The sequence below is a fragment of the Mesorhizobium sp. WSM4814 genome, from assembly GCF_055811595.1.
Map to the genome: position 1 here is coordinate 1 of NZ_JBVVQT010000024.1, position 87,536 is coordinate 87,536.

Consider the following 87,536-nt stretch of genomic DNA (forward strand, 5'->3'; position numbering starts at 1 on the left):
GATCTCTTCCTTCAGCCCGTCATAAAGGTCATCGTGCATCTGCTGCACGAGTTCGTCGTCGGAAAGCTCGGAAAGGACGATCTCGTCGTCGGCCATGTTTGACGCACTCACTGATTTCAATGGTTGCGGTCCGCAGGCACCTGTTTTCTGCAACGGGTGCCGGCGGGTCATTGCCAGCCTTGGGAGCTTACTCAGGCGTCCAGCCAGACGTTCTGAAGATCCATCTCGAAAGTCTGGTGGACCGCGTAGTTCTTCACCTTCTTGTTCATGTGGCTGTACAGCTTCTGCCAGAACGGCTGAATGATGACGCCCGAATCCTGCAGGATCTGCTCGACGTCCTTCATGACCTCGCGGCGCTTCTCCACGTCGATGAGTGAGAGGGCCTGCTTGAGCTTGGCGTCGAAATCAGGATTCGAATACGCCGTTTCATTCCAGGCCTCGCCGGTGCGATAGCCGAGCGCCAACACCTGAACGCCGAGTGGGCGCATATACCAGATGGTCATGGAATAGGGGTATTTCGTCCAGTCGTTCCAGAAGGTCGAACCCGGCAGCACCGTGCGCTTCACCTTGATCCCGGCATCACGCAGCTGGCCGGCAATCGCGTCGCCGGTGTTCTTTTGCCAATCGTCCTCGACGGTGATCAGTTCATGCTCGAAATCGGCCTGTCCGGCCTCGGCCATCAGCTTCTTGGCGCCGGCCGCATCGCGTGTCTTCTTGGGCAGCGGAAAATATTCCGGATGAATCGGGCTGACATGGTGGTTTTCACCTGGGGTGCCGCGCCCGGCGTAGCCAAGTTCGAGCACCGCATTGTTGTCGACGGCCATCTGCAGGGCGTTGCGTACCCGCTGGTCATCATAAGGCTTGTGCGTGATGTTGGTGCGGGCAACGAGCGTGGTTGCCGTCGCGACCTCCGATTTCACCAGATCCATCTGGTCGAGGATGTCGATGAAGTCGGCGGGCGTCTCGAAATTGACATCGATTTCCTCGGATTCGAATGCATTCACCGAGGCGTTGAAGTCGGTGCCGTAGTCGATGAATTCGACGCTGTCGAGCGGCGCTTCACCGCCCCACCATTTGCCATTCTCGCGACGCTTGACGACCGCGTTCTGGCCGACCGAATAAGACACAAGCTCGAAAGGCCCGGTGCCGATCGGCTTGGCGAGCGGATCGGCGCCATCGGCATCGAATTTGCGGTGGACGACGAGCGCTGGATAGTCGGTGAAGTTCGGGATCAGCGAGATATCAGGTTCGTTCAGCGTCAGCTTGACCGTGTTGTCGTCGACCTTGGTGATCGCCCCGTCCCTGGCCTTGCCGGTTTTGACGTCGATCAGCGCACCGACGCGGGCGGCCATCGAATTGCCAGCGGCATCCTTCTCGCACCAGCGCGTCAGATTGTAGACCACGTCGTCGGCGTTGAAGGCGTCGCCATTGTTCCAGGTGACGCCCTTGCGCAGATGCAGCACGTATTCGGTGGCGTCGTCGTTGACGTCCCAGCTCTCGAGCAGGACCGGCTCGAAAGTGAATTCGCGGGTGTAGCGGACAAGCGGCTCGAGCCAGCAGCGCGAAATGTTTGCAAGTTCGACCCAGTCGTAAGTACGCGGATCCTTCTGCGCCTTTACCGACATCGATACGCGCAGCGTTCCGCCTTTCTTGGGCTCTTCGGCCAAAGCCCGTCCCGGCACCGCAAGACCGATCATGGCGTAGGCAAGGGCAGTCGATGCCCCGAACGCGCTTGCCAGCGCCAGAAACTCGCGCCGGTCCATCCGGCCTGAGCGGGCTTCTTCAGCCATCGCCTCGATAACGCTGGGGACACGATCACCGTTGTTTCTGAAGAGTGCCATTATTTCCTCCCTTATGGTTGCCTTTGGGTCTTTCGCCCGTGGATTAACTAACGCTGTCCGGCAGCTTCTCCTCGCGCAGCGCGATCAAATCTTTGAGACCATCGGCGATGCCGTCATCGAGCGTCGGCTCCTCATAATCGGCGAGCATGTTGCGCGCTTTCTCGCGGCCGCGCGTGTCGTGGTCCTTTGCCCCTTCAGCCTTCCACTGTTCGTAGGAATTGAAGTCCATGATGCTGGGCATGAAGAAGGCGGACTGGAAATGCTCGAGCGTGTGCTGGGTGCCGAGAAAATGGCCCTGCGGCCCGACCTCGCGGATCGCCGCCATCGCTTCCTTGAAATCGTCGAACGGCAGGCCGCCGGCATATTTGTACCAGCCGACAAGCTGTTCGCAGTCCGTCGCGAATTTTGAATAGCCGCAGGTCAGGCCGGCCTCGAGCCATCCGGCGGCGTGCCAGATGTAGTTGGCGCCGGCAAGGATGGCGGCATGCATCAGCATGTTCGCCTCGTAGCCAGCCTGGGCGTCGTTGAGTTTCGACCCGACATGGAAGCCCGACGTGCGCCATGGCAGCCGGTATTTCCGCGCCAGTGCTCCCATCAAATACATCATCTGGGCGGCCTCGGGCGTGCCACCCATCGGCGCGCCGGTCTTCATGTCGACCGTGACCATGAATTGTCCGTAGATCTGCGGTGAACCCGGACGCAGCAGCTGCGTGAAGGCGACGCCCGCCAGCGCTTCGGCATTGACCTGCGCGACCGCTCCCACCGCCGAGGCCGAAGTCGAGGCGCCGCACAGCGCGAACGGCGCCAGGATCAACGGCTGGTTGTGACGTGCATAGACCTTCATCGCGTCCAGCATGGTGGCGTCCCATACCAGTGGCGAGTTGCAATTGGTGATCGCGACCAACACCGGGTTGTCGCGGACAAAATCCTCGCCGAACACGATGCCCGCCATCGCCATCGTGTCTTCGGCGCGTTCCCTGGATGTCACGATGCCCATGAACGGCTTGTCGGAATGCTTCAGCGCCGAATGGATGATGTGGAGGTGACGCTTCGGCACCGCAATTTCCATCGGCTCGCAGATGATCGAGCTCGACGAATGCAGCGCCGGCGCCATGTAAGCGAGCTTATGAAAATTCTGAAGGTCGGCGAGCGTGCCATAGCGCCTGACGTTGTCGAGGTCGCGTACGTAAGGCGCGCCATACATCGGCACGAAGATGGAATTCTTGCCGCCGACGCGGACCGAGCGCTCGGGGTTGCGCGCATTGAGCGTGAACTCCGGCGGGACTTTCGAGACCAGCTCCATCAAGAGCGCGCGGTCAATGCGGACGCGCGTCTCAGAGACATCGGCTCCGGCGGCCTGCCACAGGGCTATGGCCTCGTCGTCGCGGAACTCGCAGCCAACCTCTTCGAGGATCGACAGCGACTCCTGGTGGATCAGCTCGACAGCCTCGTCCGGGACCATTTGGTATGCGGGTATGTTGCGAACCAGCGTCGGAAACGACGCCATCGGAGTTCCCCGCAGCGCCTTGCGGCCCAGGCGGCCGCCCCCTCGGCGGTTGGCGTGTTCGGTGACTTCGGCGGCCGGTGCGTTCATGGCAACTCTATCCTCCCAATGACGACCAGCCTAGCGAGAGGAAATATGGCTGTGACGCTGGAAAATCCTGATCACTTGTATAAGCTCAGCTTATGCGAAGCTTGCGCCATCTGCTGCCCTCGGCCGGCAGCCTGATCGTTTTCGAGGCCGCCGGCCGGCTGTCGAGCTTTACCGCCGCCGGGCGGGAGCTCGGCATGACGCAGGCTGCCGTGTCCTATGCTATCCGCGGGCTTGAAGAGCGGCTCGGCGCGAAACTCTTCCAGCGCCGCCATCGTCAGGTCAGCCTTACCGAAGCCGGCGAGCGTTTCCACGCCGACGTCTCGCTCGGCCTGTCGCACATCCGCAAGTCGGCGGAGGATCTGCGCCTACAGGCGACCGGCGGCCATGTGACGCTCGCTGCCTCGACCGCTTTCGCCTCGTTCTGGATGATGCCACGCCTGCAGCAGTTCCGCGACGAACTGCCGGGTATCGACCTGCGCATCCAGACCGCCGACCGCGATCTCGACATCATCGCCGAAGACATCCCGCTCGGCGTTCGCGGCGGCGAACCCCGGGAATGGCCGGACTATCATTCGCTGCCGCTCGCCGATGAGGAAATATTCCCGGTTGCCGGCGCGAGCTATGTGGCGCGGTTCGGACTGCCAGAGAGCGTCGAGGATCTGCCATCGCACCGGCTCATCCATCTCGAAGAGCCGTTTCGCGAAGCCGCGAGCTGGGACGAGTGGTTCGCCTCGGCCGGGGTCACCATCACCGATGCCGGGCGCGGCTTGCGCATCAACGATTATGCGCTGGTGATCCAGGCGGTCATGGAAGGCCAAGGCATCGCACTCGGCTGGGGCCACCTCGCCGAGCGCCTGCTGGCGTCGGGACTGCTGGTGCGTGCGACCGGCCACACGATGACGACCGGCAAGGGCTTTCATGTCATCTGGTCGAGAACCCGCGAGCTCAGCGACAATGCCCGCAAGGTGCGGGACTGGCTGGCGGCGCAGGCGTGAGGCTCCCATTAATGCTCAATCAACCGTCACGACGATCTTGCCGAATTGCTCGTTCGACTCGAGAAAGCGATGCGCTTCGACGATCTGCTCGAAAGGAAAGGTTTTGGCGATTGCCGGCTTTAGCGAACCTGATATCAATCCGTCGAGGATGAACGCCTTGGCAGCTTCCAACTTCACCGGATCGCCAGTGATCTCGTGGACGAGATAGCCGCGCAGCGTCAGCGTCTTGGCCAGCACAGCGAACAGCGGGAACGGCGTCGGCTCGGGGCTCAAGCCGCCATATTCGATGAGAATGCCACCCCGTGCCATCGCCGCCGTCAGAGGTTCGAAAATCGGGCCACCGACTGCGTCGAAAACCACTCGGATGTTGTCCGGACTGGCGATTTCCTTCAGCCGGGCTTCCAGATCTTCGTCCGCTGAAGCGACGACATGGGCCGCCCCGAACTTGAGCAGGGCCTCGCGCTTGGCAGATGTCCGCGTCACCGCGATCGCGGTCGCACCAACGATGTTGGCAATCTGTATCGCGGCAAGTCCGACACTGCTCGATGCCGCGGTAATGACGACGAAGTCGTCTCTGCTGAGCTTGGCAATGTCGATCAGTGCGCCATAGGCGGTGAGATATTGCATCCAGACGGCTGCCGCCTCTTCCCAGGTAAGCGATGGCGGGTGCTTGGCCACGAGATGGGCGGGATATATAGCAATCTCACCATAGGCGGGCCAGCGGGCCATCGATAATGGCGGCACGACGCTGACGGCGTCACCTGGCGCAAAACCGTGCACGGCTTCGCCGACCGCTTCGACGACACCCGCTGCCTCAAGGCCAAGACCGGAAGGCAACGGCGGCGTCTGGATATAAGTGCCCGAACGCAGCAGCGCCTCGGCCCGGTTGAGACCCAATGCCTTGACCCGGATCTGAATCTCGCCCCGACCGAGCGCGGGAATATCGAGATTCTCGATGCGCAGAACCTCGGGACCACCATGCTCATGAAATGCGGCCATAACTCCAAAATATTTGAACCGAATACGCTATGCCATCGGCCATCCGGCAGATAAATGCTTGCTTGGGCAAGACAGTAGAAACTGGAAGTTTTGAATATGGATCGCCTTACGAGCATGGCCGTGTTCGTCAAAACCGTCGATCTTGGCTCGTTCGCGGCGACTGCTGCCGCTCTCGATCTGTCCGGACCGATGGTCGGCAAGCATGTCCGGTTTCTCGAGGAGCGTCTGGGCGTGCGCCTCATCAACCGGACCACACGCCGCCAGAGCCTGACCGACTTCGGGCGCGCCTACTATGAGCGCTGCCGGATGGTACTCGCTGAAGCCGAAGCTGCGGATGCACTGGCGGCCGATCAACTTTCCGAACCACGCGGAAAGCTGCGCGTCATCATGCCCGTACACTTCGGCCGGCGCTGCGTTGCCCCGATCCTGCTGGAGCTTGCGCAGCGATATCCCGCTCTGGAACTCGACCTGTCTTTCAGCGATCCCATCGCCGATCTTGCAGAGGATGGCTGCGATCTTGCCATCCGGACCGGCAATCTGGAGGATCAGGCCGGCGTGATGGCGCGTCGCGTCGCGCGCCAGCGCATGGTCGTCTGCACGTCGCCATCCTATCTCGAGATGCACGGGCAGCCACGGCGGGTAGAGGATCTCGGCAGCCACCAGACCATCATCTACCGCCGTTCGGGCCGTGTCGTTCAACCGTGGCTGTTTCCGCGTGATGGCCAGCGTGCGCTGGAGGTCATGCCGGTCAGCCGGCTGCGGCTCGACGACCTCGCTGCGATCGCCGATGCTGCGGCAGCCGGCATGGGGCTCGCCTGGCTGCCATACTGGCTGGTGCGTGAGCGCATTCAGGCCGGCGCACTTGTCGTGCTGTTGCCGGAACAGCCGGGATTTCTTTACGACGCCTATGCGCTCTGGCTGCAGACGCCTCACTTGCCGCTGAAGGTCCGCCTTGCCGTCGACGCGCTGGCAGCGGCACTGCCCAGGCTGATGACGTGAAATGCACGAGCGGTCGGCTGCGTGGATTTCCTTGAGAACGGCCCGACGATAGAAAAGCTATATGGTCAGATTTCGTATATACAGGAGATAAATCATAAAAACCGTTAGCGATATCGAAATAACCGTCCAGATTGTGAACCACGCTATTTTGGCAATTCTACCCTTTCGACGCTGTATCCATCGACCGAATTTTGTCATTAAGTAATCCAGGATTTCGTCCAAATGTCTCCTCCAACGGCAATTTGATTTTGGCCTTCACCCGACCATTTCCATTAAGTCAATTGGGGAGCAAGCCCATTCACTTCAACAATACTCCTATCTCTACATCGTGGCAGGCCAGAGGGGGGTGGGACGGAGCGCAGCGGTTATAGTTGGCTGCCCTTGCTAGAGGTCAATACATTTCAGCCCTCCAACCGCCCTCGAATCCGCGTATAGTACCCCCATGCCCATTCGCCAGCTTTCCGAAACGATGATCAACCAGATCGCCGCCGGCGAAGTCATCGAGCGTCCGGCAAGCGTGGTCAAGGAACTGGTCGAGAACGCACTCGATGCCGGCGCTGGGAGAATAGAGATCGTCACCGCCGGCGGTGGGCTGAACCTGATCCGCGTCACCGACGACGGCTCGGGCATTCCTGAACAGGAACTGCCGCTGGCGATCGGACGCCATTGCACCTCGAAGCTCGCCGATGACATTCACGACATCCGCTCGCTCGGCTTTCGCGGCGAAGCGCTGCCGTCGATCGGCTCGGTGGCGCGGCTGTCGATCCGCTCGCGCACCGCCAACGGCGACAGCGCCGCCGAGATCGGCATCGAGGGCGGCCGCGTGTCCGCCGTCAAGCCGGCGGCCGCCAATCGCGGCACCACGGTCGAGGTGCGCGACCTGTTCTTCGCCACGCCGGCGCGGCTGAAATTCATGAAGGGCGAGCGCGCCGAAAGCTCGGCGACCAGCGACGTGATCAAGCGTATCGCGATCGCTTTCCCGGCCGTGCGCTTCACGCTGGCCGGCTCCGACCGCTCAACGCTGGAACTGCCGGCGACCGACGACAGCCCGGAAGGCCGGCTGCGCCGCGTCGCGCAAGTGATGGGCGCCGACTTTCCGGCCAACGCGATCGCCATCGACGCCATGCGCGACGGTGTGCATCTTGCCGGCCACGTGTCGATCCCGTCGTTCAGCCGCGCCAACGCGCTGCAGCAATATGCCTATGTCAACGGCCGGCCGGTGCGCGACAAGCTGATTGCCGGCGCCATCCGCGGCGCCTTCTCCGACGTGCTGCCGCGCGACCGCCATGCGGTGACGGTGCTGTTCCTGACGCTCGATCCGGCCATCGTCGACGTCAATGTCCACCCGGCCAAGGCCGACGTCCGCTTCCGCGATCCGGGGCTGGTGCGCGGGCTGATCGTCGGCGCCATTCGCGAGGCGCTGGCCACTGCCGGCATCCGTGCCGCCACATCAGGGGCGGCCGGCATGATGGCGGCATTCCGGCCAGGCGCAGCATCCTATGCGCATCCAGGACCGGCCAACGGCCATCGCAGCTACGAAGCGGCCTACCGGGCCTCCGGCTTCGCCGGTTTCGATCCGGCCCGCTCGCCGCAACGGCCGCTGGATGCAGGATCTGCAAATGGCGGCTTCGGCGAAAACGATCAGCCGGCGTTCGATGCCGGTTCGCTTCACAGCGCCGACGCGCGCGCCGGACAAGACGAAGCGGCGGAGACGCTGCTCGGCATGGCGCTGGGTGCCGCACGCGCGCAGGTGCACGAGAACTATATCGTCGCGCAGACCAGGGATTCGCTTGTTATTGTCGACCAGCATGCGGCGCATGAGCGGCTGGTCTACGAGGCACTGAAGAACGCATTGCATGCGCGCGCCGTGCCGTCGCAGATGCTGCTTTTGCCCGAGATCGTCGATCTGCCGGAAGAGGATGCAGAGCGGCTCGCCTTGCATTCCGAAACACTGGCCCGCTTCGGCCTCGCCGTCGAACGCTTCGGCCCGGGTGCGGTCGCGGTGCGCGAGACGCCGTCGATGCTCGGCGAGACCAATGTCCAGCAGCTGGTGCGCGACCTTGCCGACGAGATCGCCGACAACGACACCGTCGACACTCTGAAAGAGCGGCTGGACAGGATAGCCGCGACCATGGCCTGCCACGGCTCGGTGCGTTCCGGCCGCCTGCTCAAGCCGGAAGAGATGAACGCGCTGCTGCGCCAGATGGAGGCGACGCCCGGGTCCGGCACCTGCAACCACGGCCGCCCGACCTATATCGAGCTCAGGCTCGCCGACATTGAGAGACTGTTCGGGCGGCGGTGAAGGGCTCGGAGGGCGCAGCCCCCACCCGGACCTTTGGTCCGACCTCCCCACAAGGGGGAGGTAGGGAGCCCAGCCGTGGACGCCTCGCAAGGAACTTACCCTCCCACCTTGTGGGCAGGGTCGCTGCAAAGCAGCGGGGTGGGGGTCCGAAAAGAGCTGCTGCATAGCGGCTCTTTTCGAGTCAACAGACAGCCCCAACCCTCTGATTCACCGCTTCAAATTCACCACGATGACGCCGCCGAGCGCCAGCGCGCCACCGATGATGCCGAGCAGCGTCGGCACCTCGCCCAGCCAGAAGAAGCCGATCAGCGTCGCCACCGGCGAAACCAGATAAAGGAAGTTCGAGGCGCGCGCCGCCGGCAGCCGGGAAAGTGCTGTCGCCCAGGCGGCGTAGGCGATGAGGCTTGGCACGATGCCGAGAAAGACGACGGCGCCGAGACCGGCGGTATCGGCAACTGCCGCCTGCGCCAGGCCGTTCGGCAGGAAGGGCAGCAGGCAGAGCGCGCCGAGCAGCATGTTCGAGGCCGAAATGGTCAGCGGATGATGGCTGGCAAACAGCGGCTTTTGCACGATGGTGTTGACCGCCGAGCACAGTGCCGAGCCGAGGACCAGCAGCGCGCCATTGTTGAAATGCAACCCTTGCCCCTCGCCCAGGGCGATGATGCCGATGCCGGCGAAGGACAGCAATGTGCCGGCCCAGGCCAGGCCCGAGAAGCGTTCGCCAAGCAGCGCCATCGCCATGATCGCGGTGAAGATCGGGCTGACATTGATGATGAAGCCGGCGGCACCCGCCGAAACGGTCAGCTCGCCGAAATTGAGCATTACCGTGTACAGCGCAACGAAGACGGCGCCGCCGAAGGCAAAGCGCCATAATTCATCGAGCCGGGGCAGCGCCGGCCGCTTGACGGCGAGGAAGATCGCCGCCGGCACCGCCGCGATGGCGAAGCGCAGCGCGCCAAGTTCCAGCGGCCCGAAAGCGACGAGGCCGGCACGGATCGCCGGAAAGGCCGAGGCCCAGCCGACCACTGTCAACGCCACCGCAACGGCCGCCGTGGTGTCGATCCGCAGTGTCGTATTCAACGTGCCGGTACAAGCGTTCATTTCATTATTCCCGCGTTTCATGCTCTCAACATACAAAGCGCCTTTCCCGATCGGTTGACAAACGACCAAATCGAGGGTCAGCTGTGACTATGGATCACAGCTCAGACGCGATGCTGCCGCTCGAAACCCTGCGCGCCTTCGACGCCGCGGCACGGACGGGCAGCTTTTCGGCCGCTGCCGAAAAGCTCAATCTCACCCATGGCGCCGTCAGCCGGCAGATCGCCAAGCTGGAGGACTGGCTCGGGCTGAAAGTGTTCGATCGCGGCGCGCGAGGAGTCTCGCTGACGATCGAAGGCAACCGCCTGCATCTGCGCACCACTGAGGCCTTCGCGCTGATATCTAGCAATTCGGACCGCTGGATCGAGCCGCGCGGCACCGCCGTGGTGCGGCTGACCTCGATTCCCTCGGTCAGCGGGCTGTGGCTGATGCCGCGCATGGCGGCGCTGGAAAACAATCCATCCAGGCTGCGCATCGTGCTCGACGTCGATATCCGCCAGGCGGACCTTGCCGACGAGGGCATCGATCTGTCGATCCGCTGCGGCCGCGGCCGCATCCCCGGCCGCGTCTCGGTGCAGCTGTTCGAGGAACATGTGTTTCCGGTCGCCTCGCCGGACCTCGCCCGCGAGATCGGCCGAGGCGACCCTGCCCGGCTGCTCAAATTCCCGCTGATCAACGATTCCGACGCCTCGGCCTGGCGTGCCTGGTTTGCCGCACAGGACATCGATTACCGCCCGCGTCCGCAGGACCGCCGTTTCGAGGACTACAATCTGGTGCTCGGCGCCGCCGCCCATGGTCTCGGCATCGCGCTGGCGCGGCCGCCGATGACCGAGGATCAACTGAAGTCAGGCCGTATCATCGCCGCCGACGAGCGCGTCGTCCTCAGCCCGATATCCTACTGGCTCGACCGGCCAATCGGGCGCCCGCGCGCCGCCGCAGCCGAGCTTGCCCGGCGCATCGCGGCCCAAGCCGGACTGGCGGCGGAAAAGATCGAGGATTTCATCGCAGCCGAGCAGTAGGATGCGGGGCATCCACTTTGCCGGCCTGCTCGGCTGGTTGCCGTCCGAAACGAAGCCGACTGAAGCCAATCTTGCCTCGCTCGGAGCTTGACCTTGCCGGCATTTTGTGGCGATGACATCGTCATGAACCTTGGCTCCATGTCATGATGAATCGCTTTGAAGGCCCCGGCGGCAAGGAAGCCCGTATCCGCTACCTGGACGGCGACTTCCAGGTGACCAGCCCCGGCGCCTTCGTGCGCTGTGCGGTCACCGGCGAAAGCATCCCGCTCGATGAGCTCAAATACTGGAGCGTCGCCAGGCAGGAGCCCTATGTGAGTGCCGCGGCCTCGCTGCGCCGCGAGATCGAGGCACATCCCGAACTGCGCAGCCGACGTTAGGGCGGCGCCATCAAAGCCGTTCAGTAGCGATCCTTCGCGCCCCCCCTCTGCCCTGCCGGGCATCTCCCCCACTTGGGGGGAGATCGGCAGCTTTAGCGCCATGCTCATCCTGCGACGTTGGTGATTGGCGAAAGCCGGGGTGACGGCCGATCTCCCTCCTTGTGGGGGAGATGTCCGGCAGGACAGAGGGGGGCGCTGTCCCGCCAGCGTCAAACAGCTCTACCAACGACGCAATGCTCCAAGATCAGCCCTGCAGCTTGCGCTGCCGCCAGGCATCCAGCGTCTCGTCGATGATGCGTTCGGGCACGTGGTCGGGATCGAACACGGTGTCGATCTCCAGCACATCGAGCTGTCCGAGGAAATCGGCCGACGCGGCATCGTGGCGCAGCCGGGCGGCGTCCTTGGCGGTGGTGATGAGGCCAAGTCCGGCACCTCGCGCTGTCGTTGCCAGTTCGGCCAGTTCGTCCTTGCCATAGAAATGATGGTCAGGAAACGACCGGGCCAGCGCAACCTCGCCGCCGGCCTGACGGACCGTGTCGAAGAATTTGTCGGGATGGCCGATGCCGGCAAAGGCCAGATATCGCTTGCCGGCCAGCCCCGCCTTGCCGGTTGGCCGCGTATGCGCCTCGAAGATCGGCCGGCCTGCGCGCGCCGCCTGGCGAACGACGGCATCGGCAGCAAGGCCCTCGCCCATCTTCAGCAGCGCGCTGGTGAAAACCAGTTGGTCGACGATGCCAGCCCTGAGCGGACCGCCGGGAATGACGCGGCCGTTGCCGACGCCGTAGCGTGCGTCGACGACGACCAGCGCATAGTCGATGTGGATGCGCGCGCTCTGGAAACCGTCATCCATGATCAGGAAATCACAGCCATGCTTTTCCAGCAGGAGGCGTGCGCCGGCGGCACGGTTCGGCGTCACTGCGACCGGCGCGTGCTTAGCCAAAAGCAGCGGCTCATCGCCGACATGCTTGGCGGCGTCATGATGCGGATCGACGACATGCGGCCGCGCGAAGGAGCCGCCATGGCCGCGCGACAGGAAACCTGGATTGAGCTGCATGCGCCTGGCTTGCCGGGCCAGTGCGATCGCCACCGGCGTCTTGCCGGTGCCGCCGACGGTGAAGTTGCCGACGCAAAGCACCGGGGCCTCGATCTTCTCGCGCGCCGCTGAGCGCATGCGGCGGCCGGCAACCAGCGCATAGACAGCCGACAGCGGCGCCAGCGCCAGCGCCCGCCAGTCCGGTTCTTCCCACCAGAAGGGGGGCGCTTCGCTGGCCATCTTAACGGCCGTTGGCGCCCTTGAGGCGCGATTTGACGACCAAAGGCTGAATGTAGGGTTCGAGCGACTTCAAGGTGAGCGCCAGCGCGCCGCGCATCTCTTCGACAGTCGCCGCACCGGCGGCCATCATCTCGTGGCGAGCCACCTCGTTGGTCAACAGGAAATTGACGGCGCCGGCCAGCATGTCGCGGTCGCGCACCAGCTTGGCGCCGCCGCTGTCGAGCAGGCGCTGATAGGTCTCGCGAAAATTCTGGACGTTGCGGCCGGCCAGCACCGCCGTGTCGAGCATGGCCGGCTCCAGCGGGTTCTGGCCACCCTCCGAGGTGAGCGAACGGCCAACGAAGGCGATCTCTGTCAGCCGGAGATAAAGCCCCATCTCGCCCATCGTGTCGCCGAGCAGAATGTCCGTATCGGCGATGATCCGGTCGCCCTTGCTGCGCCGAGCGAGTTTCAGGCCCATGCCGGAAATCTGCGCGGCAAGCGCTTCGGCGCGATCGGGATGGCGCGGCACGATGATCGTCAAAAGACCGTGGTGCCGCTTGTGCAGCATCGCGTGAACCTCGGCGGCGACCACCTCCTCGCCGTCATGGGTCGAGATCGCCGCCCAGGTCGGGCGGGCGCCGATCTGGCGCTTCAACGTGTACAGCGCCCTTTCATCGGCCGGCGGCGGCGTGGTGTCGACCTTGAGATTGCCGGATACGGTGACCGGCCGGGCGCCGAGCGAGAGGAAGCGCTCGCCGTCGACATCCGACTGGGCGACAACATGGGCGAGATTCTCGAACAGCGCCTCGGCGATGTTGGCGCGCTTCTTCCAGGATTTGTACGAACGGTCCGACAGCCTGCCATTGACCAGCACCTGCGGCACGCGGCGTGCGCCGAGCTCGAGGATGGTCATCGGCCAGATCTCCGATTCGGCGATGATCGCCAGATCCGGCCGCCAATGGTCGAGGAAGCGGCTGACCGCCGGCTTGAGGTCGAGCGGCACGTATTGGTGGATGATGCGGTCGCCGAGCCGTTCCTCGGCAACCTGAGCGGAGGTGACGGTCCCCGTCGTCAGCACGATGTTGACGCCGTAGTCGAGGATGCTCTCAACCAGCGGCACGACGGCGATCGTCTCGCCGACGCTCGCCGCATGGATCCAGATCACCGGCCCCTCGGGGCGTTCGCGCCCGGCGATGCCATAGCGCTCGCGCCGGCGAATCCGGTCCTCCTTGCCCCTGGAGGTGCGCCAGGCGACATAGGGCCCGACCAGGGGATAGGCGGCAGCGCCTGCGAAACGATACGCCGTCAGGAAAGTGCGCGCCCAGCGCTCGCTCATTTCGAGCCATCCACGAGGCGGTAGGCCTCGGCGGTCGCGGCGTTAAGCGCGGCCGTGACCTCCTGGCGCTTGCGTTCCATTTCAGCCTCGTCCGCAGTGGCAGGAACGAACACCGGCGCTCCGAGCACGATCGAGTAGCGGCCGAACGGCAGATTGATCGTGGTCTTGTCCCAGCTGCGCTCCAGCACCTTGCGGCGGCTGGTGGCGATGGCGGCGGGCAGGATCGGCCGGCCCGAAAGCCGCGCCAGGAGAACGATGCCAAGCCCAGCGTCGCGCGGCGTGCCATGCGGAATGTCAGCGATCATGGCGACGTTCTTGCCGGCGGCGAGTGACTTTTTCAGGGCGATCAGCGCTTTGGCGCCGCCCTTGTCGCGACGCTTCGCGCCTTCGCGTCCGCCCGAGCCGCGCACCGCCTCGATCCCGAATTTCTCGATCATCAGAGCATTGAGCTCAGCGTCGGCGCTACGCGATACCATGGCGACTACTGGCCGTCCCTTGGGATAGTAGGCCGGAGTCAGAAGATGCTGGCCGTGCCACAACGCGACGATGGCGGGTTCGAACTGCGAGTAGGCGCCGCCCGACATCTGCGCCGATCCGTCGACAGCACGATTGGTCAGACGGACGAGGCGAACGAACTGCGCAAACAGGCTGGCGATGGCGTTCTTGACGAATCGCGATTGCGCCAGCGGTTCGCGTATCTTGCGCCAGAATGTCTTCGGGGTGCCACGGCGACGCCGCCTTGCCGCGGACCTCGTGGCCGGCCCTTTCACGCCTTCATGATCCATCCATGTCAACCGGCAGGCTTGTTTTCGGGGTCGAGCAACCGGTGCAGGTGAACGACGAAATAACGCATGTGGGCATTGTCCACGCTGGCTTGGGCCTTGGCTTTCCACGCCGTTTGCGCGGATTGATAATCCGGATAGATGCCGACGATATCGAGCGTCTCGAGATCACGGAATTCTGTTCCGCCAAGCGTCTTCAGTTCGCCGCCGAACACCAGGTGCAAAAGCTGCTTCTTTCCGTCTTCCGCGGTCATGTCGGTCCTTCACATATCGTGAGTTTGTGACAGGTCTAGACCAAAGCCGCCGACTTTGGAACCATTGATGATACGTTCAGCCGTCCAGCCCTGCGACGACGGCGGAGAGGACGGCGAGCAGTTCGCCGCTGCCGGCAACCAGCGCGCCGTGCTGGATGACTTCGCCGGCATAGCGCGGTGCGCGGCCCTTCTGGTCGAGCAATGCGCCGCCGGCCTCGCGCAGAATGAGATCCGCCGCGGCGATGTCCCAGTCATGTGCGCTGGGTTTGACGAAGGTCGCGTCGAGCCTGCCATTGGCGACCATCGCCAGCCGATAGGCGAGCGAGGGAATATAGGGCACGCGGCTCAGCCGCCCCTGCCATTGCGCCGGCATCAGGGCGATCAATGGCTTCGGCCCGCCAATTTCGACCATCGCTGCCGGGCGGCGCACCGCAATGCGACGGCCATTCAGGAACGCCCCCTCACCTGGCAGCGCCCAATAGGTCTCCTCGGTGGCAGGACATTCGAGCACGCCGGCAAGCGTGCGGCCGTCCTCGACCACCGCGACGCTGACGCACCAGGAGCGCAGGCCTTCGAGGAAGCCGCGCGTGCCGTCGATCGGATCGACGACGAAGGTGCGGCGGGCGGCAAGCCTTGCCGGATCGTCGGCCGTCTCCTCCGACAGCCAGCCATAGTCCGGCCGCGCTGCAAGCAAGGTTTGGCGCAGATAGGCGTCGGCGGCGTGATCGGCCTCGCTCACCGGTGAGGTGCCGCCCTTCATCCACACTTGCGGATTGTTGCCGAAATAGCGCATGGCGATGGCGCCCGCCTCGCGGGCAGCGTCGCGCAGCAGCGGCAGATCCTCACGAGCCCCGGCGGCGGAGGCGACCTGGTCAAGCTCCGGCAAGGGTCATGCCTTCGATCAGCAGCGTTGGTGCGGCGGTGCCGAAATTGCGATCGAGATCGCTCGCCGGAACCATGTTGAGGAACATCGTCTTCAGGTTCGAGGCAATGGTCACTTCCGCAACCGGATAGGCGAGCTCGCCATTCTCGATCCAGAAGCCGGAAGCGCCGCGGCTGTACTCGCCAGTCACCATGTCGACGCCCTGGCCGAACACCTCGGTGACGTAAAAACCTGATTTGAGCGACTTGATGAGGTCCTCGGGCGTCCGCTCGCCCGGCTCGATGGCAAGATTGGTCGATGACGGCGAGACCGAGGAGCCGTTGCGCGAGCCGCGCCCGTTGGTGGTCAGCCCCAATTCCCGCGCGACTGAGGTCGACAGGAACCAGTGGTTCAAAACGCCCTTCTCAACCATGCGCAGCTTTTCGCCCTCGATGCCTTCGCCGTCGAACGGACGCGACGCCTGGCCACGGAGCCGGAGCGGCTGGTCGGTGACGGTGATCGCGGCCGCCGCCACCTGCTTGCCCATCATGTCGCGCAGAAAGCTGGTCTTGCGCGCGACGGAGGCGCCATTGATGGCGCCGGCGAGATGGCCGGCGATGCCGCGGGCGACGCGCGGGTCGAACACCACATCGACCGGCCCGGTCGCCGCCTTGCGCGCGCCGATGCGCCGCGCCGCGCGTTCGCCGGCCTTGCGGCCGATGTCTTCGGGTGCGTCGAGATCGGAGAAATGCTGGCGCGAGGAGAATTCATAATCGCGCTCCATGCCGGTGCCCTCGCCGGCGATGACGCTGGTCGAGCGCGAAAAGCGCGAGGCGACATAGTGGCCGACAAAGCCGTGCGAGGTGGCGAGCACCAGCCCGCCAAGCCCGGCGCTGGCGCCGCTGCCGGCCGAATTGGTAACGTCCTTGACGGCAAGGGCCGCCGCTTCCGCGGCCAGCGCCGCTTCCTTCAACCGGTCGGCCGAGACTTCCGTCGGATCGAACAGATCGAGGTCGCGCGGCTTCTTGACCAGCAAGGCCGGATCGGCGAGGCCCTGATAGGGATCTTCCGGCGAGACTTTCGCCATCGCCACGGCGCGCTCGGCCAGCGATTTCGGGTCGGAGGCAGCGGTTGCCGAGACGCTCGCCACCCGCTTGCCGACGAAGACGCGCAGCGAGACATCCTCGCTCTCGGACGCCTCGGTGCCCTCGACCTTGCCAAGCCGCACCGACACGCCGGTCGAACGGCCGCGCACCGCAACCGCGTCGGCGGCGTCGGCGCCGGCCCGTTTGGCAGCCTCGACCAGGGCCGCCACCCGGTCGGTCAATTTCGCTGAGTCCAACGTATCGGTCATGCGCATAGTCCTGTTTTTCCGCCTGACATAAGGGGCGGCCGCTCCGCACCATCTATTGTTCTGATGTGGCTTGTGCAATGGCAGAAGTGGCAAGCGGGGCAGATCGGCCAGCAGACACCCGTTTTTGGCCGGCATGATCGAAGCGGGTCCTCAAAGGTTGCTTCGCGGCGGTTTGGGACGGGCGATAGCCCATTGACGCCGTGCTCCGACCACAAGTGGACGTTCGATTACGGTAACGCCTGTGTTCCTTTCCACGCATGATCAGCATCTGGCCGAAACCGCTAAATTTAGCGATTTCTTGTATGTCCTTGGAACTTTGTAGCTTGCGTTCCATTTTCAACGGCATGCGAGACCCTGTGATCCAAAGCATCAGGACTGCGGTGAACGTGTCGCCGCCGCGGTACTCGCTGGTCCTTCCCATATACAATGAAGAACAGGTGCTGCCGCGACTGATCGAGCGGATCAGTTCGCTGATCGGCCGGCTGGACGGCGAGACTGAGGCGATCTTCGTCGATGACGGAAGCCTCGATGGGAGCGTCGAATACCTTCGCAACGTCGTCGCCGTCGAGCCGCGCTTCCGGCTGATCGAGCTTTCCCGCAATTTCGGCCATCAGGTCGCGATCACGGCCGGCATGGATGCGGCTGCGGGTGATGCCGTCATCGTCATGGATGCCGACCTGCAAGACCCGCCGGAGGTGGTCCTCGATCTGGTGGCGAAGTGGAAGGAAGGCTTCGAGATCGTCTATGCCCGCCGTGTCAAGCGTGAGGGCGAATCCTGGTTCAAGCGCCTGACGGCGAGTCTCTTCTACCGCCTGCTGGAGAAGATGACGTCGGTCGACATCCCCCGCGACGTCGGCGATTTTCGCCTGGTCGGGCGCAAGGCTCTGGAAACCTTCAAGCAAATGCCCGAACACGACCGTTTCGTCAGGGGCATGTTCGCCTGGATGGGGTTCAAGCAGACAGCGGTGCCCTTCGAACGCCCGGCGCGGACCCTTGGCCAGACCAAATACCCATTCTGGAAGATGATGCACCTTGCCGTTCACGGCATCGTAAGCTTCTCCGAGAAGCCGCTGCGCATGGCGCTGTGGGGCGGATTGGCGATCTCCGCGCTTGCGGTGTTGTTCGGCATTTACGCCATCTTCGCCTGGATTTTTGAAACCGGCATCATTGCCGGCTGGACATCCACCGTGGTGATCGTTTCGCTGCTTTGCGGCATCAATCTTTTCATGACCGGCGTGGTCGGGCTCTATGTCGGCGGCATCCACGCCGAGGTGAAACGCCGTCCGCTTTACGTGATCGATCGGGTCGCCGGCTTCGACAAGGCGATGCGTGCCGCCAGTGAGAGCCGTCGACCGTTTCGAAAACCCAGGAACGGAGCCTCGGCTGATGGCCGAACTCTTCGACAGTTATAAATCGAACTATGGCGAGGCGGTCGCAGGATCCATCCGGTTTTCCGGACTCGGGCACGACTTTTTTCTGATCGCCAAGGCCGACCTGCTGCGGCGTCTCGCCGTCGAGCGTGGGCTTCGACAGGGCGGGGTGCGGGCGCTGGATATCGGCTGCGGCGTCGGGTCGCTCCACCCTTATCTCGAAGGCGCGTTCGAGAGCCTGGATGGATGCGACGTCTCGGAACAATCGATCCTGCGCGCCAGCCAGGACAATCCGTGTGTGAGCTACCGGGCCTGCACGACGCCGCGCCTGCCTTATGGCGACGGCGCGTTCGATCTGGCTTTCGCCAGTTGCGTCGTCCATCATGTTCTGCCCGCCTCCTGGCTCGATTTCTTCCGGGAAATGCGGCGCGTCGTGCGGCCGGGCGGCGTCGCCTGCATCATCGAGCACAACCCTTATAATCCGCTGACGCGTCTCGCGGTGTTGCGGTGTCCGTTCGACCAGGACGCGGTCCTGCTCAACGCCGCCAAAGCAAGGTCGCTTTTTCAGGAGACGGGTTTTCAGGATATCCGATCCGAGCACTTCCTGCTGCTGCCGTCGGCCACGTCCTTCGCCAGACGACTCGAGCGCCTGCTCGCGCCTCTGCCGCTCGGGGCCCAGTATGCGTGCAGCGCGCATGTCTGAGGACCGTTCGACTGCCGGCGCCGGGCTGAAGCTGCTGGCGCGCTTCGGGTTGGTCGGCATCGCTGCGACAATCCTGTATGCTGCCCTGGCTATCGGTTTGGTCGAATCGAAATGGATCGGCCTTTCGCCGATCCAGGCGTCGCTCGCGGCCTACGCCGCGGCTGCCGTGTTTTCATATTTCGCCCATAAATCGGTAACCTTCATGTCGAATGGATCGCATCGATCGGAAGCTGGGCGTTTTCTCCTGCTGACGGCGACAGGCTTTGCCGTGGCTTACGCAGCGCCGGCGCTCTTGACGGCGAAACTCGGCCTGCCGCCGATCATTGCCATTGTGGTTACATGCCTGCTTGTTCCGGCGGTCAATCTTCTCATGCTCGACCGATGGGTTTTTGCGCAGCGAGGACCCGGCGAGCACAGCGACCGCTCCACCTGATCCATGGTCTTCTGAGTTGGCCTCAGCCGAGGGCCTGGCTGGCCAGGGCAAAGATGCGTGGGTTCGTGGAACCGGGGATATTGCTTGCGCCCCGAAGCATGGCAACCGGCCCGCCCACATGGGCAAGCCCCAGTCCTTCGAGCCAGGGTGAAAGGCCGGCGTCTTCAGGGATGTCGATGCGCACGAAGCGGCCCTGCATTCCGGAGAGAATGAAGGCGATCAGGGCTCTCGCCTGATCGCGATCCTGCGCCACGACCGGTCCGACGACCTCTCCCCTGCCAAATGCCCTCACGGCCGCGAAGGCCGCGATGCCGTCCTCGTTGGTGATGGCCGCAAACCGTCCCTCGCCCGCCAAGGCGTTCATGAGCGCGGCACGATCCGCACCGAAGGCGGCGCGATCGAGCACGGTGAGTGTCGGAAGGTGCTCGGACCCGATCCATTCCACGGCCGGAGGCGCACTGACCTGCCCGACGGTACCCTGGTGCTGCCGAACATCGTGCGTCGCGACAAAACCCAGCTTTTCATAAAGAGGCAGTCCGTCGGCCGTGGCGGTAAGGCGGCACTCGCGGTCACCGGCCTGCTCGAGCGCGGTGGTGGTCAGCCGCCGTCCCAGCCCGCGACCACGCATTGCCTCATCGACGATGATGGTGTTGAGAGTTGCGCAGGTTCTTCCGAAAGGGGTCATGAAGGCGGTTCCCACCACCCTGCCAGCTTCCAACGCGACCTGACCTTCGCTCAGGGACCAGATCATGGCCCAGTCTTCCCTCCGGTGCGGCCAGCCGGCCGCTCGCGACAGGGCCGTCGCTTCCTCAAGATGGTGCGCTTCAAAAGGTTCGAATGTGACGGACTGGGTGTTCATGAGCACCAGGACTGTTGGAGTGGGAAGACTGACAGGACGATAGAACCGCCTCTTTCGCGCCACTCGCCGAATGCCGGCGATATTCGGTGCAAAAATACCAAAATGCCGCTGTAGTCAGTGCATTCTGCGGCACCGGTCGCCGATACTGCGAGCTATCATTGATTGCCGAGGCCGCCATGTCCCCTTTAATCCACCACATCAGCAGCGATGAAACGCTGCCCAGGTCAGCGGACGTCGTGGTGATCGGCGGCGGGATTGTCGGCGCCAGCGCGGCCTATTCCCTGGCGCGGCGCGGCCTGTCGGTGGCGCTGATCGAAAAGGGCTATGTCGGCTGCGAACAGTCGAGCCGGAACTGGGGCTGGTGCCGCCGGCAGAACCGCGATGCACGTGAATTGCCGCTTGCCAATCTGGCGCTGCGGCTGTGGCAAGAGCTGACCGAAGAGATCGGGCACGACCTTGGCTTTCGCCGTTGCGGGCTCATCTATGCGACGGACGATCCAAAGCAGCTCGCCGAATGGGACAAGTGGCGCGCGGTTGCGCGGCGGTTCGACGTCAAGACGCGGATGCTTACGGCCGAGGAGGCCACTGCCGCCGTTCCCGCGGCTGGCGGCCGCAAATGGCTGGGCGGCGTCCACGCGGCAGACGATGGCAAGGCCGAGCCCTGGCTGGCCGCCCCGCGGATCGCCGAGGGCGCCCGCAAGCGTGGCGCGACCATTCATCAGAACTGCGCGGCACGCGGCCTGGATATCACCAATGGGCAAGTGAGCGGCGTCGTCACCGAGAAAGGCCTGATCCGCACCAGCGCGGTGCTGTGCGCCGCCGGCGCCTGGGCTTCTACTTTCCTGCGCATGCATGCGGTTTCGCTGCCGCAGGCCAGCGTCCGTCAGACCACCTTGCGGACCGGTCCGGCACCGGATCTTGGCGGGGCAATCTTTACCTCTGACGGTGCCCTGACGCGCCGGATCGACGGCAGCTACACGATAGCCGCCAGCGGCAGGGCGACGCTCGAGATCACGCCGCAGGGGATCCGCTATGCCCGCCCGTTTCTGCCGATGTTCATCAAACGGCTGAAGGCCGTCGAGATCGGCGTAAGTCGCTCGTTCTTCGCAGGCCCGGAAACACTCGGTCGCTGGCGTCTCGACAGGCCGACCCCCTTTGAGCGCATCCGCGTCCTCGATCCCGCTCCGGACAAGCGAATGGTGGCAAGCATCATGACGCAGATAAGGGCCCTGTTCCCCGCCATTGCCGATGCCGGCATCGTGTCCTCCTGGGGCGGGTATATCGACTTCACACCGGACGCAGTACCGGTGATTTCGGCGGTGGACAGCATCGGCGGAGCGTTCGTCGCCGCAGGCTGTTCCGGACACGGCTTCGGCGCCGGCCCCGGCATTGGCCATCTGGCGGCGGATCTGGTCGCCGGTGACGCGGCAAGCGTCGATCCGACGCCATTCCGCCTGTCACGCTTCACGGACAGATCCAAAATGGAAGTCGGCGCCTTCTGACGCGATTGACCGCAATGGCAACAGCAAAGGGCGCCGAGCGATCGTTACCTACGGGCTCAGGCGCAATCTGGACCGTTTGATGACCGCTCTCGCCGATGCGGTCGCCGCCGCCGCACCCTCTTCCGGCATCCAATACATACAGGCGCGCTTCAGGCACATAGCTTCACCGCGTCCACGACCGCCAGTTCGCGGCAAACGCCTTCAATCCGGGCCTCGGGCGTCGCAGCCGCTTCGCCCCGCTCGAGCTCGGAAAGATACCGACCCAGTATGCGGCTTGGCCAAGGCGCGGAATGCCGCGCTTTCCCTTCTCCCCTTCTGGGAGAAGGTGGCCGCGAAGCGGCCGGATGAGGGGTGCTCCATCTTGGCACGGACGGCGCTCCGTCCAACACCCCTCTTCCGTCTTGGCGCTGCGCGCCAATCCACCTTCTCCCACAGGGGGAGAAGGCAAGACCGCGCCATTACCGCCACGGCTGCAAACTCTCATCGCGGACATAAGCGATGATGGTGTCGCAGACGGCGTTCAAATCCCGCAGCACGTCGTCGTTCCAAAAGCGCAGCACACGAAAGCCCCTCGCCTTCAATTCGGCGTCTCGCTCCCGATCGTGGTTCGAATCGGCATGCTGGCTGCCGTCGATCTCGACGATCAGCCTGGCCTCGACGCAAACGAAATCGGCGATGAATTTGCCGATGGGAGCCTGACGCCGGAATTTGATGCGATCGAGCCTGCGTCCGCGCAGTTCGTGCCACAGGCGGTCCTCCGCCTCTGTTGTCTCGCGCCGCATCGAGCGGGCGAAACGACGTTTGGTCGGAGCGACAGGCTGATGCGGCATCGGGCGAGATTATTCCGGCCTTGGCGCTACGTCCAACATACCATCGTCATGCAAATCGCTGACTCCCATCACTGGTCAATGGGCCCTGGCCATCCACCAGAGTCGCCCCGACGCCGACGAGTTGGTCTGGACATCCAAACGGTGCGACCCCGACCTATCGTTCCTGTTTTTCGGCGACCGCGTCGCCGATGGCGATATCCAGATGATCGAGAGCAGGAGCATTTGGTCCGATGCGAACGAGATGGCCGATCTTCGGGGTTTCGCCGAAAGGAGTCACATCGACCTCGTCCTGTAGCAAAATGGCGGCGAATATGCCGCTCTGCGCGTTGAACAAATGGATGGTCTTGGTCGTCATTGCCTGTTTCTCCCGCGTTACCAGCGCCATGGCACACGCGTTCCCGTGCCCCGGCTCCTGGCCTGTCGCCAGAGCATATCCGCGACCGCCAGATCCTGCAGTGCGAGCCCGGTCATATCGAAGACCGTGATGTCGGCGGCATCGCGCCTGAACGGCATTTTTCCGGTCAGAAGATCGCCGATTTCGGTCGCCCGGCAGCCGGTGTCCCACTGGCCTTCGCCGACAGCGGCCGATTGTTCGCAGTCGTCGGCAAAGAGCCGTACCCGGCGAAGCAGGCCGTCGGGCAGTTCCCGCTTGCCTTGCGTATCGGCACCCACGGCGTTGATGTGCGTGCCGGGCCGCACCGCTTCTGCCGGAAACAGCGGCCCGCTGCCAGGGGTCGCGGTGATAATGATATCGCTCGAGCCGACAGCTTTGGCGGCTTGGTTCGAATGGGCCGGCGCGAAATCCTCGAATGCCGCCTCGAACGCCGCGTCGGGGCGGCCGTCCGCCGTCAGGTAATGGATGGTGTCCAGACCGGGCATGGCACGCAGGGCCAGGCGCAGTTGGATCCGGCCTTGGGTGCCGGTGCCGAAAATGCAGATCGACCGGCTTTCGGGGCGGGCCAGCAGGGTCAGGCCAATGGCGCCAGCCGCCCCTGTGCGCAAGGTGGTGATGGCGTTCCCGTCGATTATGCACAAGGGACGCCCGGTATGCGGGTCGAAAAGCACGATGGTCGCCTGATGCGGCTCCTTGCCGGCCTCGCGGTTGGCTGGCCAGAAGCCCGCTGCCTTGAAGCCCAGAAGATCGGCTTTCGGCACGTCGCCCGACTTGATACCGAAAATGCCGCCGGTATGCAGCTTCTCGCGCACAAGCGGAAAGACCCTGCCTTCGCGCGCACTGTGAAGCTCGAAGGACCGCCGCACGGCATCGAGGACGGCATCCGGCTCCAACAGCGGCGCGACCTGATCGCCCGCAAGCAGTACCAGCTGCGAATCGTCTGCGGTGACGGACATGACATCTCCCCGGCTTTCCCTCATTCTAGCCAGCGGTTCTCAGGGGAAGACAGCGGTGTTGGCTAACGAGCGGCATTTCCTACGGTTTGTCGCCCGCCATTCGGGCGAATGTTGCGCCAACCTTCCCATCGACTGCGATCGCCGGTTCGCGCAAACACGTATCCTCGCAGACAAGCCAGCCCATCGGCCGGCCCACCATCGGCAAAGTGAAGAAGGCGACCCGCAATGCCCCTCAATATCCCGACATTCGACGATGTTCTGACCGCCGCGGCGCGCCTCGCCGGATTGGCCCACCGGACGCCGGTGCTGACCTCGCGCACCTTCAACGAGCTGACCGGCGCCGAGGTGTTCTTCAAGTGCGAGAACTTCCAGTGTGGCGGCGCGTTCAAGTTCCGCGGCGCCATGAACGCGCTTCTGGCCTTGGAGATTTCGGTGCGGGCGCGCGGGGTGGTGGCCTATTCTTCGGGCAATCATGCGCAGGCGCTGGCCTATGCGGCCGCGATCAAGGGCGTCAAGGCAGTCATCATCATGCCCAGGGATGCGCCCGAGCTGAAGGTGCGTGCCACCCGCGGCTATGGCGCCGAAGTGATATTCTACGACCGCTACACGGAGAATCGCGAAGAGATTGGCGGCAGGATCGCCGCCGAGCGGGGAGCCGCCCTCATTCCACCCTATGACCACCCCGATGTGATTGCCGGGCAAGGCACGGCGACACTTGAACTTATCCAGGAGGCCGGCTCTCTCGATGCCCTTTATGTCTGCCTTGGTGGTGGCGGCCTGCTCGCCGGCGCCGCACTGGCGGCAGCGGAATGCGCGCCCGCCTGCCGGGTCGTCGGGGTTGAACCGGAGGCCGGCAATGATGGTCAGCAATCGCTCGCGCGGGGTGAGGTCGTCACCATCGAGGTGCCGAAATCCATCGCCGATGGCGCGGTCGTCACCCATCTGGGCGCGCATAATTTTCCTGTCATCCGCGACAAGGTTGCCGCTATCACCACGGTCAGCGACGACGAGCTCATCGAAATGATGCATTTTTTCGCCGAGCGCATGAAAATCGTGGTCGAACCCACCGGTTGCCTTGCAGCGGCGGCGGTTCGCAGTGAATCGCAAAGCCTGCGCGGCCAGCGCATCGGTGTCATCGTCAGTGGCGGCAATGTGGATCTCACGCGCTTCGCCAGCTTGATCATGGCGACCGCAGACAAAACACCTCGAGAGCAGGCCATGGCGCGCCCCGGGCCGGAGACCTTTCGCTAAGACACGCTCGGCACTGCTGGTACGCTGCGACCCCGTGCTGGTCGCCAGCGCACGGCAATGCTCTTCATTGGCTGTAATGCAGCGTTCTGTGAACACGCCTATTGCGCGCGTTCATGATACGCATGGACTGCAGATTTTGAGCGTGATCTCAAATCGCATCCAGCCGCAACGACACCAGCTTGATGGAGCGCTTGTAGATGTCGCTGGCGGCCGGAGTCGGCGGAATGCCGTCGAGATAGTCGAAGGCGATTTCGAGTGTATCGGCCTTGCCGAGAGCCGCCGGTGGAACGACGAACGAGACCGTTCGTGGTTCTTTGCCAGACAGCGTCTCCGCATGCACCCGAACACCGTTCACCGAGATCACCACCCTTTGCGTGATCTGCGGTGGACGAATGACGGCGGCCATTTCCAGCGTGGCCATCAGGCTGTCGCGGAGCGGCGGTATCTTCACGCGAAGCCGCGAGGTCTCGCCTAGCGAATGGGTGCCGTCGCCTGCCGACCCCGACCAGCCGCAGACCTTTATGCTGGCTGCCCGTTTGGCGCCGTCGCTCCGGAACGACACCGTCTGGCCAAGTGTGTAGCTGCCGGTCGCATCGCGATTGAGGCAGGTCGTCGTCCGATCGATGTAGTAGGCGCGATAGTCGGCGTTGACGTCCGGATTGAGAGCAAGCGCAAGGATGACGATCTCGGCCCCGGCCAGAACCGCCGCGAGCGCATAGCCGCCGAGCCAGGCGGCGCGCCGATACCGGGCCGGATCGTCAGACCAGGGCAAGGTAGCCTCCGATCCACGCCACAGTCGTGAAATAACAGGCGCCAAGGAAGAGAACCAAAGCCGCCAACCACATCAGCTTCGGCGCCGACAACAGGATGGCGAGCAGAATTGTCAGGGGCGCAAGCCCAATGACGTATCTGACCATCGAGGCCAGGTTGGTGATCAGCGGCAGGACGATGCAGAGCGCGCAGAACAGTGCCGCGCCATATTGCCTACGTACCGCCAGGACGGCCGACAGCGCCAGACCGGCGATCGCGGCGAGTGCACTCCATTGCGGCGACGTGGGCAGCCATCCGGTGGTCGGAACAGCTGAGAGCCCGTCCCATAGAAAGACCAGCGGATTGCCCGCCACCCGTCCGAACGCGCGCTGGATGTGCAGGAATGCAAAGCCGTCTCCGACGGTGAGGTACAGGAACAGGATGTAAGCGAACAAACCGGCCGGCGAGATGAGGACAGCGACCAGCAGATCCGGTCGGCCAAGCAGCCAACGCGGGAAAGACAGCGCCGATCCGCCCTGCCGGCGGTGCTCGCTGAACATTTGAATGACGGTCGCAAAGACGACGAAAACTCCGACCAGCCTGGTCGCCGACAGCAGTGCGGATGAAACGCCCGCGGCGAGATAGCTGGAGCGCTTGAGCGCCAGAAAGACGCAGGAGGTCAGCAGCACGAAAAGCGGTTCGCTCAGGAAGGTCGTGAAGTGAAACGAGAACGGCCCGCTGAGCAAAAACGCGCAATACAGTATATAGGCACGCATGTTCTTCTCGAGCAGCGGCCACGCCACCAGACAGGCGGCGTAGCTGCACGCAATCGAGGTGATCGTCGCGATCAGTATCGTAGGGAAAGGGAAAACTGACCGGATCGCCGCCACCAGCACCGGATAGAGCGGGAAGAAGCTCCAGCGACCGACATTGCTGTGGTTTGGAATGGGAAAACGCTCATAGCCCTGTTCGCTGATGCCAATGTACCAGGCGCAATCCCACCGGCACAGCGCACGGGCATAAGCCGCGAAACCTGTCTCCTCCGACACCGAAGCAAAAGCCGCATAGCGGATGGCCAGTCCGCTGATCACGAACAGCAACGGCACCGCCGCAATGGTCACGACCGTAAGCCGACCGCCGGCGTTCGCACGCACAACAGCTTCGAGCGCCACAATCTGCCTCCGCCCGTTGAAGTGGCTGACGCCACTCAAAACTAGATGACGCGCGCCATGGTGAATTCAAGGTATGCTGAAGCTGCGGTACCGCCTATCCGGCGCTTCTGATCCAGACCAGCATCTCGCCGGGATCGCGGTTGTCCCAGGCAAAATACGGCACGGCGGTGATTTTTGCTTCTTCAACCGCCGGCGGTTCGGTGCGATAGAGGCCGTTGTCCCAGTCTTCAAACGCCTCTTTCCTGGCAACAGCCGAAAGCGTCACGACGCCGCCCAAAAGGTTCGGCTGCTGATGCGCCTCGATCTCGGCTGTCGGCGGCAAGGCGATGCGGTGCAGCTGGCCGGCATTGTCGGTCTCCTCGACGCAATAGATCAGCGGACCGCGGGCAAGCGCGACGCGGCCGATATCCTGCCGCACCTGCGGGTTGGCATAGAGCCGGTCGATGGCCATTTCGAGGTCGAGCTCGACCTGGTCGCCCTTGCGCCATTCGCGCCGGATCGCGGCATAGCCGTCGCTGGTGACCGCCGGCAGATCGACCGCCTCCCCGTTCACCTTGAGCGCCGCCTTGCGGCACCAGGCCGGCAGGCGCAGGTGCAAGGTAAATGTCGTCGGCGCCTCGGGCTCGATCGTGATCGAGACCGCGCCGTCCCATGGATAGTTGCTGGTCTGGCGCAGCTCCGTTTGCGTTCCTGCGATATCGAAACGAGCCGTACTGTTTCCATAGAGATGGACGGCAAGGGCATCGCCGGACAGGCCGTAGAAATAACTGCCGATCGAGGCGACCATGCGGCCGATATTGGGTGGGCAGCACGGGCAGCGGTGCCATTTCCAGCGGTTGTGCTTGCCCCGGCTTTCCAGCGGATTTTCATAGAAGAACAGCGAGCCGTCGAGCGACAGGCCCGAAATCGAGCCGTTGTAGAGAGCCCGCTCCATCATGTCGGCGTAACGCGCATTGGGGCCCATGCCGAGCATGCGGCTCGCCCAGAACACCAGTCCGACCGAAGCGCAGGTCTCGGCATAGGCGGTTTCGTTGGGCAGGTCGTAGTCTGATGTAAAGCCCTCATTGTGCGACGACGGCCCGAGGCCGCCGGTGATGTAGAGGTTCTTGGTGGTGAGGTCGTCCCACAGCCGGTCGAGCGCCGCCCGCAGCGTGTCGTCGCCATATTCGGTCGCGATATCGGCCATCCCGGAATAGAGATACATCGCCCTCACCGCATGGCCGACGACCTTGTCCTGCTCGCGCACCGGCTTGTGCGACTGGCTGTATTCGTAGGTCTTGAAATGATAGGCTTTTGGGTCGGCGCCGCGGGCACGCGCCTCCTCGTCGAAATAATGCGGCTCAAGGCCGCGCTGGTCGATGAAGTATTTTGCCAGGTCCATGTACTTCTGCTCGCCGGTGACCCGCGCGAGCTTGACCAGCGCCAGTTCGATCTCCTCATGGCCGCAATAGCCTTTCCTCTTGCCGGGCTCGGCGCCGAAGGTCTCGGCGATATGGTCGGCATAGCGGCACATGATGTCGAGCAGCTTGCGTTTTCCCGTCGCCTGGTAGTAGGCGACCGCGCCCTCGATCAGATGGCCGGCGCAATAGAGCTCGTGGCAATCGCGCAGATTGGTCCAGCGCAGGCCGGGCTGGATGCGCTGGTACCAGCTCGACAGATAACCGTCGGGTTGCTGCAGCTTGGCGTACATGTCGATGACGGCGTCGATCTTCTTCTCCAGCGCGTCGTTGCGGCGGCGATACAGCGAGTAGGCGGCGGTCTCGATGGTCTTGCCCCAGTCGGAGTCCCAGAACATCTGGGTGGTGACCGTCGAGCCGGTGAATTCGTTGCCGGCGGTGGCTGCTTCGTCCGGTGAAGGTGAGTGGAACGGAATGACGACGCCCGGCGATGGCCGATCCGGATCGATCTGCTCGAGCATGCGTGCCTCGACGCAGCGGTCGTAGAGGATGCCGGCGGTCCTGGTGGCGACGGCATCGGCACGGTCGCCCCAGAAGCCGCGCACTTCGACCTGCGGCACCGGCAGCGGACGAAAGGCGCGTTTCGGCTTGTCCAGCGAGGCAGCCGGCTTGGCGGATTGCGATGCAGTCATCAATTTACTCCGGTTCGGTTCGATTGGTCACTTCACGGCCCCTGCCATGAGGCCGCGGATGTAGAAGCGCTGCAGCAGCAGGAACAGCACCAGGCATGGCACCATCATCACGGTGACCCCGGCCTGCACCGCGCCCCAGTCGATGGCGCCGAAGCGGCCCGACTGCAGTGCCGTCATCATGATCGGCAGCGTGAATTTGGACTGATCGGTCATCAGCACCAGCGCTGCCAAAAATTCGTTCCAGGCGCCGAGGAACGCGAACAGCGCGATGGTGACGATGCCTGGCCAGACCAGCGGCAGCATCACCCGCAGCAGCATGGTGACATTGTTGGCGCCGTCCATGCGCGCCGCCTCCTCGATCTCGCGCGGCACCGCGTCGAAGGCGTTGCGCATCATGAAGATCGAGAACGGCAGCTGCAGCGTGACATAGACGCAGACCAGCCCGGTCAGCGTGTTGTGCAGGCCGATCTTGGTCAGCACCAGGAAGATCGGCGTCAGGATCGACTGGAACGGGATCATGATCGTCGACAGGATAAGGACGAAGAGCAGGTTCTTCAGCGGAAAGCGGAAGCGCGAGAAGCCGTAGCCGGCCAGCACGCTGACGATCACCGACAGCACCACCGTCATGACCGAGACATAGATGCTGTTTTGCGCCGGCAGCCAGAGGCCATCGCCAAAGGTGTTGAGCGTGGCATAATTCTCGACCGAAAAACCCGTCGTCGGCCAGGGCGGCAGCGGCGGCTGGCGCGATTCCTGTGCCGGCTTGAAGGCCGAAAGCACGGTCCAGACGATCGGCGCCAGGAACAGCAGCGAGGCGATGATGCCCGTCGCGTGGTCGGCGATCTGCATGCCGATGCGGCGTTTGCGGCTTCGTGCCTGCGCCATCAGTCAACGCCCTCCGGTTGGCGCAGCAACCGCAGCTGGATCAGGCTGAGCGCGACCAGGATGACCAGCAGGACCATCGACAGCGCGGCGCCATAGCCGAGCTTGAACGACACGAACGACTGGTTGAAAATCCAGTAGACGGCGGTCAGCGTCTGGTTGCGCGGTCCCCCGCGCAGGATGATGTAGAACTGGTCGAAGGCGAGCACCGAGCCGGCAACCGACAGGATCAGCGCCAGCGCCAGCGTGCGGCGCATCAGCGGCAGGGTGATGGCGCGAAACCGCGCCAGCGGCCCTGCCCCGTCGATCATCGCCGCCTCCTGCAGATCCGGCGGGATCGATTGCAGGCCGGTCATCAGGATGATCATGGTAAAACCCGCCACCTTCCAGACGACCATGGCGATGATCGACCAGAACGCCGGCTGGAACGTCGCCAGCAGGTTGACCTTCCTTTCGGTCAGGCCGAGCTCGAAGGCGGCCGGGCTGAACAGGCCGGAATCGACATTGAGCAGCCACGACCACAGCAGGCTGGCCGAGGCGAAACCGATGACCGCCGGCATGAAGAACGACGTCCGATAGAAGCCGGTCAGCGGCCGTGGCCTTTCGATGAACAGTGCCAGCGGAAAGGCGACGACGAAGATCGCGATGGTGACGATCACCGTATAGTAGCCGGTGAATTTGAGCGCGTTCCAGAACCTGGTATCGCGCAGGATCGCCCAGTAATTGTCGAGGCCAATGAACGAGTGCGCGCCCATCAGCGGCCAGTTGTGCAGGGACATCCACGCCGTCATGCCAAGCGGAATGATGAAGAAGACGACGACCAGCGCGACGGCCGGCGCGACATAGAGCAGGCCGACCCACTGCCGGCGGCCGGCGCCAACCAGTTTGCGGCGGGTGGGTGCGGAGGTTGCTGCGATGGAGGTCATGGCTGGCCGCTCACTGGGTTCAGGGCAACGGCAAAAAACCCCCTCACCCGGATTGCCAACCGAATTGCAAAGGGCAATTCGGGGCAATCCGACCTCTCCCCGAGTGGAGAGGAGGTCGCCAGCGTTGACGCCAGCCTCTTCTCCCCAGCGGGGAGAAGGTGGCCGCGAAGCGGCCGGATGAGGGGGTCTTTTCTCAATGCGATAGCCTTGCTGTTAGCGCTACGTCCCCCTCCCCCTCGAGGGGGAGGGTCCGGCCGAAGGTCGGGGGTGGGGTCGCCTGTGCAGCGCGCCGACGCAAAGAGAACGTCGAGCACTGCCGACAACGACCCCACCCGGACCTGTGGTCCGACCTCCCCTCAAAGGGGAGGTAAGCCGGCGCTTACTGCTGCGGCGCCGAATCGATGATCGACTGCATGGTTTCCTGCGCGTTGGCGATGGCGCCATTGACGTCCTCGCCGAAGAAGACCTCGTTGACCATCTGGTTCCACGGACCGTTGGCGGAGTTGATCAGGTCGTTGAACACCACCGAATAGGGCGTGCGACCCTTGGCCATCGCCTCGGCGGCGATCTTGTAGCGCGGGTCCAGATCTTTCAGCGCCTCGTTGGCGATGTCGCCGCGTACCGGCAGGCTGCCATATTTCGCCAGGATGGTCTGGCCCTCGAGCGAATAGGCGAAATCGAGGAATTCCTTCACCACCGCAACCTTGGTCGTGCCCTTGGTGACGACGAAATTGTCGCCGCCGGCAAAGGACGACCAGCCGCCATCCTTGCCCGGCAGGAAGGTGACGCCGTAGTCGATGTCTGGGTATTGCGTGTTCAGGGCGCCGATGGCGAAGGCACCGGACGGCGAGATGCCGATATTGCCGGCGGCAAACGCCGCAAAGAAGTTGGAGCCGGTATCGGTCTGCGCGCCTGCCGGCACCAGGTCCTTCTTGACCATCGAGCGGTAAAGATCGATGGCGCCGCGCAGTTGCGGGCTGTCGAGCGTCGCCTTCGAGCCGTCCTCGGTGAGGATGTCGCCGCCCGAGGCCCAGATCAGCGGCGTGAAGGTGAAGATGTTGCAGCCGCCGCAATTGCCGGAGAAATAGAAGCCTTTGATATCGCCGCCAAGCGCGTTGACCTTTTCGGCATAGGCCTCGATCTCGGCCCAGTTGGTCGGCCCCTTTTCAGGGTCGAGGCCGGCCTGCTTGAACAGATTCTTGTTCCAGATCAGTACCGAGCTATCGGCGGAGAAAGGCAGCCCGTAGATGCGGTCCTTGTAGGTGCCGGTTTTGACGTGCGCCGGCGACAGGCTGTTGAAATAGGGCAGCGATTTCGCCCAGTCGGTGATGTCTTCCAGCTGGCCGGCGGCGGCGAAGGACGGCGTGTAGATCAGGTCGAGCGACAGCGCATCGGGCGCCGTGCCGCCGGCGGCGGCAGCGCCGTATTTCGGGATGATCTCGGCATTGGGGATGATGTCCAGCTTGATCTGGTTCTCATGCCCCTTGTTGAAGGCATCGACGATGCGCGGCATGAAGTTCGAGCCGTCGGCGCGAACCCAGATGTTGGCGGTCTCGGCAGCGGCGGCCGACCCGACCGCTGCGAGCGTGGAAAAAATGCTCGCGGCAAAAGCGAGCCCGGCAATCGTAGTTTTCATGGTTCTCCTCCTCATTTTTTTCTCCTCATTCGGCAGCGCTGCCCTGCAGGCGCGCGCGACCTTTTGCCTTGATGCATGTCGTGATCCCAAAACCGCTGCGCACTTTTGGGCGACATGCATTGCTTCAACCGCCCAGTGGACGGCCGCATGACTGACGCACCACCAGCCGGCACGGCAGTTTTCTTATGCCCGGCTCGGCGGGTTCGCCGCCGACGAGCGAAAGCAAGGTAAGGCCAGCCTCGCGCCCGAGTGCCGCCAGGTTCATGTCGACGGAGGTCAGCGGCGGGCGGGTTGCCTCGGCGACGATCTGCCAATTGTCGAACCCGATGACGCCGACATCGCCCGGCACGCCAAGCCCGCGCTCGCGCAGCGCGTCGATGACGCCGCGCGCGATCTGGTCGTTGCCGCAAAACACGGCATCGGGCTTTTCGCCCCCGCGCTTCGACAGCTTACCGTCGAAAAGCGTCTTCACCGCCTCGTGACCCCACGCTTCCGACCACGATCCGAGCAATGGTTCCATGACCGGCAAGCCTTTCTCGGTCAGCACGTCACGATAGGCCTGGGCCCGCGCGTGCACCACCGCAAAACTCGCCGGCCCGCTGACATGGGCGATGCGCCGCCGGCCAAGCCGGCAAAAATGCTCGACCGCCAGGCGCGCGCCGCCGGCATCATCAGAGACAAAGGCGATGGCGCGCGGATCGGGCTGGGTGAAGGCGTAGATCACGGGAACGCCGAGATTGGACAGATCGACCGGCAGATGACGATCGATGCGCTTGCCGGTGGCGATGATGCCGTCGACGCGCTTGTCGAGCATGGCATCGACATGCAGCTGACCGAGGCGCTGGTCATCCTCGACATTGCACAAAAACACCGAGACGCCCTTGTCGACCAGCGCATCCGAAATGCCCGACATGACCGGCAACGAAAAACGGCCATAGGTGTCGTTGGTCAACAGCCCGACGGTGAACGAGCGCCGGCGCAACAGGCTCTGCGCCAGGCTGTTCGGGCGAAAGCCGAGCCGCTGCGCAGTCTCGCGAATGCGCTCGCGGGTCTCGGCCGTCATCCGCCCCTGCCCGTTCAGCGCCTTCGACGCCGTCGCAACGCTGACGCCGGCAAGGGCAGCCACCTCACGCAGGGTTACGGGCTTGGTGAAGACTGGCTGGGCGTCGGAGGCCATGGTGCGCAGTGAATTCCTTAGTTGAGAAAAGGTTTTCTCTTATCCTCTTGCGAAGTGCCGACTGGTGAGGTCAGCGAGCCCGAGGCGATTTGGGAAAAGGTTTTCTCAGAGGAGATTAGGGGAAGGATGCGGGGATGGCAAGAGGGATAGATTTGGTTTTGGGCGTGTCTGAGATTTCTTGCTAGGTGCGGTGATCTACGACCGCTTTGCGCCACTACCGGTCATTCGCAGCGCGCCTCGTTAGCTGACCTTCAGCCACCGGCCGGAGTCGACCCCCTTTTGCGGACACTGGTTGTCATCCGGATAGGAGAACACAGGATAAAGATTCATGATGCTAACATCCCGATTATTAGCCCGCCCAAGGCCCGGCTGCTCTTGAACGTATAAGCTTCGACACGATGGCCGGGATGGCAGCCTCGAACATCGTCGGCTTGGCGATTATTCTGACCGCGGCGTCCACGCTGCACCCGGGCGGCATCACCGAGATAGAGACCTCGGCACAGGCGGCGGAAGCGCTGCGCCCTCTTGCCGGCCCCCTTGCTTCGACGCTCTTCGCCCTGGGCATCGTCGGCACGGGCCTCCTTGCAGTGCCTGTTCTGGCCGGCTCGGCAGCTTACGCGATCGGCGAAGCGCTACGCTGGCCCACCGGGCTGACGCGAAAGTCCATGAAAGCAAAAGCCTTTAACGGAACAATCATGCTCGCGACCGTGATCGGGGCGGTGCTCAACTTCACGCCGATAAATCCGATAAAGGCGCTTGTCTGGACGGCGGTGATCAACGGCATCGTCGCCGTTCCGGTCATGGGGATCATGATGTATTTCGCCACACGCCGGGATGTGCTCGGGCAGTTCGTCGTCACCGGGGTGCTCAAATGGCTTGGATGGCTGACCACCGTCGTGATGGCCGTGGCTGTTGTAACGATGGGGGTGGCCGCCTTCGCCTGACGTGCCGGGCGTAGGAGGGGCCCGATTCCCTGGCAAATCAATTCGGTCAATCTTCGCGGCCTGCCTGCATGTCCTTCACAGTATTTGGCGATCGGGCGAGCCGTTTCGTTGGTCAGCGTTAGCCATTCCGGCATGATGCCCGATCCTACCGCTCGACTACGCCGTCAGGCGTGAGGGATGCCTGCGGGGCAAAGATGCAGCCGATTGCGCAGCGAGCCGATGGGAAGGCGTCTGATCGCTGAGCCGGCTGTAGAGTTCAAATGCCGATTACGCGGGTCGATACAACGCTGCGGAAACCGGGTTGGACATCACCGCGTCCATCTTGCCCACCTGGACCGGGGCCTGAGCTTGGCGGCATGGCGGAGTTGCTCCCAATTGATCGCATCTTCGACTATCCGGCCATCTTGGCATTCCGTCGAACGCGTTCATCGACGCACCCATTTTCCTTCGTTCACGCGTGAGATGCGCGATCGATTTCATTTCGGAGCCGGCCATGCTTATTTTCCTTGGCTGCTGGAACTTTCAGTGAGAGCGCATGTTGGTTTCCCAGCTATGGGAGAGAAACCATGAACAAGGATGAAGTGAAGCGCTCTGCGAAAAGCGGCGAAGTTAAGGCAAAGCCTGGCAAACCGGCTGGTGACAAGAAAATGAGTGCCGGCGGAACTGCCGGCAAGCTTGACGAAAGCACCAAGAAGGGCCTTGGGAAGACCGAGGACAAGATCAAGGATCGTCTCAAGGGTTGATCAGACGTCAGGGCCGCAACCGTATCGCGGCCCTGCTGCCTAGACCCTTACATTCGGATCGTTGACGGTCACCGACCGCAGCACCTACACAGCCTGTTCTCACCCGCATCAGTGACTTCAGGCTTGTCGGTCATTTGCACTTGCTAAAGTTCACGGAACTCGCGACCTTGTTCGGCGGCGATGCCGGTTTCCCGCACCAAGCCTTGGATATGCATTAAGGTCGGACTTAGAGCGCTAAACAACTCTGCCGGTTGGGACGTCAACGGCCGATTCTGCACAACCGATCTGTCTGAAACTGCCGTTTAGAACTTCACCTGGCGGCATCGATTTCGCGACCTCTTCCGGTCGCGACGCGCAACTCTACCAACCTCCGGCGACAGTGAAAATCGCTTCCTGTGCGGCTACTGAAGAGGCGATTCTTGAAAACGGAACATCCCTACATTGTCGCAGTTTACATTAGTGTAAGATAAACAAGAGAACCGGGGCCATGGGCCGAACCCTGCTGGTTTTCTCGGCGTTAATGCTCTCCTTCGCTCAGGCGGGGGCGCAGGAATGGCAGGAGTTCGGCATCGAAAGGTTTGGGTTTGTTTTCGACGTGCCGCCCGAGTTCGAACTGTTGCATCGTTCAAAGGACGGCGATGGCGCGGCCTTCCAATCCCCGACGGAGCCCTCCTCGCCGTCTGGGGCACCGACGTCGCCGAAAGCGACTTCCTGCCTCAGGTCAAGAAACAGATCAGTCAGGACGAAAAAGAAGGCTGGAAATTCATCTATCGCGGCTGACGCGTGAATGGGCAAGTTACTCGGGGATCAAAGACGACCAGATCCGATATGTCAGAGGCATAACGGTTGCGGCGATCGCGCCACCATGTTCCTGATGGACTACAGCATGGAGCAAAAAGTTGCCTACGATCGCTCGCTCAAGCCAGAAGATTGCTGACGGCTGGTCCGCACAATCCTTGGAACTTCGAGGGGACGGACCCGTTTTTGCTCCATACCGACGGGAAGGAGCAAATCATGACAAACCAGGACCCCGACATTCGTGAGACCCACGATCTTATCGCCAGCGACATGGTCGTCGGCACCAACGTCTATGACATCCAGGGAAATCACATCGGGCAGGTCGAAAGGCTGATCCTCGAGAAGAGGGGCGGCAGGGTATCCTATGCCGTTCTCAGCTTTGGTGGTTTTCTCGGAATTGGCGACGACTACTATCCGCTGCCGTGGCAGAAGCTCGACTATGACGAGAGCCTTGCAGGATTCCGCATTGACATCACGAAGGAGCAAGTTGAAGGCGCTCCGCGCTATGCTCGCGACCAGGATTTCGACTGGAATGCCGAGAGTGGCCGCCGCGTTTACGACTACTACGGCGTCCGACCGTATTGGGTGTAGCGAAGCCTCTATTGCGCGTTCGTGCCGGCAAGGCGAGTTGGACCGGCGGGCCTTTCGCAGAGACCAAGGAGCATCTGGGTGGCTTCCTGCTCATCGAGCGAAGAACCTGCGGAGGCGATGGAGATCGCGGAGCGGGACTCGCTCGCTCGAATGGGGGCCCGCTTCCGTGACGCCAATAGGCGGCCGGAATGGCCGATTCGGGTCATGCGCGCTGGTTGGGCCCGAATGTCCGGTTTCTGAAAGTAAAATCGGTCCCGGAAGGTCCGGTCAGGGTCAAAAGCGACAGTTCCAACTCTCCCCTTCGCGAGGCGCACCCCTGCACCGACCACCTTCCCGCTTTAGCTCGTCCATAATGTCAGCCGTTTCGGCCAGCAAGGCATCGATCTTCATGAAATGGAGCAAGCGGTATTTCGACACCGCCGGGCGGATCAAGATGATCGAGCTGACACTGCTCACCTTGTTGGCAATGATCGACCGCATCATCAGTTGCGCGGCGCCGAACATCGGGTCGACTGAGGTCGGGTGTCCGGCGACGCGCCTCACTGCTTGAAGCAGTGGTCGCGGTGCCATTGCAGGAAATGAGCATGCGGGCGTTCCGACTGTCGGCGAGGCGGAAGCGCGCGACGGGCCTTGTTTATGAATGCCTGCACGCTGTCGAGGTCGTTGACCTGTCGCGAGATCAGAATTTCCAAGTCATCGGATAGGCTGATCAATCCGCGATCGAACATCCAGTGTGCTGTACCAGACAGTGCGATCCCATTGTTGATGACATCCGGGCCGTTCGCTTCGACCGGTCGAATATGGGCGGCGGAAACTTCGGCCCGGCCGCCGCCATTGATCAACTTCAGTCCCGTGATCGCGCACCGCTCATCATAGGCGCGCAAGACGATGCGACGAAAAATGCGATCCCGCACAATTCGCGATCCGATGTAGCTTAGGCGATCACGGCTCTGCTCGAATTCGAATGGCGCCTGCTCATCCTGAAAGCCAGCAGATGTACCGGTCTCATCAACGCGCGATAGCAACAACTCATTCGTCTCCAGGCCCAAATCGATAATGCGGTTGAAGTCGCTTGGACTGATCGGCCGAACGGCCGATTGGGCGCGACCGGAAATCCGCTCTTGGTCGTTGAGCAAGCCTCGTTCAACGAGACCGTCAGTTCCGTTGAACGGGACAGGATTGACGAAATCGAGATAGGTTCCGGGCTCAATCAGAGCGAGATACATATCAGGCGTCACAGGATCGGGAATTACCTGTTGGACTTTGGCTACCGCGTAATAGCCACGGGTCTCGTCTACCTTGCTAGGCTCGTAGTAGATGATCCAGTCGCCGACGCATGCTTCGACACGACGTAGATACGGGCGAGGAAACTGGTATTGCTCTGCGGGGCGGTCGTTGTAGATCGAATCTGGGCGGTGAATGAAGACCCCGAATCCCATGAGTTTCCTGCAATGCGTTCTTTGGGAATATCACCAATCCGATCTTGGGAACTTAGTCCAGGTCGGAGAAGCTTTTCCCCATGGTATCGGTCCTTTGGAGGCGGATAGGGAAAGCCCCGAACAAGCGACCGCGCTATTTTCACGGAACGTGTCGCAAAAGGCCACCGCCGTCCGTCCTCTGACAGAAGGAGAGCGCCATGCGAAAACTCATCGTCACCGAATTCATCAGCGTCGATGGCATCGCCGAGGTCGAGAAGCTGCCCAGCGTGACTTGGAGCGATGAAATGCAAAAGTTCAAGGAGGATGAGCTTGCCGACAGCGGCGCCATGCTTTTGGGGCGCACGACCTATGAGATTTTTGCCGGCTCATGGCCCAAGGAAACCGGAGATTTCGCCGACCGGTTCAACGCGCTGCCGAAATATGTCGCGTCGACGAGCTTGAAGGCGCTCGACTGGAAACCGGCCGAGTTGCTGAAGGGCGCATTGCCGGAAGCGGTCAGGCAACTGAAGCAAGGCAGCGGCGGCAACATCTATGTGCATGGCAGCCTCAGCGTCGCGCAGGAATTGCTGCGCCATAACCTGGTCGACCGCGTCAGGTTGCTCAGCTACCCCGGCGCCGTCGGCCAGCGCAAGCCGCTGTTCCCGCCCGGCGAGCAACTACCGCTCGAGTTGATTTCGGCCACGCCATTCAGCAATGGCGTGGTGGCGCTTGAATATGCGCCTGTAGTTGCGAAGTCGTGATGAGCGAGCGCCGATGACGGGCAATCTCCCCCCTCATAGGTCCCTCATGGGGGAGTGCCCGGCAGGGCAGAGGGGGCGCGAAAGAACGCGGGCCTTCGTTTCAACCTGTGATGGGCTGGGAACTTGCGCGGTTACGCTATGCAATCGACTGATAGGTTGGCGGGACAGCGCCCCCCTCTGGCCTGCCGGCCATCTCCCCCACAAGGGGGGAGATCGGCAGCTTCAGCCTCGGCGCCCCTGCCCGCCTGTCTCCTCCTTCTGCTCAGGACTTTCGGTGTGTTCGCGAGCCGCTCTCAGCCTCATTCGGCTACATCATGAGCACGGGCACGACGCAGCGGCTCGCGCTCACAATGTTGATGTCTCATTCACCGAGGTCTCGATGCCAGCGATCTCGTCGATGTGAAGGACTTGCTCGGCCAACTGCCATGGGTCGCAAATGGTCGAGATGGCATCAAAAGAGGGCCTCCTTCCTTTCGCTAGTCCGCCCCGTCGGTTTTTGCCCGCTCGATGAATTTCTCCGCGACCGCTTTGCCGAGTGCGGCACCGGCCTTGTTGTCCATCTCATAGTGGATGCCGGCCCAGACGCGGGAATCACCCGCCTCTTTGCCAACGGCGCGGATGAACTCCGCATGGCCGGGAAACAGGTACGCCAGGACCTCGCATCGGGCAGTCGAGAGCGCGGAGTGGTTCGACGGATAACTGGGATGGGCCGGCACCGCGAACAGGGGAGTGATGCTCGCGTCAAGCATGTTGGGCCGCAGGTACCAATAGGCGTACTTCCCGTCGTTGCTTGCAATGAAGGCGTCGTAATGGACCGTTGCGAGCATCGCGTAAGCCCGCGCGGCACGCGGCGGGTTCGTATCCGTCTTGTCCTCGAACATCCACTTGCTGGCATAATCATACCAGTCGGTGAACAGGCCGGATGGGCTTTGCCAGTAGAACGCTTTGTAGCTGCTAGGGAATTTTCGCTCAAACTGTCGGACCGCGTCCATCTCGGCCTTTACGGCCGCGGACTGGCAGTCGGGCGGCGCCGGCGGCCTGAATTCATCGGATGCCGCCAGCAGGATCGGCTTCCAGTTTGGCATGTTTACATTGGCGGGTTTGTTCCCGACCCACATGCACGGCCCGGTCGGAACAGTGCCGGTCCACGCCGCATCGGAGCCATCGGCCTTTGCCCGCGCAATCACCTGCTCTGCGATCCTGCGCCCCAACTCCAGGCCGGCGGAAGAATCGCTTGGGAACTGGACACCGGCAAGGACACGCGACTGTGCCGCTTCTTCGGCCATTGCCTTGAACGACGATGTCTCTTCGGGAAAGAAATAAGAAAGAACGGTCGCGGCAGCTCCGGCGGCTGCGGCATGCTCGGATGGATAGGAGGGACTCCGCGGCGGCGGCAGCGCAGTCGCCAGTGTCGCATCCGCCTCGCTCGGGCGCGGCCGATTGTAGAAGTACTTCGCGTCCCAGGCAGCAATGGTGGCGTCATACATCGCCATCGTCAAATAGGAGTAAACGCGGTGCGCATTTGGAATCTGCTGGTTTTCGAGAAGGCGATTGTTGACCAGATCGATCCATCGGTACCCAGGCGAGCCGGCGTCCCAGAAGGTGATTTTGTCGGCGGCAGCCGGATCCTTTTGCGCCAAGAGATCCCGCATCTGTGCCAATTCGGCTGCTGCGGCGGAGGCGTCAGGCGGCGGCGGGACTCGGAAGTCCTCGCCAGACGTGATTACCCACGTCTTCCACGTTCCAGCCTCTGGTTCTATCAAATCCGATTGGGCGAAAGCGCAGTTCCCTGAAAAAAGGATTACTGCGCAGGCCTTGCCAAAACCGCTAAGCATGCGAGCCTCCCATAGGTGCCCCCGCCCAAAGACGGAAGTTTTTCCGTTTTCAAACCTTTATTTTAGTGAAGACTAAATCATACTCCGAGATGCTGCCGGGTAAAAGGGATAAAGTTAGAGCCCGGCAGTGTCGATCTCAGTCGACCTGTCGCCCGGCGCCAATTCCAACCGGCAGGAGAAGCGCGAAGCAGTGGTGGGCGGTCGGTGCTTGTTGCCCGAGATGGTCATCTCCTCCAACAAGAGGGGAGATCGGCAGTTCGGGCCTTGGCGGTCATCTTGCAACGCTGGTGATTGGCGAAGGCGCCGATGACGGCCAATCTCCCCCCTTGAGGGGGAGATGGCCGGCAGGCCAGAGGGGGTTGTCTCACGTAATGCGCCAACCTCCACCGTCGCAAGCGAGGAGGTCGCGCCCGATCGAACCGACCCCCTCTGCCCTGCCGGGCATCTCCCCCTCAAGGGGGGAGATCGGCAGCTTCGGCCTCGGCGCTCCAAGCTCGCCCGTTTCGGTCATCAGCGTGCCTCGCCCCGACCTTACAGCGCCCGCTCCCCGCTTCACCCCATCCGCTGCTCAGCAGCAATCAGCATCTCGACAAACCTGGTCACCTTGGGCGGCCGGAACCGTGCGGCGGGGTAGACCGTGTAGATGCCTCCGGAGGGCAGCCGCCACTCGGGCAGGACCTGGACGAGCCGCCCCGTGGCCAACTCATCCCGCACCAAAAAATCCGGCAGAAATCGTCGTGCCCGGCCACATGACGCCGGAGGCCGCCACCGACCTCTCGGGCGTCGAGCACACCAAAACCTATCTCATCGCCTTCGAGCAAGAACTGGCCAAGGCTAAGGACGCGGCCGCGCTCAAGGGCGCCATGGAAGCCCGCTTCCCCGGCCTCGGCATGGGCGTGGCGCTCGACATCGGCTCCAAGGTCGCCACCGGCGAGATGAAGTGGGGCTGAGAGCGCCAAGCTGGAATGAAGCCGCGCTCCAATAGGGATTCTTGCGAAGATGGACCCCCACCCTAACCCTCCCCACAAGGGGGAGGGAACGCTGCCGCGCGCCCTCACTTTGCCTTTGGAAAGACAGGCAATTTGCCGAGGTCAGCGCCAGCAGAAGTCTCCCTCCCCCTTGTGGGGAGGGTTAGGGGTGGGGTACATCGTAGAGCGAAAGCCTCGGCTATACGGGGAGAAGTGCCCGGCAGGGCGATGAGGGGCAGCGCAAACCTGGAGTGATTGCCGTTCGCGGTCGCTCAGCCCCCTCACCAAGATTCTGAAACCGCCCCAGGTGCTCTTGGTTCCCCAGATGCCGGAGCGATGCGCCTCGAGCTGCACGATCTGGCTGTGGCCGACGAACAGGTTGGCGATGCGATCCGCGCAAATTGGCCGGGAACCCCTTGGGGTCACCGGGTGTTGGCACGCAGGAGGTTCGAGAGCGATGCCGCAGATCGCGAACAACGCCGCCGCAGGATCTGAATGGTCCGTCCGAAGCAGCGCAAAACTGTTCCTGTGCGGCGACGTGATGCTCGGGCGCGGCATCGACCAAATCCTCGCCAGTCCCGGCGATCCGCACCTTGGCGAGCGCTATGTCAAATCGGCGACGACCTATGTCGAGCTTGCCGAACGCGTCAACGGCCCGATCCCGAGAAAGGTCGACGAGGCGTATGTCTGGGGCGATGCGCTCAGCGAATTGGAGCGTGAAGCGCCCGATGCGCGGATCATCAATCTCGAGACCAGCATCACCACCAGCCTGTCCCTGGCGCCCAAGGGGATCAATTACAAGTTGAACCCGGCAAACATCGGCTGCCTGGCGGCGGCACGGATAGACTGCTGCGTGCTCGCCAACAACCATGTGCTCGACTGGGATGAGCCTGGCCTCGTCGAGACCCTCGATACGCTGCGGCTTGCCGGCCTCGCCTATGCCGGGGCCGGGCTTGACGCGGACGAGGCGGCGGCGCCTGCCGTCATTGAACCGGCCGGCGGGGGCCGCGTGCTGGTCTTCGGCTTTGCGCTCGAGACCAGCGGCGTTCCAGCTTCATGGGCAGCCGGAGCTTACAAGCCAGGCGTCAATTTGCTGGCGGATCTCTCGGCCCGGTCGCTCGAGCAGATCGCCCGATCTGTGCAAGCCATAAAACAGCCTGGCGACCTCGCGGTGGCCTCGATCCACTGGGGCGGCAACTGGGGCTACCAGGTCCCGGCTGAACAACGCGCGCTTGCCCATGCTCTCATCGATGTTGCAGGTTTCGATGTCGTGCATGGGCACTCCTCCCACCATCCCAAGCCGATCGAAATCCATCACGGCCGGTTGATCCTCTACGGATGCGGCGACTTCCTCACCGACTATGAAGGAATCACCGGCAACGAAACGTTTCGTGGTGAGCTTGCGCTGATGTACCTGCCGCGGCTCGCCGTACCGGGCGGTACGCTTGTTTCGCTCGACCTCGTGCTGTTCCAGCTCGCCAGGTTCCGGCTAAACCGCGCCCTGCGCGAAGATGCCGCCTGGCTCGCTGCCATGCTTGAGCGCGAGTGCTCACCTTTCGGCACGCATGTGGCGCTCGGGAGCGATAACCGTCTCACCGTGCTTTGGTGAAGCGCCTGCGGTAAGCCAGCGGCACTAATTTTCCAGCCTCTCGGGCCGACCCCGGCCAAGCGCACCGTCGGCGCGGGCCTGCAAATAGGCGTAGATGTCGTCGATGTAGGGAGCGACGTTGGGATCGTCGGCGAAGCCCTTCATCACCGAAGTGCCGCTGCGCACGCCGTCGCGAACATTGCGCCGGAAGACCTCGATGCCGGGCAGCCGGTCGACAAGCGCCGAGGCGAAGGTCGAGCCCATGCCGTCGGGGCCATGGCAGTGATTGCAACTGCCATGGTAGCGGCGAAAACCGTTATAGGTTCGCGCATCGACCTTGTTGCCGGCAGCCTCGTAGAACTTGCCCGAGGCCAGCTCAGCTGAAGACGCGGCGAAGCCGGCGGTCACGACGACGAGACACAGGACGAGCCATGCAGACATCGTCTGTCGCCGACGTTGCAGGCTCATCCAGCGCCGCCGCAACGCGCATGTCCCTTGATCTGTTGGATCACTCGACCTTGGATCAGTCGACGGCGAGCTTCGGGGTAGAAACCACGATCCCGTCTATCGGATGCGGGCTGACGACAAGCTTGCCGCCGACGCGCGATATGTCGATGATTTGGTCCGACTCGCCCAGTTTGCCCGGCACTGAGACCGCGACCATCTGGTTCTCGGTCAGTGTCGCCACGAAACGCACCGGCAAGCCAGCCTCGCCCTGCGCGATTGTGGTGACCACCCGATAGCCGTCCTCCTGAGGCGTATAATAGACGACACCAAGGAAGCCGGTGAGATCGATGCTTTCGGCCTTCATGGCTCCAAGCTCGTCGGCATGCGCGGGCATCGCCGCCATGCAAAGTGCTGCAAAAGCAATGTACCTGTACATAATGCTGCTCCATCCCGAATTGTCCGGGACGAACCCGGCTCAAGGTTTCAACAATAGACGGTTGCGCGCCGTGTTAGTCGGCGCACGCAGGCAGAAATTCTGGATTAGTCCCCCCGGCTGCACCACAGTGGCGAAGGCCCGCGAGCCAGGAACGCGCTGAACCCCACTGGTTGTCACAGTTAAGTGTGACCTTATCTTCTGGGCGAGAGTATTTCACCGCCCGGGTCCTTGCGCATCCCCTGTTTGGGGGAGATAATCGGAATTTAAGCGATCGCTAAAATTTGGAGAGGCGAGAGCACCTGTGGGAGCGCGCTACTTTCCGCGTCGGACGCGCTGTCGACATGCGGGGGGCCGTCGATGGCCAAGGCATTGTCGCATCATGATCTGTCGAAGCTGATCGGCTCAATCTATGATTGCGCACTCGACCCTGGGCGATGGGAGCAGGCGCTGGCTGGGATCAGGGATGCGCTCGATGCCCAGACTGCGGTTCTGCAGCTTGACGACCTCGCCAATGATCGGCTGCTGATCTACAGGACCGTGGGAATAGAGCCATACTGGCTGGAGCAACAGGCGAAATATATCCCCGAGATCCACGCCCGGCTGCTCGAGGATCTCTCGACATGGCCTTCGCTCGATATGCCGCATGTGGTCTCACGCCATATCCCTCAAACCTACCTGGAGACCTCCCGATATTTTCAGGAGTTCCTGAAGCCGCAAGGCCTGGTCGACGTCATGTCGTTCTTCCTGATCCACACCCCTACCCGCCTTGCCGGCTTCGCCGTTGCTCGGCATAAGCGGCAAGGCATTATCACCGAGCGCGAAATCAAGCTTGGCAGACTGTTGCAGCCGCATGTGCGCCGTTCGGTGATAATCAGCAACATGCTGGACATCGGCACTGTCGAGCGCGCAGGAATGGCCGAGGCACTCGATGCGCTCACATGCGCCGTGGTCCTCACCAATGAACGTGGCGCCGTCCTGCACGCCAACCGCTCGGCCAAGCACATGCTGCGGAGCGGCGGCCCGATCCAGGATGTCCGGGGCATTCTGCAAGCGAAGATCCCGTCGGCTTCCAGGGAACTTCACAGCGCCATCATGCTTGCGGCTCAGGATGAGGTCAGCATCGGTAAGACAGGGCTTGCCGTCCTCCTCAGCGAATCCGGCCTGCCGCCCGTCTTCGCCCGCGTGCTGCCGATGGCCGGCGGCGACCTGCGCGCCGGCATGGAACCCGCGGCGGTAGCCGCGGTGTTCATCGGCAATGCACCGGACGAGCATGACGCCGCCGGAATGCTGGCGAGAGCCTTCGGGCTTACGCTCGCCGAAACCCGCGTGCTCGCCAGCCTTGTCGCCGGGCACACCTTGGCCGAGACCGCCGCCAGCCTTCACATTGCCAACGCGACCGCCAAGACGCATCTCGACAATATCTTCCAGAAGACCGGCGCCTCCCGCCAGGCCGATCTGATGCGCCTCGTCATGCAGATCGTTCCGCCCGCCGGGCAGCCTGGTCCCTGAACCACACTCGTTCACCGCTTTGGATACAGGTATCCAACGCCGCGGATGGTCTTGATCAGTTCCGGCTTGGCCGGGTCCAGTGCCGGACCGGGAAGCGATCAGCCAAACGGTTCCGGTCCGGCGGAAAATGTTCGGCGCTTGCGCTTGTTTCGATTGAAGCCGCCAGGCGTCAGACTTTCCGCGCCACGCCCCCAACCTGCTTGGGGCGCTTGCTCGTGTCGGCCTTGGCCCGCGCCTCCACCGCCTTCTCGATCTCCCGCTTCAGCTCGTCCTTGATATCAGCCGTTTCGGCCATCAAGGCGTCGATCTTCATGAAATCGAGCACGCGGTATTTCGACACCGCCGGCCTAACCAATATGTCCGGCTGGCATTGCCTCAGCTTGGCGGCGATGATCGACTGCATCATCAATTGCGTGGCGCCGAACATCAGGTCGACGGAGGTCGGGTATTTGCGCCCGCCTTTGGCCGGCGCGCCGACGACGTCGACGGCGATGATGATGTCGGCGTCGTCCTCGATCAGGTCGAACGGCACCGGATTGTAGATGCCGCCGTCGATCAGCAGCCTGCCGTCGCGCATCACCGGTCGGAATACCGCGGGAATAGCCGCCGAAGCGGCAAGCGCTGAATGCAGGTCGCCGTCGCGCAGCACGGCGAGCTTATGGCCGAAGAAATCCGTTGCCGTCACCTTCAACGGTATTTTCAGCTCGGCGAAGCTTTCGGGTATGGCGTCGGGCATGAATGCCTTGAGGATGCGCTCGACATTGAACTGGGTGACACCCAGCCCGCCCCGCAGCGCCTCGGCAAAGGTGCCTGGCCGCGCCCGCCACATGCGCGCCGCCACTTCGGCGCGGCGGCCGAGGATCGAGCGCATGTAGTGGTGAATGCCGCTGCCGGCCATGCCCGAAGCCATGCCGGCGCCCATGATGGCGCCGATTGATGAGCCTGATATGGCGACCGGCCTTATACCCAGCTCGTCCAGCACCTCGATGACATGGATATGCGCCAGCCCGCGCGCGCCGCCGCCGCCGAAGGCGATGCCGAAGCTCGGGCTCATCCCCTGCCCCTCATTTGGCCCTGCCCCCCATTTGGGCTCATTCCTCCTTGGCCTCGCCGTGCTTCGGCCCGACGACCATGACGGCCGGCTCGGCGGAAAGCAGCTTTTTCGCCGCCGCCTTGACCTGATCCAGCGTCACCGCGTTGATGAGGGCGGCGCGGCGCTGCATATAGTCGCTGCCGAGCTTGTCGAGCTGCAGCTCGAGCAGCGTCGCGGCGATGGCGGCGGAGGAGTTCAGGTTGTTGATGGCGTAGGCGCCAATCAAGTATTTCTTGGTCGCCGCCAGTTCTGCTTCGGTCGGCCCTTCCTGGGCCATGCGCTTCACCACCTCGCGCACGACAGCCAAAGTCTCGGCCGCCCGGTCCGCGCGGGTCGCCGTGGTGATGGCCAGGGCGTTGGCGTGCCGGTGGTCGACCAGGTCGGAACTGACGCTGTAGGCCAGACCGCGTTTTTCACGCACCTCTTCGAACAGCCGCGAGGTGAAGGCGCTGCCGCCGAGGATCTCGTTCATCAGAACCGCGGCGAAGAAATCCGGCGCACTCCGCTCGACGCCGGGATAGGCGAGTTGCAGCGACGTCTGGGGCTGGTCGTAATTGACCTCGATCTGCTGGTTGAGTTTCGGATCGACATCGGCGACCGCGCTAAGCGCCTGATGTTGCGGCAGGCCGCCGAAGACCATATCGAGCTTTTTCTTCAACGTCTCGGCATCGATGGCACCGACCACCGCCACATGCAGGCCATCACGAGCAAAATTCGCCTTGTGAAAGGCGATGAGATCGTCCGGCGTGATGGTGGCGATGCTTTGCCTGGTGCCCTCTTCGGGCCACGCATAGGGATGGGCGCCGTATAGTGCCTCCAGCCATTTGCGCTGGGCGAGCGTGTCCGGGTCAAGCTCGTTGGCGATGATGCCGGACAGCACTTGCGCGCGAATTCGGTCGATTGGCGCCTGGTCGAAACGCGGCTCGGTGACCGCCAGCCGCAACAGGTCGAACGCCGCGTCGCGCTGCTCGGCAAGCATGCGCATCGAGCCATAGGTGCCGTCGCGCGCCGCTTCGAAGCTCATCTCGGCGCCGACGTCGTCGAGCTTGATCTGGAAGGACTCGCTGTCGAGATTGCCGGCGCCCTCGTCGAACAGGCCGCTCATCAGATTGGCAAGGCCCACCTTTCCAGCGGGATCCTGCGTCGTGCCGCCGTCGAAGGCGAAGCGGATGGCGACGAGCGGCACGGAATAGTCCTCCACCAGCCAGGCGGTGATGCCCTTTGACGACGTCACCTCCTGGATGCTCATGGCCGCACGAGCGGAAAGCGCCGGCAGGACGAGGAAGACGAGGGAGAGGAGCAGGGTAACTAAAGGGGTGGCAACGCGCGCGGCTCTCCCTTCTCCCCTTGTGGGAGAAGGTGGATTGGCGCGCAGCGCCAAGACGGTTGAGGGGTGTTGGCCGGAACGATGTCGGTGCCAAGCTGGAACACCCCTCATCCGACCTCGCTTCGCGAGGCCACCTTCTCCCACAAGGGGAGAAGGGAAGTCGCGGCTATGCTGGTCCCTCATCGATCAATTCCCTGCCTGTGTCTGCGGCAAGAGATAGCCTGATGTCGAATGGTTGAGATTGAGATAGCGCGCCGCAACCTGCCTGACTTCGTCGGCGGTGACCTTGCGGATGCGGCCCGGCCATTCCTCGACATCCCGGACGTTGCCGCCGGTGGCGAGCGTCGCGCCGTAGATGTTGGCCATCGAATCCTGCTTGTCGCGGGCAAAGATCATCGAGCGGACGAAACGATCCTTGGCCTTCTCCAACTCGCCCGATGTGACGCCCTCGCTGGCGATGCGGGCGACCTCGGCCTCGACCGCCGCCTGGACATCAGCCAGCTTGGCGTCGCCGCGCGGCGCGCCATAGACGGTGAAGTTGGTGGCATCGAGCATGGTGCCCTGGAAAAAGGCGCCGGCCTCGGCGGCAATGCCTTGCTTGACGACAAGCTGCTGGTACAGCCGGCTGCGGCTGCCGCCGCCGAGGATCTCCGCCAGCAGGTCCAGCGCTTCCGCTTCGCCCGGCTTCGCGGTGTGATAGGAGGGAACCACCCATTGCGTCGAAAAATTCGGCACGCTGACACGCGCGTCAGCGAGCGTCACCGTGCGCCTGGTGTTCTGTTCGGGTTCGACCGGACGGATGCGCGGCGGCAGGTCTGGACCACGCGCGACCTTGCCATAGGTCTTTTCGGCCAGCGCCTTGACCGCCTGCGGCTCGACGTCGCCGGCCACCACCAGCACGGCGTTGTTGGGCGTATAATATTTGTCGTAGAAAGCCTTGGCGTCGGCGCGGTTCAGCTTCTCCATCTCCTGCATCCAGCCGATCACCGGAATGCGATAGGGCTGGTTCTGCCAGAGCGTAGCGTCGACCTCCTTGCCGAGCACTGCCTGCGGATTGCTGTCGATGCGCGAGCGGCGTTCCTCGAGGATCACGTCGCGCTCGGTGGCGATGACATTGTCGTTGAGGATGAGGTTGCGCATGCGATCGGCCTCGAAATCCATCATCTGCTCGAGCGCCTGCGGCACCACCGTCTCGTAAAAGGCGGTGTAGTCATAGGAGGTGAAAGCGTTGTTCGAACCGCCGATGGCGGAGACGGCGCGGTCGAACGCGCCGGCCGCATGGTTGGTCGTCGCCTTGAACATCAGATGCTCGAAGAAATGGGCGATGCCGGACTTGCCCGGCGGCTCATCGGCGCTGCCGATCTTGTACCACACCATATGAGTGACGATCGGTGCGCGGCGATCGGGGATGACAACAACCTCCATGCCGTTGTCGAGCAGGAAATTCGTCACCTTGCCGTCGTCCGGCTTGTTGTCGGCCAGAACCGGGCCGGTCATCACGACAGCCAGCGCAAAAAGCGTTCCGCGCAGCCAGTCAGCCTGAGATGTCATTAACGACTCCGGTTGTCATGGGGTGGGACGATAGGCGGGGGTATCGCCACAGGCAAATTGATTTGTTCGTCATTTTGAAGGCGCTGCGCCAACCTTCTCCCCTTGTGGGAGAAGGTGGATCGGCGCGCAGCGCCGAGACGGATGAGGGGTGCTGGACGGAGTGCGGCATAAAAATATCTAGCGATTTTAAGCACTTGCCTCTTCAAGGTAGAGAGCCTTCCAACACCCCTCATCCGACCGAGCTTCGCTCGGCCACCTTCTCCCACAAGGGGAGAAGGGAAGACGCTACTCATTCAACCTCGATAAAGCGGATGACGGTCTCGCCATAGCTTCGCTCGTCGACAACCGAAAAGCCCGGCCCTGCCTCGAACGGCGCCGCAGCCGCCTCCTCGACGACGCAGAGCGCGCCGGGGACGAGCCAGCCGCCGGCCTTGGCCGAGCGCAAGGCACGCTCGCCCAGGCGCTTGCCATAGGGCGGGTCGGCGAACACCAGGCCGAACGCGGCCATCGTGCCCGCCTCGCCCAGAGCCGTAGCGTCGCGACGGAATATCTTGGTACGCCCAGTGAGGCCGAAGCCCTCGACATTGGTGCGGATCAGGCCGCGCCCTTCCGCCGATTCTTCGATGAAGACGCCATAAGATGCGCCGCGCGACAGCGCCTCGAGGCCAAACGCGCCGGTGCCGGCGAACAGGTCGAGCACCCGCGCGCCGACCAGCCTATCGGGGAAACGATGCGCCAGCACGTTGAAGACAGCCTCGCGGGTGCGGTCGGTGGTCGGGCGGATGGCGCTTGAGCGGGGCGTCGCCAGCGGACGCCCGCGAAACTCACCGCCGACGATCCGCATTGCCTCCCCTGGATCCCTTGGGGCCGCTGCGCGGTCGGTCGCCGCCTTTGCCGCCATCATTTGGGCGTTCGCCACGCGGCTTGCCGAACGGCTTTGCGCCTCCGGGTTTTCCCCCTCCATGGGCGGGCTTGCCATAAGACGGCTTGAACGAGGCCTTGCGTTCCTTGGCTTCGGCCGCCCTGGCGGCATCGGCGTCCGCCCTGCCCTTGCCGATCGGCCGCGCGCCGGGCGCCATCCAGACATTGGCCTTGCGCTGGCCCGGCGGCTCGATCGGGCGCTGCTCGCGTTCGGACTTTTTCCCGCCGCCCGGTTTGCCGCCGAAGCCGCCCGGCCCGCTACGTTCAGATTTGGGGCCGCGATCGGCAAAGCTCTTTTCCGTCCCGAAGCTTCTGCCGGGACTTGTCGACAGCTTGCCCAGCGCCTCGTCGCGGCTGCCTTCGCGGCGCTTGCGGTTCTTGATCAATCCGCCTTCGCCGATCGGACGGCGTTCGCCATCGCGGGTGAATTTCGGCCGCTCAGGTTCCTCTTCGCGCACCGCTTCGCGCCGCACCGGCCTGTTGGAAAACGGCTTGGTGATGTCAGCGTCGAAATTGGCGCCGGACTCCTCGACCAGGCGTTCGCCGAGCTGGTCGCGCAGCACCCGGCCCTTGATCTCCAGCACATGGCCCTCGGGCAGGTCGTCGAGCTGGAACGGTCCGTAGGAAATGCGGATCAGTCGCGTCACGTCGAGACCAAGCGAGCCCAGTATGTTCCTGACCTCGCGGTTCTTGCCTTCGCGCAGGCCAAGCGTCAGCCAGGCGTTGGTGCCTTGCTCGCGGTCGAGCGTCGCCTCGATGGCGCCATAGAAGACGCCGTCGACGGCGATGCCTTCGCGCAAGCCGGCGAGCGCACTTTCCTCGACCTTGCCGTGGACGCGCACGCGGTAGCGCCTGAGCCAGCCGGTCGCCGGCAGTTCGAGCACGCGCGCCAGCCCGCCGTCATTGGTGAGCAGCAGCAGGCCTTCGGTGTTGATGTCTAGCCGGCCGATGGTCATCAGCCGCGGCAGGTCGGCCGGCAGCACGTCGAAGACGGTCTTGCGGCCCTCGGGATCACGATTGGTGGTGACGACGCCGGCCGGCTTGTGGAACAGGAACAGCCGGGTGCGCTCGATCGGCGGGATCTCCATGCCGTCGAGATGGATGATGTCGCCAGGCATCACATTGAAGGCCGGCGAGGACAGCACCCTTCCATTAACCTTGACGCGGCCGGCCGCGATCAGCTCCTCGGCATCGCGACGCGAGGCAAGACCGGCGCGGGCCAGCCGCTTGGCAATGCGCTCACCAGCCTCTTCCGTCGCTTCGGCGGGACGCGGGCGCGGTTTGAAGCCGCCCGATGCCCCTTGGGGCCGATCACCAGCAAAATCGCGCTTGGGCCGATCGCCGAAGTCGCGTTTTGGGCGATCGCTGAAGTCTCCCTTGGGACGGTCGAAGCGCCTTTCGCTGCGCTCGCCTTCGGCAGCCGCCGGCCGGTCGCCGCGCGGCGCGTATGGCTTGCGCGGCCCCTCGCGCTTTTCATAAGGCTTGCCTTCCGGACGCGGCCCCTTGCTGAACGGCCGGTCGCCGCTTTTGAAGTCGCGCTTCGGCCGCTCGCCGTCAGCCGCCATTGGCCGGTCGCCGCGCGGCGCGTACGGTTTTCGCGGCCCTTCGCGCTTCTCGTAAGGCTTGCCTTCCGGACGCGGCCCCTTGCTGAACGGCCGGTCGCCAGCCTTGAAATCGCGCTTCGGCCGCTCGCCGTCAGCCGCCAGCGGGCGGTCGCCACGCGGGGCGTAAGGTTTTTTCGCGCCCAAGGACGGCTTGCCGCCCTTGCCGGCAGCGACGTCGCGACCACGCGGGCCCGATGGTTTCGAGCCGTTCTTGCGCGGGAATTTCTTGTTTTTGTCGTCCATGTAGCTTTGCTCGTTTGCACTACAGCGCCGCGCGTCCATACGGACGCGCAAAGGACGCTGTAGGACTTTGATTTGGTGCATGATCCCTTCCGAAAACCGATTCCGGTTTTCGGGATCATGCGCTAGATAACAGGATCACGCCGGAGTAGCGAGGAGATAATCGGAATGGAAACCGCTTGAAGCGGCCGGATTTCATGGCGCTGGCACTGAAGGAGGCCGAAGCCGCCGCCCTGCGCGGCGAAGTGCCGGTCGGCGCGGTCATCGCCAGCGGCGATACGGTCGTTGCCAGTGCCGGCAACCGCACCCGCGAGCTTGCCGACCCTACCGCCCATGCCGAGATGCTGGCGATCCGCGAAGCCTGCCGCAAGCTGTCGAGCGAGCGGCTCACCGGCCACGATCTCTATGTGACGCTGGAGCCCTGCGCCATGTGCGCCGGCGCCATTTCCTTCGCCAGGCTGCGCCGGCTTTATTTCGGCGCCGCCGACGAGAAGGGCGGCGCTGTGGTCAACGGCGTGCGCTTCTTCGCCTCACCGACCTGCCACCATGCACCGGACATCTATCCAGGCATGGCCGAGAGCGACGCAGCCCTGCTGCTGAAGGATTTTTTCAGGGAGCGACGCGAACCCTAACGTCGCAGGATTTCTTAGCGCCGGCAGCTTACCACGGCAGCCAGTCGAACATGCCGCCGCTCTTGTTCTTGGCGGCCGCTTCCCGCTTGAGGCGGCGTGCTTTCTTGTACTCGTCCTCGCCGAGGTCATCGACCGGCGCGGTGGCGGAAGCGGCGCGATATTGCACCGGCGGCTCGCTCAGATATCGGCGGGTGTTCGGGTCGCCCTGCTTTTGTTCGGCAAGGCGGCGCTTGACTTCGGCGGCGCGGCCCTTGTCCGAATCCGCCGGCTTCCAGGCCGGCGGATGACTGGAACCCGAGTCCTTCATCGCAGACTTGATCGCGACCGGATCCGTCTGGATGTCATCGACGATCTGCGCCTGGTAGGACGGATCGTCCTGGTTGAGCGTGGCCTCGGCGCGCAGGCGAGCGCGGCGCTGCTCGGGCGATTCCGGCCAATCGGCGCTTGCCGTGGCGCTGTCCTGCGGCGGCGGCAGTTGCTTCTGTCCCGGCGCCGGCTTCACCAGTTCGGGGCGCGGCTTGTAGTCGATCCGTTGCTTGTTCTTCGGCATGACTGAAAAAGCGCTGGTGAGATCGCCGGCAAGCTGGGCGGAGGCGGTCTTGTCGGTCCCGTAGGTCGGCGAGCCCATACACCCGGACAGGGCCAAGCCGGATACGACAAGCGGCGCCAGCAGCGCAACGCGCGCGCAAGTTCTTTCGGTCATGCCAAAAAGTCCCACTCTAGACAGCCTCTCGATCGCCGCCGGCCAAAGGTCCGGTCCCCATCGCCTATGCTCTTCCGACGGAAATCCGGCGACAATTTGTCGTCCGGAGTTTCGCGTGTTTATCTCAACCACTCGTTAAGGGCAACGAGCCGAGGCCGATCAGCCGCCCGCCGTGGCATTTGTGCACCGCCTTATATACGACCAAGCGCCTTCAATTCATGCAGCACCGCCGCGTCCCGCGCCGAAACGTCGGGGAATTGCTTGTCCTGCCCGACATCGGCCGTGTAGCGCCATGAGCGCGCGCATTTGAGCAGGCCCCGCTCCTCGGCCTTCTCGACCACCACAGCGACGCCCTTGACGTCGTCCAGAGTGAAGGCGCCGGAAGGCGCGTTGCCATGCGCAATGACCAGATCGCTGGTGATCGCCATTTCGGCCATGTCGACATCCGATATCGCCGCTTCTAGCGCCGCATCATCGAGCGTGACGACCGGCACCGCTTCCAGCGACGAGCCGATGACCTTCTGGGCGCGCGCAATCTCCAGCGCGCCGGTGACGACACGGCGGACCTGCCGCACCTTGCGCCATTTTTCCGCCAGCGCCTCGTTCTTCCAGCCGACCGGGATTGGCGGAAACTGGTCGAGATGCACCGAGACGGCGTCCGGATGACGGTCGAGCCAGGCCTCCTCCATGGTGAAGGGCAGCATCGGCGCCAGCCATTTCACCAGGCAGTCGAACAGATGGCGCACCACCTGCACGGACGCCTTGCGCTTCACGCTGGACGGCGCCTCGCAGTAGAGCGCGTCCTTGCGGATGTCGAAATAGAAGGCCGACAGCTCGACCACCATGAAGTCGAGCAGCGTGCGGGTGATGCGCTTGAACTCGAAGGCGTCGTAGCCCGCCCGCACGACTTCATCGAGTTCGGCGAGCCGGTGCAGCATCAGCCGCTCCAGCTCCGGCATCTTGTCCAGCGGCACGTCCTCGCCATCGTCATGGGCAAGCGTGCCCAGCATCCAGCGGATGGTGTTGCGCAGCTTGCGGTAGGCGTCGATGTTGGTCTGCAGCACGTTCTTGCCGAGCCGCTGGTCTTCCCAGTAGTCGGTGGTCACCACCCATAGCCGCAGGATATCGGCGCCCGACTGTTTGATGACGTCTTGCGGCACGACGGTATTGCCGAGCGACTTCGACATTTTCCGCCCCTCCTCGTCCATGGTGAAACCATGGGTGACGACGGTGTCGTAAGGCGCCCTGCCCTTGGTGCCGCAGCTTTCGAGCAGCGAGGAGTGGAACCAGCCGCGATGCTGGTCGGAACCTTCGAGATAGACGTCGGCCGGCCATTTCAGATCCGGACGATCCTCCAGGGTGAAGACATGGGTCGAGCCGGAATCGAACCAGACGTCGAGGATGTCCATCACCTGCTGCCATTTCGAGGCATCGTGATTGCCGAGGAAACGCTCCTTGGCGCCGGCCGCAAACCAGGCGTCCGCGCCTTCCTTCTCGAAGGCGTCGATGATGCGCTGGTTGACCGCCTCGTCGCGCAGGACGTTGCCGTCGGCATCGGCGAAGACGGCGATCGGCACCCCCCAGGCGCGCTGGCGCGACAGCACCCAATCGGGGCGCTCCTCGATCATGGCGCGGATGCGATTCTGGCCGGCGGCCGGCACGAAGCGGGTGTCGTCGATCGCCTTCAGGGCACGGCTGCGCAGTGTCGTGCCGTCGCCGAGCTCCTTGTCCATAAAGACGAACCATTGCGGCGTGTTGCGGAAGATGATCGGCTTCTTCGACCGCCACGAATGCGGATAGGAATGCTTCAGCCGCCCGCGCGCGAACAGCGCATTGCGCTTGATCAGCTCGTTGATGACCGCCTGGTTGGCATTGCCCTTCTTGCCGTTGTCGTCGATGACGCGCGCCGCACCGCCCTCGCGGTCCGCGCCGAAGCCTGGCGCATCCTTGGTGAAGAAGCCGGCATCGTCGACGGTGAACGGGATCGCTGCGTCGATGCCGCGCTGGCGAAGATCTGACGCAGCGTCCATCCAGGCGTCAAAATCCTCGCGGCCATGGCCCGGCGCCGTGTGGACGAAACCGGTGCCGGCTTCGTCGGTGACATGCTCGCCGGCGAGCATTGGGACGTCGAATTCATAGCCGCCATTCAAACCTTTGAAGGGATGAGAAAGCGTAAGGCTTCCAAGCTCTTCGGCCGAAATGCTACGGAGGCGGTCCATCGTCACCTTGGCTTTGGTCGCAGCCTCTTCCGCCAGCGCTTCGGCAAAGATCAGCCTTTCGCCAGGCTGCGGGCCGAAAGCATTCTCGGCCGCAGTGACCTCGTAGAGGCCATAGTTGATGCGTGGCGAATAGTTGACGGCACGGTTGCCGGGGATGGTCCATGGCGTGGTCGTCCAGATAACGACATCGGCCTCCAGCAAGTCCAGTGACGTCTGCGTCAGCCTCGGATCCAAGGCTGGCTGCCCATCCTCGACGTTGGTGACCTGACGAGCGAGGCTGACGACCGGAAACTTCGCCCAGATCGTGTCGCTCTCATAGTCCTGGTATTCGACCTCGGCCTCGGCCAGAGCGGTGCGCTCGACCACGCTCCACATCACCGGCTTCGAGCCGCGATACAGCTGGCCCGACATGGCGAATTTCAACAGCTCGCCGGCGATGCGCGCCTCGGCGTGGAACGCCATCGTCGTATAGGGATTGTCGAAGTCGCCGACGACGCCGAGCCTCTGGAACTCTGCGCCCTGCACCTTGATCCAGTGCGCGGCGAACTCGCGGCATTCCTTGCGGAACTCGTTGACCGGGACCTCGTCCTTGTTCTTGCCCTTGGCGCGGTATTGCTCCTCGATCTTCCATTCGATCGGCAGGCCGTGGCAATCCCAGCCGGGCACGTAGTTCGAGTCGTAGCCGCGCATCTGGAACGAGCGGGTGATGACGTCCTTGAGGATCTTGTTCAGCGCATGGCCGATATGGATGTTGCCGTTGGCGTAGGGCGGGCCGTCATGCAGGACGTATTTTTCGCGGCCGGCGGCGTTTTCGCGCAGCTTGCGGTAAAGCTCCATGTCCTGCCAGCGCTTGACCAGCAGCGGCTCCTTCTCCGGCAAGCCGGCGCGCATCGGAAAATCCGTCTGCGGCAGATAAAGCGTCTTGGAATAGTCGATCGTTTCAACAGTGTCGGTCATCGGCGTATCGGTCATTGGTCTGCCATATGCATTGCCCGGCAAAGAGCCCGGGCGTTGAACTATCATGATCTGGAAAAAGCGCGAGAGGCCGCGCGCAAAATTCCCGGCGGCTCCGGCGGCGCTCAGGCCGCCCGGGACACCGGGCTTGTAATTCGTATCGTCAGCGCGAGTGCGCGAGGAGACTGCGTCATGAACGGGCTTTTAGACGAGGCCGGCCTCATTGAAAAGCCCGAACTCGCGGAGGCCTCCTTGCTTCATGGGCCAGTTGCGCCTATGTCTTTGGGCAAATGGCAGCGGAGCTAAAATATGTCCAGCTTGCACATCAAAGGTATCTCGGACACGGCAACGGAACGGTTTCTCGTTCATGTCACCAGGGTCGAAGGACTTCGCCAGCGCGGCTTCAGCAATGACGAAATCTACAAGATCGTCGGCCCGCGACGGACATTGGCGCGTCGCAAGGAGCGAAACGAGACACTGACGATCGCCGAGTCCGACCGCGTTATGCGGCTTGAACGGATTTCGGCGATGGCGGATCGGGTTTTCGGCAATTACGAAAAGGCGCAGCGTTGGCTGCGCAAGCACAGCAGGGTGCTTGACGAGACACCCATCAACCTCTTGCAGTCAGAAACGGGTGCAGCGCTGGTGGAAGAAGAGCTCCATCGCATCGACCATGGCATCTTTGCCTGACATATGCGGATCTGGCGCATTTCCGGCTACGCCGACCTGCTGGGTGTCGGCGGTTTGGTCAGCGGCGGCCGTTGGCATGTCATGGGGACACCAATTGTCTACTGCGCCGATCACCCGGCCACGGCACTTCTCGAGATACTTGTGCATGTCGACGCGGAAGACATGCCCCAGACCTATCAGCTTCTAGAGATCGAAATGCCGGACGACATTGCCATCATGTCTCCCGGATTGCCCGATGACTGGAAGGACGATCTGTCCATGACACAACGGCTCGGGACGAACTTTGTCGCTGCTGCCACCCAGGCGGTCATGGAAGTCCCTTGTGCAATTGTCCCGTTCACAAGGAACTATCTTCTTAATCCGGATTTGCTGGCCCGCGACGGCATCCGTATCGTTAGCGCCACGACCCATCCGGTCGATACGCGACTACTGGGATAGGCTCACATCGAGAAATCGAAGCGATAGGTCGTCGACACGCCGATCGTGAACTGATCCCTTGAGCCGCGCTCCTTGACCAGGCTGGAATCGGCCGCCGGGCCCATCAGCCGCGAATATTCGGCGAACAGGCTGGCCGTCATCGGCTCGGTCACTTTCCACGTCACCGCGCCGCCGAGGCCCGCCGATTTCACGCCACCGTCCGGTCGGTACCGGCTGAGGCCCGACGCTATGGCTTCCCCGGCGTCGACGCCGTAATAGGCGTCGAAATAGTCCGACGAGGCGAACGAAACGCGCGGCCCGCCCGAAATCCTGACCTCCGGCGTCACATCGTGGAATGCGTCGGCGGTGATGTCGGCGACGAAGCCGTTATGGGCGCGAATGCCGTGCCGCAATTCGGCGCGGGCGCGCAACCAGTCCAAAGGATAGAATTCGAAGAAGCCGCCGGCCTCGCCGCCCCAGCGCACCGGGTCGAGGCCTCTCAGTTCGTCGGCGTCGTCGCCATCGCGCGAAAACAGGATTTTTCCGGCCAGGCCGGCGCGGAAGCCGCCTTCGTCGATCAACCCCAGCGAGATGTTGTCGTTGCGCGAGGTGAAGCGGGCCGCAGGACCGGCCTTGCCGAGCGAGATGATCGGCTGGGCGCTGAGCATATAGTTCTTGCTGCCTTCGAAATCGGGGGCGACCAGGCCGGTAGCGCCGACTGTCAGATACCAGTCGCCGGACAGCCAGCCCAAGGCGCCATCGGCGGCTTCGGCGGCACCGGTGGCCCCAAGTATGAAGGCGGCCAGAACCACCGGATTCGCTCGGACAAAACGCATCATTACTCCATAAGTCGAACAGGTTGGCGATACAACCAGCCTTCGCAAGCCATGGCGCCAGTTCAGTAAAATTTGGCTTAATGTCCATCGGCGGCGTTTCTGAAAATGCGCTAGCAGCTGCCAACTGGCTTCCCACTCTGGAACGTCTCGGCTGCTTTTTGGATTTTGGCAATAGCCGTGTGACCCTGGCTGCTCACCCAAGAGTTACAAAAATCCGCGGATAAAGCTTCCCGCGCTGTGAAGAGTGCGGCGACCGGCACTCAATCCTGCATTCCAAACCGGCCAGGCGTGAATCATATGCGGCCAAATTTCGAGACGTACTTTGACGTCAGCCGCGCCAGCGGCTTGCGCGAGCCGAGTTGCGTCCGACAACAGCGTCTCGGCCGAACCGACTTGTATCAGCATTGGGGGAAATCCGCTCAGATCGGCGAACAATGGCGAGATCAGGGGATCGCGCCGACCAACGCCAGGGGGAACATAGGCGGTGGCCAGTTCCTCCAAATACGCCCGGTGGATGATAGGGTCGATTGCGTCCTTAGTTGATAGTGTCGCGCCGGCCATCGAAAGGTCCGTCCACGGCGAAACCAGCCAAAGACATCGCGGCAACCGCTCCCCTGCCGCGCACAATATACTGACCAGGCACAAGGTGAGGTTGCCGCCCGCACTGTCGCCGCCAACCACGATGCGATCCGGCGCGATCCCTTGCCGCCCCAGAAAGCGCCATGCGGTGAGTGCGTCTTCATGTTGCGCAGGGAAAGGATGTTCCGGTGCGCGTCGATAGTCGATCGCGAGGGTGCGCATTCCCATTGCTCGACCTGCCTCGGTCACCATTCGACGATGACTTTTGAGCGAGCCGGAGCAGTAGCCACCACCATGGAAAAAGAGCAGAACCTTATCGCTGTCACTCTCAGGCGCTAGCGACCACTCTCCCTCGAGGCCGTCGAAAACCGCATTCTCACATCTGACGTCGTCCGCAATTGGCCAGACCGAACCAACCTCGTCGAGCCGTGCCCGGCGTTCGTCCCAGCCCACCGGTCGTGGCTTTGACGTCAGCAAACTGCGCACTCCGTTAATCTCCGTCAGATCGAGGCTTTCGTCCACGTCGCTCATTTGCTTCCCTAGCCTCATCAAGCATAAAAACGGGCGACAGCAGCAGCCTCACGTCATCCAATAAAGCGTCACAGCCAGCGCTGGGCCACCGCTTTCGTTTGCGCCATGGCGAAGACAAGAGGACGACAGTCGTCCAGAACCCGCTCGTCATGCTTTAGCACTGCCGCCGCACATGGTCGAATATTACGTCTGATATTTGGCCGCTTCGGGTCTAGCCACGTCTGGCAAGCGATCGCTCGGGGTGTGGCGCTCGCATCCTGCTCGCTTTACCGGCAAGCCTGTCAGCGTTACCTTCCAAGCCGGCAAAGGTAACCTGAGGGAGAAGGGCGATGACACTGCACGGCGATGCCTTGAAAGATGCAATCGGTCAGACGCGGGCGAAATGGGGATGGTTCGTCGGGCTCGGCGTTCTGCTGCTGATCCTCGGCGGCATCGCCTTCGGCAATCTGTTCATCGCCACTGTCGCCTCGATCTACGTCGTCGGCTGGCTGATGCTGATGGCCGGAATCATCGAGATCATGCATGCCTTCGGTGTGAAGACATGGACCCGGTTTTTCTACTGGCTGCTCAGTGGTCTTCTCTATGCCGTCGCCGGGTTCTTCGCCTTCTACAACCCGCTGCTGGCGTCGGCGGTGCTGACCTTCCTGCTGGCGGTCGCCCTTCTCGCATCAGGCGTGCTCAGGGCCTGGGTCGGGTACAGGCACAGGCCGGAAAAACGTTGGGGCTGGCTGGTTGCGGCCGGCGTCATCAGCGCGCTGGCCGGCCTGGTCATCGCCATGGGCTGGCCAGTCAACAGCGTATGGGTGCTGGGGCTGTTTCTCGCCGTCGACCTTATCTTCCAGGGCTGGGCCTTCATTGCGGTCGGCCTGGCGCTGAAAAAATAGGCCCTTGGTTTGGCATGATCTGTTCCGAAAACCGGTTCCCACTTTTCGGGATCATGCTTTAGAAAGCAACGGCCGCGTCGAGCTCGGACAGCGGGCTGACGCCGGCAAGCAGCGCCCTCGCCTCGGCCTCGTCGCGTTTCATTTGCGCGACCAGCGCGTCGAGCCCGTCGAACTTCACCTCGGCGCGCAGGAAACCGAAGAAGGACACCGCGCATAGCTCGCCGTAGAGATCGCCGGCGAAGTCAAAGACGAAGGTTTCCAGAAGCGGCGTGCCGTTGTCATCGACGGTCGGGCGGCGGCCGAAGCTGGCAACACCATCATGAAGCGTGCCGTCGGCGCGGCGGAAGCGGACGGCGTAAATCCCTTCCTTCAGAGTGGCTTCCGGCGAAAGCCTCATATTGGCGGTTGGAAAGCCGAGCGTCCGGCCAAGCTGCTGGCCGCCGATCACCTCGCTCTCGACCGTGAAGCGGTAGCCGAGCAGGCCGGCGGCCTCGGCCACCGCCCCTTCGCACAGCAGCGCCCGGATTCGGCTCGACGACACCACCTCGGCGCCTTCGTCGCGAAAGGCGTCAACCAGGGTGACGCCGAAGCCGTGGCGTTCGCCGGCCGCCATCAGATAGGCCGGTCCGCCTTGCCTGTCCTTGCCGAAGTGGAAGTCGAAGCCGGTCACGGCGTGGATGATGCCGAGATTGCTGTCGAGCACATCGGTCACGAACGCTTCCGCTGACAGTGCGGCGAAGGCGCGCGTGAACGGCTGCTCGACGAGTGCGGCAAAGCCCAGATGCGACAGCAGCATTGCCTTCATCGGCGGCGGTGTCAGCACGAACAGCGGAATCTCGGGCCGGAACACCTTTCTCGGATGCGGCTCGAAGGTCAGCACCAGCGCCGGCGCGCCGCGCCGGCGGGCCTCGGCCAGCGCGCGTTCGAGCACGGCCTGGTGGCCGCGGTGCACACCGTCGAAATTGCCGATCGCTACCACGCCACCCCGCAAATGGGCCGGCAGCGGCGAGACTGCAGAAACGCGTTCGAAGGCTTGCGTCATTTCGAGGCTTCCGTCATCGAGCGAGCCTACTGCAGTCTCGGAATGATCGCGACCGGCCGGTAGCCGTGCCTTTCCAGAAAGGCGATCAGCCTGGCCGGATCCGGTCGTAGCGGATCGCCGTAGTCGCGGGCATGGATGCCGCCCGACACGTAGAGCACGTCGAAGCCATTGTCGGCAGCACCCTTGATGTCGGTCATCATGCCGTCGCCGATGGCCAGCACGTCCGAGCGCTCGACCGGGCGGCCGAGTAGGTCGGCGATCTCCTTCATCGCCACGTCATAGACCGGGGCATAAGGTTTTCCAGCAATCAGCGTGCGCCCGCCGAGCTGGGCATAGTCGCGGGCCAGCGCCCCGGCGCACCAGATCATCCGCTCGCCACGCTCGACCACGATATCGGGATTGGCGCAGATGAAGGGCAGGTTCCTGGCGCGCAGCCGCCGCAGAATATCGGCGTAGTCCTCCGGCTTCTCGACCTCGTCGTCGAACAGCCCGGTGCAGACCACGCCGGACGCCTCGAACTCCTCGACCAACTCGACATCAAGCCCGTCATAGAGCGTGAAATCGCGATCGGCGCCAATGTGGAAGATCTTTCGCGGGCCTTCCATGATCAGGTCGCGGGTCACGTCGCCGGAGGTGACGACGCGGTCATAGGCCGCAGAGGGAACGCCGATCGCATTCATCTGCGCCACCACATCGGCGCTGCGGCGCGGCGAATTGGTGATCAGCACGACAGGTATCTTCGCCTCGCGCGCCGTGGCCAGCGCCAGAGCCGCGGCCGGAAAATGCCGTTCGCCATTGTGGACCACACCCCAGACGTCGCACAGGATGGCACAATAGGCTCCCGACAAATCCGCGAGCGAGCCGATGATATCGGGCGAGTCCGCCATATCGTTTCCCAAATCATGATGGTTGCGAGCGTCGCCGCCGACGTCCGCCGTGGCAGGTTCGCATTAACCGAAGCACTTGACCCTGTCACCAGCTTTCACATTTTTCAGGATTGCCCTGGTTTCAGGATTGCCCAGGTTTCAGGATCGCCTTGGCACTGACGAAGGCAAGCGCGCAAGCCGCTCTTGCCGAGGCTTCCCCCATTCTGAAGGCTTCGGCGGCTGGTCCAGCCGCGCGCAGCAATGCCGGCATCGGCGGCGTGGTTAACGAGCCTTGAAAAAGCAAGCCGATCTTGGATGTTTTTCAGCAATCTGAAATTTAAGGATTGATGGCATCTTTCGCCGACTAGGGGTTTTGGCGAGGGGCTGAAGACAATGATCCGAAAATTCGGTAGGGACCGGCGTGGCAACTATACGCTGATGACGGCCATCACGATGGTGCCACTGATGGGCGGAGTGGCGCTCAGCGTCGATTACTCGGAACTGCTGCGCCAGAAGCACGCCACGTTGAACGCTTTGGACGCCGCCGGCCTCGCCACGGCTCAGCAGGTCGTCTCCGGCGCAACCGACGACGCCGCCAGGGCCTACGCCAAGACTTTCTTCGAAACCAATCTCGGCCCTGTCGATCCGGCCAACACGTCGCTCACCGTCACCCTGCCCAACAGCAGTGCGGGTGGCGGCACGTTGAAGCTCTGCAGCGCCCTGACCTATCACCCCTATTTTCTGCCGGCCGCCGCCATGCTGGGCGGCTGGACCACCAGCGGCGCTACAACTTTCACGGAGTGCTCGGAAATCCGCCTCAAGAACACGCTGGAAGTCGCTCTTGTGCTCGACAATTCCGGCTCGATGAACGAACTCGGTTCCGGCACCGGCGCGAGGCGAATAGACCTGCTGAAGACTGCCGCCAAGCAGCTTGTCGATACGCTGGCGCTGCAGGCACAGCAGATGAAGCAGGTCAGCAAACCGGTGCAGTTCTCCCTCGTGCCGTTCGCTGCTTCGGTCAATGTCGGACCCACCCATGACCAGGACAGCTGGATGGACCAGGATGGCATCTCCCCGATCCAGCATGAGGATTTCGACTGGACGAAGATGACCGCCGCCAACGATCCGGACAGATACGCCGAGAAGCTCAACGGCGTCTGGTACAAACGCGGCACCGGCTGGGGCGACACCGAGGATCAGCCACTGACCCGCTTCAGCCTCTACGCCGACATCACCGTCGAGTCCGGCCGCGAAGAAGTGCCTAACACGAAACAGTATATCTGCGACACCTATAACAAGAAAGGTAACTGCAGCAGCGGCCACTGGACCACCCCGGAATATATCTACACCACCAGCCGCTATGCGAGTTGGCAGGGTTGCGTGGAGGCGAGGCCGCACCCGTATAACAACGACGACACGACGCCTGATACCGCCACACCTGCCACGCTGTTCGTGCCGATGTTTGCGCCCGACGAGGCCGGCACCCTCTGGCTCGATTTCGACCGCGACGGCGCTAACGATGTGATCTATCTGAACTATGGTTACGGCAACAACTGGTGGGCCGACTGGCCTTACACCGACAGCCCAACCGGTTCGCAGCGGCAGTCGGACATGCGCAAATATTTCCTGGTCAAGCCTTACGGCTCGAAGTCGGCTGCCTCGGGCGACGGCCCAAATTCGTCCTGCACGACCAACCCGATCACGCCGCTCAAAGACGTGACCCAGCTTGCCCAGAAAGAGGAGATCGACAACGCCATCGACGCGATGGCGCCGAACGGCAACACCAACGTGCCGGAAGGCCTTGGCTGGGGCTGGCGGACGGTGTCGAGCAACGAACCTTTCACTGCGGGCCGGCCGAACACTGAAAGAGGCAACGACAAAGTGGTCATCGTGCTGACCGACGGCGCCAATACCTACAGCGCCGTCAGCGACAGCGGCTACGCCAATAACAGATCGACCTATGCCGCTTACGGTTACACCGGCCTGACATATCCGGGGTCTGGAAGCGTGACGCGGCTGTTCATGAACACAAGCACCGACATCGGCAAGACGACCTACACCGGCGCCAACTACACCGCCGCGCTGGACGAGCAGATGCAGACCCTTTGCGGCAACGCGAAGAAATCGAACGTTCTCGTCATGACCGTTGCGCTCGACCTGTCGACCACCGATGCCGGTGACAAGAAAGCACTCGACGCGCTGAAGGCCTGCTCCTCGGACTCGCGCTTCCGCAAGGACCCCACCGATCCGACCAAGCCGGCCAAGCTGTTCTGGAACGCGACCGGGGCGACGCTGTCGGACAATTTCAGGGAAATCGCCAACGAATTGTCAAACCTGCGCATCGTCGGCTGAAGGGGGTGGGGTCGGCTGAAGGCGATGGGACTGGTGACTTAAGGGACCCTCTTTCACGCGCAGCACAACCACATAGGGATTCTTGCGAAGGTGGACCCCCACCCTAACCCTCCCCACAAGGGGAAGGGAACGCTGCCGCGCACCTTTGACTTCGCCTTTGGCGCCGAAAGGCAGGCAATCTGCCGAGGTCGGCGCCAACGGAAGTCTCCCCCTTGTGGGGAGGGGTTAGGGGTGGGGATACATCGTAGAGCGAAAACGATCTCCCCCCGCGTGAGGAGATGTCCGGATGGCGACCGACACGCAGCGCCAAACGCCGCTTCCGCCTACATCGGCCGCCGGTCCGGCTGCGCCCGCTCCGGTTCGACCAGCCTGCGATAGAGATGCCACGTCGCATGGCCAAGCACGGGCATGACGACGGCGAGCCCGGCAAACAGCGGAATCGAGCCGATGACCAGCAGCACGGCGACCATCAGGCCCCACAGCGCCATCTGCAGCGGGTTTGTCATCACTGCCCGTGCCGAGGTCTCGATCGCCGAGACCACGCCGACATCGCGGTCGAGCAGCAGCGGGAAAGCGACGACCGTCGTCGCCAGCACGATCGCGGCGAAGACGAAGCCGGCCGCATTGCCGAGCAGGATCAGCGTCCAGCCCTTGGGCGTTGCCAGCACCTCGCGGACAAAGCCACCGATCGAGGCCGGCGGCTGAGCGCCGAACAGGCTGGTGTAGATCGATTGCGCGGTGAACAGCCAGAGCAGGAACAGTGCCACCAGCATGATGCCGATGACCGCGATCGCCGGCAGCGCCGGCGAGTGGCGCACCTCGAGTGCGTGCCACCAGGACGTGTCCATGCCGAGCTCTCGGCGGCGGCTGATCTCGTAGAGGCCGATCGCGGCGAACGGTCCAAGCAGGGCGAAGCCGGACATCAGCGGGTAAAGCAGCTGGATGGCGTAGGCGCCGGATGTCGTCCACTGCGCCAGGATCAATCCGACCACCGGATAGATCAGGCACAGGAAGACGTAGTGCGATGGCTTTGCCCAAAAATCCTCGACGCCGAGCCGCAGCACATCGATCAGGTCCGCCGTGGTGATGCGGCGCACCCTGGGCTGCACGTGCATCCCACGCGCGTCCGACATGACATGAAAGCTGGCCATACCCATTCTCCCGTATTCAGGGGGCGGCCACCGCCAGGATGGCCGCCCGTAGCTGCCACTTCAAGAGCGATGGCATGATAGCCGAATTCGATGTGCTTGTCGCGAATCGGGTGGGATTGAGCATGCGCGGCGCGGCACAGGCCGTGTTCGTGCCGCGCCGCTAGCTTGTGCTAAAGCGCGTCGCGGCTGAATGGATTCATTGCGACGCGCTTTAGGTTGTTTGTTTATGCATGTCGTTATCGCAAAACCGCCGCACACTTTTGCGCGACATGCATTAGGCACCAAAGCGTTCAATCACCTCGGCCAGCGGAACGTGGCCAAGGCAGGCACCCGAACCCGCCGGCGTTTCGCCGTCCTCGATGGCCTGCGCGTATCGCACGTCCGGATCGCTTTCGATCCGGTGGCGCAGCGCCGCCAGCCTGGGATAGGCGGCGCCGTCGACCGCCTGGTGGAACTCCGCCCAACGGGCCACGCCGATCAGCGTGGTATCGGCCAACGTCAGGCGGTCGCCGACCAGAAAGTCGGTGTCGCCGATCATCGCCTCAAGCCGGTCGTGGCGTTCGGCAACGGCCTGGCGGCCAAAGTCACGCAAGGTCGCCAGCAGGGCCGGTTCGGCCGATTCCATTTCATAGGCAGCCCAGAGCGGGGTGAAAGCGGCGGTGAAACCGGTGTTCACGAAAGCCATCAGCAGATGCATCCGGTCGGCTTCCGGCGAGCGCGGGTCGAAGCTGATGCGACGTTGCGTGTCGCGGGCTTCGAGCCAAGCGGCAATCGCCATGGTCTCGGTGAGCACTCTGCCGTCGTCGGTGATCATCACCGGCGTTTCCTGACGGCCGTTGATGCGGGCATAGGCGTCGTTCTTCATTTCAGTGAGCATGTCGACGCGGCACAGGCGGTAGGGCTGTCCGAAGCGTTCAAAAGCAGCGACGAGCCCCATCGAACTTCCTGCCGGGACACCGTAAAGGAGGATAGGTTCCATTTCTTTGTCCTCTTCCATGTTCAGGGATCACGCTGCGCAGCGAAGCTTGACCCTAAACGCTGGTCGTCCCATGTAAATTACGCACTATTTTGTAACCAGGATCCGCCATGAAAGATGCCGTCTCAAGCTGCCCGATCGAAGAGGCCATGCGTGTGCTCAGCGGTCGCTGGCCGACCTTGCTGCTCTACTATCTGAAGGACGGGACCAAGCGCTTCAGCGACTTGAGGCGTGACAACCCGACCGTGTCGCACCGCATTCTGGCGCTGGAACTGCGCAAGCTGGAGGAAGCCGGGATCGTGCGTCGAACGCCGCATGCCGGCTATCCGCTACGCGTCGACTATGATCTCACCGCAGCGGGTCTCAAGCTTGTGCCGCTCATCGACGCCTTGGGCGACTGGTGGGAAGCTACCGAGGACGATCGAGCCGGCCGGGTCTCATCGACGCCAAGGCTGGTGGCGGCGGAGTAAGCAGTGGGGAAAATCTGACGATTGCAACTATACGTTGTGCAACTGCTTGGGTGGAATCAGCCGACCGGGCCGAATACCTCAGGGAGCGCTCAGCGCCAGACGTTGTCTACTGGCCAACACCTGCGATTACCAAACAACGCACACGTGTATTAACCCTCCTATCACTAAATCACGTTTTTGGTGATTGTCACTTGAAATCCCCTCAATCACTTGTTAGGTGATTGAGAGGGAGAACTCATATGAAGACGGCGCACTACAAGTTGATCCTGAGCCGCGCTGGCGAACGCGCCATCGACATGACTTTCGCGGCTTATGCCGTCATGCACGACATCCTGGATCGCACTGCCTCTACCCAGCGCACCAACACGTATGAACTCCAGAAGCTCGCCTATGAAGCGATCCGCGCCGAGACGGGCCTGCCGGCGCGACTGGTGACCAATGGCATTCGCGAATACGCCTCCGGCGCCTGGTCGCCCGACCGGCTGCCGCTTGACGACAAGCTCATGTCCTTCAAGGGCGTCGACAAGGTTTCGATTTCTACCGTCGAGGGGCGTGTGATCGCGGGATTCCTGGCCACCGGCTACTCCGATAGCCAGGAGAAAGCGCAACTTTCCCATCTCGTACGGGATAACGGGGCCTATCTGCTCACCGTTCCGCTGTCGGCGGACATGCAACACAGGGAGATCGAAGCCATGCAGACCGAATCCATTTCCGGGCGCGTTTCGCGCCTCGCCGCCGGCCTGGTCGCAACCGTGATCGACGGCCTTGAGAAGAAGGCTCCCGAGGCGGTGGCCGAACAAGCGATCCGCGAGATCGACAAGGCCGCCGACGAGTTGAAATCCAACCTCGCAGCGCTTATCGCCGAGCGCAAGCGCTACACCCTGCAGAAGGACGACCTGACCGAGGAACGCGAGGGGCTGGACCAGAATATCCGTGTCGCCCTGCAAGAGGGCCGCGAAGACCTCGCACGGGCCGGTATTGGCCGTCAGGATGACATTGACGCGCAGGCCGCCTCTATCGACAAGCTGATCCAGGATGTTGATGTGCGCATTGACGAAGCGCGAGGCGCGCTGAGCGCCGCAAGTGCGGCCCGCCGCGATTCCGAGGAGCGGGTGAAGATAGCGCGTCGCGCCCGCGAGGCGCAGAACCCGGGCACGGCAGGCAACGCTGGCGGCGGGTTCCGCAAACCCGCACCAGAGGATCGCATTGCGGCCGCGCTTTCCAGCGTGGCGCGGCTGACCGACCTGCCCGCTGGCAAGCCGCGCGACAACGATCTTGTCGAACTCGAAGAATTTGGGCGCCAGCGCCGCATTGACGACCGGCTGGCGGCTCTGCGCAGCGAACTCAAGGGTAAGAAGTAGCGCCGATGGCAGAAATTCTCCACGCGCCGGCGCTCTATCTCTATCCGTTGCTGGCAGGGATGTTGCTGGGTGTCCTGCAGATCGTCCTGTTCTTTGTTGGAGCCGGGCATTTTGACCATGGTGGCGGCGAAGACGGCGCGGTCGACCATCTCCTCGACGCCACACATCTGGACGACGTATTCGATTGGTTGAATTTCGGTCGGGTACCCTTCGCCATCCTGATTCTGCTTCTGCTGGTCACGTTCGGCATGGTCGGCATCATGCTGTGGCAGATCTTCCCGGCCTTGCCGGCGTGGAGCTACGCTTTTGGCGCGACGCCGGCGGCGGTGATGGTCACGAAGATCACCGGCGGCTGGATCGCTCTTCTCCTGCCGCAGGACGAGAGCTACGCCGTCAACCACGATCGTCTGGTCGGGCGTCGCGGCACGGTCACGCTCGGGCCGCTGGACGACGGTCGGCCCGGCTCGATCCGGGTGCGCGATGAGCATGGCGAATTGCATACGCTGCGGGCGCGGCCCGCAGACGCGGGAATGAAAATCGAGAAAGGCGCCTTGGTCGTGGTGGTGAAAGCCGCCGAGGGACCCGGTCGTGTCTGGCTCGTAATGCCGTTCGAGGAACATATCTAGCCAGAGCGCGCTCTTGGCAAAGCCGAACATCAAACACTTTAAAATCTGGGGGCAAGCTATGGACAATATAGTTCAATTTCTGATCTGGGCCGGCATCGTTCTCTTCGTGATCGCGGTGATCGGCTTTGTGCTCGGGCGGCTCTACCAGCGCGCCGAGCGTGACGAGGCCTTTGTGCGTACCGGCGTCGGCGGCCGCAGAGTGGTCAAAGACGGTGGCGCGCTGATCCTGCCCATCTTGCATGCGCTGGCGAAGGTCAAGCTCAACACGGTCAAGCTGGTGGTCGACCGCCGCCGCGAGGACGCCTTCATCACCTCTGACCGCATGCGCGTCGACATCCGTGCCGAGTTCTACGTACGCGTCGACGGCACGGATGACGGCATCGGCCTCGCTGCGCAGACGCTGGGCGACCGTGTCAACGACCCGAAGGCGATCCAGGATCTGGTGGAAGCCAAGCTGGTCGACGCGCTGCGCTCTGTGGCCGCGCGCAACACGCTCGATCAACTGCATGAGAATCGCTCAGACTTCGTGAAGGCGGTGCAGGATGCAGTCGAGACCGATCTGCGCTCGAACGGGCTGGAACTGGAATCGGTGTCGTTGACGGGCCTCGACCAGACGCCGCGTGAGTTCTTCAACGAAACCAACGCCTTCGACGCCGTCGGTTTGGCCAAGCTGACAACCATCACCGAACAGCGCCGCAAGGAGCGCAACGAGGTGACGCGGAAGACCGAAGTGGCGATTGCCGAGCAGGACCTGAACGCCTCGCGCGAAAAGTACGCGTTGAAGCGGCAAGAGGAAGAGGCGCGGCTGGAGCAGGAGCGCGACGTAGTCTCCAAGCAGGCCTCCACCCGCTCCGAAATGGCCAAGGCCGAGGAAGCGGCGAAGCTCGCCGAACAGGCCGCCCAGATCGCGCGCGAGCGCGAGATCGCCGAGCATGCGGCGGAAGCGCAGCGCGCCAAGGAAGAGGCGCGCATCAACTCTGAGCGCGAGGTTGAATTGTCGCGCCAGAATATGGCGGTGGCCATCGCCAAGAAGAGCCAGGAAACCAGCCAGGCTGAAGCCAAGGCCCGCGAGGCCGAGGCGCTGACGGTTGCGGCTGAAGAAAAGGTGCAGACGGCGCGCGAACGCGAAATTGCCGACCGCGCCCGGCAGATCGCCGTTCTGCAAGCGCAGGAAGCGGCGGAATCTGAGGCTGTGTCGGTGACAGTTGGCGCGAGCGCCGAAAAAGCAGCGGCGGAAGACCGCGCCGAGGCAGCGCTGGTGGAAGCCCGCGCGGCGGCGGAAGCAATGAAGGTCCGCGCCGAAGGCGTGATCGCGGAAGGCGAGGCCGAGGCCGCGACCATCCGCGCGACGAACGAAGCGCGCAACCTGCTCTCCGATCGGCTGATCCAGCTTGAACTGACGCAGGCGCGGATCACCATGCTGCCGGAAGCATTAAAGGCGCTGATGGAGCCGGCGAGCCGTATCGATAGCATCCGCGTGTTCGACACGGCGGGATTTTCGGGCGGTCGCTCGGGCGGCGAAGGCGGGCCTTCGGGTCCGGGCGATCTGGCCGATCAGCTGCTGAAGTTCACCGGCAACAAGTCTCTGATCGACGCGCTCCTGAAGGAAGCCGGCATCGCCGGCGCCGGTGGCTCTCTAAAGGATCTGGTCTCGACGCGGCCGCGGGAAACGGATGCTGACGGGGCCGATCTGTTCGAGGAGGCAGACGGGGAGGACGACGCGCTGGTCGTCCCCCTGGCTGGGATACCGAAGGCCTGAACTGCCCAAAACGCTGATTTGATCGGGCGTGGAAACAATCCACGCCCGGTTTATTTGGCCGCCAGGATTGCGCTTATGTCAGGCAGGCGGCCTTGCCGCCACCGTGCTGCCCACAGGCGAAGGCGGCGGCGCTGGTGTCGACGTGGGATGGCCGCGCGGCGCGGCGCTCCATTGGCTCATGGCCGGCCTGAAGCGGCGAGCGCGGGATAGTCGGTATAGCCGGCGGAGCCGCCGCCATAGAGCGTCGCCTGATCGAACGTGGCCAGCGGCGCGCGCGTCTGCAGCCGTTCCACAAGGTCGGGATTGGCGATGAACGAGCGCCCGAAGGCGAACAGATCCGCCTTGCCCTCGGCGAGCCGCGACGCGGCGAGTTCGAGGTCATAGCCGTTATTGGCGATATAGGTGTTGTTGAAGCGCCGACGGAGCGATCCGAAGTCGAACGGCGCGACATCGCGCGATCCGCCCGTGGCGCCCTCGACGACATGGATGTAGACGATGCCCAAAGCGTCGAGTTGTTCGACGATATAGTCGAACTGTGCCTGGGGGGCGCTGCTCGAGACGCCGTTGGCGGGCGAGACGGGCGAAATCCGGATGGCGGTGCGCTCGGCGCCGATCTCCTCGACCACCGCAGTCGCAACCTCCAGCATCAGCCGGGCGCGGTTCTCGACCGATCCGCCATAAGCATCCGTGCGGAGGTTGGCGCCGTCCTTGGCGAACTGGTCCAGCAGATAGCCGTTGGCGCCGTGAATCTCGACGCCATCGAAGCCGGCCTCGATGGCGTTCGCAGCTGCTTTGCGGAAATCCTCCACGATGCCCGGCAATTCATCCAGTTCGAGTGCGCGGGGCTCCGAAACGTCGACAAAGCCGTTGCCGACGAAGGTCTTGGTCGCGGCCCGGATCGCCGAGGGCGCGACAGGCGCGGCGCCGTTCTCCTGCAGGTCGACGTGCGAGACGCGACCGACATGCCAGAGCTGCAGAAAAATCCGCCCGCCCTTGGCGTGCACGGCGTCGGTGACCTTGCGCCAGCCGCCGATCTGAGCCTGGGAGTAGATGCCGGGGGTGTCCTGGTAACCCTGTCCCTGCTGCGAGATCTGCGTGGCCTCGGAAATCAGCAGGCCGGCCGACGCGCGCTGGCCGTAATACTGTGCGGCGAGATCGCCTGGAACGAACCCCGGGCCGGCGCGATTGCGCGTCAGCGGCGCCATGACGATACGATTGGAGAGGGTCAGCGAGCCGAGAGTATAGGGTTCAAACAGCGTTGTGCTTGTCATAGGTCACCTTGTTGTCCCCGCCGCGGCGGGTCGTTTAGCGAAATGGCTTCGTTGGTGCTCAGGCGACCGTGCGATACCGCTCGGCGGGATGTTCGTTCCGATAGTTCGGAAGCATGGCCTGGCGTGCGGCCTGAAGCGCATCCCACTGCCCGGCATCGGGTAGCGGCGGGATGGTCACCAACTCGCGGCGGTCGAAGCCGACCAGCGCCGCATTCACCAGATCGTCGACCTCCATCACGTTGGAAAGCGTGTTGACGTCGGCCCCAACATGTCCCCAGATCTCCGTTCGCGTCGTGGCGGGAAGCACGGCCTGGACGTAGACACCCTTCTGCGCGAGCTCGAGGCTGAGTCCCTGCGACAGAAACAGCACGAAGGCTTTGGTTGCGCCGTAGACCGTCATGCCGAACTCCGGCGCCAGCCCGACCACGGAGCCGATGTTGACGATCGCCCCTTCGCCGGCCGCCGCAAGACGCGGGGCGATGGCGCTGGCTAGCCGCAGAAGCGCGGTGGTGTTGAGCGCCACCAGCCGCGCGACGTCATCGGTGCTCTGCTCGATGAAGCTTCCGCCGATGGCCGTTCCGGCATTGTTGACGAGGATCCCGATGCGGGCGTCGTCGCGCAGCCTCGTCTCTACCGTTGCAAGCTCGGCAGCCTGCGTAAGATCAGCCTGGATGATGTCGATCGCCACGCCATTTTCCTGATGCAGACGGGCCGCCAGAGCCTCCATTCGTGCCGTGTCACGGGCAACCAGCACGAGGTCGTGCCCGCGGCGCGCGAAGCGCTCGGCATAGGCGGCTCCGATGCCGGTGGAGGCGCCGGTTATGAGGACTGACGGAATGGTCATGGCATTGCTCTTTTCGCTGATGGACTCTATATTCATGACGATCATCATGATTGCATTCCAAATATGATGCCCATCATGTAAATGTCAACGGCGCCGGCGGAGAATTTTGAAATGAAGGTCAGTCGAGAACAGATGGCGGAGAACCGCCGCCGAATTCTGGATGTTGCCAGCCGGCTGTTTCGCGACAAGGGGTTCGACGCGGTCAGCGTGGCGGAGGTGATGAAAGCCGCCGGGTTCACCCATGGCGGCTTCTATGGCCATTTCAGCTCGAAGGACGACCTGATCGCCCAAACCCTTGCCCATGTCCTCGCCGCGGACTCAAGCGGAGGGGGCGACCTTCGCGCCTATGTGGATGACTATCTTTCGCCCCGGCATCGCGACAATGCCGCCGGTGGTTGCCCGACAGCGGGCCTTGTTGCGGACATCCGCCATCAGACCCCGGCTGCCCGCTCGGCCATGACCGAAGGCCTTCGCTCGCAGATCGACCATATCGGCAAGACGCTGCCGGAGTTAGATCCGGCAGACAGACGCCGCACAGCGATCGGATGCTGGGCAGCGATGGTGGGGGCAGTGATCCTCGCCCGGGCTATCGACGATCCCGCGCTTTCGGATGAAGTTCTGGAACAGACGCGTGCCTGGATCGATACCGGGATCAGCCAGGTGTCTGCCAGATAGCCGCCAGGAGCGCCCTTGAGCAATGCGGCTACCGGGGGTGGTTGGGCGGCAAGCTTGGAGACTATCGCGCCGCAGCGCGCATCAGCGGGGTTCGCGGACGGCTAAGGGGGCAGCGAGCGAGATTTCTGAACGCCTGCCCGGCAAAAGCCACTATTGCCGCTATGTCAGGCAGGCATGACGCTCACCGACACCGCCAATCAACCATCCCTAGAACCCCGCCCTGACGAAACGCGCCCGACGCCAAACAGGCGAATGCTGCTTAGGGCCGTCGGCCTTGCCGCGCTGGCCGGGCTTGCCGCTTGTGCCACTGTGCTGCCCACCGGCGAAGGCGCCGGGGTCTCGGCCTCCGCCGTCGGCACGCTGGCGGGCATCCGCGCCTCAGCCGGGCTCGAACCGCTTGTCCCCGACCGTCAGCTCGAACAGGCAGCCCTGCAGCAGTCCGGCTATATGGCGCGCGGCGGCCGCATGACCCACTCGACCGGCTGGGGCAAGGGATTTGCTTTGCGCGTCAAGGGCAACGGCATTGCCGGTGCTGCCGCCGAAAACATCGCCGAGGGCCGTTTCGATCAGCAGAAGCTGTTCGACATCTGGATGCATTCGACCGGCCACCGCCGCAACATGCTCGACCCGCGCTTCACCCGCTTCGGCCTGGCCTATGTGCGGGACGGCCGCGACAGCTCGCGGCGTTACTGGAGCCTTGTCCTGGGCAAATAGCAACGCGGGCACAGGGCAATCCGCGCTGGCGGCAATGCCGCCTTGGCTGAGGAGATCATGGTCGACCCGTCAATCCATGGGTTCGCCACTGAGCATTTTCTCGATGTCAGGGGCCGAAACCGGCTCGCTGAAATGATAGCCCTGCATTTCATCGCAGTTGTTCTTGCGCAGGAAGGCCACCTGATCGTCCGTCTCGACGCCCTCGGCAATGACCCTCAGATTCAGATTTTGACCCAATGATATTACGGCGCTGGCGACAGCCTGGTCGTTTTCGTCAGCAGCGATATCGTTGATGAACGACTTGTCGATTTTCAGCCGCGCCACTGGAAAGGTCTTGAGCGCACTGAGGCTGGAGTAGCCTGTTCCGAAATCGTCGATCGAGATCTGAACGCCCAGGTTTTGCAGCTGATTCATCGTTGCGACCGCCAGGTCGATATCCTGCATGATCAGGCTTTCGGTCACCTCCAGCTCGAGATATCTGGCCTCCAGACCGCTGACTTTCAGGGCATCGGCGACGCGGCCGATCAGGTTCTTTTCCCTGAATTGCCGCGTCGACACATTCACGCAGACGGTCATCGGCGGCAGGCCGGCATCCTGCCATGCCTTGTTCTGCCGACAGGCCTCGTGCAGGACCCAATCGCCGATCGGCACGATCAGACTTGTCTCCTCGGCCGTCGGAATGAAGGCGTTCGGTGCCATCATGCCGCGCGTCGGATGATTCCAGCGAAGCAACGCTTCGACGGCAAAGACGAGGCCCGACCGAAGGTCGACCTGCGGCTGATAAAACAGCGTGAATTCCGAACGGGCCAGGGCGTTACGCAAGTCCTCCTGAAGCACGAATTTCTCATGCGCTCTGGTGTTGAATTCGGGAGCGTAGAACTGGAAATTGTCGCGGCCGAATTCCTTGGCGCGATACATGGCCGCATCGGCATTGGCCAGCAGCGTGTCGGGGTTGGTCCCATCCTTGGGGTAGCTGGCGATGCCGATACTGGCCGTCGCCCTCAGCCGATGTGCTCCGAGCTGAACCGGCTCTGCAATCGCCGCCCGAATGGCTTGCAGGGTCTCGGAGATGAGATCGACATTCGTCGGTTGATCGAACAGAACGACGACGAATTCGTCGCCACCAAGCCGCACGACCGTATCGGTCGCCCTTACGCGCTCGACGATACGGCCGGCTACGGTCTTCAACAGCTCGTCCCCGGCATTGTGGCCAAGCGTGTCATTGACGAGTTTGAAATTGTCCAGATCGATGAACACCACCGTCACCCAGCGATCGTATCGCTGCGCGTAGAGGATCGCCTGCGAAAGCCGGTCCTCGAGCAGAGCGCGATTGGGCAGTCCGGTCAGCACATCATGGTTGGCCATGAAGTGGATCCGATCTTCGGCCAGCTTGCGCTCGATGGCGATCCCGGCAATACGCGTCGTGAAATCGATGAGCCGGGTCTCGACCGCGGTCGGTTCGCGCACGGTCGTCGAGTACATGGCAAAGGCGCCCAGCACAGCGCCCTGGTGCGACAGGATCGGGGTCGACCAGCACGAACGGTAGCCATAGGCCGCCGCCAATTCGCAGTGATCGTGCCAAAGCGGGTCGTGCATGAGATCCGCGACAATGACCGGCTCGCGCCGGTAGGCAGCGGTTCCGCAGGATCCCATTTTGGGGCCGACGGCGATCCCGTCGATGGCGCTCGTATAGGCCTTTGCCAAGCTCGGCGCGGCGCCGTGCCGCAAGTGGCTGCCATCCTTGTCGAGCAACAGGACGGAACCGAATATCCCCGTCAACTGAGACTCGGCGAGGTGCATGAGGCAGTCGAGCACATCTTCGAGCGGGGCGCTCGTCGCGATCATTTCCAGTATTTGCGCCTGCCCGTCTCGAAGGGTGTCCGCCTGCTTGCGGGCGGTGATGTCGTGGGCGATGCCGACCAGACCGAAGATATCGTTTTGAACATTGCGCAACGGCACCTTCGTCGACGAAAACCATTTGCCGGCGCCTGACGCATCGACAACGAACTCTTCCTCATCGATCATCGGCTGTCCGCTGCGCAGCACGCCTTGCTCGATGGCGCGAAACTTCTGCGCAAGCTCGGAGGCATGAAGATCGAAATCGGTCAAACCGATCATGTCACTGGTTTTGGCCTTGCCGCTGTCGGAAGCAATGGCCTTGTTGGCGACGACGAAGCGGCTTTCGGTGTCCTTCACCCACAGGTAGTCTGGCACCCAGTCGATCAGCGTTTGCAGCGAGATGCGCTCGTCGACGATCAGGCGATTGGCGGTGAGTTCCGTTATGTCCTCATGCGTGGCCACCCATCCGCCGTCAGGCATCGGCTGGTGGCAGATCTGAATTGTCCGGCCGTCGGTGAGATTGGCGGTCCAGTTTCTCAAGGTCGTGCCCGAATTGACCGCCCGGGCGAATGCGAGATAAGCGTCGCTGGCCATCGCGGATGTCCCGGCAGCGATGCGGCGTTCGACGATTTCGCCCAGCGTCCGGCCGGGACGCAAGTGTTCGGGCGCGATGCGGTAAATTTCCGCATAGCGGCGGTTGCACAGGATCAGCCGTTCAGCGGCGTCGAAAAAGCAGATGCCTTGCGAGATGTTGTCGATCGCCGTCTCGAATCGCAGCGCCTGTTGCTCGAGTGTTGCGATCGTAGCCCTGAGTTCGCGCTCGAGCGTCTCGTACGAGGAGCCCGTCAGTTTCGCCAGCGTGGCATGCTCGGTCGGTTCGGGCGCCTGGGCGGCTTGCCTCGATGGTTTCGTGACCAAACACAGTTCCTCCGGTTCGGCGCCTGGCGCAAAGCAAGGAAAGCTCGCTGCAAGCTAAGCGACCGCATAGTGGTCCAGATATACTAATGGCGTGTGAACCGGGTCGATGCCGACCGGGGCATGGCGCAGTTCTTGCCTTCTCCGCTTGTGGGGAAGGTGGATCGGCGCGCAGCGCCGAGACGGTTGAGGGATGCTGCCCGGAGTGCTGTCGGTTCCAAGCTGGAGCACCTCATCCGGCCGCTTCGCGGCCACCTTCTCCCACAACAAGGGGAGAAGGGGGAGAAGGGGGAGCCAATCTCGTGCAGGCCCCATCGCAGAAGATCGCCGATCCTGCCGGTGAAATCTCGGCAGGCGGTTCGGCCCGCTGCGCCGGTCCCAGAGGTCAGTCCATAGGCGCGGCGGGTGCAGCCGCTGAAGCCTTCTGCGGCTTGCGCAGCAGGAAGACCAGCGGGAAAGCCACCAGCGTCACCACCATCATCAGCTTGAAGTCGTTGATGTAGGAGATCATCAGCGACTGCTGGTTGACCAGTCCGTCGATCTGCGACAGCGCCGCCGGATCGCCGCCCGCCGCCGCCGGCGAGGCCGCCCACAGGTTGGGGTTGAACGGATTGATATAGGCGGAGAGCTCGGCGTGGTTGATCTGCGTGTTGCGCACCAGCATGACCGAAACGATCGAGATGCCGATCGACGAGCCGATGTTGCGCACCAGGGAAAACAGCGCCGTAGCGTCGGTGCGGAAGCGCACATCGAGCGTGGCAAAGGCAATGGTGGAGAGCGGCACGAAGACCAGGCCCAGCCCGAGGCCCTGAATGACGCCCGAGGTCAGGATTAGCCAGTTGTCCATCTGCGGCGAGAAGCCCGACATCGTGTAAAGCGACTGCGCCGTAAGCCCCAGTCCGATCATCACCAGCAGCCTGGCATCGATCCTGTGCATGATGCGCCCGACGACGAGCATCGAGATCATCGTGCCGACGCCGCGCGGCGCCATCACCACGCCGGTGGTGATGGTCGGGTAGCCGAAGATCGTCGACAGCATCGGCGGCAGCAGCGCCAGGCTGGCCAGAAGGATGACGCCGATGATGAAAATGAAGACCAGTCCGGTCGCGAAATTGCGGTCCAGGAATATCTTCGGGTCGATGAACGGGTTTTCGGCGCTCAGCAGATGAATGGTGAACATCCAGAAACCTGAAATGGCGAGGCCAAGCTCGATCCAGATCTCGGCCGAGGAGAACCAGTCGGCATCGCCGCCACGGTCGAGCATGAGCTGCAGCGCGCCGACGCCGAGCGAGAGCATGGCAAAGCCGAAGAAATCGAAGCCGCGCACGCGTCTGGCGATGTTCGGCAGGTAGGCGGCCATGCCGAGAAAGGCGATGATGCCAATCGGCAGGTTGATGAAGAACACCCAGCGCCAGTTGAAGCTCTCGGTCAGCCAGCCACCCAGCGTCGGGCCGATGATCGGCCCGACCATGATGCCGGCGCCCCAGATCGCCATCGCCTGGCCGTGGCGTTCCTTCGGGTTGATGTCGAGCAGGAAGGTCTGCGACAGCGGCACGATCGCCGCGCCGAACACGCCCTGCATCAGGCGGAACAGCACCATGGTCTCCAGGCTCCATGCCACGCCGCATAGCATGGAGAAGACGACGAAGCCGACCACCGCCGTCAGGAACAGCTCCTTGCGCCCGAAGCGGTCGGCCAGCCAGCCGGTCACCGGCGTCATGATGGCGGCGGCAACGATGTAGGAGGTCAGCACCCAGTTAATGGTGTCGGCCGACGCGCCAAGGTCGCCGACCATCGACGGCAGAGCGACATTGGCGATAGTGGTGTCGAGCACCTGCATGACTGTCGCCAGCATGATCGCAATGGTGATCAGGCCGCGATGCGGCACTTCGCGAAAGGCTTCTGGCGTGCTCATGACGTTGAGGCGTCTATTGCGCTTCACCCGCCGCGGCGTGGCCGAAGATGCTCGGAAGCCCGCGGGAAACGCCGGTGTCCACCGTGACGGTCGCGCTCATGCCGGTGCGCAGCGCCATCCTGGCGTCGGCATCGGCCAGTTGCAGGCGCACCGGAATGCGCTGGGTGACCTTGACCCAGTTGCCGGTGGCGTTCTGGGCGGGCAACAGCGAGAACTCGGCTCCCGTGCCAGCGCCGATCGCCTTGACGGTGGCTTCGAACGTCAGGCCCGGGTAGGTGTCGACCACGATTTCAGCCGTCTGGCCGGGCTTCATATTGGTGAGCTGGGTTTCCTTGAAATTGGCATCGATCCAGGTATCGCCGGTCTCGACCAGCGAAAACAGCGGCGTACCCGAGCCGACATACTGGCCGACCTTGAACGAGGCAGCCTGGCTGATGATGCCGTCGGCCGGCGCCCTCACCGTGGTCTGCGCCAAATCGTAGGCAGCCTTGTCGCGCGTGGCGAGCGCCGCCATCACGGTCGGATGCCTGTCGGTCTCGATATCGGGATTGCCGCCAAGGCCCGCCTTGGCGCTGAGGATGCCCTGTTCGGCCACGGCCAATTGCTGCTTGGCCTTGTCGAGATCGTTCCTGGCCTCGTCCAGCGACGACTCGGCGTTGATGCCCTTGCGGGCCAGGTCGGCGGCCCGGTCGTATTGCGACTGCGCATAGTCGACCTGGCTGGCGTCCGACTTCTCCTGCGCTTCCGCCTGGCTATAGGCCGCACGCAGCTGCTCGACATTGAGGCGCGCGCCGGCCACCGCCGCGTCAGCTTGGGCCAATGCGATCCGGTAAGGCTCGGCATCGATGGCGAACAGCACGTCGCCCTGCTTGACGGACTGGTTGTCGAAAATGTCGACTTGGACGATGCGGCCGGCCGTATCGGCGGCGATCGTGACCTTGGCCTGCTGCAGATTGGCGTTCTCGGTCTCCTGGTAACGGCCGCCGGTCACCCAGACGTAGCTGCCGCCGGCGATCAGCGCCACCGGGAGCGCCGACATCAAAAGCATGCGGCCGGCACGGCGCTTCTTCTTCGGCGCCACCGGCGCCGGCGCTAGCTGCGGAGCGGCCGTAACCGGAGTTGCCGCCGGCTGCGCGGGAGCTTCCAACTCCAGCTTGGTCGCATTCTCATCTACCTTGGCTACCGCGTTCATGCTGCTGCGCCTTCTGCACTCTCGACTTTTTCGCCACTCTCGACATTTTCGCCCGGCGCCGGCTCGCCGTCCGCCAGGTTCCTGGTCATCGTCTCCAGTGCCTTGATCAGGACGCGACGATCTTGCGGCGACACGCCGGCCAGCGATTCTTCATAGACTTCGCCAGCAAGGCTCTTGATCTCAGCGTAGGCCTGGCTCGCCTTGGCGGTCGGGAAGATCATGCGGACGCGGCGGTCGGCGGCATCGGCGCGGCGCTCGATCCAGCCGCCCTCCTCCATGCGGTCGACCAGGCGCGACACGCTGATCGGCTCGATCTCGAGAAGCTCGGCGAGCCGGGCCTGGGTGATGCCTTCTTCCTTGGCGACGCGGACCATCAGCCGCCATTGCGCCGAGGAAAGGCCGAGCCCGCTGGCGCGCGCCTCGAAGCGCTTGCGCATCAGGCGCTGCACGTCGTGGATCAAAAAACCCAATCTGTCGATGCCGTCGGAAACCATGAGCGGCATATATTATAAGCGTGCTCACTATTCAAGACGCGGCATTGTGCCAGAAGCCGGCAAGTGTGCATGGCAGCCCATCATGAACGATTGCGAATGAGCATGGTGACCACGAAGAAAGCGCCGACCGAACTGGTGATGATGCCGATCGGCAGTTCCTGCGGCGGCAGCAGCGTGCGCGCCAGAAGGTCACTTGCCAGCAGCAGCACCGCTCCGAAGAGGGCGCAGCTTGCAATCAGGCGCAGATGCAACGGCCCGGCCAGGGGCCGGGACAGATGCGGGATCATCAGCCCGACGAAACCGATGACACCTGCGACCGAGACCAGGATCGCCGTCGAGAAGGCAGCGACGAGAAACGCCGTCCTGCGCATCCGCACAACCGGCACCCCAAGACTTTCGGCAGCATTCTCGCCGGCCAGGAAGGCGTCGAGCTTGCGATGGTTCCACAGGCCATAAGCAAGAATGGTGCCCGCGCCAAGAGCAGCCAGCCCGACATTGTCCCATCGCGCCAGGCCGAGCCCGCCCATCGTCCAGAACAATACCGAGTGAGCGGCGCGCTGGTCTCCGGCGAAGACGAGATAGTTGGTCAGGGCGATGAACATGAACGAGACGGCAAGCCCGGCCAGTATCAGCCGTTCGGGGCCCTGCCCCCTCACCCGCGAAACCAGCAAAAGCACGATGCCGGCGGCCAATATGCCGCCGGTGAAGGCGGCAACCGGCAACGTCCAGATGCCGAAACGGTCGCCAAAAATGGTGATGACGGAAACAGCGCCTGCCGCGGCACCGGAGGACAGCCCGAACAGGAACGGATCGGCGAGGTCGTTTCGGGTTACCGTCTGCAGCAGCGCGCCGATGACGCCCAGCCCGGCGCCGACACAGATCGCCATAATCGTGCGCGGCAGCCTGAGATCGACAATTATCTTGGCAATTGGGATCTTGGCGACCGGGATATTGCCGACCGAACCGGGCACGAGATCTCCGTCCAGCCCGGCCGTATGTCCGAGCGCAGCAATCACGTCGCTCAACGCTATGACTGTCGATCCATAGGCGATCGACAGCAGAGCAAGAGCGGCGATTACTGCCACTCCTGCTGCCATGGCCAATTCGAACGCCCTGTGGCGCAAGCTCAGAAGGCTTCCGGGTGCATCGCGCTGGCGATCTTGCCGATCGCCTCGATGTTGGCGGGTCCGGGCGTCAGCTCGGCATAGCGCAGCGCGACGAAGCGCTCATTCCGGACCGCGTCGGTCTCCTTCATTGCCGGATGGACTTTGAGGAAGTCGAGCAGTTTCCTGTAACCGCCGCCGCCCTGATAGTCGAGCAGGATCAGGAACTGCGGATTGCGGGAAGCGACCGTTTCCCAGTCCGTGTTGCCCCAGCTCGTCTGCATGTCGGCCATGATGTTGTCGCCGCCGGCAGCGGCGATCATGGCGCTGGGGATCGCGAACTTGCCTGATGTGAAGGGTTTGTCTTCGCCGGAGTCGTAGAGAAACACCCGCGTCCGCGCGCGGTCGCCGACCTTTGCCGTGATATCGGCGAGTTGCGCTTTCCAGCCTGAAACAAGTTTTTCCGCCTTGGCCTCCTTGCCGAAAATCTTGCCCAGCTTTTCGATGTCGCCGTAGAGCAGGTCCATCGAGGCGGCGGGGCGGTTGTTGTCGAGATGGACGCAGCTTTCCGTCAGCACCAGCGTCTTGACGCCGTGCGGCGCCAGCGTATCTGGCGTTACCTCGCCGCCCGGCTTCATGCCGTAATACCAGCCGGCGAAGAAGAAATCGGGCTCGACCGCGACCAGGTTTTCGAGCGTCGGGTATTTCGGCGCAAGTTCCGGAATCGCGCCCTGCCCGGCCTTGAATTCCGGACCGACCTTGTGCCATCCGGTGATGCCGGTCAGGCCGACGATCGACGGTTGCAGCCCCAGCGCGAAGGCCATCTCGGCCATGTTCATATCTTGGATGACGGCGCGCTTCGGCGCGGCGTCGAACGTCAGCGGCGTGCCGCAACTGTCGACTGTTACCGGGAAAGCGAAGGCGGCCTGGGCAAGCAGCAGAGAGGCAAAAGACAGTGCGAGGCGTTTCACGGATGTTGCTCCTTGGTTAGATCAGAAGAGGCACGGTTCGGGACTTCGAACACCGTGAGTTCGCGGTCTTCGGTGGGATGGCGCAGCCGAAGCACGTCGACCCCGAAAATCTCGCGGATCAACTGCTTGGTGAGCGCCTCGCGCGGACCGGCGAGTGCCTGCAGGCGGGCCTCGTTCATCACCGCGACCCTGGTGGCAAATGGCGTGACCAGCGACAGATCATGCAGCACCGCCACGACGGTCATGCCAAGCTGCGATACGAGTTCGAGAAGTTCGCTGCGGGCGCGCGGATCGAGATGATTGGTCGGTTCATCGAGGAACAGGATTTTCGGCTCCTGGGCGATGGCGCGCGCCAGCTGGGCGCGTTGCCGCTCACCACCCGACAGCGAGCCGATCGTGCGGCCGAGCAGCGGCAGCAGGCCAGTTCTGCGAAGCGCTTCGACGACGATGTCGCGTTGCTCGCTCCTGCGTCGCCAGCCGGCATGCGGGACCCGCCCAAGTCCGACGTAGTCGATCACGGCAAGCCGCGGATCGGGCTGATCGGTCTGGCCGACGACCGCCATGTGCAGCGCCCGCTCGGCGGCCGGAAACGTCTCCAGCCGGCGTCCGGAAAATCTCACATCTCCCGCGCTCGGACGCAGCGTGCCGCATAGCATGCGCAGCAGCGTCGTCTTGCCGGCGCCGTTGGGACCGATGATGGCGAGGCGGTCTCCCGCCGCGACCGAAAGGCTGACCGCACTGACCAGGCGCTGGCCATTCGCCGTGGCGCTCAGTTCACGCGCTTCAAGAAGAGGCTGGCAGGCGTCCAACTTACCGTCACTTTCTCAATGGCGACGGAAGGAAGCTGGACCGGCCGACAAGACCGATGTCCACGTCTCCTCCCGGCACACCCCGTCCGGTCAACTCGTGCGATGGCAGGTCTCCTGGCTCGCGGGTCCTTGCGCCATCCTGCCTTCCCAGCCTTGGCCAGTGGCATTTCGGATTTTGCTCGCCGCCTACAGTTGCGGGGGCAGCCACGGCCTCGATCCGAAGATCTCACCGTGTTCCCTTTTCACCCTCGCCTTTCGGCTTGGGGACCATCAGTCAGCCACCCTAGTTTTCCGCCAATCCCAGCGCAATAAATTTCCGGGTTCCGGAGTGCCCCGCGAGCAATGGTCTTGTCAGAACGAGCATACCGAATCTCGTAATGTAATAACGTTACTACTTAAAAGACAACGCCTGCTCCCGTCAAGCCCTTCGCCCAACGCCTTCGACTTGCCGACCAGCGTCGCATTGCGCGGTGCGCAATTTCGATCAAACTGCCTCCACCAAGAAGCGAAACCATGACCTGGCCGATGCGCAGTCCCACAGCAAGGAGCCATATGAACCCGACCGAGAAAGCGCTGTGGTTCGTCGAAAGCCATCTGCCGGAGGCCATCTCGCTCGACGATGTCGCCAACAGCAGCGGCGTGTCGCGCTTTCACGTGACGCGGGCTTTCGGTGCGGCGACCGGACATTCGGTGATGGGCTACCTGCGTTCTCGCCGGCTGACCGAGGCGGCGCGCAGGCTCGCCGCCGGCGCACCGGACATCCTCTCGGTCGCGCTCGACGCCGGCTATGCCTCGCATGAGGCTTTCACCCGTGCCTTCCGCGACCAGTTCGGCACCACGCCGGAACTGGTGCGCGCGCAAGGCTCGCTCAAAAACCTCGATCTCGTGGAGCCGATCCTGATGGACCAGTCCTTCCTCACCAATCTCGAGCCGCCGCGTTTCGAAACCAGCCGGCCGTTCCTCATCGCCGGTCTCGGCGAGCGCTACAGCTGCGAAACCAGCGCCGGCATTCCGATGCAGTGGCAGCGGTTCGGCCCCTATATCGGCAACATTCCAGGCGAGGTCGGCGACATCGCCTATGGCGTCTGCGTCAACGGCGACGATGCAGGCAATTTCGACTATATCGCCGGCGTCGAGGTGTCCGATTTTTCGGACCTGCCGAAGGAGTTTTCGCGCGTACGCGTGCCGGCGCAGAAATACGCCGTGTTCGCCCATCGTGACCACATCTCGACCATCCGCCGCACGGTCAACACGATCTGGAACAAATGGCTGCCGGCCTCCGGGCACAAGATTGCCGACGCGCCCGAATTCGAGCGCTACGGCCCCGAATTCGATCCGCGCAGCGGCAATGGCGGGCTGGAAATCTGGATACCGGTCAAAGGGTGAGAATGGCCGCCTTGTCTTGCCTTCTCCCCTTGTGGGAGAAGGTGGCCTCGCGAAGCGAGGTCGGATGAGGGGTGCTCCAGCTTGGCACTAACAGCACTCCGGCCAACACCCCTCATCCGTCTCGGCGCTGCGCGCCGATCCACCTTCTCCCACAAGGGGAGAAGGGAAAAATGCTACAGCTCCAGGTTCCAGTTCTGGCCGACCAGATCCTTGCCGAAGGCGTGGTGGCGTTCCTGATTGGCCAGCTTGAACCCGGCCGCCTCGTAGATGCGGCGCGCTGAGGTGAGCACGTCGTTGGTCCACAGCGTCAATTTCTTGTAGCCCTTGGCACGGGCAAAGCCGATGCATTCCTCGACCAGCCGACTGCCGATGCCGAGACCGCGCGCCGAGGGCTCGACATAGAGCAGGCGCAGCTGCGCCACCGCGTCCGACTGGCGCACGAGAAAGACCGAGCCGACGACTTCCCCTTCCCGCTCGGCGATCCAGCTGCGTTCCCATTTCGGATCGTAGGATTTGACGAAAGCGCCGAGGATTTCGGCGACCAGCGCCTCATAAGTTTCGTCCCAGCCATATTCCTGCGCATAGAGCAGGCCTTGGCGATGGATGATCCAGCCGATGTCGCCGACCTGCAAAAACCGCAGCATGTAAGGGACCCTGGGCTCTGCACTCTCGCCCAGCAGGCGCTGCACCGTCTGCATCGCCTTGACCAGCCTGTCCTGTTCCGGTGCGGAAAGCCGGTCGAGCAGGGCCGCGACCTGATCGTGCGAACCCTGGTTCAGCGGCGCGAACGCCGCTCTTCCCGCCGGCGTCAGCGCAATCGACGAGCGCCGAGCATCGGCTTGCGTAGCGGCGCGCTCGACCAGGCCACGCTCCTCGAACTTTTTCAGCAACCGGCTGAGATAGCCGGGGTCGAGACCGAGATCGCGCGCAAGATCGGTGGCGGTCAGGCCATCGCGATGCGCCAGTTCATAGAGCACCCGGGCCTCGGTCAGCGAGAAGGCGCTTTTCAGCAGCCCTTCGTCGAGCAACCCGATCTGGCGGGTGTAGAAGCGGTTAAAGCCCCGCACTGCATCGATCCGCTCCCTGCCGGGTTGATGATGAATCGTCATGGCATCCTCCTGCCCGCACAAGATCAACCATTTAGTTGACTTAGTCAATTATCAGTTCGAAGCAGGCTGCGGCTGGCGATCAGCTCACTCAGCGCCTTGACTCTCGCCAGCCACCGGATTATCTCAACGCCACGTTAGCACTCGCCATTGGTGAGTGCTAAGCGTAGGTCCGGCGCCGCCGGGCTTATAGGTTTGTCCGGCGCCGCCGGACGGAGGAACTATTCTCACCATTCTCACCGAGGAATAAAAAATGGCAAAGTCGAAGTTCCGCCCGCTTCATGACCGCGTGGTCGTACGCCGGGTTGAATCCGAATCCAAGACTGCCGGCGGGATCATCATTCCCGACACGGCGAAGGAAAAGCCGCAGGAAGGCGAGATCATCGCCGTTGGTTCCGGCGCCCGCGACGAAGCCGGCAAGCTCGTCCCGCTGGACGTCAAGGCCGGCGATCGCATCCTGTTCGGCAAGTGGTCGGGCACCGA

At 63.2% G+C, this 87,536-nt stretch carries 78 protein-coding genes, 5 pseudogenes and 1 riboswitch; of the genes and pseudogenes, 32 read left to right on the forward strand and 51 right to left on the reverse strand.

The window, feature by feature from the left end:
- The 3 genes and pseudogenes from AC0L2V_RS26750 to AC0L2V_RS26760 form a co-directional block, all read right to left on the reverse strand.
- Positions 1 to 96, reverse strand: a pseudogene (locus AC0L2V_RS26750) (cobalamin-binding protein); the annotation flags it as partial.
- A 95-nt stretch (positions 97 to 191) separates the two neighbouring features.
- Complete coding sequence (locus AC0L2V_RS26755; RefSeq protein ID WP_473521652.1) at positions 192 to 1,841, reverse strand: ABC transporter substrate-binding protein; 1,650 nt, start codon at positions 1,839 to 1,841, stop codon at positions 192 to 194.
- A gap of 43 nt (positions 1,842 to 1,884) precedes the next feature.
- Entirely contained in the window at positions 1,885 to 3,435 is a 1,551-nt protein-coding gene (locus AC0L2V_RS26760; RefSeq protein WP_473521653.1) for a trimethylamine methyltransferase family protein, read from the reverse strand.
- 92 nt (positions 3,436 to 3,527) lie between these two features.
- On the opposite strand from AC0L2V_RS26760, the gene AC0L2V_RS26765 reads away from it, so the two are divergent.
- Complete coding sequence (locus AC0L2V_RS26765) at positions 3,528 to 4,430, forward strand: LysR substrate-binding domain-containing protein (RefSeq protein WP_473521654.1); 903 nt, start codon at positions 3,528 to 3,530, stop codon at positions 4,428 to 4,430.
- Between the two features lie 15 nt (positions 4,431 to 4,445).
- Here the strand turns inward: AC0L2V_RS26765 and AC0L2V_RS26770 are convergent, their stop codons facing one another.
- Positions 4,446 to 5,429 (reverse strand): zinc-dependent alcohol dehydrogenase family protein, encoded by a 984-nt coding sequence (locus AC0L2V_RS26770; RefSeq protein WP_473521655.1) that lies wholly within the window; start codon positions 5,427 to 5,429, stop codon positions 4,446 to 4,448.
- 96 nt (positions 5,430 to 5,525) lie between these two features.
- On the opposite strand from AC0L2V_RS26770, the gene AC0L2V_RS26775 reads away from it, so the two are divergent.
- Together AC0L2V_RS26775 and mutL are read left to right on the forward strand one after the other, a co-directional pair.
- Positions 5,526 to 6,428 (forward strand): LysR family transcriptional regulator, encoded by a 903-nt coding sequence (locus tag AC0L2V_RS26775; protein WP_473521656.1) that lies wholly within the window; start codon positions 5,526 to 5,528, stop codon positions 6,426 to 6,428.
- 442 nt (positions 6,429 to 6,870) lie between these two features.
- Positions 6,871 to 8,730 (forward strand): DNA mismatch repair endonuclease MutL, encoded by a 1,860-nt coding sequence (gene mutL / locus AC0L2V_RS26780; RefSeq protein WP_473521657.1) that lies wholly within the window; start codon positions 6,871 to 6,873, stop codon positions 8,728 to 8,730.
- A gap of 207 nt (positions 8,731 to 8,937) precedes the next feature.
- Here mutL and AC0L2V_RS26785 read toward each other — a convergent pair whose 3' ends face one another.
- A complete protein-coding gene (locus tag AC0L2V_RS26785) occupies positions 8,938 to 9,831 on the reverse strand; it encodes a DMT family transporter (RefSeq protein WP_473521658.1) in 894 nt (297 codons plus the stop codon).
- Positions 9,832 to 9,920: 89 nt separating this feature from the next.
- Between AC0L2V_RS26785 and AC0L2V_RS26790 the strand changes: the two genes are divergently transcribed.
- Positions 9,921 to 10,847, forward strand: coding sequence for a LysR substrate-binding domain-containing protein (locus AC0L2V_RS26790; protein WP_128247848.1), 927 nt, complete (start codon positions 9,921 to 9,923; stop codon positions 10,845 to 10,847).
- A gap of 143 nt (positions 10,848 to 10,990) precedes the next feature.
- Positions 10,991 to 11,224, forward strand: coding sequence for a DUF2093 domain-containing protein (locus AC0L2V_RS26795; RefSeq protein WP_027153867.1), 234 nt, complete (start codon positions 10,991 to 10,993; stop codon positions 11,222 to 11,224).
- Between the two features lie 244 nt (positions 11,225 to 11,468).
- On the opposite strand, the gene lpxK is transcribed toward AC0L2V_RS26795, so the two are convergent.
- From lpxK to AC0L2V_RS26825, 6 genes are all read right to left on the reverse strand, one after another.
- A complete protein-coding gene (lpxK, locus tag AC0L2V_RS26800; RefSeq protein ID WP_473521659.1) occupies positions 11,469 to 12,497 on the reverse strand; it encodes a tetraacyldisaccharide 4'-kinase in 1,029 nt (342 codons plus the stop codon).
- A gap of 1 nt (position 12,498) precedes the next feature.
- On the reverse strand, positions 12,499 to 13,815 hold the full coding sequence (waaA, locus tag AC0L2V_RS26805; protein WP_473521660.1) for a lipid IV(A) 3-deoxy-D-manno-octulosonic acid transferase: 1,317 nt from the start codon (positions 13,813 to 13,815) through the stop codon (positions 12,499 to 12,501).
- A complete protein-coding gene (locus AC0L2V_RS26810) occupies positions 13,812 to 14,600 on the reverse strand; it encodes a lysophospholipid acyltransferase family protein (RefSeq protein ID WP_473521661.1) in 789 nt (262 codons plus the stop codon). The genes waaA and AC0L2V_RS26810 overlap by 4 nt, the downstream gene beginning before the upstream one ends.
- Before the next feature lie 5 nt (positions 14,601 to 14,605).
- On the reverse strand, positions 14,606 to 14,851 hold the full coding sequence (locus tag AC0L2V_RS26815; RefSeq protein WP_023802307.1) for a DUF4170 domain-containing protein: 246 nt from the start codon (positions 14,849 to 14,851) through the stop codon (positions 14,606 to 14,608).
- A gap of 76 nt (positions 14,852 to 14,927) precedes the next feature.
- Positions 14,928 to 15,737, reverse strand: a complete 810-nt coding sequence (locus AC0L2V_RS26820; protein ID WP_473521662.1) for a 3'(2'),5'-bisphosphate nucleotidase CysQ — start codon at positions 15,735 to 15,737, stop codon at positions 14,928 to 14,930.
- Entirely contained in the window at positions 15,724 to 17,067 is a 1,344-nt protein-coding gene (locus AC0L2V_RS26825) for a TldD/PmbA family protein (protein WP_473521663.1), read from the reverse strand. Before AC0L2V_RS26825 ends, AC0L2V_RS26820 begins: the two co-directional genes overlap by 14 nt.
- Positions 17,068 to 17,423: 356 nt before the next feature.
- Between AC0L2V_RS26825 and AC0L2V_RS26830 the strand changes: the two genes are divergently transcribed.
- The 3 genes from AC0L2V_RS26830 to AC0L2V_RS26840 are packed head-to-tail and all read left to right on the forward strand — an operon-like array spanning position 17,424 to position 19,573.
- The gene (locus tag AC0L2V_RS26830; RefSeq protein WP_031256224.1) at positions 17,424 to 18,479 is read left to right on the forward strand and encodes a glycosyltransferase family 2 protein; all 1,056 of its coding nucleotides are present in this window, start codon (positions 17,424 to 17,426) and stop codon (positions 18,477 to 18,479) included.
- Positions 18,454 to 19,140, forward strand: coding sequence for a class I SAM-dependent methyltransferase (locus tag AC0L2V_RS26835; RefSeq protein ID WP_473521664.1), 687 nt, complete (start codon positions 18,454 to 18,456; stop codon positions 19,138 to 19,140). The genes AC0L2V_RS26830 and AC0L2V_RS26835 overlap by 26 nt, the downstream gene beginning before the upstream one ends.
- Positions 19,133 to 19,573 (forward strand): GtrA family protein, encoded by a 441-nt coding sequence (locus AC0L2V_RS26840; protein WP_473521665.1) that lies wholly within the window; start codon positions 19,133 to 19,135, stop codon positions 19,571 to 19,573. The genes AC0L2V_RS26835 and AC0L2V_RS26840 overlap by 8 nt, the downstream gene beginning before the upstream one ends.
- 22 nt (positions 19,574 to 19,595) lie before the next feature.
- Here AC0L2V_RS26840 and AC0L2V_RS26845 read toward each other — a convergent pair whose 3' ends face one another.
- Complete coding sequence (locus AC0L2V_RS26845; RefSeq protein WP_473521666.1) at positions 19,596 to 20,432, reverse strand: GNAT family N-acetyltransferase; 837 nt, start codon at positions 20,430 to 20,432, stop codon at positions 19,596 to 19,598.
- 176 nt (positions 20,433 to 20,608) lie between these two features.
- On the opposite strand from AC0L2V_RS26845, the gene AC0L2V_RS26850 reads away from it, so the two are divergent.
- Entirely contained in the window at positions 20,609 to 21,934 is a 1,326-nt protein-coding gene (locus tag AC0L2V_RS26850; RefSeq protein WP_473521667.1) for an NAD(P)/FAD-dependent oxidoreductase, read from the forward strand.
- A 458-nt stretch (positions 21,935 to 22,392) separates the two neighbouring features.
- Here the strand turns inward: AC0L2V_RS26850 and AC0L2V_RS26855 are convergent, their stop codons facing one another.
- The 3 genes from AC0L2V_RS26855 to AC0L2V_RS26865 form a co-directional block, all read right to left on the reverse strand.
- Positions 22,393 to 22,764, reverse strand: coding sequence for an endonuclease domain-containing protein (locus tag AC0L2V_RS26855; protein ID WP_473521668.1), 372 nt, complete (start codon positions 22,762 to 22,764; stop codon positions 22,393 to 22,395).
- A 154-nt stretch (positions 22,765 to 22,918) separates the two neighbouring features.
- Positions 22,919 to 23,119, reverse strand: coding sequence for a hypothetical protein (locus AC0L2V_RS26860; RefSeq protein WP_473521669.1), 201 nt, complete (start codon positions 23,117 to 23,119; stop codon positions 22,919 to 22,921).
- Between the two features lie 17 nt (positions 23,120 to 23,136).
- Positions 23,137 to 24,114, reverse strand: a complete 978-nt coding sequence (locus tag AC0L2V_RS26865) for an ornithine cyclodeaminase family protein (RefSeq protein ID WP_473521670.1) — start codon at positions 24,112 to 24,114, stop codon at positions 23,137 to 23,139.
- Between the two features lie 225 nt (positions 24,115 to 24,339).
- Here AC0L2V_RS26865 and AC0L2V_RS26870 point away from each other — a divergent pair, with 225 nt between their 5' ends.
- Positions 24,340 to 25,365: a threo-3-hydroxy-L-aspartate ammonia-lyase gene (locus AC0L2V_RS26870; protein ID WP_473521671.1), complete on the forward strand. Its 1,026-nt coding sequence runs from the start codon at positions 24,340 to 24,342 to the stop codon at positions 25,363 to 25,365.
- A 148-nt stretch (positions 25,366 to 25,513) separates the two neighbouring features.
- Here the strand turns inward: AC0L2V_RS26870 and AC0L2V_RS26875 are convergent, their stop codons facing one another.
- The 7 genes from AC0L2V_RS26875 to AC0L2V_RS26905 all read right to left on the reverse strand — a co-directional run bounded on the left by AC0L2V_RS26875 (position 25,514) and on the right by AC0L2V_RS26905 (position 33,997).
- Positions 25,514 to 26,137: a hypothetical protein gene (locus tag AC0L2V_RS26875; protein WP_473512979.1), complete on the reverse strand. Its 624-nt coding sequence runs from the start codon at positions 26,135 to 26,137 to the stop codon at positions 25,514 to 25,516.
- Positions 26,124 to 27,287, reverse strand: coding sequence for a hypothetical protein (locus AC0L2V_RS26880; protein ID WP_473512978.1), 1,164 nt, complete (start codon positions 27,285 to 27,287; stop codon positions 26,124 to 26,126). Before AC0L2V_RS26880 ends, AC0L2V_RS26875 begins: the two co-directional genes overlap by 14 nt.
- Positions 27,288 to 27,381: 94 nt before the next feature.
- Entirely contained in the window at positions 27,382 to 29,376 is a 1,995-nt protein-coding gene (locus AC0L2V_RS26885; protein ID WP_473521672.1) for a glycoside hydrolase family 127 protein, read from the reverse strand.
- Positions 29,377 to 29,403: 27 nt separating this feature from the next.
- Positions 29,404 to 30,261 carry a carbohydrate ABC transporter permease gene (locus AC0L2V_RS26890; protein ID WP_473521673.1) on the reverse strand — a complete coding sequence of 286 codons (858 nt, stop codon included), beginning with the start codon at positions 30,259 to 30,261 and terminating at the stop codon, positions 29,404 to 29,406.
- A complete protein-coding gene (locus tag AC0L2V_RS26895; protein ID WP_091600506.1) occupies positions 30,261 to 31,184 on the reverse strand; it encodes a carbohydrate ABC transporter permease in 924 nt (307 codons plus the stop codon). The genes AC0L2V_RS26890 and AC0L2V_RS26895 overlap by 1 nt, the downstream gene beginning before the upstream one ends.
- A 379-nt stretch (positions 31,185 to 31,563) precedes the next feature.
- Positions 31,564 to 32,820 carry an ABC transporter substrate-binding protein gene (locus AC0L2V_RS26900; RefSeq protein ID WP_473521674.1) on the reverse strand — a complete coding sequence of 419 codons (1,257 nt, stop codon included), beginning with the start codon at positions 32,818 to 32,820 and terminating at the stop codon, positions 31,564 to 31,566.
- 124 nt (positions 32,821 to 32,944) lie between these two features.
- Positions 32,945 to 33,997, reverse strand: coding sequence for a LacI family DNA-binding transcriptional regulator (locus AC0L2V_RS26905; protein ID WP_473521675.1), 1,053 nt, complete (start codon positions 33,995 to 33,997; stop codon positions 32,945 to 32,947).
- Positions 33,998 to 34,350: 353 nt separating this feature from the next.
- On the opposite strand from AC0L2V_RS26905, the pseudogene AC0L2V_RS26910 reads away from it, so the two are divergent.
- From AC0L2V_RS26910 to AC0L2V_RS26925, 4 genes and pseudogenes are all read left to right on the forward strand, one after another.
- Positions 34,351 to 34,941: pseudogene (locus tag AC0L2V_RS26910) on the forward strand (divalent metal cation transporter); the annotation flags it as partial.
- 566 nt (positions 34,942 to 35,507) lie between these two features.
- A complete protein-coding gene (locus AC0L2V_RS26915) occupies positions 35,508 to 35,684 on the forward strand; it encodes a hypothetical protein (RefSeq protein ID WP_023799002.1) in 177 nt (58 codons plus the stop codon).
- Positions 35,685 to 36,171: 487 nt separating this feature from the next.
- Positions 36,172 to 36,471: a hypothetical protein gene (locus AC0L2V_RS26920; RefSeq protein ID WP_473521676.1), complete on the forward strand. Its 300-nt coding sequence runs from the start codon at positions 36,172 to 36,174 to the stop codon at positions 36,469 to 36,471.
- Positions 36,472 to 36,698: 227 nt separating this feature from the next.
- Entirely contained in the window at positions 36,699 to 37,073 is a 375-nt protein-coding gene (locus AC0L2V_RS26925) for a PRC-barrel domain-containing protein (protein WP_023799003.1), read from the forward strand.
- 273 nt (positions 37,074 to 37,346) lie between these two features.
- Here AC0L2V_RS26925 and AC0L2V_RS26930 read toward each other — a convergent pair.
- Positions 37,347 to 37,598, reverse strand: a pseudogene (locus AC0L2V_RS26930) (patatin-like phospholipase family protein); the annotation flags it as partial.
- A 14-nt stretch (positions 37,599 to 37,612) separates the two neighbouring features.
- Positions 37,613 to 38,512 carry an HNH endonuclease gene (locus tag AC0L2V_RS26935; protein WP_473521677.1) on the reverse strand — a complete coding sequence of 300 codons (900 nt, stop codon included), beginning with the start codon at positions 38,510 to 38,512 and terminating at the stop codon, positions 37,613 to 37,615.
- Between the two features lie 197 nt (positions 38,513 to 38,709).
- On the opposite strand from AC0L2V_RS26935, the gene AC0L2V_RS26940 reads away from it, so the two are divergent.
- Positions 38,710 to 39,252, forward strand: a complete 543-nt coding sequence (locus AC0L2V_RS26940) for a dihydrofolate reductase family protein (RefSeq protein WP_473521678.1) — start codon at positions 38,710 to 38,712, stop codon at positions 39,250 to 39,252.
- Positions 39,253 to 39,728: 476 nt separating this feature from the next.
- On the opposite strand, the gene AC0L2V_RS26945 is transcribed toward AC0L2V_RS26940, so the two are convergent.
- Together AC0L2V_RS26945 and AC0L2V_RS26950 are read right to left on the reverse strand one after the other, a co-directional pair.
- Positions 39,729 to 40,739, reverse strand: a complete 1,011-nt coding sequence (locus AC0L2V_RS26945) for a phosphatase PAP2 family protein (RefSeq protein ID WP_473521679.1) — start codon at positions 40,737 to 40,739, stop codon at positions 39,729 to 39,731.
- A gap of 900 nt (positions 40,740 to 41,639) precedes the next feature.
- A pseudogene (locus AC0L2V_RS26950) lies at positions 41,640 to 41,816 on the reverse strand (LysR substrate-binding domain-containing protein); the annotation flags it as partial.
- A 2-nt stretch (positions 41,817 to 41,818) separates the two neighbouring features.
- On the opposite strand from AC0L2V_RS26950, the pseudogene AC0L2V_RS26955 reads away from it, so the two are divergent.
- Positions 41,819 to 42,037 (forward strand): annotated as a pseudogene (locus AC0L2V_RS26955) (MBL fold metallo-hydrolase); the annotation flags it as partial.
- 475 nt (positions 42,038 to 42,512) lie between these two features.
- Positions 42,513 to 43,664 carry a CapA family protein gene (locus tag AC0L2V_RS26960; RefSeq protein WP_473521680.1) on the forward strand — a complete coding sequence of 384 codons (1,152 nt, stop codon included), beginning with the start codon at positions 42,513 to 42,515 and terminating at the stop codon, positions 43,662 to 43,664.
- A gap of 24 nt (positions 43,665 to 43,688) precedes the next feature.
- On the opposite strand, the gene AC0L2V_RS26965 is transcribed toward AC0L2V_RS26960, so the two are convergent.
- Positions 43,689 to 44,084: a cytochrome c family protein gene (locus AC0L2V_RS26965; protein WP_473521681.1), complete on the reverse strand. Its 396-nt coding sequence runs from the start codon at positions 44,082 to 44,084 to the stop codon at positions 43,689 to 43,691.
- An 82-nt stretch (positions 44,085 to 44,166) separates the two neighbouring features.
- Positions 44,167 to 44,526 (reverse strand): hypothetical protein, encoded by a 360-nt coding sequence (locus tag AC0L2V_RS26970; protein WP_473521682.1) that lies wholly within the window; start codon positions 44,524 to 44,526, stop codon positions 44,167 to 44,169.
- A 357-nt stretch (positions 44,527 to 44,883) separates the two neighbouring features.
- Between AC0L2V_RS26970 and AC0L2V_RS26975 the strand changes: the two genes are divergently transcribed.
- Positions 44,884 to 46,035 (forward strand): helix-turn-helix transcriptional regulator, encoded by a 1,152-nt coding sequence (locus AC0L2V_RS26975; protein WP_473521683.1) that lies wholly within the window; start codon positions 44,884 to 44,886, stop codon positions 46,033 to 46,035.
- A gap of 169 nt (positions 46,036 to 46,204) precedes the next feature.
- On the opposite strand, the gene AC0L2V_RS26980 is transcribed toward AC0L2V_RS26975, so the two are convergent.
- The 5 genes from AC0L2V_RS26980 to AC0L2V_RS27000 form a co-directional block, all read right to left on the reverse strand.
- On the reverse strand, positions 46,205 to 47,089 hold the full coding sequence (locus AC0L2V_RS26980) for a patatin-like phospholipase family protein (protein ID WP_473521684.1): 885 nt from the start codon (positions 47,087 to 47,089) through the stop codon (positions 46,205 to 46,207).
- Positions 47,090 to 47,126: 37 nt separating this feature from the next.
- On the reverse strand, positions 47,127 to 48,377 hold the full coding sequence (locus AC0L2V_RS26985; protein ID WP_473512955.1) for a M16 family metallopeptidase: 1,251 nt from the start codon (positions 48,375 to 48,377) through the stop codon (positions 47,127 to 47,129).
- 264 nt (positions 48,378 to 48,641) lie between these two features.
- The gene (locus tag AC0L2V_RS26990) at positions 48,642 to 50,006 is read right to left on the reverse strand and encodes a M16 family metallopeptidase (RefSeq protein ID WP_473521685.1); all 1,365 of its coding nucleotides are present in this window, start codon (positions 50,004 to 50,006) and stop codon (positions 48,642 to 48,644) included.
- A 289-nt stretch (positions 50,007 to 50,295) separates the two neighbouring features.
- Entirely contained in the window at positions 50,296 to 50,850 is a 555-nt protein-coding gene (rsmD, locus tag AC0L2V_RS26995) for a 16S rRNA (guanine(966)-N(2))-methyltransferase RsmD (protein WP_473512953.1), read from the reverse strand.
- On the reverse strand, positions 50,831 to 52,774 hold the full coding sequence (locus tag AC0L2V_RS27000; protein ID WP_473521686.1) for a pseudouridine synthase: 1,944 nt from the start codon (positions 52,772 to 52,774) through the stop codon (positions 50,831 to 50,833). The genes rsmD and AC0L2V_RS27000 overlap by 20 nt, the downstream gene beginning before the upstream one ends.
- Before the next feature lie 176 nt (positions 52,775 to 52,950).
- On the opposite strand from AC0L2V_RS27000, the gene AC0L2V_RS27005 reads away from it, so the two are divergent.
- Positions 52,951 to 53,403: a nucleoside deaminase gene (locus AC0L2V_RS27005; protein ID WP_091590719.1), complete on the forward strand. Its 453-nt coding sequence runs from the start codon at positions 52,951 to 52,953 to the stop codon at positions 53,401 to 53,403.
- 28 nt (positions 53,404 to 53,431) lie between these two features.
- Here AC0L2V_RS27005 and AC0L2V_RS27010 read toward each other — a convergent pair whose 3' ends face one another.
- Both AC0L2V_RS27010 and ileS read right to left on the reverse strand, forming a co-directional pair.
- Complete coding sequence (locus AC0L2V_RS27010) at positions 53,432 to 54,106, reverse strand: hypothetical protein (RefSeq protein ID WP_091590895.1); 675 nt, start codon at positions 54,104 to 54,106, stop codon at positions 53,432 to 53,434.
- Positions 54,107 to 54,297: 191 nt separating this feature from the next.
- Positions 54,298 to 57,282, reverse strand: coding sequence for an isoleucine--tRNA ligase (gene ileS, locus AC0L2V_RS27015; RefSeq protein ID WP_473521687.1), 2,985 nt, complete (start codon positions 57,280 to 57,282; stop codon positions 54,298 to 54,300).
- Positions 57,283 to 57,336: 54 nt separating this feature from the next.
- On the opposite strand from ileS, the gene AC0L2V_RS27020 reads away from it, so the two are divergent.
- From AC0L2V_RS27020 to AC0L2V_RS27030, 3 genes are read left to right on the forward strand one after another with little or no spacing between them, the layout of a single operon-like run.
- The gene (locus tag AC0L2V_RS27020; protein ID WP_473521688.1) at positions 57,337 to 57,585 is read left to right on the forward strand and encodes a hypothetical protein; all 249 of its coding nucleotides are present in this window, start codon (positions 57,337 to 57,339) and stop codon (positions 57,583 to 57,585) included.
- A 3-nt stretch (positions 57,586 to 57,588) separates the two neighbouring features.
- On the forward strand, positions 57,589 to 57,969 hold the full coding sequence (gene parS, locus AC0L2V_RS27025) for a type II RES/Xre toxin-antitoxin system antitoxin (RefSeq protein WP_473521689.1): 381 nt from the start codon (positions 57,589 to 57,591) through the stop codon (positions 57,967 to 57,969).
- A 3-nt stretch (positions 57,970 to 57,972) separates the two neighbouring features.
- A complete protein-coding gene (locus tag AC0L2V_RS27030; RefSeq protein ID WP_473495026.1) occupies positions 57,973 to 58,407 on the forward strand; it encodes an RES family NAD+ phosphorylase in 435 nt (144 codons plus the stop codon).
- A gap of 2 nt (positions 58,408 to 58,409) precedes the next feature.
- On the opposite strand, the gene AC0L2V_RS27035 is transcribed toward AC0L2V_RS27030, so the two are convergent.
- Complete coding sequence (locus AC0L2V_RS27035; RefSeq protein ID WP_473521690.1) at positions 58,410 to 59,222, reverse strand: MipA/OmpV family protein; 813 nt, start codon at positions 59,220 to 59,222, stop codon at positions 58,410 to 58,412.
- A gap of 204 nt (positions 59,223 to 59,426) precedes the next feature.
- Positions 59,427 to 60,332 (reverse strand): alpha/beta hydrolase, encoded by a 906-nt coding sequence (locus tag AC0L2V_RS27040; protein WP_473521691.1) that lies wholly within the window; start codon positions 60,330 to 60,332, stop codon positions 59,427 to 59,429.
- 329 nt (positions 60,333 to 60,661) lie between these two features.
- Here AC0L2V_RS27040 and AC0L2V_RS27045 point away from each other — a divergent pair, with 329 nt between their 5' ends.
- Positions 60,662 to 61,216: an HdeD family acid-resistance protein gene (locus tag AC0L2V_RS27045; RefSeq protein ID WP_473521692.1), complete on the forward strand. Its 555-nt coding sequence runs from the start codon at positions 60,662 to 60,664 to the stop codon at positions 61,214 to 61,216.
- A gap of 58 nt (positions 61,217 to 61,274) precedes the next feature.
- On the opposite strand, the gene AC0L2V_RS27050 is transcribed toward AC0L2V_RS27045, so the two are convergent.
- Complete coding sequence (locus tag AC0L2V_RS27050) at positions 61,275 to 62,258, reverse strand: bifunctional riboflavin kinase/FAD synthetase (protein WP_473521693.1); 984 nt, start codon at positions 62,256 to 62,258, stop codon at positions 61,275 to 61,277.
- A 26-nt stretch (positions 62,259 to 62,284) separates the two neighbouring features.
- Complete coding sequence (locus AC0L2V_RS27055) at positions 62,285 to 63,145, reverse strand: TIGR01459 family HAD-type hydrolase (RefSeq protein ID WP_473521694.1); 861 nt, start codon at positions 63,143 to 63,145, stop codon at positions 62,285 to 62,287.
- Positions 63,146 to 63,517: 372 nt separating this feature from the next.
- On the opposite strand from AC0L2V_RS27055, the gene AC0L2V_RS27060 reads away from it, so the two are divergent.
- Positions 63,518 to 65,476, forward strand: a complete 1,959-nt coding sequence (locus AC0L2V_RS27060) for a TadE/TadG family type IV pilus assembly protein (RefSeq protein WP_473521695.1) — start codon at positions 63,518 to 63,520, stop codon at positions 65,474 to 65,476.
- 323 nt (positions 65,477 to 65,799) lie between these two features.
- Here the strand turns inward: AC0L2V_RS27060 and AC0L2V_RS27065 are convergent, their stop codons facing one another.
- Together AC0L2V_RS27065 and AC0L2V_RS27070 are read right to left on the reverse strand one after the other, a co-directional pair.
- Positions 65,800 to 66,627 (reverse strand): DUF2189 domain-containing protein, encoded by an 828-nt coding sequence (locus AC0L2V_RS27065; RefSeq protein ID WP_236371396.1) that lies wholly within the window; start codon positions 66,625 to 66,627, stop codon positions 65,800 to 65,802.
- Between the two features lie 274 nt (positions 66,628 to 66,901).
- Positions 66,902 to 67,606: a glutathione S-transferase family protein gene (locus AC0L2V_RS27070; protein ID WP_473512935.1), complete on the reverse strand. Its 705-nt coding sequence runs from the start codon at positions 67,604 to 67,606 to the stop codon at positions 66,902 to 66,904.
- Between the two features lie 107 nt (positions 67,607 to 67,713).
- Here AC0L2V_RS27070 and AC0L2V_RS27075 point away from each other — a divergent pair, with 107 nt between their 5' ends.
- The 4 genes from AC0L2V_RS27075 (at position 67,714) to AC0L2V_RS27090 (ending at position 71,819) form a co-directional block, all read left to right on the forward strand.
- Positions 67,714 to 68,073: a winged helix-turn-helix transcriptional regulator gene (locus AC0L2V_RS27075; protein ID WP_473521696.1), complete on the forward strand. Its 360-nt coding sequence runs from the start codon at positions 67,714 to 67,716 to the stop codon at positions 68,071 to 68,073.
- Between the two features lie 239 nt (positions 68,074 to 68,312).
- Complete coding sequence (locus AC0L2V_RS27080) at positions 68,313 to 69,434, forward strand: PspA/IM30 family protein (RefSeq protein WP_473512933.1); 1,122 nt, start codon at positions 68,313 to 68,315, stop codon at positions 69,432 to 69,434.
- A gap of 5 nt (positions 69,435 to 69,439) precedes the next feature.
- A complete protein-coding gene (locus tag AC0L2V_RS27085) occupies positions 69,440 to 70,060 on the forward strand; it encodes an OB-fold-containig protein (RefSeq protein WP_473512931.1) in 621 nt (206 codons plus the stop codon).
- Positions 70,061 to 70,118: 58 nt separating this feature from the next.
- Entirely contained in the window at positions 70,119 to 71,819 is a 1,701-nt protein-coding gene (locus tag AC0L2V_RS27090; RefSeq protein WP_473521697.1) for a flotillin family protein, read from the forward strand.
- Positions 71,820 to 71,995: 176 nt separating this feature from the next.
- Here AC0L2V_RS27090 and AC0L2V_RS27095 read toward each other — a convergent pair whose 3' ends face one another.
- Together AC0L2V_RS27095 and AC0L2V_RS27100 are read right to left on the reverse strand one after the other, a co-directional pair.
- Positions 71,996 to 73,090: an alkene reductase gene (locus tag AC0L2V_RS27095; protein ID WP_473512929.1), complete on the reverse strand. Its 1,095-nt coding sequence runs from the start codon at positions 73,088 to 73,090 to the stop codon at positions 71,996 to 71,998.
- Between the two features lie 58 nt (positions 73,091 to 73,148).
- Positions 73,149 to 73,982, reverse strand: a complete 834-nt coding sequence (locus AC0L2V_RS27100) for an SDR family NAD(P)-dependent oxidoreductase (RefSeq protein WP_473521698.1) — start codon at positions 73,980 to 73,982, stop codon at positions 73,149 to 73,151.
- A 63-nt stretch (positions 73,983 to 74,045) separates the two neighbouring features.
- Between AC0L2V_RS27100 and AC0L2V_RS27105 the strand changes: the two genes are divergently transcribed.
- Complete coding sequence (locus AC0L2V_RS27105; protein ID WP_091590887.1) at positions 74,046 to 74,609, forward strand: TetR/AcrR family transcriptional regulator; 564 nt, start codon at positions 74,046 to 74,048, stop codon at positions 74,607 to 74,609.
- A 252-nt stretch (positions 74,610 to 74,861) separates the two neighbouring features.
- Positions 74,862 to 75,323 (forward strand): CAP domain-containing protein, encoded by a 462-nt coding sequence (locus AC0L2V_RS27110; protein ID WP_473521699.1) that lies wholly within the window; start codon positions 74,862 to 74,864, stop codon positions 75,321 to 75,323.
- A gap of 69 nt (positions 75,324 to 75,392) precedes the next feature.
- On the opposite strand, the gene AC0L2V_RS27115 is transcribed toward AC0L2V_RS27110, so the two are convergent.
- The 7 genes from AC0L2V_RS27115 to AC0L2V_RS27145 form a co-directional block, all read right to left on the reverse strand.
- Complete coding sequence (locus AC0L2V_RS27115) at positions 75,393 to 78,080, reverse strand: EAL domain-containing protein (protein WP_473521700.1); 2,688 nt, start codon at positions 78,078 to 78,080, stop codon at positions 75,393 to 75,395.
- Between the two features lie 382 nt (positions 78,081 to 78,462).
- Positions 78,463 to 79,992: a DHA2 family efflux MFS transporter permease subunit gene (locus AC0L2V_RS27120; protein ID WP_473521701.1), complete on the reverse strand. Its 1,530-nt coding sequence runs from the start codon at positions 79,990 to 79,992 to the stop codon at positions 78,463 to 78,465.
- A gap of 13 nt (positions 79,993 to 80,005) precedes the next feature.
- A complete protein-coding gene (locus tag AC0L2V_RS27125) occupies positions 80,006 to 81,184 on the reverse strand; it encodes an HlyD family secretion protein (protein WP_473521702.1) in 1,179 nt (392 codons plus the stop codon).
- Positions 81,181 to 81,678: a MarR family winged helix-turn-helix transcriptional regulator gene (locus AC0L2V_RS27130; RefSeq protein WP_473495045.1), complete on the reverse strand. Its 498-nt coding sequence runs from the start codon at positions 81,676 to 81,678 to the stop codon at positions 81,181 to 81,183. Before AC0L2V_RS27130 ends, AC0L2V_RS27125 begins: the two co-directional genes overlap by 4 nt.
- 80 nt (positions 81,679 to 81,758) lie before the next feature.
- The gene (locus AC0L2V_RS27135; protein WP_473521703.1) at positions 81,759 to 82,775 is read right to left on the reverse strand and encodes a FecCD family ABC transporter permease; all 1,017 of its coding nucleotides are present in this window, start codon (positions 82,773 to 82,775) and stop codon (positions 81,759 to 81,761) included.
- Positions 82,776 to 82,804: 29 nt separating this feature from the next.
- Complete coding sequence (locus AC0L2V_RS27140; RefSeq protein WP_473521704.1) at positions 82,805 to 83,752, reverse strand: ABC transporter substrate-binding protein; 948 nt, start codon at positions 83,750 to 83,752, stop codon at positions 82,805 to 82,807.
- Complete coding sequence (locus AC0L2V_RS27145; protein WP_473521705.1) at positions 83,749 to 84,561, reverse strand: ABC transporter ATP-binding protein; 813 nt, start codon at positions 84,559 to 84,561, stop codon at positions 83,749 to 83,751. The genes AC0L2V_RS27140 and AC0L2V_RS27145 overlap by 4 nt, the downstream gene beginning before the upstream one ends.
- Positions 84,562 to 84,648: 87 nt before the next feature.
- Positions 84,649 to 84,848: riboswitch (cobalamin riboswitch) on the reverse strand.
- 265 nt (positions 84,849 to 85,113) lie between these two features.
- Between AC0L2V_RS27145 and AC0L2V_RS27150 the strand changes: the two genes are divergently transcribed.
- Positions 85,114 to 85,947, forward strand: a complete 834-nt coding sequence (locus AC0L2V_RS27150; RefSeq protein WP_473521706.1) for an AraC family transcriptional regulator — start codon at positions 85,114 to 85,116, stop codon at positions 85,945 to 85,947.
- A gap of 173 nt (positions 85,948 to 86,120) precedes the next feature.
- Here the strand turns inward: AC0L2V_RS27150 and AC0L2V_RS27155 are convergent, their stop codons facing one another.
- Positions 86,121 to 87,056: a bifunctional helix-turn-helix transcriptional regulator/GNAT family N-acetyltransferase gene (locus AC0L2V_RS27155; RefSeq protein WP_473521707.1), complete on the reverse strand. Its 936-nt coding sequence runs from the start codon at positions 87,054 to 87,056 to the stop codon at positions 86,121 to 86,123.
- 250 nt (positions 87,057 to 87,306) lie between these two features.
- Between AC0L2V_RS27155 and AC0L2V_RS27160 the strand changes: the two genes are divergently transcribed.
- On the forward strand, positions 87,307 to 87,536 hold a 230-nt coding region (locus AC0L2V_RS27160; RefSeq protein WP_473521708.1), incomplete at its 3' end, for a co-chaperone GroES.

Excerpts from the sequence above, each read along its gene's own strand:
- AC0L2V_RS26755 (WP_473521652.1), bottom strand. The coding sequence starts at position 1,841 with ATGGCACTCTTCAGAAACAACGGTGATCGTGTCCCCAGCGTTATCGAG.
- AC0L2V_RS26985 (WP_473512955.1), bottom strand. The coding sequence starts at position 48,377 with ATGAGCATCCAGGAGGTGACGTCGTCAAAGGGCATCACCGCCTGGCTG.
- mutL (WP_473521657.1), top strand. The coding sequence starts at position 6,871 with ATGCCCATTCGCCAGCTTTCCGAAACGATGATCAACCAGATCGCCGCC.
- AC0L2V_RS26915 (WP_023799002.1), top strand. The coding sequence starts at position 35,508 with ATGAACAAGGATGAAGTGAAGCGCTCTGCGAAAAGCGGCGAAGTTAAG.
- AC0L2V_RS27085 (WP_473512931.1), top strand. The coding sequence starts at position 69,440 with ATGGCAGAAATTCTCCACGCGCCGGCGCTCTATCTCTATCCGTTGCTG.
- AC0L2V_RS26895 (WP_091600506.1), bottom strand. The coding sequence starts at position 31,184 with ATGACCTCCATCGCAGCAACCTCCGCACCCACCCGCCGCAAACTGGTT.
- AC0L2V_RS27050 (WP_473521693.1), bottom strand. The coding sequence starts at position 62,258 with ATGACGCAAGCCTTCGAACGCGTTTCTGCAGTCTCGCCGCTGCCGGCC.
- AC0L2V_RS27105 (WP_091590887.1), top strand. The coding sequence starts at position 74,046 with ATGAAGGTCAGTCGAGAACAGATGGCGGAGAACCGCCGCCGAATTCTG.
- AC0L2V_RS27055 (WP_473521694.1), bottom strand. The coding sequence starts at position 63,145 with ATGGCGGACTCGCCCGATATCATCGGCTCGCTCGCGGATTTGTCGGGA.
- AC0L2V_RS27155 (WP_473521707.1), bottom strand. The coding sequence starts at position 87,056 with ATGACGATTCATCATCAACCCGGCAGGGAGCGGATCGATGCAGTGCGG.
- AC0L2V_RS26945 (WP_473521679.1), bottom strand. The coding sequence starts at position 40,739 with ATGTATGACGCCACCATTGCTGCCTGGGACGCGAAGTACTTCTACAAT.
- AC0L2V_RS26960 (WP_473521680.1), top strand. The coding sequence starts at position 42,513 with ATGCCGCAGATCGCGAACAACGCCGCCGCAGGATCTGAATGGTCCGTC.
- AC0L2V_RS27125 (WP_473521702.1), bottom strand. The coding sequence starts at position 81,184 with ATGAACGCGGTAGCCAAGGTAGATGAGAATGCGACCAAGCTGGAGTTG.
- AC0L2V_RS27090 (WP_473521697.1), top strand. The coding sequence starts at position 70,119 with ATGGACAATATAGTTCAATTTCTGATCTGGGCCGGCATCGTTCTCTTC.
- AC0L2V_RS26870 (WP_473521671.1), top strand. The coding sequence starts at position 24,340 with ATGCCCCTCAATATCCCGACATTCGACGATGTTCTGACCGCCGCGGCG.
- AC0L2V_RS26765 (WP_473521654.1), top strand. The coding sequence starts at position 3,528 with ATGCGAAGCTTGCGCCATCTGCTGCCCTCGGCCGGCAGCCTGATCGTT.
- AC0L2V_RS26905 (WP_473521675.1), bottom strand. The coding sequence starts at position 33,997 with ATGGCCTCCGACGCCCAGCCAGTCTTCACCAAGCCCGTAACCCTGCGT.
- AC0L2V_RS26980 (WP_473521684.1), bottom strand. The coding sequence starts at position 47,089 with ATGAGCCCGAGCTTCGGCATCGCCTTCGGCGGCGGCGGCGCGCGCGGG.
- AC0L2V_RS26860 (WP_473521669.1), bottom strand. The coding sequence starts at position 23,119 with ATGACGACCAAGACCATCCATTTGTTCAACGCGCAGAGCGGCATATTC.
- AC0L2V_RS26965 (WP_473521681.1), bottom strand. The coding sequence starts at position 44,084 with ATGTCTGCATGGCTCGTCCTGTGTCTCGTCGTCGTGACCGCCGGCTTC.
- waaA (WP_473521660.1), bottom strand. The coding sequence starts at position 13,815 with ATGAGCGAGCGCTGGGCGCGCACTTTCCTGACGGCGTATCGTTTCGCA.
- AC0L2V_RS27110 (WP_473521699.1), top strand. The coding sequence starts at position 74,862 with ATGCTGCTTAGGGCCGTCGGCCTTGCCGCGCTGGCCGGGCTTGCCGCT.
- AC0L2V_RS27095 (WP_473512929.1), bottom strand. The coding sequence starts at position 73,090 with ATGACAAGCACAACGCTGTTTGAACCCTATACTCTCGGCTCGCTGACC.
- AC0L2V_RS26890 (WP_473521673.1), bottom strand. The coding sequence starts at position 30,261 with ATGGCGCAGGCACGAAGCCGCAAACGCCGCATCGGCATGCAGATCGCC.
- ileS (WP_473521687.1), bottom strand. The coding sequence starts at position 57,282 with ATGACCGACACTGTTGAAACGATCGACTATTCCAAGACGCTTTATCTG.
- AC0L2V_RS27030 (WP_473495026.1), top strand. The coding sequence starts at position 57,973 with ATGCGGATCTGGCGCATTTCCGGCTACGCCGACCTGCTGGGTGTCGGC.
- AC0L2V_RS26865 (WP_473521670.1), bottom strand. The coding sequence starts at position 24,114 with ATGTCCGTCACCGCAGACGATTCGCAGCTGGTACTGCTTGCGGGCGAT.
- AC0L2V_RS26845 (WP_473521666.1), bottom strand. The coding sequence starts at position 20,432 with ATGAACACCCAGTCCGTCACATTCGAACCTTTTGAAGCGCACCATCTT.
- lpxK (WP_473521659.1), bottom strand. The coding sequence starts at position 12,497 with ATGGCCAGCGAAGCGCCCCCCTTCTGGTGGGAAGAACCGGACTGGCGG.
- AC0L2V_RS27120 (WP_473521701.1), bottom strand. The coding sequence starts at position 79,992 with ATGAGCACGCCAGAAGCCTTTCGCGAAGTGCCGCATCGCGGCCTGATC.
- parS (WP_473521689.1), top strand. The coding sequence starts at position 57,589 with ATGTCCAGCTTGCACATCAAAGGTATCTCGGACACGGCAACGGAACGG.
- rsmD (WP_473512953.1), bottom strand. The coding sequence starts at position 50,850 with ATGCGGATCGTCGGCGGTGAGTTTCGCGGGCGTCCGCTGGCGACGCCC.
- AC0L2V_RS26790 (WP_128247848.1), top strand. The coding sequence starts at position 9,921 with ATGGATCACAGCTCAGACGCGATGCTGCCGCTCGAAACCCTGCGCGCC.
- AC0L2V_RS27010 (WP_091590895.1), bottom strand. The coding sequence starts at position 54,106 with ATGACCGAAAGAACTTGCGCGCGCGTTGCGCTGCTGGCGCCGCTTGTC.
- AC0L2V_RS26975 (WP_473521683.1), top strand. The coding sequence starts at position 44,884 with ATGGCCAAGGCATTGTCGCATCATGATCTGTCGAAGCTGATCGGCTCA.
- AC0L2V_RS27035 (WP_473521690.1), bottom strand. The coding sequence starts at position 59,222 with ATGCGTTTTGTCCGAGCGAATCCGGTGGTTCTGGCCGCCTTCATACTT.
- AC0L2V_RS27045 (WP_473521692.1), top strand. The coding sequence starts at position 60,662 with ATGACACTGCACGGCGATGCCTTGAAAGATGCAATCGGTCAGACGCGG.
- AC0L2V_RS26775 (WP_473521656.1), top strand. The coding sequence starts at position 5,526 with ATGGATCGCCTTACGAGCATGGCCGTGTTCGTCAAAACCGTCGATCTT.
- AC0L2V_RS26760 (WP_473521653.1), bottom strand. The coding sequence starts at position 3,435 with ATGAACGCACCGGCCGCCGAAGTCACCGAACACGCCAACCGCCGAGGG.
- AC0L2V_RS27040 (WP_473521691.1), bottom strand. The coding sequence starts at position 60,332 with ATGAGCGACGTGGACGAAAGCCTCGATCTGACGGAGATTAACGGAGTG.
- AC0L2V_RS26900 (WP_473521674.1), bottom strand. The coding sequence starts at position 32,820 with ATGAAAACTACGATTGCCGGGCTCGCTTTTGCCGCGAGCATTTTTTCC.
- AC0L2V_RS26855 (WP_473521668.1), bottom strand. The coding sequence starts at position 22,764 with ATGCCGCATCAGCCTGTCGCTCCGACCAAACGTCGTTTCGCCCGCTCG.
- AC0L2V_RS26825 (WP_473521663.1), bottom strand. The coding sequence starts at position 17,067 with ATGACCGATACGTTGGACTCAGCGAAATTGACCGACCGGGTGGCGGCC.
- AC0L2V_RS27150 (WP_473521706.1), top strand. The coding sequence starts at position 85,114 with ATGAACCCGACCGAGAAAGCGCTGTGGTTCGTCGAAAGCCATCTGCCG.
- AC0L2V_RS26970 (WP_473521682.1), bottom strand. The coding sequence starts at position 44,526 with ATGTACAGGTACATTGCTTTTGCAGCACTTTGCATGGCGGCGATGCCC.
- AC0L2V_RS27130 (WP_473495045.1), bottom strand. The coding sequence starts at position 81,678 with ATGGTTTCCGACGGCATCGACAGATTGGGTTTTTTGATCCACGACGTG.
- AC0L2V_RS27100 (WP_473521698.1), bottom strand. The coding sequence starts at position 73,982 with ATGATGATCGTCATGAATATAGAGTCCATCAGCGAAAAGAGCAATGCC.
- AC0L2V_RS26940 (WP_473521678.1), top strand. The coding sequence starts at position 38,710 with ATGCGAAAACTCATCGTCACCGAATTCATCAGCGTCGATGGCATCGCC.
- AC0L2V_RS26810 (WP_473521661.1), bottom strand. The coding sequence starts at position 14,600 with ATGGATCATGAAGGCGTGAAAGGGCCGGCCACGAGGTCCGCGGCAAGG.
- AC0L2V_RS27135 (WP_473521703.1), bottom strand. The coding sequence starts at position 82,775 with ATGGCAGCAGGAGTGGCAGTAATCGCCGCTCTTGCTCTGCTGTCGATC.
- AC0L2V_RS26990 (WP_473521685.1), bottom strand. The coding sequence starts at position 50,006 with ATGACATCTCAGGCTGACTGGCTGCGCGGAACGCTTTTTGCGCTGGCT.
- AC0L2V_RS27075 (WP_473521696.1), top strand. The coding sequence starts at position 67,714 with ATGAAAGATGCCGTCTCAAGCTGCCCGATCGAAGAGGCCATGCGTGTG.
- AC0L2V_RS26920 (WP_473521676.1), top strand. The coding sequence starts at position 36,172 with ATGGGCCGAACCCTGCTGGTTTTCTCGGCGTTAATGCTCTCCTTCGCT.
- AC0L2V_RS26840 (WP_473521665.1), top strand. The coding sequence starts at position 19,133 with ATGTCTGAGGACCGTTCGACTGCCGGCGCCGGGCTGAAGCTGCTGGCG.
- AC0L2V_RS26850 (WP_473521667.1), top strand. The coding sequence starts at position 20,609 with ATGTCCCCTTTAATCCACCACATCAGCAGCGATGAAACGCTGCCCAGG.
- AC0L2V_RS26785 (WP_473521658.1), bottom strand. The coding sequence starts at position 9,831 with ATGAACGCTTGTACCGGCACGTTGAATACGACACTGCGGATCGACACC.
- AC0L2V_RS27080 (WP_473512933.1), top strand. The coding sequence starts at position 68,313 with ATGAAGACGGCGCACTACAAGTTGATCCTGAGCCGCGCTGGCGAACGC.
- AC0L2V_RS26885 (WP_473521672.1), bottom strand. The coding sequence starts at position 29,376 with ATGACTGCATCGCAATCCGCCAAGCCGGCTGCCTCGCTGGACAAGCCG.
- AC0L2V_RS26815 (WP_023802307.1), bottom strand. The coding sequence starts at position 14,851 with ATGACCGCGGAAGACGGAAAGAAGCAGCTTTTGCACCTGGTGTTCGGC.
- AC0L2V_RS27060 (WP_473521695.1), top strand. The coding sequence starts at position 63,518 with ATGATCCGAAAATTCGGTAGGGACCGGCGTGGCAACTATACGCTGATG.
- AC0L2V_RS27065 (WP_236371396.1), bottom strand. The coding sequence starts at position 66,627 with ATGGCCAGCTTTCATGTCATGTCGGACGCGCGTGGGATGCACGTGCAG.
- AC0L2V_RS26925 (WP_023799003.1), top strand. The coding sequence starts at position 36,699 with ATGACAAACCAGGACCCCGACATTCGTGAGACCCACGATCTTATCGCC.
- AC0L2V_RS26770 (WP_473521655.1), bottom strand. The coding sequence starts at position 5,429 with ATGGCCGCATTTCATGAGCATGGTGGTCCCGAGGTTCTGCGCATCGAG.
- AC0L2V_RS26795 (WP_027153867.1), top strand. The coding sequence starts at position 10,991 with ATGATGAATCGCTTTGAAGGCCCCGGCGGCAAGGAAGCCCGTATCCGC.
- AC0L2V_RS27000 (WP_473521686.1), bottom strand. The coding sequence starts at position 52,774 with ATGGACGACAAAAACAAGAAATTCCCGCGCAAGAACGGCTCGAAACCA.
- AC0L2V_RS27070 (WP_473512935.1), bottom strand. The coding sequence starts at position 67,606 with ATGGAACCTATCCTCCTTTACGGTGTCCCGGCAGGAAGTTCGATGGGG.
- AC0L2V_RS26835 (WP_473521664.1), top strand. The coding sequence starts at position 18,454 with ATGGCCGAACTCTTCGACAGTTATAAATCGAACTATGGCGAGGCGGTC.
- AC0L2V_RS26935 (WP_473521677.1), bottom strand. The coding sequence starts at position 38,512 with ATGGGATTCGGGGTCTTCATTCACCGCCCAGATTCGATCTACAACGAC.